This is a genomic window from Polynucleobacter sp. AP-Jannik-300A-C4, assembly GCF_018688335.1.
In the GTDB taxonomy this organism is placed as follows: Bacteria; Pseudomonadota; Gammaproteobacteria; order Burkholderiales; family Burkholderiaceae; genus Polynucleobacter.
On the sequence record NZ_CP061316.1, the window covers coordinates 1,599,233 to 1,714,575 of the forward strand.

Here is a 115,343-nt window from a genome sequence, read left to right on the forward strand (position 1 = left end):
AACTCCTATCTAATGTCTGCCGTCACCGCCAAGCACTCATGCTTAATGGCAAAGGCAAAGCGGACAATATTGTTTGCCCCCTGCATCGCTGGACCTACGATTTAAATGGTCAACTCATGGGTGCGCCCCATTTTGAAGATAAGCCTTGTCTTAATCTAGGCAAATCCCCCCTGCAAAATTGGCAAGGGCTCTTATTTGAAGGTCCACGCGATGTTCGTGCCGATCTTGCCAAACTCGGTGTTGCCGATGATCTCAAGTTTGAGGGTTACGTTCTGGATCATGTTGAAGTCCATGAATGTAATTACAACTGGAAGACTTTTATTGAGGTCTACCTCGAGGACTATCACGTTGTTCCATTTCACCCAGGCTTGGGTAAGTTTGTTTCTTGCGAAGATCTGCGTTGGGAATTTGGTGACTGGCACAGCGTACAAACTGTTGGTATTCACAAGAGCCTTGAGAAACCTGGATCACCGGTTTATCAAAAGTGGCATGAAGCAGTTCTACGCCACCACGAGGGCAAAACACCCCGCCATGGCGCTATCTGGCTGACCTACTATCCGAATGTGATGGTCGAGTGGTACCCAGGCGTTCTCTGCGTTTCCACCTTGCACCCTATGGGTCCAAATAAAACTCGGAACGTGGTTGAGTTCTATTACCCAGAAGAGATCGCCCTCTTTGAGCGTGAGTTTGTGGAGGCAGAGCGTGCAGCCTACATGGAAACCTGCATTGAAGATGATGAAATTGCAGAACGTATGGATGCCGGTCGGGCCGCCCTGCTAGCTCGCGGTCAAAATGAAGTGGGTCCATACCAAAGTCCCATGGAAGATGGCATGCAACATTTTCATGAATGGTACCGTCGCGCCATGAGTTACGAAGGCGCATAATTCAGTAACACCCATCCCGCTCTCAATAGGAAGCCATCATGACGCCTCTCATTACTGCAAATCAGTTGGAAGAAATCATTAACAGCGGTGAAAATGTATTGCTCTGTGATTGCCGCTTTGATTTAGTGGATCCCTTAGCAGGCCGCAAATCCTATCTTGAGGGTCATATTCCTGGCGCTCTCTATGTCGATCTAGACCACGATCTATCCGGTGAAAAAACGGGCAAGAATGGTCGTCATCCGCTACCTAGCCCTGAGGCTTGGGCGCAAACTAAATCACGCTTAGGTATTGACTCAAACACTTTAGTAGTTGCATATGATAATCAAGGCTCTGTATATGCCAGTCGCTTATGGTGGATGCTCAAAGCCACTGGCCATGCCAACGTGCAAGTATTAGATGGTGGCCTAGATGCTTGGAATGGCCCGATTGGCACAATGCCTCGCGAAGCAAAACCAACATCAACGCCAGTACCTGCAATGCCTTATGTTGGCCTAGTAACGGTAGAGGAAGTTGTTCACAATCTCAAAGCCAAAAATAATATAGTTGTGGATGCTCGCGCAAATGATCGCTTCCATGGTCAAAATGAAACCTTAGATCCTGTTGGCGGACACATCCCCAATGCAATTAATTATTGCTTCAGAGAAAATCTTTCCAAAAAAAGCTTCAAGGCACCAGAACAACTATTCAAAGACTTTCATGATCTCTTAGGCTCAACTAAAGCATCTGAAGTCATTCATCAATGCGGCTCTGGAGTAACCGCCTGTCATAACCTGTTGGCTATGGAAGTCGCCGGCCTCAAAGGCTCACGTCTGTATGCAGGTAGTTGGAGTGAATGGTGCGCCAACCCGAGCAGGCCAGTCGCACTCTAATGTAGTAACGAGAGCAAGATTACAAAGCCAACGCCGCAAGCAATCAAAATCGTTTGACGTAAAGACTCCGCCCAGTGTGGGCGGCGATGCATTTGTGGAATGAGATCACTCACCGCAATGTAGATAAAACTACTTGCGGCAATCACGAGCAAGTAAGGCATTGCCGCATTTACTCTTTCCAAAAAGAAATAAGCCAATACCCCACCCACTACTGCAGATAAACCACAAATCAGGTTGTATATGAGTGCGCGCGTGCGTGTGAATCCTGCATTGAGCAATACAATGAAATCCCCAATTTCCTGCGGGATCTCGTGGGCAATAATGGCAATCGCAGTAAAGATGCCGACTTGGTAATCGGCCATAAATGCAGCAGCAATCAAAACACCATCAACAAAATTATGCAATCCATCGCCCACCAAAATCATCCAACCGCTGCGACCCGCTACTTCTGCATCATGTCCATGGTGGTGGCCATGACCATCTCCTTCGTGATGATGGCTATGACGCAGTAAAGCGATTTTCTCAAGCAAGAAAAAGCTCAAGAGACCTGCAAGCAAAGTAGCAAATAGCAACTTAGCATCCACGCCCGGCATCGTGAATGCCTCGGGTAATGAATGCAGCAAGGCAGTAGCCAGCAAAATACCTACCGACACACTGACCATGCTGTGAACCATCTTTGACAGAAAAGACAAAGAAAAACTTGCCGCAACAAGAACGCTAGCGACTCCCGCTAGCGCTGTTACCAGCACAATGCTTTGCAGTACTGACATGAAAATTAAGCAACCCCGTTTTGTTTAAACCAGGCAATACATTTTTCCCAGCCATCCTTCGCTGGACCTTCGCGATATAAAGCGCGATAGTCCGCATGGAAGCCATGAGGTGCATCTGGATACACTTCAAAACGGGAGGCTTTAGCAGCTGGATTTTTCGGGGCTGCTGCTGCAAGCGCTTGACGCATCTGCTCAACAGTTTCGAGTGAGATGCCCGCATCTGCTCCACCGTACAAACCTAGGACCGGAGCTTTCAGGTCAACAGCAATATCAACTGGGTGGCGAGGATTGCCTTCAGTTTTTTCACCAACTAAGCGACCATACCAAGCTACACCAGCTTTGACCTGAGGCAACGTAGCTGAGAGCCAAGTAATACGACCACCCCAGCAAAAACCTGTGACGCCAACTTTTTTCACATCACCACCGTTTTTGCCAGCCCATTGAATGGCTGCCTGCAAATCATTTAAGACTTGAGAATCTGGAGTCTTGGCAACAATATTGCTCATGATCTCGGCAGTAGTTCCATAGGTATTAGGATCGCCTGCTCGGATAAAGAATTCTGGGGCAATCGCCATATAGCCTAATTTAGCAAAACGTCTAGTAACGTCAGCGATGTATTCGTGTACACCAAAGATTTCGCTAGCGACGATCACAATCGGCAAATTACCTTTGGCTTTTTCTGGACGAGAGACATAAGCTGGCATCTGAAAGCTGCCGACTGGAATCATTTGCTCACCCGCTTTAATGCCCTTGAAATCCGTTTCGATTGCTTGTGCCATCACAGGCTCTGAGGCGGCTACAAAACCAATTCCCATCGTGGTTGCTGTAATAGCAGAGACTTTCATGAAACCTCTTCTGTCGCTAGCAATTACTTTTGAATCTGAATCTTTTTTAGTAGTCATTTTTTGTCTCCTTACCTGTAATTAATGTGCTTCTTCCCAATTATCGCCAATCCCAATGCCCACCACCAAAGGAACCTTCAGTTCAGCAACCTTACACATCAAATCAGGTAGCTTTGCCTGCAAGAGCTCCAGCTCATCTAAGGGTACGTCAAATACCAATTCATCGTGCACCTGAAGCAACATACGGGTCTTGAGACCCTCTTTTTCTAGCCAATTCTCAACCGCCACCATGGCCAATTTAATCAGATCAGCTGCAGTACCTTGCATGGGGGCATTAATTGCAGCCCGCTCCGCACCCTGACGACGAGGGCCATTCGAACCCTTAATCTCCGGCAGCCATAGGCGTCTGCCAAAGACTGTCTCGACATAGCCATTCTCTCTAGCCTCTAAACGAGTGCGCTCCATATATTGGGCCACACCTGGATAGCGATCAAAGTATTTGGCAATGTAATTCTGAGCTGCCGAGCGTTCAATGCCCAGGTTCCCAGCCAGACCAAAAGCACTCATACCGTAGATCAAACCAAAATTAATGACCTTGGCATAGCGACGCTGCTCTGAATTAACACTCTCAAGCGGCACACCAAAAATCTCAGCGGCGGTAGCTTGGTGCACATCTTTACCAGCAGCAAATGCAGCTAACAGATTTTCATCTTCAGCAATATGCGCCATGATGCGCAATTCAATTTGAGAATAGTCAGCAGAAAGAAGTTTGCAACCTTCAGCTGGAATAAACGCCTCTCGGATGCGTCGACCCTCTTCTGTACGAACAGGAATATTTTGCAAGTTTGGATCGCTTGAAGCCAAGCGTCCTGTCACTGCAGTCGCCTGAGAAAAACTCGTGTGCACGCGACCGGTTTTAGGATCAGCCATGCGTGGCAGTTTCTCAATATAAGTTGACATCAATTTAGCAAGACTGCGGTAATCCAAAATACGCGCAGGCAAAGGATAGTCTTCAGCCAACTTCTGTAAAACTTCTTCATCAGTCGATGGCGCACCCGATGGTGTTTTCTTAATTACCGGAAGCTCTAGCTGACCAAATAAAATTTCTGCGATCTGCTTAGGGGATTGAATGTTGAATGGCTGTCCAGCCAGCTTATGAATCTCTCCCTCCAAGGCAAGCAAACGCTTGCCGACCTCTTGGCCTTGCTGAGATAGCAGCGCCGAATCAATCCGAATACCATTGCGTTCCATGATGCCAAGCACACGCATGGCTGGCATCTCAATGTTTTCATAAACATAAAGAAGGCCTGGGCTTGCCTGGATTTGAGGCCACAGTGCGTGGTGTAAACGCAAAGTAATGTCCGCATCTTCTGCCGCATAGTCTGTAGCGATCTTCAGATCCACTTGATCAAAACCAATCTGATGCACGCCTTTACCGCATACCTCTTCATACTTAATGGTCTTCATGCCGAGGTGTCGCTCGGCTAAGTTATCCATGTTGTGCGGCATGTGCGATTCCAGCACATAAGACTCCAGCATGGTGTCAAATGCAATGCCCTGCAAAGTAATGTTGTAGTTTGCAAATATATGGCTGTCGTACTTGAGGTTTTGACCTACCTTCAAATGCAAAGCGCTTTCCAACCAAGGCTTCAGGCGGGCTAAGACTAATTCACGACTGAGTTGAGCCTCCCCATTACGGTGCGCCACTGGGATATAGCAGGCCTCTCCAGGAGTGACGCAAAGCGAGATACCGACAATCTCAGCAGCTAGCGCATCCAAGCTAGTAGTTTCTGTGTCGACAGCTGTTAGTTCTGCACCTTCAATTTTTTTAATCCAGCGGTCTAGTGCAACCTCATCCACCACACACTCATAATGTTTGGCAATAGCGCCTTGCAGATCCATTGTTTCTTGCGATAAGGCAGTTGTTGCCTCTGTAGCAGTAGGGCCAAACTTCTTGGTGTCAGCTTTTACATCTTCTTCCGAAGAATTTTTGATGGGGCTGCCAGCTAAATCAAAACTGCCACTAGCTTCAGGGACTGCCCCACCCAACTGCTTCTCCACATCACGTAACCACGTCTTAAATGCGTAGCGTTCAAATAACTCTCGCAAAAGCGGTGCATCCTCTGGTTTTGCGTGCAAGTCATCCAAGCCTGGAAGATGGGAGGATAAGTCGCAATCCGTTTTCACGGTAATCAGCTGTCGCGCTTGTGGAAGCCACTCCAAACTATTGCGCAAGTTCTCGCCTACAACACCCTTCACTTGATCGGCATTTGCCATCAAGTTATCCAGGTCACCAAACTCAGCTAACCATTTGTTGGCTGTTTTAGGGCCCGCCTTCGGAACACCGGGTACGTTGTCGACGGTATCCCCAATGATCGACAGGTAATCTACGATGCGCTCTGGAGGTACGCCGAATTTTTCGATAACACCATCGATATCCAACTTCTCATTGGTCATCGTATTAATCAAGGTAACCGAGGAATTCACTAACTGAGCCAAATCTTTGTCGCCGGTAGAAATAATGGTTTCCCAGCCAGCTTGAGTGGCTTGGCAAGCCAAGGTACCAATCACATCATCAGCTTCAACCCCAGAAACCATCAGTACTGGCCAGCCTAAGGCCTTGACCATCGCATGGATCGGCTCAATTTGTTTGACTAAATCTTCAGGCATGGGGGAGCGGTGCGCCTTGTACTCAGAGTACATTTCATCCCGGAAAGTCTTACCTTTGGCGTCAAAAACACAGGCAATATGGTCAGCCTTGAGTTCCGAGCGCGCTCGGCGCATCATATTGACCATCCCATAGATTGCCCCTGTTGGGTCACCCGCCCCATTTCTGAGGTCTGGCATGGCATGAAAGGCGCGATAGAGGTAGCTAGAACCGTCTACCAACAAGAGTCTATGTTTAGTCATACCGCAATCGTACAATCTAGTTGCTAACTGCCTACAGATCAGGTTCAAATCCTCCTGAAAAGAGGCCAATAAAGGTGAAAAATGATGCAAGCTCTAACTAACTTACTCCACTCTTCTGTGAGCCAACCCCTTGTTCTAACAAGCTTTTTAGTGGCTTTTGCCTCTTTCGGCTTAAATTCAGCGCATGCTCAAAATAATTCTCAGGCACTGAGCCCATCCGAACTACAGCGCATTAACAATCAGCCATTAGCTCCTGCCGTCAGCGCATCTCAAGCAACCAATGCACCAGAAGGCCGTAAACCGAGCTTTCAGCATAAAGAGGCTACCGGTACTGAAATTACTGAATATAAAGATACAAACGCACCTACTCAGGTTGATGTAAAGACACGCTATACCAACTATGAAATGGCACCCCCAGCGACCGTAATGCCAGGCGTCCCAAAAGAAACTGATCTCATTAGCGTTCCTAGTATCAGCATTCCTTTTTAATCGCTGACACTCTGCATCCCACCATTCGCATCTTTCACTTTTAGTCATGGCCGTCTTCACACCTGTTGAACTGAGTGATATCTCTGATTGGATTACAGCTGATTTTGATATTGGACAAGCGGTTGATATTCGCGGCATTCATGGTGGCATCGAGAACTCCAATTTCTTTCTCGACACTGAAAAGAACGGCAAGAAACAGGAATACGTTCTCACTATTTTTGAAAGACTATCAGCAGCCCAGTTGCCGTATTACTTAGAGTTGATGCGTCACTTGGCAAACAAAGGCATTCCCGTGCCCAAGCCACTCGAGAATAAACAAGGACAGATTCTATTTACCCTTAAAGATAAGCCTGCAGCGATTGTGAGTAAGCTTCCGGGGATCTCTAGACTCGCTCCTGAAGCAAGGCATTGCGCTCTGGTTGGTGAAAATTTAGCCAAGATGCATTTAGCTGGTAGTGACTTCAAGCACAGCCAAGAAAATCTTCGCAGCCTGTCTTGGTGGAAAAAAACTGTTCCTCTGGTACTCACCCACTTGAGCGATTCTCAAAAAGAATTACTCACAACCGAACTCGCTACTCAAGAAAAATTCTTTGCCTCAGAGGCATATACTTCGCTCCCGCAGGGGGCAAGCCACTGCGATCTGTTTAGAGATAACGTACTATTCGACCCCCAAGGTGCTGGCGATAGCTCTCAAGATCAGCTAGGTGGTTTCTTCGACTTTTATTTCGCCGGAACAGATAAGTGGTTATTTGATTTAGCGGTTACAGTAAACGATTGGTGCCTTGCCGAAAATAAACAGGATTTAGATCCTGCTCGCTTCATGGCGCTAATGGATGCTTATCAATCTGTTCGACCACTTACCGACAGCGAGAAAGCAAGTTGGCCACTAATGGTGCGTGCTGCAGCTCTGCGGTTTTGGATTTCTCGCTTGTGGGATTTTTACTTGCCGCGTGATGCTCAAATGCTCACCCCACATGACCCTCGTCATTTTGAAAATATTCTCTTAAGTCGCAAAGCAATATGAAACTAAATTCTGTCTCTCCAAAAGAAGGCTATACCTGGATCCGTCAAGGTATTTGGCTTTTTAAACAAAATCCATTAGGCTTTTTAACTTTGATTTTTCTGTATGTGTTTGTAGCGCAATTAGCTGTTCTCGTGCCAGTGATTGGTGTTTTTGCCGTTTTATTACTCACACCTACTTTATCTGTTGGCTTTATGACCGCCTGTCGCTTAGCCATTCAAAAAGAACGTATTCGTCCAACAGTCTATGTGACTGCCCTGCAATCCACCCCCTTAATTCGAAAACGCATTCTTCAGTTAGGTTTGGTGTACGCAGCGCTCATTCTGATGTTGAGCTTTATCTTGGGGATGCTGGTGGATTTTGACGTACTGATCCCGCTCATGACAAATGAAAAACCGATTACACCCGAAGCCCTCAACCAGATTTATTTGATTCTCTTTTTTGGCAGCCTACTCTATGTACCAGTTGCAATGCTCATGTGGTTCTCCCCCGTGCTCGTTGCTTGGGCTGACATGCCAGTAGCTCAGGCGCTCTTTTCTAGTGCCATTGCATGCTGGACAAATCGCGGTGCATTCTTTTTATATATCGCAATTTGGGGTGCGATCTTGGTTGCCATTCCATTAAGCATTGGCTCCATTCTGGATGCGCTGGATTTTGGTCAAGCCGCATCATTCATCATCGCCCCCATTTCCATGGCGGGACTTACTGTGATGCATTGCTCTTTCTTTGCAACCTGGAAAGCATGCTTTGCTGAAAAAGAATCGGCAAGCTTGATTGCGTAATAGCTGGCTTAGTTACTGATTTAGTCTATTGCAGCAAGCTTAGCAATACTGAGCTGTAGCCATTTCACACCATGGCGCTTGAAGTTCACTTGAGCGCGCGCATCAGCATCATTGCCTTCTAGACCAGTTACACGCCCCTCACCAAACTTAGTGTGAAAAACATTCTGACCGATTGTAAATGGGTAATTTCCACGCGGTGGTGAGGCCATTCTGGTTACTGAGGTTGAGGCAGAACCTACGCGCCCAATTTGTCTTGCAGGTCTCTCACGCTCATTACCACTATCAAAGAAATCATTCGATCCAAACTCACGTTGACGCGTGTAGCCATCTTGCCAAGTAGATCCTGAACGACCACCATTACCACTGGTGGCTCCGCCCCAGCGAGCATCTTTTACTTTTGGAGTGAGCCACTTCAAGGAATCGGATGGCAATTCTTCCAAGAAGCGGGAAGGCATGTTGTAGCGCACCTGACCATGGAGCATTCGTGACTGTGTATGCGAGAGATAGAGACGCTCTTTTGCTCGAGTAATTGCGACATACATCAAGCGACGCTCTTCCTCTAAACCATTCTGCTCATTAATACTGTTCTCGTGCGGGAATAAACCTTCCTCTAAGCCCGTAATAAATACGGAGGTGAACTCCAAACCTTTAGCCGAGTGGACTGTCATGAGCTGAACGGCGTCTTGACCAGCCTGAGCCTGGTTGTCACCAGCCTCGAGAGAGGCGTGTGAGAGGAATGCTGCCAATGGAGATATCTCCACCGTGCCAGGCGCGTTTTCACCTGGTAGCGTAGCAGCAGTAGCATCCTGACCATAACCCTCTTCCGCAATAAATGCGGTTGCAGCGTTAATGAGTTCTTGTAAGTTTTCTACGCGGTCTTGGCCTTCACGCTCAGAGAGATAGTGCTGAATCAATCCGCTGTTCTGAATCACAAACTCTACCGTCTCTGGCAAAGTGTTGTGACGAGTAGCTTCACGCATGTGGTCTACCAATCGCACAAAACCACCCAATGAGGCGCCCGCCTTACCATCCAAAGTTGATGCTGCTAAATATAAAGAGCTATTTTGTGCGCGAGCTGCATCTTGCACAGCCTCAATCGATCTTGCGCCAATTCCACGCGTTGGGAAATTCACTACACGCGAGAAAGAGGTATCGTCATTTGGATTTTCTAGCAGGCGTAGATACGCTAAAGCATGTTTAATTTCAGCGCGCTCGAAGAAGCGAAGCCCACCGTACACACGATACGGAATTGCTGCGGAGAATAGAGCATGCTCGATGATGCGTGACTGAGCATTGCTGCGATAGAGCAAAGCAATTTCAGTACGCTTGATACCGCTATTTACTAAAGCTTTGATTTCATCTACGAGCCAGGCGGCTTCTGCATGATCACTTGGAGCATCATAGATGCGGACTGGCTCGCCATGACCAGCATCGGTGCGCAGGTTTTTACCTAGACGATCCGTATTATTAGAAATAAGATAGTTGGCCGTATCTAAGATGTGGCCATGCGAGCGATAGTTTTGCTCAAGCTTCACCATCATGGGGTGGTATTGCTTTTCATACAAACGCATATTCTCAACGTCTGCACCACGGAAGGCATAAATACTTTGATCGTCATCACCCACCGCGAAGACTGCACTACTTCCCATGCCGCTCACATTTACACGGCTTGCATCGTGACCAGAAAGTAATTTAAGCCAAGCGTATTGCAGTGCATTGGTATCTTGAAACTCATCAATCAAGATATGGCGGAAACGCTCTTGATAGTGCGTGCGAATGGCTTCGTTATGTTTGAGTAATTCATAGCTACGCAATAAGAGTTCAGCAAAGTCGACCACACCCTCACGCTGACACTGCTCATCGTAAGCTGCATACAACTGAGCCATCTTGCCCTGGAAGTCATCCCCTACGGATAACTCTTTGGCACGCTGACCACGCTCTTTTGCGTGCGCAATGAAATACTGCAACTGCTTAGGGGGGTATTTCTCATCATCGACCTTTAAACCCTTCAACAGGCGCTTAATTGCGGAAAGCTGATCTTGGGTGTCCAAAATCTGAAAAGTGGACGGCAAACCCGCTTCTTTGTGATGGGCACGCAATAAACGGTTGCAAAGACCGTGGAAAGTGCCAATCCACATACCCCGGGTATTGATCGGTAACATGGCACTTAAGCGCAACATCATCTCTTTAGCGGCCTTATTGGTAAAGGTCACTGCGAGCACACCAATGGGTGATACCTGGCCGGTTTGGATCAACCAAGCTATACGGGTCGTGAGGACGCGGGTTTTTCCACTACCGGCACCAGCCAAAATCAGGGCTGACTGGGCTTGACCATTTGAATTGACAGGCGGGAGGGTCACTGCCTCGCGTTGTTCTGGATTAAGGTTTGCGAGCAAGTCTGAGTACATCGCCCCAATTATAATTTGCCTCTTATGCCAAATGCTTCGAATACCCCTAATTCACCCGCGGCCAGCTCCTTAGATGAACTAGCCAAATCCTACGAACCCGCCCCAATTGAAGCTTATTGGGGTCCGGAATGGGAACGCCGCGGCATTGCCGACGCCACCCTAGATGAGGGCAAGGGAGATTTCTCGATTCAATTGCCGCCACCGAATGTGACAGGCACCCTCCATATGGGTCATGCTTTTAATCAAACCATCATGGATGGCTTGGTGCGTCACGCCCGCATGTCCGGCAAAAATACCTTATGGGTTCCCGGTACAGATCACGCAGGCATCGCCACACAAATCGTCGTTGAACGCCAACTCGATGCACAGAAAGTTTCTCGTCACGATTTAGGTCGTGAGAAATTCTTAGAGAAAGTTTGGGAATGGAAAGAAACTTCCGGCAACACCATTACTCGCCAAATTCGTCGCCTAGGCGCTTCGATTGATTGGGGTAAAGAATATTTCACAATGGACAGCAAGATGTCCAAAGCAGTTGTTGAAGTATTTGTTCGTTTGCATGAGCAAGGATTGATTTACCGCGGCAAACGTTTAGTGAACTGGGACCCCGTTTTGGGAACTGCAGTCTCCGATCTAGAAGTAGTGAGCGAAGAAGAAGATGGCTCTATGTGGCACATCCGCTATCCATTAGCAGATGACTCAGGACACCTGACTGTTGCTACTACTCGCCCAGAGACCCTATTGGGCGACGTTGCCGTCATGGTCAATCCAGAAGATGAGCGCTACAAACATCTCATTGGTCAGTCGGTAAAACTGCCACTATGCAATCGCGAGATCCCGATCATTGCAGATGACTATGTGGATTTGGCTTTTGGTACTGGCGTAGTGAAAGTGACTCCTGCACACGACTTTAACGACTACGCTGTTGGACAACGCCATCAATTACCGCTTATCAACATCCTCACACTCGATGCCAAGATTAATGAAAATGCACCCGTTGCTTATCAAGATCTTGAGCGTTTTGCTGCACGTAAACAAATCGTTGCCGATTTAGATGCTGCTGGTTTATTAGAAAAAGTACAGCCGCATAAATTGATGGTGCCACGTGGCGATCGCACTCAAACCATCATTGAGCCTATGCTCACTGACCAATGGTTTGTGGCAATGTCTAAACCAAGTCCAGACAATCAATATCAACCAGGCTCATCTATCGCTGGCGCAGCATTAGATGCAGTCACTAAAGGTGACATCAAGCTCGTTCCTGAAAACTGGATCAATACCTATACCCAGTGGCTAGAGAACATTCAAGACTGGTGCATCTCACGTCAACTTTGGTGGGGCCATCAAATCCCCGCTTGGTATGGCGATGATGGCCAGATCTTTGTTGCTCGCTCTGAAGAAGAAGCCAAGGGCAAAGCTGTTGCGGCAGGCTATACCGGGCAACTCAACCGCGACCCTGATGTCTTAGATACTTGGTTTAGCTCAGCACTTGTGCCCTTTAGCTCATTAGGCTGGCCAGAGGAAACGCCTGCTCTCAAGCATTTCTTGCCTTCATCTGTTTTGGTCACCGGCTTTGACATCATCTTCTTCTGGGTGGCCAGAATGGTCATGATGACTTGTCATTTCACTGGCAAGGTACCGTTTAATACAGTGTACGTTCATGGCCTAGTTCGTGATGCCGAAGGTCAAAAGATGAGTAAGTCCAAAGGAAATACTTTGGATCCAATCGACCTCATTGACGGCATCAAGATTGAAGACTTAGTCACTAAGCGCACCACCGGCTTGATGAACCCCAAACAAGCTGAAAGCATAGGTAAGAAAACTAAGAAAGAATTTCCGGAAGGTATTCCTGCGTTTGGTACGGATGCCTTACGCTTTACATTCGCTTCACTCGCCTCACTTGGTCGCAATATTAACTTTGACCAAAAACGCTGCGAGGGTTATCGCAATTTCTGTAACAAGCTTTGGAATGCCACTCGCTTTGTGCTCATGAATTGCCCTGGCGATGAACAAGAAAATGGTTTTGCTCCTTGTGACAACCAATGCGGCCCAGAAGGGCAATTAGACTTCTCTCCCGCAGATCGCTGGATTGTTTCTTTACTTCAGAGAACGGAAGCTGATGTTGCCAAGGGCTTCCAGAACTATCGCTTTGACAATATTGCTGGCAGCATTTACCAGTTTGTTTGGGATGAGTATTGCGATTGGTACTTAGAGCTAGCCAAGGTTCAATTGCAGACTGGGACACCGGCACAGCAACGCGCTACTCGTCGCACTTTGCTTCGCGTTTTAGAAACTATCTTGCGTATGGCGCACCCACTCATTCCATTCATTACTGAAACCCTTTGGCAAACCGTTGGGCCTAAGGTTGGTAAGGAGTTGACCAAGCAAGACAAGCAAACGATTGCATTACAGCCATACCCTGTTGCTCAGCTCGATAAGATTGATGAGCAAAGCGAAACTTGGGTAGCTCAGATTAAATCGATTGTGGACGCTTGCCGTAATTTGCGTGGTGAGATGCAAGTCTCTCCTGCGCTCAAGGTACCTCTCTGGATTAGTGGGCCGCAAGACTTCCTGAAGAAGGCTAGCCCATACTTAACCGCGCTGGCCAAGTTATCCGAAGTCAAAATCTATGATGACGAGTCTGCACTCGAGAAGGATGCCCCAGGCGCCCCAATGGCCTTAGTTGGCAATCTCAAGCTACTACTCAAAATTGAAGTAGATGTTGCAGCCGAGAGAATTCGTCTGAGCAAAGAAATTGAGCGCCTAGCAAATGAGATTACCAAGGCACGTGGCAAGCTTGGTAACGAAAGTTTTGTAGCGCGAGCACCGGAAGAGGTCGTTGCCCAAGAAAAGCAACGTCTTGCTGGATTTGAGCAAAACCATGAGAAGCTTGTTGCACAATTAGAGCGACTGAAATAAAGCAGCAATACAACTGATCGGAATTTCTATGCCATTAAGCACTAAAGCTGTTACCAAAGCCGTCTTCCCTGTTGCTGGACTTGGCACGCGCTTCTTGCCAGCTACCAAAGCTAGCCCGAAAGAGATGCTGAATGTCGTGGATAAACCCCTGATTCAGTATGCGGTTGAAGAAGCCATTGCTGCCGGCATTACTGAAATGATTTTTGTTACTGGCCGCAGTAAGCGCGCCATCGAAGACCACTTTGATAAAGCATATGAATTGGAAGCCGAACTCGAAGCCAAAAATAAGCAGGCTCTATTAGAGATTGTTCGTAGCGTTAAACCAAGTCATGTGGATTGCGTGTATGTACGTCAACCTGAAGCACTGGGTTTGGGGCATGCAGTTCTGTGCGCAGAAAAGTTAGTTCGCGATGAGCCATTTGCCATCATCCTTGCAGATGACTTGCTTGATGGCCAGCCACCAGTTCTAAAGCAGATGCTTAAAGTGTTTGATGAGCAAAATGGCTCAGTCTTAGCAGTAGAAAAAATTGATCCATCCAAAAGCAGCTCCTACGGCATTATTTCCGGGTCGGAAGTGTCCAAAGGGATCTATCGTTTAAATGGGATTGTGGAGAAGCCACAACCCAAAGATGCGCCGTCCAACTTAGCAGTGGTGGGTCGTTATGTACTGTCTTCAGACATCTTTAATCACATTCGCAACCTCAAGCCTGGAGCCGGCGGTGAAATTCAACTCACCGATGCTATTGCCTCCTTGCTCAAAGAAGAGCCTGTGTTCGCCTATGAATACGATGGCGTGCGTTATGACTGCGGCAGCAAACTAGGCTACCTTAAGGCTTCTGTGGAATTCGCACTACGCCATCCAGAAGTGAGTACTGAGTTTGCAGCTTACTTAAAAAGTCGATCTTTAACTTAGACTAAAACTTCATCTTCGGCAGATTTAAATTCTGTGGGATAAAAGCAAAAAAGGCAGAAATCACTTTCTGCCTTTTCTATTGGTTGCCAGAGTTCTAGGTATTCAGAGTGCTTTATCTTCTCTTCAGAAAAAAAACCAATACATCACCGTCGGTAGTGCTGGAAAGTAGTTCATTGCCAGTCTGTTTTGCAAAGGCAGGAAAATCATTTGCCGCACCTGAGTCGGTAGCTTTGACCTTCAAGACTTGGCCGGACTCCATAGTGGCTAAAGCTTTCTTGGTGCGTAAGATCGGCAACGGGCAATTCATGCCAATGGCATCGACTTCGAGATTAAATTCAATAGGATTACTCACTTAGAGGCCACCCAATCTTTCACACCAGCTAATGCCGCACCCAACTTACTTGGGTCAGTACCACCAGCCATCGCCATCTCTGGTTTGCCACCGCCCTTGCCACCAACTTGCTGGGCAACAAAGTTCACCAAGTCACCCGCTTTCACTTTAGCAATTGAGTCTGCAGTCACACCAGCAATTAAGCTCACCTTATCACCCTGGACGGAAGCCAAAACAATGGCGGCTGTTTTCAATTTGGCTTTTAAGGCATCCATGGTTTCGCGAAGTACTTGAGCGTCTGCACCATCTAAGCGAGCTGCTAAGACTTTGATGCCGTTGACATCAATTGCTTGTGTCGCTAATTCATCACCTTGGCTTGCGGCAAGCTTAGAGTTCACCTTATCCAACTCACGTTCAGCTTGACGCAGGCTTTCTTGGAGTTGAGCAACACGATTTACCAAATCACCTGGATGGGTTTTTAAGATTGTTGCAGCTTCGTTGATCTTGTCTTCCATGCCTTGCAAGAAATTCAAAGCATTTCTACCAGTGACCGCCTCAACACGGCGAATACCTGCAGCAACACCGCCCTCAGAAACAATCTTCAAACTACCGATATCTCCAGTACGGCCCACGTGCGTGCCTCCACAGAGCTCTTTAGAACTACCAATTTCTAGAACGCGAACTTCGTCACCATACTTCTCACCAAAGAGCATCATGGCACCAGTTTTCTGCGCATCATCCAAAGACATCACTTTTCCGGAAGTTGCGGTATTAGCCAAGATCTCAGCATTCACGATATCTTCTACCCGACGAATTTCTGCTGCAGTAATGGGTGCGTTATGAGTAAAGTCAAAACGAGTTTTACTAGCATCGACCAAAGAACCCTTTTGCTGCACATGATCACCCAAGACTTCACGCAATGCTTTATGCAAAATATGCGTAGCACTGTGGTTACGCATCGTTTCAGTTCTTTGCTGGACATCTACCAAGGCGTTGATTGAATCACCCACCTTCAGCTCGCCCTCTTGCACTTCACCTTGATGACCAAACACATCAGCCTGAATCTTGAAAGTATCTTCAACTGCAAAACGTACTGCCTCATTGCGCAACTCACCCTTGTCACCAACCTGTCCACCAGATTCAGCATAGAAAGGGGTGTGATCTAAAACGATTACTGCAGTATCGCCAGCTTTAACAGACTGCACGGCCGAGCCATCAACGTAGAGTGCCGTTACTTTGGCACCCTCATGTTTCAGGGTGTCATAGCCATGAAACTGCGTTGGTTTGCCGGAGTACTCCAAACCTTGGGCCACTTTGAACTTGCCAGCCGCTCTTGCTTGATCGCGCTGCTTTTGCATCGCCAACTCAAAGCCTTCCGCATCAACCGAAACACCGCGCTCACGACACACATCGGCAGTCAAATCCAATGGGAAGCCAAACGTATCGTGCAAACGGAAGGCAGTTTCGCCATCAACGGTCTTAGCACCACCAACAAGCGCGCTCTCCAGAATCTCCATACCGTTAGCGATTGTCTGAAAGAAGCGCTCTTCTTCCTGCTTAATCACTTCACTTACTTTGTCCTTGGCAGCTTGTAACTCTGGATATGAAAGGCCCATCTCTTTTACGAGGGCAGGAACAAGTTGATAGAAAAACGGTTTGCGCGCACCCAACTTATAACCATGACGAATTGCACGGCGCGTAATACGACGCAGGACATAGCCGCGCCCAGCATTACCCGGAATCACACCATCCACCACGATAAAGCTACATGCACGAATATGGTCTGCAATCACCTTAAGCGAAGGACTGTCAATATCGCAGTTCGCGCCACCAGCTGTATCAACCGCTTCTTTAGCAGCCTTGAGCAAATTCACAAAGAGATCAATCTCATAATTGGAATGCACTTGCTGCAATACTGCAGCGATACGCTCCAAGCCCATGCCAGTATCAACGCTAGGCTTAGGCAAGAGATGCATGTTGCCCGCTTCGTCGCGGTTGAACTGCATGAACACGTTATTCCAGATCTCAATATAGCGATCACCATCCTCATCAGGACTTCCTGGAGGCCCGCCAGCAATGTGTGGGCCGTGGTCATAGAAGATTTCAGTGCAAGGTCCACATGGCCCGGTGTCGCCCATCATCCAGAAATTATCTGAAGCGTAACGCGCCCCCTTGTTATCGCCGATGCGAATAATGCGCTCAGCCGGCACACCAATTTGCTTGTTCCAAATCTCATAAGCCTCGTCATCTTCCGCGTAAACAGTCACGAGTAGCTTTTCTGCGGGAAGTTTAAAAACTTCAGTGAGTAATTCCCAGGCAAATTGAATTGCATCCTTCTTAAAGTAATCCCCAAAAGAGAAGTTGCCCAGCATTTCAAAAAAGGTGTGATGACGGGCTGTGTAGCCAACGTTATCCAAGTCATTGTGCTTGCCACCCGCACGGATACATTTTTGAGCGGTGGTTGCGCGGTTATAAGGACGCTTATCAAAACCCAAAAAGACATCCTTAAACTGATTCATCCCCGCATTCGTGAATAGCAGAGTTGGGTCATCCCCTGGCACTACCGGACTGGAGGGGACAATTTGATGGCCTTTTTTGGCGAAGTAGTCCAGGTAGGCCTGGCGAATTTGGGAGACTTTCATACTAATAATTATCGCATTGGCACTAGTCGGGGGCAAACCCTAGGCAAACCCCCTCAATCCTGCCTTACAATCCCATAACATTAATAAATAGATCGACCTTTAAGTCGATATAAGGAGCTCAAGTTGAAAATTCGCAATCAAAGGGATTTTGGCGCCGGAATCATGTATATGGTTATCGGCCTTTTCTTTGCAGGTATTGCCACCACCTATTCTTTGGGCACTGCGGCCAAAATGGGTCCTGGATACTTCCCGCTGGCCCTCGGAATACTCATGTTTTTACTGGGCTTACTCGTACTCGTTACCTCATTGAGAGCTAGCGCAGCCATCGATCAAATCCCTCAATTCAACTGGCGAGTAATAGGCATTATTACTGGATCAATTTGTCTTTTTGGCATTTTGCTGCCAACTATGGGGGTTCTGGTGGCTATTTTTGGCCTTGTTTTTGCATCTTCAACGGCAAGTAAGGAATTTAGCTGGAAAGCAGCTACCCTAAATTCCATTGTGCTGATGGTGTTTACTTATCTGGTGTTTATCGTTGGCCTTAAGCTCACGTTCCCAGTTTTACCGTTCTTTTTCGAATAATCACCGGGAACTAGAAAAATGGAATTATTTAATAATCTCGCTCTCGGATTCGATACCGCGTTCACCCTTCAAAATTTGATGTACTGCTTTATTGGTTGCTTATTGGGCACCCTCATTGGCGTACTCCCTGGCCTAGGCCCTGTAGCAACTATTGCCATGTTGCTCCCAGCAACCTACGCACTGCCTCCAATTGCAGCCTTAATTATGTTGGCCGGTATTTATTACGGCTCACAGTACGGAGGATCTACTACTGCAATTTTGCTCAACATTCCAGGGGAAACGTCCTCGGTGGTGACGGCAATTGACGGCTACCAAATGGCTAAAAATGGCCGCGGTGGTGTCGCTTTATTTACAGCGGGTATGGGTTCATTCTTTGCCGGTTGCGTGGCGACACTCGTTTTAGCTGCTTTTGCCGCGCCGCTCTCTGAATTGGCCTTTAAGTTTGGGCCAGCCGAATACTTCTCCCTTATGGTTTTGGGATTAATTGGCGCGGTTGTTCTGGCTTCAGGTTCCTTGATCAAAGCCATTGGCATGATCATCCTTGGTTTATTGATGGGCTTGATCGGCACGGACGTAAACTCTGGGGTTGCTCGCTACTCCTTTGATATTCCACAACTCAGCGATGGTATTGGCTTTGTCAGCGTGGCTATGGGCGTATTTGGCTTTGCTGAAATCATGGGTAATTTGGAGAAAAAAGACGATGAAGAGGGCTTCCTCAACAAAGTCACCTCCATGATTCCAACTAAAAATGATCTGAAGCGCATGGTTCCATCTATCCTGCGCGGCACTACCATTGGCTCTATTTTGGGAATTCTTCCAGGCGGTGGTGCAGCTCTGGCCGCCTTTGGCGCTTACTCAGTTGAGAAGAAATCCTCAAAATACACTCATGAATTCGGTAAGGGTGCTATTGAGGGTGTTGCGGGTCCAGAAGCAGCCAATAATGCTGCAGCTCAAACCTCTTTTATTCCATTGCTCACCTTGGGTATTCCACCAAATGCAGTGATGGCTCTGATGGTTGGAGCGATGACTATTCATAACATTCAACCTGGTCCACAAGTGATGACTAGTAACCCAGCCCTGTTCTGGGGTCTGATTGCGTCCATGTGGATTGGTAACGTGATGTTGATTCTCTTGAACTTGCCTCTCATTGGTATTTGGGTAAAGCTCTTGAAAATTCCATACCGCTTGATGTATCCAGCCATCCTGGTCTTCTGCTGTATCGGCGTTTACACCGTCAATAATTCCATATTTGACGTTTATGTAACGGCTGGTTTCGGCTTAATTGGCTACCTCTTCTTCAAGCTCGGCTGCGAACCTGCTCCATTACTCCTTGGTTTCGTGCTCGGACCAATGATGGAAGAGAACTTCCGTCGCGCACTGTTGTTGTCACGCGGTGATTTCTCCACCTTCTTTACGCGTCCACTATCTCTCAGCCTGCTCATTGCGGCTGCTCTCTTGGTGGTGATCGTAGCTCTCCCGGCGGTTAAGAAAACCCGTGAGGAGGCTTTTGTAGAGGAGTAATTCTCGAAAGCTTCCCAGAAACGAGCCCGCAGTAGTTTGCGGGCTTTTTCTTTAGGGGCGAGGGTTTTCTCTACAATGGGCGCATGTCCCAAGATAGCAAATCACCCAAAGTTCCTGCCAGCACAATTGCTGAGCCTTCCAACTTTTTGCGCCAGATCATTGACCATGATTTGGCGAGTGGCGCCTATCAGAACCGCAGCAGCCGTGATGGTCAAGCTATCCCCTCCATCATTACGCGCTTTCCGCCAGAACCTAATGGCTATCTCCACATCGGTCACGCTAAAAGTATCTGCCTCAACTTTGGCTTAGCTGCTGATTACAACCAGCTGGCTGGTGGTGCGCGGTGCAATATGCGCCTCGATGACACCAATCCAGTCAAAGAGGATGTTGAGTATGCGGACAGCATTTTGGATGCAGTCAAATGGCTTGGCTTTGATTGGGGCACGCATCTGTATCACGCGAGTGATTACTTTGATCAGCTCTATGAGTTTGCAGAAATTCTGATTCAGAGTGGCAAAGCCTATGTGGATAGTCAAAGTGCCGATGACATTCATACTAATCGCGGTAACTTTGGGCAAGCTGGAAAAAATAGTCCCTACCGTAATCGCACTCCAGACGAGAATCTGGCTTTATTCCGCGAGATGCGTGATGGCAAATACAAAGATGGAGAACATGTTCTACGTCTAAAAATTGATATGGCGCATCATAATATTGTGATGCGTGATCCTGTGGTATATCGTATTCGTCATACCGATCACCACCGGACTGGCAGCAAGTGGTGCATCTACCCTTTATATGATTTCACGCACTGCATTTCGGATGCACTAGAAAATGTCTCACACTCCATCTGTACTTTGGAGTTTGAGAATAATCGTCCACTCTACGATTGGATTGTTGCCTCACTAGCAGAATTAGGGATCTTCAAAAATCCAGTGCCGCATCAGTATGAATTCGCCCGCCTCAACTTAACTTACACCATCACCAGCAAACGTAAGCTGCTGCAATTGGTCGAAGAAAAACATGTTGATGGCTGGGATGATCCACGCATGCCAACCATCGTCGGCATTCGTCGCAGAGGCTATACGCCAGAGAGTATTCGCTTGTTCTGCGAGCGCATCGGGGTTTCTAAAGCGGATAGCTGGATCGATATGAGTACGCTGGATCAAGCCTTGCGGGATGATCTAGAAGGCAAAGCTCCACGGGCTACAGCAGTTCTAAAGCCACTCAAACTCGTCATTGAAAACTTTGACGCCTCTGTAAGTGAGCCCTGTTCAGCACCACGCCATCCTCAACATCCTGAATGGGGTAATCGCGAATTTCATTTCACAAAAGAATTGTGGATTGAGGAAGATGACTTTATGAAGGAGCCTATTAAAGGATTCTTCAGGCTCTACCCACCAATCGGCGATCAAGCAGGTGGACGCGTGCGTTTGCGCCATGGATTTGTGATTGAGTGCACTGGCTTTGAAGTAGATGCTAATGGCAATGTGATTCGAGTGAACGCGACTCACTTCCCTGATAGTAAGAGTGGTACTCCAGGCTCAAACAATTACAAAGTCAAGGGCAACATTCATTGGGTCAGCGCAGCTGAGGCTGTGCCTGCGCAAGTGCGTCTCTATGACCATCTGTTTAATGATCCACATCCAGATAGTGGTGATAAGAATTTCCTTGATGCGATTAACCCAAGCTCTAAGCAAACGATTACCGCCTACTTAGAGCCTTGCATGAAAGATGCCAAAGCAGAAGATCGCTTCCAGTTTGAACGCCATGGTTACTTTGTCGCAGACCAAAGCGATTCCAAGCCAGGTCAGCCTGTATTCAACCGTACGGTCGGACTTAAGGATTCTTGGAAATAGTTTTCAGAAACTCTGCCACGCTGGGATAGCGTAGCGGGGTTTTTAATTCTGCTAGTCGCCTATTGGTTACGCGCCGTGACTCCCGCATAAAGGACCACAGCATGGGAGATACGATTTTTTCCAATTGCTCAGCAGGCATCCTTGGTGGTCGCTCCAAACCAAAGACATCAGCCACTTCATCAAAGTAATCACCCATCTTGGTTTCACCACCATCACAGGCATTAATGACGCGCTGTGGTTTGCCGTGGTAAACGGCAGCACACACTAATCTCGCCAAATCATCACTCTGAATATGGTTTGAGTAGGCATCCTCTTCTGCGATTAAGGCGGGTGTTCCTGCCTGTATGCGGTCAACCGGCAATCGGTCTGCAGCATAAATGCCGGGTACACGTAGGATGGTCAGCGCGACTCCATGAGCTGGAGCCCAAAGACGCAGGCAATTTTCTGCGTCCACCCTGCGCTTGGCTCGCTCACTCTGAGGATTGACAGGTGTCACTTCACTCACCCTGCCACCAGCATGATTCCCGTAAACACCAGTAGTACTCACATAAATCAAGCGCCCAACAATATCAGAGCCTTGGGCTAAAATTCGGAGGAGGTTGCGAGTTCGGCAATCACGATGACCAGTATTTTGGGGTGGTGCCAAGTGGATCACAGTTTGCGCTAATCCACTCAAACGCCACAAGCTATCGGGCTTATCCAGATCCCCCAAAATCGGAATCGCGCCAACTGCCCTCAGCTCCTGAAAACGGGCTTTCTGGGATGTTAAGGCGTACACGCGATGACTTCGAGCAAGCTGTTTGGCAACACGTAGGCCAATATCGCCGCAACCGACGATCAGGATTCGAGATTTACCAAAAGATTGCATAGGTCACATCGTAACGATTTATTGAAAGGAATGAGAGTGTCTTACCAAGTCACGCTCAAGTCGAGCGGCAAACAATTTACCGTCCAGAAGGATGAAACCCTTCTCGAGGCAGCATTACAGCAGGGCATCACCCTTCCTTATGGCTGCAAAAACGGTGCCTGCGGATCCTGTAAAGGCAAGGTTCTAGAGGGTCAGGTGGAGCACGGCCAACATAGTGCTGCTGCCTTAAGCTCTGCTGATGAGGCCGCTGGCGGCACCTTGTTTTGCTGTGCTCACCCAAAATCTGATCTCCTGATTGAAGCACGTGAAGTTCAGGGTGCTGGCGATATCGCTATCAGAAAGGTGCCTTGTCGTGTGAATGCCATTTCTAAACCCAGTACAGATGTGGCAATTCTGAAGTTGCAACTGCCAGCAGCTGAGCGTTTTCAATTTCTAGCGGGTCAGTATTTAGAATTCCTTCTTAAAGATGGACAGCGCCGCGCCTACTCCATTGCCAATGCGCCTGATCAAGAGGGTCCTTTAGAGTTACACATTCGCCACTTGCCAGGCGGACTCTTTACCGACTTTGTCTTTGGCGCAAAAGATCCCGCATTAAAAGAAAAAGATATCCTGCGCTTTGAGGGTCCATTGGGCAGCTTCTTCCTGAGAGAAGACTCCAAGAAACCCATCATTTTTGTTGCGGCAGGCACTGGCTTTGCTCCCATTAAATCCATTGTCGAGCAAATGCAGCTCAAAAAGATTCAACGCCCGATTCATCTGTATTGGGGCGGACGTCGCCCTAGCGACCTTTACCTCGATGCGCTTTGCAAATCATGGGTAAGAGAAATTCCAGACTTCAAATACATCCCCGTTATTTCCGATGCCCTTCCAGAAGATCAATGGACTGGGCGCACTGGCTTTGTGCATCAGGCTGTGGTCGCTGACCATGCTGACCTAAGCCCTTACCAGGTCTATGCCTGCGGCGCCCCCGTCATGGTCAACGCAGCCCGCCAAGACTTTTCTTCTCAGTGCAAGCTACCCGAGGAGGAGTTCTTTGCAGACTCCTTTACCAGCGCAGCTGATCTTGCAACAATCTAGCCTGCTAAGCGTGATAATAGAAACCTCATTTGATCTCACTTCGTACACGATATGAATAAGCCAGCCCAATCCGTAGATGCCCACTCAGTGATGTTTATTACTCAGCGACCAGAAGTGATGATGGTTGAGGGTAAGGGCTCATGGCTCACCGATAACAATGGCAAGCGTTACTTAGACTTCTTGCAAGGTTGGGCTGTGAACTGCCTAGGTCATAGCAACCCAGGCATGATTGAAGCGCTCAATGCTCAAGCTAAGAAACTGATTAACCCGAGCCCAGCGTTCTATAACGAACCAATGATTCGCTTATCGAATCTTCTGACAGACAACAGCTGCTTTAACAAAGTATTTTTTGCTAATAGTGGCGCTGAAGCAAATGAAGGCGCCATCAAGCTGGCTCGTAAATGGGGTCAACTCAATAAGTCTGGCGCCTTTGAAATCATCACCTTTGATCACAGCTTTCATGGTCGTACCTTAGCGACCATGAGTGCATCTGGCAAGCCAGGTTGGGACACCATGTTTGCCCCGCAAGTTCCCGGCTTTCCAAAAGCAGATTTGAATGACCTGGACTCCGTCAAAAAACTTGTCACTGACAAAACAGTTGCAGTCATGCTCGAGCCAGTTCAAGGCGAAGGTGGCGTGATCCCGACTACAAAAGAATTTATGCAAAGCCTGCGTAAATTCACTAAAGAAAACAATATCTTGTTGATCGTGGATGAAGTGCAAGCTGGCTGTGGGCGCACTGGAAAACTCTTTGCCTATCAACATTACGGCATCGAACCTGACATCATGACCTTAGGTAAAGGTATCGGTGGTGGCGTTCCGTTAGCTGCACTCATGGCAACCGATGCAGTTGCTTGCTTTGTTCCAGGCGATCAAGGCGGCACCTATAACGGCAACCCACTCATGACCGCAGTTGGCATTAGTGTGATCGAGCAACTATTAGCGCCAGGCTTCCTGGACTCTGTTCGCACCAAAGGCGAGTTACTTAGCAAAGAACTGCGTGCTATTTCAGCAGAATTTAATTTAGATGGTGAACGGGGTGAAGGCTTATTACGCGCCCTTATGTTGAGCAGTGATATTGGCGCCAAATTAGTTGAGCTTGCTCGCGATAGAGGTCCAGAAGGATTGTTGATCAACTCACCAAGACCCAATCTCTTACGCTTTATGCCTGCACTCAATGTTTCTGATGATGAAATCCGTCAGATGTGCAATATCTTGAGAGAGCTGCTCAAACAAGTTGCTTAAGCAATATTAAGATTCAATTTAATAAAGGAGCCTTGAGCTCCTTTCTTTTTTATGGCTAGCCAACTAAATTTTTGGGCAACGAGAAAGTAATGTCCTCGACTACACCCTCGAGATTACGAATACTACGCGGGCCAAACTCTTGAATCTTTTCCACAATCGAGAGTGCCAGGCTCTCTGGCGCTGATGCCCCCGCAGTAAGGCCAACACGTTTCTTGCCCACAAACCATTCAGCCTGAAGTTGTTCTGGTGCATCCACCATGTAAGCCGGTACGCCGAGTTTTTCAGCTAATTCACGCAAGCGATTCGAGTTCGAGCTTGCCTTGCTTCCCACCACAATAACTACCTCAACCTGAGGTGCCATAAATTTCACAGCATCTTGACGGTTCTGAGTGGCATAACAAATATCTTGTTTACGCGGCTGAACAATATTTGGAAATTTTTGAGTTAAGACGTCAACAATTTCTTTGGTCTCATCTACGGAGAGTGTGGTTTGCGTTACAAAAGCAATTTTTTCATTCTCAGTAAAGGGCAGCTCAGCAACATCCGCCACTTTTTCAATCAGATGAATGCCCTTTTCTACCTGCCCCATCGTGCCTTCGACTTCGGGGTGTCCTGCGTGACCAATCATCAAGACCGTAAAACCATCTTTACACATTTTGATGACCTCAAGATGCACCTTGGTAACCAATGGGCAGGTAGCGTCATATACCTGCAGTCCGCGCGCCTCAGCATCTTGGCGAACTTCTTGAGAAACACCATGGGCACTGAATACGACGATGCCGCCTTTGGGAACTTCATGCAACTCATCGACAAACACAGCACCTTTATCACGCAGTCCATTGACGACATAGGCGTTGTGAACAATTTCATGACGTACATAAATTGGTGCGCCAAAACGTGTCAGCGCTTCATTGACAATATTGATGGCACGATCCACACCCGCGCAAAAACCGCGAGGCTGTGCCATCAAAATTTCTGCGGCCTCTTGCGTGCTAGATGGATTAGTCATGAATCAGAGGATGGCAACGATTTCAGCTTCGAAGGTGATAGACCTTCCAGCAAGCGGGTGATTGAAATCAAACCATGCACCCTCTTCATTAATGGATTGCAATACACCAGCATATTGAGCACCACCGGGCGCATTAAATTCAATCACGTCGCCAGGATTAAATTCCACATCATCATCGCGACCCTCTTTAAGCGCACCCAAAGAAACCCATTGCATTAATTCTTCCTTACGCTCCCCAAAGCTTTCCTCAGGGGGCAGCAAGGCACTTTTCTTTTCACCCACAGCCAACCCGATCAACACTTTTTCAAAACAAGGCGCAAATTGTCCAGAACCCATCAACACCGTCGCAGGGCGATCAATAAAAGTATTGATGTAATCATCCCCACTGGGCAAAGTCAGCCGATAGTTGAGGGTCAGGAAGGAATTGGGCAAAACCGTAAGCTTAGTCATAAGGTAATTGTATCTAGGCCTGACACGAGCGTGCACTCACCCATTACAGACTGGCCCAAAATAGAGCAGCCCCGCGAAAAACTACGCGCCCTAGGAGCGGCAGCTCTAAGTGATGCCGAATTACTTGCGATCTTTCTGCGCGTTGGCGTCAAAGGTAAAACTGCGGTGGCATTGGCAGAAGATCTCATCCACCATTTTGGTAATTTGCCACGCCTCCTATCCTGCGCCCCGGAGGAATTAACCCAGATTCATGGCATGGGTATTTCTAAATGGTCACAAATTCAGGCGGCGTATGAGCTTGTCAAGCGCAGTCTTGAGGAAACCCTCTCCCAAGCATCGGTCTTCTCTTCGCCAAGCTATGTCAGAGAGTTCTTGCAAGCCCGATTTGGACGCCTCCCACACGAAGTCTTCCTTTGCCTATACCTCGACTCGCGTCTGCATCTGATTGAGTGCCAGGAGCTCTTTAGAGGCTCCCTAAGCCAAACTGCCGTCTACCCCCGAGAAATCCTCAAAGAAGCGCTTGCGAGGAACGCCAGCGCCCTCATCGTTGCCCATAACCACCCCAGCGGAAACCCACTACCAAGCATTGCCGACCAGGAATTAACAAAGACACTTTCCAAAGCCTTGCAGTTGGTAGATATTCCACTCCTTGATCACTGCATAGTCAGTGATAGCGGATTTTTCTCATTTTCAGACTCAGGCCTTATGAAAAATAGCTTGAATAAGAAGTAATTACTAACTTATTGACTATTTTTGACCCATATTAGCGACTAAACGGCAAAATCCTCAAAACTAAAGCCAATTAAGGGTAGATCAAAGTGCCTGGAGACTGATACAATCTTCTTTTTTCGCAATTAATGGAGTTATGTCATGGCAAAAGTTTGCCAAGTCACTGGGAAGAAGCCGATGGTTGGCAACAATGTATCCCATGCAAACAATAAAACGAAGCGTCGCTTTTTGCCGAATTTGCAAAACCGTCGTTTCTGGGTTGAATCTGAAAACCGTTGGATTAGCTTGCGCTTAACCAATGCTGGTTTGCGCGTTATCGACAAGAACGGCATTGATGCTGTGTTGTCTGATCTCCGTGCACGTGGCGAAATTTAAGGAGCGCACAAATGGCTAAAGGCGGCAGAGAAAAAATCAAATTAGAGTCATCAGCTGGTACTGGTCACTTCTATACAACTTCAAAAAACAAGCGTACAAAGCCTGAAAAAATGGAGATCATGAAATTCGATCCAACCATTCGCAAGCACGTTGCTTACAAAGAAACTAAGCTCAAGTAATTTATCGATTCGATATTTATTTGCAGCAAATAAAAAACCCGCTAGATCAGCGGGTTTTTTATTGTCTTGATTTTTCACCAAGACAAAATTCATGTCATCGCTTAAGCGTAACGACGCAACCTTAAAGAGAAGTCACGCAGACTCGATAAACCACTATCTTCTGCGCGCTGACACCACGTATGCAATTGAGAAACCAATTGATCACCTGTAGCATTGGAGCGACTCCAGATAGCCTGCAAATCACGACGCATTTCAATCATCTTGCGTAATTGAGCATTGCTTGCCATCAACTCCTCCAACTTCACTTTTTCTTCTGCAGTCAAACGAGATTCATCTTTACCCAACCAGGTACGCGCATCTTTTAAATGTGCCGCCAAGACTTGCATATGTTGGACTTCGTTACTGAAGAAAGAGCTCAAGGTTTTGCTATAGCGAGCCATGATTTCATAACGGTTAGCGATGATAGCTTCGAGTGTGCCTTGATCTGCAGGACGCAAGTCGCTTAGTACTGGCTTTGGAGAAGTCTTCTTCACTTTGGCCAAGCCAACAGCACTCATCATCTGAATGTACATCCAGCCGATATCAAACTCATACCACTTGCTAGAGAGCTTAGCGCTTGTGGCAAAGGTGTGATGATTGTTATGTAGCTCTTCGCCGCCAATCAAGATGCCCCAAGGGAAAATATTTCTGGAGGCATCTTCACAGTCATAGTTGCGATAGCCCCAGTAGTGGCCAATGCCATTAATAATGCCAGCAGCGGTAATTGGAATCCACAGCATCTGCACTGCCCACACAGTTAAGCCAATAGCACCGAACAAAAACACATCGATGATCAACATCAAGGCTACACCTTGCCAAGAGAACTTGGAGTAGACATTGTGCTCAAGCCAGTCATCTGGCGTGCCATGCCCAAACTTCTCTAAAGTCTCTTGATTGCGTGACTCTTGTTTATACAGCTCAGCTCCACGAGAGAGAACGGTATTGATGCCGAGAACTTGGGGGCTATGTGGATCATCGACAGTCTCGCACTTGGCATGGTGTTTGCGATGAATAGCAGCCCATTCTTTAGTCACCATCCCGGTGGTTAGCCAGAGCCAAAACCGGAAGAAGTGGGACATGATTGGATGTAAATCTAAGGCACGGTGCGCTTGGCAACGATGCAAGAAAATAGTCACGCTAGCAATTGTGATGTGAGTGGCCACCAAAGTAAAAACAAGGATCTGCCACCACGCCCAATTTAAATAGCCATGAGATAGCCAATTAAGGAATAAATCAAAACCAGAAGCTGTGTTCAAAAGGGTATCCCTAACGAGGTCTAAACCCTTATTTTAGTTCTTTAGCGACTTTCTTGGTTTTGATCTTAGTCTCTTTTTCCCCGCCTTTTTCATCGCCCTGATCAATCTTCTCAACTGGAGCAGCAGCTTTCTTTTGGAAAACAGCCCCAAAGAAGCCATCTGTACCGTGAATATGGGGCCAAAGCTGCCACCAAGGGTTATCAGGACTACACCCTAAAGGAATTTTATCCTTTGGAAACAACGGCTTAAGAACCTCGGCTGCCGGAACAACCTCAAAATTGGGGTGCTTTGCCAAGAAATCCTCTGCAATTTGCTGGTTTTCTTGAGGTAAAAGGCTGCAGGTCGCATAAACCAAGCGGCCTCCTGGCTTGAGCAAGCGACTTGCCGAAGCCAATATATTCATTTGCTTTTGATTGAGCTCCAACACCCCTTCTGGGGTCTGGCGCCATTTGAGGTCTGGGTTACGGCGCAAAGTACCCATGCCACTACAAGGGGCGTCGACTAAAACGCGATCAATCTTGCCGGCTAAGCGCTTGATCTTAGTGTCATTCTCGCTATCAATCCAGACAGGATGCACGTTAGAGAGTCCGCTACGGGCTTGCCGCGGCTTCAAATTAGCCAAGCGGCGCTCAGATGTATCCAGGGCGTACAAACGGCCTGTGGAGCGCATGATTGCCCCAATCGCTAAAGTCTTGCCGCCAGCACCTGCACAGAAGTCCACTACCATCTCACCGCGTTTGGGGGCGAGCAAGTAAGCCAGCAACTGACTGCCTTCATCTTGAACCTCAAACATCCCTGCTTTAAAGCCAACAGTATTTTGCAGAGCGGGCTTACCCATAATGCGCACACCATCAGGGGCATATGGAGTTGGGATGGCTTGATAGCGACCGCCAAGGGCATTCATCTCAGCAAGCAATTGCTCACGAGTTGTCTTCATGGTGTTTGCACGTAAATCCAAAAGGGCTGGATGCATGAGTGATTTAGCCAACTCTTCGCGAGATTCTTCGCCGGGATATTTTCCAAACGCATCCCACAACCATTCCGGCAAGTTATTACGAACCAATGGATTGAGTGCTGATGGATCGACTGTCGCAAAGCGCTGCAACCACTCGTACTCGCCCGTCTTGAGCACGTGGGCTAAGTCAGCAATCGCACTCTCAGCGCGATTAGCAGAACCAAGACCACCTTCAGACAGAGCAGACAGCAAACCCAATAGGGCTAAGCGTCTGGCCTGTGATCCCTCACCACTTGAAGCAAATTGTGAGAACTCATTTTTACGACGCAAGATGGCAAAAGCACTCTCAGCAATTAAGGCGCGATCACGATTACCCAGCTGCGGTTCAGAGCGGAAATAGCGACTCACTACACGATCAGCCGGTTGCTCAAAATTGAGTAACTCAGGAAGCAGACGCTCTAAATGAATGGCATGCTGAGGCAAAGCCTTCGCATTAGAAAAGTTTTTTTGACCTTCGGGCGCAATGATGTTTCCGCTCGCATTACGACGCTCTGGGCGACGCAATGGATCCTTAGATTTAGCGGCATAACTCTTTTGTGGGCCTAAGCGCGATCCAGATCTGGATCCAGACTTTGAGCCAGTACTGGCTCCGCGGGATGAACGTTCTTTACTCATAATTTTATTAATTGCGACTCCGGTGGTTGAACCTGAACTTGATTACCTTCTATTCGCAATCGTCCATCAAGGAACCATTTTACGGCCCGCGGGTAAATCTGATGCTCAGCTGCCAAAACGCGCGCCGCCAAACTATCTGCATCGTCGCCAGGAAGCACTGGAACTGAAGCTTGACAGATGATGGGGCCTTCATCGACACCCTCGGTCACAAAGTGCACGCTGGCACCGTGTTCGGCTACGCCGGCCTCCAAAGCCCGCTCGTGGGTATGCAAACCCGGGAAGGCTGGCAACAAGGCAGGGTGGATATTGATCAGGCGACCCTCAAAATGACGAATAAAGCCCGGGGTCAGAATTCTCATAAAACCGGCCAGAACCACTAAATCAGCACCTAATTCATCGATTTTTGCGATGAGAGCAGCATCAAAGGACTCGCGTGTAGCATGTTCTTTATGCTCAATGGCAAAGGCTGGAATGCCTTGAGAGCGAGCAAAATCAAGGCCCTTAGCAGCAGAGTGATTAGCGATCACCCCTGCAAAAGTGACGGGCCACTGCTCTTTTTGAGCTGTTTTGACGATGGCCTCGAAATTGGATCCGCGGCCTGAGATTAAGGTGACGATAGATGGCATGCCCACAATATAATTGATGGTTACCCCGAAAGCGACCCTGAAAGCGATTTAGTGAACGTATTCCGTGGCCCTACCCAGTTTTCTGCAGGACCGGCTTGTGCCTTAACCATCGGTAATTTCGATGGCGTGCACAGGGGTCATCGCGCCCTGCTAAAACAACTGCAGGATGGCGCCCAAGAACGTAGTCTGGTTAGCTGCGTGATGACTTTCGAGCCGCACCCTAAAGAATTCTTTTCTCCAGAGCAGGCGCCCCCTCGCATACTAAATTTACGCGACAAGCTTGCCGCTTTTGCTGACATCGGCATTGACCGTGTAGTTGTAGAGCATTTCAATTCAGCTTTTGCTCGACTTACTCCAGAAGAGTTCGTTTCTGAAATCATCATTAAACAACTCAACGCCAAATGGATTTTGATTGGGGATGATTTTTGCTATGGCGCAAAACGCGCGGGCAACTTTGCAAGTCTCAAAGCTGCCGGCGAAAAATATGGCTTCGAAGTTTCGAGCATCCACACCGTTCTTGAGAACGGTGAGCGCATATCCAGCTCAGCGCTTCGCAATGCCTTAGCCAATGGTGACATGGATCAAGCGACAAAATTATTAGGGCGGCCTTACGGCATCTCCGGTCACGTCATTCATGGACAAAAGCTGGGGCGTACCTTAGGTTTTCCTACCCTCAATCTTGCTGTTGCTAACCATCTTCATCATCGCAGGCCTGCCTGCTCAGGCATCTTTACCGCACAAGTACTAGGCCTTGAAGATAAGCCGCTTCCCGCTGTAGCCAGCCTCGGTGTAAGACCAACAGTCGAAGATGAAGGTCGCGTTCTCTTAGAGACGCACATCTTTGATTACAACGCAGATGTTTACGGAAAAATCATTACCGTTGAACTCTTAGAAAAAATCCGTGATGAGGCGAAGTACTCTGACCTCGACACCCTTACCAAAGCGATTGCATCTGATGCAGCGCATGCCAGAAATTATTTCCAGAAAAAATCATATGTCTGAAAAAGAAAACTCTTACCCCGTCAATCTTCTAGAGACCTCATTCCCAATGCGGGGAGACCTGCCGAAGCGTGAGCCTCAGTGGGTTGCGCAGTGGCAGAAAAATAAACTCTACGAAAAGATTCGTACAGCACATGCCAATCAACCAAAATTTATTTTGCATGATGGTCCTCCCTATGCAAACGGTGATATTCATATTGGTCACGCAGTAAATAAGATCCTCAAGGACATGATCGTGAAGTCTCGCTGGTTAATGGGCTTCGACTCTGCATACGTCCCAGGCTGGGATTGCCATGGCATGCCGATTGAGATTCAGATTGAAAAAGAGTTTGGTAAAAATTTACCGACTGCCGAAGTTCAATCGAAGGCCCGTGCTTACGCCAAGGTACAAGTGGATAAGCAGAAAAAAGATTTTGAGCGTTTGGGTGTTCTGGGCGATTGGAACAACCCCTACCTCACCATGAACTACCGCAATGAGGCCGATGAAATTCGTGCACTTGGGAAGATCTGGGAAAAGGGTTATGTCTTCCGTGGTCTCAAGCCAGTGAACTGGTGCTTTGACTGCGGCTCTGCACTAGCTGAAGCTGAAGTGGAATACCAAGATAAGACTGATCCAACGGTAGATGTTGGCTTTGCTTTTGATGATGCACAGCGTTCACAGCTTGCAAAAGTGTTTGGCCTACCTGAGATTCCAGCCAAGCCTGGAATGATTGTGATTTGGACCACAACACCTTGGACCATCCCATCTAATCAGGCCTTGAATGTTCACCCAGAACTTACTTACGCCTTAGTCGATACAGGTGATAAGCTTCTCATCTTGGCAAAGGATCGCGTACAAACTTGCCTCGAAGATTTTGGCCTTGAAGGTAAAGTCATTGCAACTTGTTTAGGTAGTCAATTAGCCAACATCTCGTTTTGGCATCCACTCGCTCCATTGCATGAGGGATACAAGCGCCTCTCACCAATCTACCCAGCTGAATACGTCACACTCGATACCGGCACTGGTGTTGTGCACTCTGCACCAGCTTATGGTGAGGAAGACTTTAAATCATGCAAAGCAAATAAATTAGCGGATAAAGATATCTTGAACCCAGTCATGGGTAACGGTGTGTATGCCTCTTGGTTGCCACTCTTTGCTAATGAATATATTTGGAAAGCCAATCCCAAGATTGTGGAGGCCATGCGTGAAGCAGGCAGCCTCTTGCGAGATAAAACCTATACCCACTCTTACATGCACTGCTGGCGTCACAAGTCGCCGATTATTTATCGTGCAACCTCGCAGTGGTTTGCAAGCATGGATAAGAAACCATCTGATGCCAAAGCAAGTTTGCGAGAGGCAGCATTAACTGGCATTGAAAATACTGAGTTCTTCCCGGCTTGGGGTAAGCAGCGCCTCAAGAGCATGATTGCCAACCGTCCAGACTGGACCTTGTCACGTCAGCGTCAATGGGGCGTACCTATGGCTTTCTTTGTTCATAAAGAAAGTGGTGAGCCACATCCACGTACGGTTGAACTACTCGAGGAGATTGCAAAGCGAGTTGAAAAAGAAGGTATTGAAGCTTGGCAAAAACTTGAGGTGGCTGAACTGCTTGGTGAAGAAGCGGCTCAATATGAGAAGAATCGTGACACCTTGGATGTGTGGTTTGATTCCGGCACTACGCACTGGCATGTTATTCGCGGCTCACACCGTGATGAACTCTATCGCCCTGAAGCCGAGAGTACCGATGGTCGTTTAGCCGACTTATATCTTGAGGGTTCAGACCAACACCGTGGTTGGTTCCACTCATCCCTACTTACTGGCGCCATGCTCGATGGCAAGCCGCCATACAAAGCACTTCTGACCCACGGCTTTACTGTAGATGGCCAAGGTCGCAAGATGAGTAAGTCTGTGGGTAATGTGATTGCCCCGCAGCAGGTTGCCGACAAGCTGGGCGCAGAGATTATTCGTTTGTGGGTAGCGTCTACCGATTATTCCGGCGAGATGACGATCTCGGATGAGATTCTGAAACGTGTGGTTGAAAGCTATCGTCGTATTCGCAATACTTTGCGTTTCTTGCTGGCCAATCTATCCGACTTTGATCCATCAAAGCACAGCATGCCTGCAAGTGAGTGGCTTGAGATTGACCGCTATGCCGTTGCACTTGCCAATCAATTACAAAATGAAGTACAGGCTCACTACAAAGCTTATGAGTTCCAGCCCGCTGTAGCTCGCATGCTGACTTTCTGCTCGGAAGATTTAGGTGGCTTCTACTTAGATATTCTGAAAGACCGCCTCTACACGAGCGCGCCAGATTCGAAAGAGCGTCGTGCTGCACAAAACGCACTGTTTCACATTACTCGCAATCTTTTAAAGTGGTTGGCTCCATTCCTATCCTTTACTGCCGAGGAAGCGTGGTCATCATTCCCGCATGGTGCAAATGAGAAACTCAGCGAATCCATCTTCATGGAAGAATTCGGCGTTTTCCCAGAAATCGAGCATGCAACTGAGCTGCTTGCAAAGTGGGCACGCATTCGCGAAATTCGCTCTGAGGTAACGAAGGCTATTGAGATTGAACGTGAGGCTGGCAATGTAGGCTCATCTCTGCAAGCAGAGCTCACCATTAAAGTGGGTGATATCGATTTTGCAATTTTGCATTCTCTTGAAGATGACCTACGCTTTGTAACTATTACATCTAGTGCCAATATTGAATTGAGTAATGGCGGTCTCGAAGTCCTGGTGAGAGGCAGTCAATATAAAAAGTGTGGGCGCTGCTGGCATCACACCGCCGATGTTGGCACCAATGCAGAGCATCCAGAATTGTGCGGTAGATGCATCAGCAATCTTTTTGGGGATGGTGAAGCACGCTTGTTTGCATAAACAATCGGCATTCATACCACCACGCTATGAGCGCAAACCTATCATTTCTTCGTTATCTAGCGATTGCAAGCATTACGCTATTGCTAGACCAGCTGAGTAAATGGTCTGCCTTAAGCAATCTTCAATTAGGCGTACCTGAACCCGTCCTGCCATTTATGAACTGGTTGTTGCTATTCAACCCGGGGGCAGCGTTTTCTTTTTTAGCTCAGAGCTCAGGATGGCAGCGCTGGTTCTTTACGGTCCTTGGCTTAGCAGCTTCGGCTTACATCCTTTGGCTGCTACGCAAGAGTCTGAGTGACAAGATTCTCTGCTGGGCTCTCAGCCTCATTCTGGGGGGTGCACTTGGCAATGTCTTGGATCGCATCTTGTATGGCGCTGTAGTCGATTTTATAGATTTACATTACGCCAATTGGCATTGGCCCGCTTTCAATATTGCCGATAGTGCCATTTGCATTGGTGCTGGCCTCATTATTTGGGGCGAGCTTCGCAGGTCATTTGGCAAAAAGCCTCAATCCCATTAAGCTGGTCCCATGCAATCACTTTTAAATAAGAAAATCGTACTTGGCATTTCTGGTGGCATTGCAGCCTATAAGTCTGCAGAGCTGGCACGTCAGTTGATGCAAGAAGGTGCCAGTGTCCAAGTGGTAATGACCCAAGCTGCTCAACAATTTGTGACGCCAGTCACCATGCAAGCACTCACAGGCAATCCGGTTTACACCAGCCAATGGGATAGCAGCATTGCCAACAATATGGCCCACATTGAACTTTCTAGAGCTGCAGATGCGATTTTGATTGCGCCGGCAAGTGCAGATCTGATGGCCAAACTATCCCTTGGTCTGGCTGATGATTTACTCACCACTCTTTGCCTAGCAAGAGATTGCCCACTATTGCTGGCTCCTGCCATGAACAAACAAATGTGGGAACATGCCGCAACCCAAAGAAGTGCTGAACGACTGATTAAAGACAGCGTCACATTACTCGGCCCTGCAAGTGGCTTTCAGGCATGTGGCGAAGTTGGCTTTGGTCGCATGCTCGAACCTGCAGAAATTACTGAGCAATTAATTGCCTTCTTCCAGAAGAAACCCTTGTTAGGCAAGAGAGTTTTAATTACTGCTGGACCGACCTTTGAAGCAATCGATCCCGTACGTGGCATTACCAATCGTAGCTCTGGCAAGATGGGGTTTGCAATCGCTCGCGCTGCTATAGAGGCTGGTGCGGAAGTTCACCTGATAGCCGGTCCTTGCGAGCTAGATACACCACTGGCTGCGACTGGAAAAATTACGCGCACGAATGTAGTTAGCGCTAAAGAAATGCACGCAGCCACCATGCAATCTGCAGACTGCGATATTTTCTTTGCTGTTTCTGCCGTTGCCGATTGGGGTATTGCAAAACCCGCCAAAGAGAAGATAAAGCGTCAAGGCAAGCAAGCGCCAAGCCTAGAATTTATTGCCAATCCAGACATTCTGGCCGATGTTGCAAAGACAGTGAAAACTAAAGGTGGCAAGCCATACCCTTACTGTGTTGGCTTTGCCGCTGAATCTACAGACCTCTTAAAGCATGCGCAAGAAAAACTGCAGCGCAAAGGTATTCCGATGATCGTGGGCAATATTGGCCCAGATACTTTTGGTAGCGATCTCAATGAATTACTCATTGTTGAAAAAAATACCAACAAAAAAATTGCCAAGGCTGACAAGCTTCAGCTAGCACGCCAACTCATTACACTGGTTGCTAATAAAATTTAATTCCCCAAACCAATACCCTGCTTTAGGAAATTGTATGCAAGAACTTCAAGTCAAAATTCTCGATGAACGTATGCGAGACCAATTGCCAAGCTATGGCACACCAGGTAGCGCCGGTTTAGATCTGCGTGCCTGCATTGATGAAGCCATTGAAATCGCCCCAGGACAAACCGTTCTCATCCCAACAGGTTTAGCGATTTATGTAGAAGATCCACGCTATGCGGCATTCATCCTCCCGCGCTCTGGTTTGGGCCACAAGCATGGCATCGTACTGGGGAACCTCGTGGGACTGATTGATTCAGACTACCAAGGCCAACTGATGGTTAGCACCTGGAATCGCGGATCTACAACATTCAAACTCGAGCCTATGGAGCGCCTGGCTCAGTTAGTAGTGATGCCAGTACAACAAGTTCAACTCAAAGTAGTGGAAGAATTTACCGAGAGTAGTCGCGGTGCAGGTGGCTTTGGGAGTACTGGAAGGAGCTGATCCTAATGACTATTTTTATCCAATAAAAAACCACCCGAAGGTGGTTTTTTATTTACTGTTAAATCTCCTCAACTGGAGCTACATCTGCTTTAGGTCGCTTACCTGGAATCACGGGGGCATCAAACTGAAGTTGGACTTTACCATCAGCATCAATGTCGACGTCCACATGACCGCCCTGCGCCAATTTTCCAAACAGCAATTCATCAGCCAAGGCTTTGCGAACAGTATCTTGAATAATGCGCTGCATTGGCCTTGCACCCATAAGCGGGTCAAAACCATGCTTAGCAAGATGTGCACGCAATGCTGGACTAAAGGTTGCATCCACCTTCTTCTCGTGCAACTGCTCTTCAAGCTGCATTAAGAACTTATCAACAACTCGCATGATGATGGTCTCATCTAGCGCCTTGAAGGAAACAATTGCATCTAGACGATTACGGAACTCAGGGGTGAAGAACTTCTTGATATCCGCCATCTCATCACCAGACTCACGAGCATTGGTAAAGCCGATAGTAGACTTCTGCATCGCTTCAGCACCAGCATTGGTGGTCATGATAATGATGACATTACGGAAGTCGGTCTTGCGGCCGTTGTTATCCGTAAGGGTGCCGTGGTCCATGACCTGCAATAGGATATTGAAAATATCTGGGTGAGCTTTTTCAATTTCATCAAGCAAGAGTACGCAATGCGGTTTCTTGTTAACAGCTTCAGTCAATAAGCCGCCCTGATCAAAGCCGACATATCCTGGAGGCGCACCGATTAAACGGCTAACTGCATGACGCTCCATATACTCTGACATATCAAAACGCAAAAGCTCAATCCCGAGTATGTAGGCAAGCTGCTTAGCAACCTCAGTCTTACCAACACCAGTTGGACCAGAGAATAAGAATGAACCAATTGGTCTATCAATCTTGCCAAGCCCTGCACGAGTCATCTTAATAGCGCTAGCCAATGCCTCAATTGCAGGGTCCTGACCAAACACCACACTCTTAATATCGCGATCCAGCGTTTGCAACTTGCTACGATCATCCACCGTCACAGACTGTGGCGGTATACGTGCGATCTTTGCAACAATCTCTTCAATCTCTGGGCGACCAATCGTTTTCTTCTGCTTAGACTTTGGCAAAATGCGCTGCGCTGCACCCGCTTCATCAATTACATCAATTGCCTTATCTGGTAAATGACGATCATTAATGTAGCGTGAAGATAGCTCAGCAGCAGCCACTAAAGCAGCGGAAGCGTATTTGACACCGTGGTGCTCTTCAAACCGAGACTTGAGACCACGCAAGATTTGTACAGTCTGATCCACGGTTGGCTCAACTACATCCACCTTCTGAAAACGACGTGACAACGCGGCATCTTTTTCGAAAATGCCACGATATTCAGTAAAGGTAGTTGCGCCGATACACTTCAGTTGGCCATTTGATAAAGCAGGCTTTAATAAATTGCTCGCATCTAATGTACCGCCTGAGGCTGCACCAGCACCAATCAGAGTATGAATCTCATCGATAAATAAAACACCATGTGCACTGTCTTTTAAAGACTTCAAGACACTCTTCAAGCGTTGCTCAAAATCACCACGGTATTTAGTTCCAGCCAAGAGTGCGCCCATGTCTAAGGAATGGACTGTGGCATCAGCTAAGATTTCAGGCACATCGCCCTTCACGATTCTCCAAGCTAGGCCTTCAGCAATCGCAGTCTTACCAACGCCAGCCTCGCCCACTAAGAGCGGATTATTTTTACGACGACGGCACAGCACCTGAATCACGCGCTCAACTTCACTCTCTCGACCAATAAGCGGATCAATCTTGCCCTGTTTGGCCATTACATTTAGGTTCTGAGTGTATTGCTCCAGCGGACTCTCTTTACCGCCAGAGGATGCATCTTCGGCCTCCTGAGTAGATTCAGCAGGCTTCACTTGCTCAGTTTGATCCTTGCGTACACCGTGGCTAATAAAGTTCACTACATCCAAGCGAGTCACGCCTTGTTGCTGCAAGAAATAGACCGCATGCGAATCTTTTTCGCCAAAGATAGCAACCAATACGTTTGCGCCAGTCACTTCTTTTTTGCCGCTTGATGTGGATTGCACATGCATGATGGCGCGCTGAATCACGCGCTGAAAACCTAAGGTTGGCTGTGTATCAACTTCATCGTTACCAGGGACAACTGGTGTGTTGTCATTAATAAAGTTTTTGAGTTGCGCACGCAGCTCAGCAATATTGACAGCGCAGGCTTTTAAAACCTCGACTGCCGTAGCGTTGTCTAACAAAGAGGCAAGCAAATGCTCGACCGTAATAAATTCATGTCTTGAAGCTCGCGCATCAACAAATGCCATGTGCAAACTGACTTCTAGTTCCTGGGCAATCATGCTTCCTCCATAGTGCACTGTAGTGGGTGACCCGCTTCGCGGGATAGCTCGATAACTTGATGCACTTTTGTTGCTGCAACATCGCGTGTGAATACACCGCAAATGCCTTTACCAACTAAATGAACCTGCAACATGATCCGTGTAGCTGTCTCATGATCTTTATTAAAATACTCCTGAATGACCATCACCACAAATTCCATTGGCGTGTAATCGTCATTCAATAGTAAAACTTTATACATCGAAGGCGCCTTTAATTTCTCGGCCTGCTTTTCGAGAAGAATAGTGTCTTCAATGTAAGGGTTGTTTGGATTGCCAACCGTGGGATTTTTCGTTGTGCGACTCATGTGAAACATTCTAAACACAGATATAAAAACTTGGATTTGAGGGCTTTGTTGCAAAAAAACCATCAAGAATGGCCTCTTAACCCTATATTGGGGCATTTTTCGATAAAAAAAGGGGGCTTTAGCGGCAACTATCTTTACCCAACCCCTTGACACCCCACCATAAAGGGCAAACAATCAGGGGGTAGGCTTTATTTGAAGTCCTATTTAGGCGTGTTGTAGAGCGAGACTGATTAAAAAGTATTCACCCTCATCACGGTTGTTTTAAGTTTATGTAATGGAGTTCGCATGGCGACCGGAATTGTTAAGTGGTTCAATGATGCAAAAGGTTTTGGCTTTATCAAACCTGATGATGGTGAAGAAGAGTTGTTTGCGCATTTCAGCGCAATCACAATGCCTGGGTTCAAAACCCTCAAGGAAAACCAAAAGGTAACGTTTGACATTACCCAAGGCCCTAAAGGCAAACAAGCTACTAATATCCAAGCAGCTTAATCTGCTTTAGATCATTATTAAAAACCCAGGACTTGTTCCTGGGTTTTTTTTCGCCTGAATTTTCTTGCTCAGCCTACACCCTGACTTAGAATTAAGCTCATACCAAAGGATCACTCAGAACATCATGCTCCAATCCACAATCAAAAAATTTCTTGCTCTACTGGTCACAGCGTCCAGCATCTTTTCTGCTGCTGCGTTCGCGCAAGTTAATACTGGCCTGCCAACCGTTGAGCTGAAGGTCGGCATCTATCGCATTCAGGCAGAGCTGGCAGATACCTCTAAAGCACGTGAAATTGGACTCATGAATCGCACGAGCATGCCTACTAATTCTGGAATGCTGTTTATCTTTGAGCAAAAAGCAGGGCATTGTTTCTGGATGAGTAACACCAAGATCCCACTATCCATCGCCTTTATTGCTGATGATGGCAAGATTGTGAACATCGAAGAGATGCAAGCTGAGACTACCAACAACCACTGCCCTAAATCAGCCGTTCGTTATGCATTAGAGATGAATAAACAATGGTTCTCTGAGAGAGTCATCGTGCCGGGCACTGTTATTCAAGGTTTACCCAAGAGATAGAGACATTTAGTCGGGGTTAATAAAAAACGCAGACCTCAGTCTGCGTTTTCTTTTGTTTGCAAGAGAAGCGCGCCTCCCGCTTACTCGCTTACTTATTCAAAGTGGCAAACATAATGCACCGGTGACTCGGCACGGATAATGAAATATCCACCCTTCTCCACTTCCCAGCTTTGTCCGGCCTTGAATTCGACTTCAGGAGCGCCGTTGATGCTGACAAAGGCATTTCCATCAACCACTTCCATGACTTCTTTAGTACTCAGGTCAAAACGCAAAGTGCTTGGCAACACTACGCCGACAGACTTACGAACGCCATTAGGCAAAGTCACAGTATGAGATACGCACTTACCATCAAAAAATATATTAGCTTTCTTACCTACGGAAACTTGATCAAATTGCATCTTTATTCTTTCTAATCTGAATTTACTAGTTAGTTATTTATCGGAATTATTTAGCGCGCTTGCGTCTTGCCGTTTCAGCAATTCGCATACGCAAAGCATTGAGCTTAATGAATCCACCAGCATCGGCTTGGTTGTATGCACCACCGTCATCATCAAAGGTGGCAATCGTTTGATCGAACAAGGTATTTGCCGAATCACGCGAAATCACAGAGACGGATCCCTTATACAACTTCAAACGCACAACGCCATTAACCATCTGCTGCGTATGATCAATTAATGTTTGCAGAGCCAGACGTTCAGGCGCCCACCATAAACCGTTGTAAATCAAACTGGCGTAACGTGGCATCAAATCATCTTTGAGGTGAGCCACTTCACGATCCAAAGTAATGCTCTCAATACCGCGGTGTGCTTTTAACAAAATAGTGCCACCAGGAGTTTCATAGCAGCCGCGGCTCTTCATACCTACAAAGCGGTTCTCAACTAAGTCAAGGCGGCCAATGCCATGCATGCCACCAATGCGATTGAGCTCAGCTAACAACTCATGTGGCTTATATGCCTTGCCATTGATTGCCACTGGATCACCAGCGCGGAATTCAATTTCAATGATTTCTGGGGCATCTGGAGCCTTCTCAGGAGAGACCGTCCAGCGCCACATGGATTCTTCTGCCTCAGCATTTGGGTTCTCGAGATGACGACCTTCGTAACTAATATGCAATAAGTTGGCATCCATAGAGTATGGGGAACCACCTTGCTTGTGTTTCATCTCAACTGGAATGCCATGCTTTTCTGCATAAGCCATCAATTTTTCACGAGAGAGCAGATCCCACTCACGCCAAGGAGCAATGACTTTAATTCCCGGCTCAAGCGCGTAGTAACCCAACTCAAAACGAACTTGATCATTACCTTTTCCGGTAGCACCATGCGATACAGAATCAGCGCCAGTTTGGCGAGCAATTTCAATTTGACGCTTAGCGATTAATGGACGCGCGATGGAAGTGCCCAAAAGATATTCGCCTTCGTAAATCGTATTAGCGCGAAACATCGGGAATACAAAGTCACGCACAAACTCTTCACGCAAGTCATCGATAAAGATATTTTCTGGCTTGATACCAAACTGCAGCGCTTTAGCGCGCGCTGGCTCAAGCTCCTCACCCTGACCTAAATCGGCCGTGAAAGTAACGATCTCGCATTGATAAGTATCTTGAAGCCATTTCAAGATCACGCTAGTGTCAAGACCGCCGGAATACGCTAGAACTACTTTTTTAATATCAGACATGATTTCTTTTCAATTAAAAATGAACTAATAACAAACCAAAACAAATTGCTTTAAAAAAAATTAATCCAAACGACCGCAGAGTAAATACTCCATCAAGGCCTTTTGAACATGCAGACGATTTTCAGCCTCTTCCCAAACAATACTTTGCGGGCCATCAATCACTTCGGCTGAAACTTCTTCACCACGATGAGCTGGCAGGCAATGCATGAACAAGGCATCTGGCTTAGCCAAAGACATTAACTCTTCATCCACCATCCAGTCCTTAAAAGCGCTCATGCGTGAGGTGTTCTCATCCTCATAGCCCATGCTGGTCCATACATCGGTAGTCACCAAGTCAGCATCCTTGCAGGCATCTTTTGGATCAGCGCAAACAGTAAGGTGTTGCTTCGCTTTAGTAGTCAATCTAGACTCATCAAGCTGATAGCCGCCTGGTGCAGAGAAGCGAATTTGGAAATCTAAACACTCGGCTGCCTGTATCCAGGTATAGGCCATATTGTTGGCATCACCTACCCAAGCTACAGTTTTGCCTTGGATTGGGCCACGAGCCTCAACGAAAGTAAAGATATCGGCCAACACTTGGCAGGGATGGTATTCATTAGTGAGGCCATTGATCACTGGCACGCGAGAATTGGCAGCAAAGCGCTCAATAATCTCTTGGCCAAAAGTACGGATCATGATGATGTCGGTCATCCTAGAAATGACCTGCGCAGCATCCTCTACAGGCTCGCCACGACCCAACTGGGTATCTCTGGTGTTCAGGTATACCGCATGCCCGCCAAGCTGGTGTATGCCGGCCTCAAAAGAAAGGCGAGTACGGGTCGAATGCTTCTCAAAGATCATCGCAAGAGTACGATCGTGCAAAGGATGCCAGGTCTCGTAACTTTTGAACTTGGTCTTAAGCCAAGCAGAGCGCTTGAGGAGATAGTCATATTCTTCGCGTGTCAGGTCAGCAAACTGCAAGTAATGCTTAACCTGGCCAGGCACTTGAGGCTTTGCCAAAGATGTCATTGTTGAGCTTTCCAATAAAGTTTTAGCTTGCATTTTTTGTTTGGGCTACTGAACTGCACGAAAATAGTTCCTAAAGTCATCTTAAGGCCTTCTCAGACTGTTAAGCTAGAGGGCTGAGTAACACTGATTCCTTACAACGATTTCTACGCCAACTTGAACCACAAAAAGCTTTTCATTCAAGGCATTACAACTTCTGGCAAACCTTTTCGTCCCAGCGACTGGGCCGAACGTCTTTGCGGGGTGATGGCTACTTTTCGCCCGCCAGGCGATTCTGGCGACCCCCGCTTCACTTACTCACCCTATGTCAGACCAGTGGTTATTGCAAAAGTGAAATGCGTTGTTATCGATACCAGACTGAGAGACCTTGATCCAAGAGCGCTTGACTTTGTCATGAACTTTGCCAAAGACAACAGCCTGCCAATCGAAGAGGCCTGTGAATTCCAACCGAACTCACAATCCCAGCCCTAAAAACAAAAACCCGCTCTGATAAGGAGCGGGCTTAGACCCCGATTACTCTAGAGCCTGCCTAAAACTATAAAAGTCTTACGCTGCCATTGCCTTAATAGCTGCAGACAAACGTGACTTCTGACGTGATGCAGTATTTTTGTGAGCAATCTTTTTATCAGCAATCTTGTCAATTGTTGATTGAGTTGCTGCGAACACTTTAGCTGCAGCAGCCTTGTCGCCAGTTTCAATTGCTTTACGAACTGCCTTGATGGAAGTGCGAAGCTTTGAACGCAAGCTGGAGTTGTGCTCATTCTGTTTTACTGCCTGCCGTGCGCGTTTACGCGCTTGTGCGGTATTGGCCATCTTTAAACCTTGCTATATAAAAATTACAAAATACGATTAACTGAAAGTCTGCGTGGGTTCGCTAAATTTGTAAGCTGACTCACCAAAACCCAAGATTTTACATTAAAGCACTAAAAAAGCCCAGTCGCTTGATAAATAGGGGAAAATTAGCCCATGAATCTGCTTTCTGCTGCCGCCAAGGTTAGCTCCCTCACCACGCTCTCCAGGATCACCGGACTCCTCCGTGAGACCCTGATTGCCCGTAGTTTTGGGGCCTCGGAGTGGACAGATGCCTTTAATGTGGCCTTCAGACTACCTAATTTGCTACGCCGACTGTTTGCCGAGGGAGCCTTTTCTCAGGCATTTGTGCCGATTTTGGGAGAAATTTCCACTAAAGGGGACGTAAAACAGTCCCAAATCCTTGTAAATGCTGTTGCCACGCTCTTATTTTGGGCTTTGTTGCTCACGGTACTCCTTGGGGTGATCGGTGCCCCTCTGTTGATTCTGGTGATTGCTACGGGCTTTGAGGGTGGTCCAGCATATGAGGCAAGCGTAGTCATGACCCGAATCATGTTCCCCTACATTGGCCTCATTTCCATGGTTTCCCTGTCAGCCGGGATCCTTAATACTTTTGGCCGCTTTGCTATTCCGGCATTTACCCCAGTTTTACTCAATTTAGCCCTGATCAGCAGCGCCATCTTCTTGGCACCTTATTTGAATCAACCGATTTATGCCTTGAGCATTGGCGTGCTCGTGGGTGGCTTTTTGCAGCTTGCGATTCAGGTTCCGGCGCTATACCGCCTAGGCTTATTGCCTAAAGTGGGTCTCTTACCAGGCGCCATCAAAGCGGCCATAAAAAATCCGGATGCACGGCGCGTCATGAAACTCATGGGGCCCGCGGTGTTTGCAGTCTCCGTCGCCCAGATTTCCCTCATCATCAATACCAATATTGCATCTCGCTTACAAACTGGTAGCGTCTCCTGGCTCTCTTACGCCGATCGTCTGATGGAGTTTCCGACCGCCCTCTTAGGCGTTGCGCTAGGCACAGTCTTGCTACCGAGCTTGAGCAAGGCAAATGCAAAAAATGATTTAGTGCATGCTGGCGAGCTCTTGATTTGGGGATTGCAGCTCACCTTTTTGCTGGCCGCCCCTTGCGCAATTGCTCTCTTTATTTTTGGTGAGCCACTAGCAGCGGTGCTGTATCACTACGGCAAGTTCAGCGCCCTGGATGTCCTCATGACACAGCGTGCACTGGCAGCTTATGGCGTTGGACTCATTGGTCTTATTTTGGTAAAGATCTTGGCTCCCGGATTTTATTCACGACAAGATATCCGCACACCAGTAAAAATTGGCTTGTTGGTCTTGGTAGCAACCCAATTGGCTAACTTAGCTTTTGTTCCTTGGTTAGGCCATGCTGGCCTTGCCCTTTCCGTGGGCGCTGGCGCCTGCCTAAATGCAACGCTACTGTGGGTTGGCCTACATCGTCGCGGCGCTCTACCTAGCGCTGCATGGTTAAAGTACTTAGGGCAGCTTTTGCTCGCCTTAATTCCTTTTGCATTTCTCTTGTATTACGCCGCTACTGCACACGATTGGATCGCTCTGCAATCTAGTCCCTGGATCCGCATTGGATTGCTAGCCGCTTGGCTAGCTGCTGCTGCAGTGGTTTATTTTTCAGCCCTATGGCTTGTTGGCATTCGCTGGCAAAAATTCCTGCGTCATGCAAAATAGCTTTTATGCCAACACAACAACTTGACTATTTCACATCCCTCGTTGCTGAGGACGAGCACTTTCCCTTAACTGAAGCGACGGTTGCAGTTGCTCAGCATGCCTATCCTAATCTCAACGTTCAGGGAGTACTAGATCAAATTGATCAGTGGGGAAACAAACTCAAGCAACGTATTACTTCCGATACACCACCGATTCAGCGCCTGCAATTGCTCAAGCATTTCTTTTACAACGAATTGGGCTTTGGCCCCAATCCGAATGATTTTTACGCGCCCGAGAATTCTTATCTTCATCAAATCATTGAGAATCGCCGCGGCATTCCAATCTCATTGGCAATCTTGATGATGGAGCTTGGTCAGCAAATTGGTTTGAATATTCGTGGGGTATCCTTCCCTAATCACTTCATGATGCGCATCTCCTTACAACAAGGTGAAATCATCATGGACCCATTGAATGGTGAATCCCTCTCCAAAAATCAATTACAGGAAATGCTCGACCCCTACCTCGATGCTAAAGGCTATCGTGGCGAACTGAGTCTGCCACTCAATATTTTCTTGCGAGCCTCTAGCTCTCGAGAAATTCTCTCGCGCTTTATGAGAAATCTCAAAATGATTTACTCCGAAGATGAACGTTGGGAGCGTCTACTAGGCATTCAAGAGCGCCTCGTCATTTTGCTGCCAGAGTCAAGCGAAGAGATTCGAGATCGCGGTTTAATCTTTGCGCAACTAGAGTACGTTCGCCCTGCAATAGCCGACCTTCATCGCTACTTAAGCGAAATGCCTGGCGCAGAAGATGCAGCGGATATTCGTGAGCATATTGCTACGCTCGAGAGCCAAACAAAACTGCATTAATCAGCAGGCTCGTCAATCTCAATAGAGATTGCAGCATTTCATTCCTATAATGTCTTATGCAAACTGAACCTCACATTCAGCCTACGCATTTACCTCATCAGCCACCCATACTCTGTATTGTTGGCCCTACAGGCGCAGGCAAAACCCATCTCGCTATGGCTTTGGCAGAGCATGCCAAGCTCTTGGACAGAACAGTTGAAATCATCAGCATGGACTCTGCCCTGGTTTATCGCGGACTAGATATTGGAAGCGCTAAACCAAGCAAAGCAGAACAGGCTGCGGTTCAACACCACCTGATTGATATCTTAGAGCCCACCGAATCCTATTCAGCAGCACGCTTTGCAAATGATGCTAAGCGACTTTGCGAAGAAATTCGTGATCGTGGGAATATTCCCGTCGTGGTGGGTGGCACGATGTTGTATTGGCGGGCCTGGGCCTATGGCCTCTCTTCTTTGCCACCAGCTGATCCAGAAATTCGCGCCCGTCTCGATGAGCAAGGTAAATTAATTGGCTGGCCTGCGATGCATGCCGAACTCGCCAAAGTAGACCCCATCACTGCGGTGCGCTTGGAACCCAATGACTCTCAACGAGTACAACGTGCTTTAGAAGTTTATGAAATCACAGGCAAACCAATGTCGGAACTGCTGGCAGATGCGCCAAGCGAAGATGGCAGAGAAGGTTCAACTATTCCGGAGTGGATTGACCTCATTTCGCTAGAGCCCAGCGATCGCTCACGCTTACACCAGAACCTAGAAAAAAGGTTTGATGAAATGCTCATCGGAGGATTGTTAGAAGAGGTTCAGCTACTTAGAAAAAATCCAGACCTGCATGGTGACTTACCTGCGATTCGCTCTGTTGGCTATCGACAAGTCTGGGAGTTCTTATCCGGAGAAGTTGATCAGGCCGAAATGCGCTACAAGGCACTAGCTGCGACTAGGCAGCTCGGTAAGCGGCAATTAACTTGGTTGCGTGCAATCGCTGGAAGAAAAACATTTGACCCATTCAACCCAAATGAGTTGAATGCGGCCCTAGAGCACTGCAAGCAAAGCCTAAACAAATAGGCCTTAGGCGCACTAAATAACGATGGTTTGTGGTGCACCAGCTGGACGCCCTACAACCTCACCAACCGTCCAAGCATGCAAACCCTCATCCTTGAGAGATTGAATTGCAGCATCTGCTTGATCGGCAGACACAATCACCACCATGCCAATACCGCAGTTAAATACACGCACCATTTCTGCATCAGCCACACCACCCTTCATCTGCAACCAGCGGAAGAGCTCTGGCATTTGCCAGCTATCGCGATGTAATACAGCTTGCGTATTTTCTGGGAGCACACGTGGCACGTTATCCACTAAGCCGCCCCCAGTAATGTGAGCCATTCCCTTTACATTGATCTCATTGATCAACTTCAACAGCTGCTTCACGTAAATTTGTGTAGGCGCCATCACCACATCACCCAATGAACGGCCACCCAAATCATCAGTTGGCTTTGCGCCAGCACGTTCAATAATTTTGCGAACTAATGAGTAACCATTGGAATGGGCGCCACTCGAAGCAATTGCCAAAACCACATCACCCGGGGTAATAGTTGCACCAGTAATGATTTTTGATTTTTCAACAGCGCCAACAGCAAAGCCGGCTAAGTCGTATTCACCTGGAGGGTACATACCAGGCATCTCAGCGGTTTCGCCACCAATCAATGCGCACCCTGACAATTCACAACCCTTAGCAATGCCACCAACTACGGAGGCAGCTGTGTCGACGGTGAGCTTGCCGCAAGCGAAGTAATCTAGAAAAAAGAGTGGTTCAGCGCCTTGAACCAAAATGTCATTCACACTCATTGCCACTAAATCCTGGCCGATCGTGTCATGACGATTCCACTCAAAGGCCAGTCGGAGTTTTGTACCAACACCGTCAGTACCCGATACCAATACTGGCTCTTTATAGCGTTTTGGCACTTCAAACAGGGCGCCAAAGCCGCCAATACCCGCCAATACACCCTCGCGCATGGTTTTCTTAGCCAAAGGCTTAATGCGATCTACCAAATCGTCTCCAGCATCAATATCGACACCAGCGTCACGATAGGAAAGGCCTTTTGAGGAAGAATTGGTAGTTGAGTTCATGGCAGAGATAGAAGATTAGTAAAAAACGCTACTTGGTCGGTAGAATCATTGAATTCTAGAGGATTCGAGCACGATGGCTGAAATTTTTACCCCTTTTTTAACCGCATTTATTTTGGCTTATGCCTTACGCCCAGTTTGCTTGTGGCTTGAGGGTCGTAAGCTGCCCCGCGCAGCCGCGGCTGGAATTGCCATGATTCTTGGTCTGGGAGTGGTTTTTTTGATTTTGAGCCTGTTTATAACCCTCCTCAAAACCGAGATTCCCCTCATTAGAGCCCAATTCCCAGACTGGATCCAAAACACGCAAGCCTGGCTTGGACCCAAGCTGAGTGAATTAAATATCAATGTGGATTGGGGCTCCCTGAAATCCAGTGCGACCCAAAAAATTACGACTCACCTGAATGACAATTCCGATGCGCTAATGACATCCACCTTAGAGACTGTGCTGATGTCTGGCAGCTCAGTAATTACTGGGTTCGTTAATGCGGTTCTCATCCTGTTTGTGATGTTTTATCTACTCATCGACTGGGATCATTTTTTTAAGCTAGTTAAAAAAATCGTACCTCTTCGCGCACAAGATACGGTTCATCACTTGATCATGCATGCTGATGGTCTGCTATCTCAATATCTTAGAGGCATGCTGATCGTTATCTCCATCATGTCTGTTTTTTATAGCGTTGGGTTAACTCTAGTGGGGATTAAAGGCGCTGTAGCATTTGGTGTCTTCACAGCACTCATGATTGTGATCCCCTACATCGGCATCACCTTAGGCTTCAGCTTAGCCATCCTTGCAGCCCTTTTACAGTTTGGTCCTGGTGGTGCAATCATTGGCGTCTTGGTGATATACGGACTTGGGCAATTTATTGAAGGCTTCTTTCTTACGCCGCGCCTGGTAGGCGAGCGAATTGGTTTGCATCCAGTTGCCGTTCTCTTTGCATTGTTGCTATTCGGCAAATTATTCGGCTTCTTTGGCGTGCTTTTAGCATTACCAACGAGCGCAGTCGGCTTAGTTCTACTCCAATACGGCTGGTCACGCTATACCCAAAGCTCTTGGTATCAAAAGTAAATTTCTGCAGTAATGAATAAGCCTTCACTACCAAAGCAATTTGCGCTCGACATCAGTCAGGCGCCCAAACCTAGTTTAAATAATTTTTTAGCTGGAGAAAATCTAGCGCTGCACTCTGCTTTAGTAGCCTTAGCTAAATCCTGGGAGGCGAATGCTCCAAGATTAGCTAGCGAGAATCCCTTGAATCAACGCTGGATCTATTGGTGGGGATCCGAGGGTTCTGGTCGCACCCATTTACTCAGCGCCGTCGGCAACGCAGCTCAGTACTTAGGCTTGGAATACTTCCCTCTCACGCCTAAGGAACCGATTTCCTGGGTTCGCCTTGAGGAAAATCTACCCTCCCTCTGCGCTAGTGATGCACCCTCTGTCATTACTGTTGATGATGTGGATCGACTTGATGAGCGCTTGGTAGCCTCTTTATTTCGTATTCTGAACGCCATTCAAGGCAGCAAAGCGGTGCATATTTTCATGGCTGGCAATGCTGCTCCAGGGGCACTAAAGCTTAGAGAAGACCTTCGCACCCGCCTGGGATGGGGTTTGATCTTTCAAACTCACCTTTTGGGAGATGATGAGAAAATGGAGGCCTTACAACAAGCGGCGCAAGCGCGCGGCTTAGTTTTATCGCCAGATGTTTTGCCTTGGTTATTAAATCGCTTTTATCGCGACATGCCTAACCTCATGGCCTTGATTGATGCTTTGGATGCTTATTCACTTGAAACAAAACGTGCTGTTACCTTGCCACTCGTAAGAGAGCTGTTGCAGCAAAAATAAATTAATTCATATTCAATTCGTGACCCAATTAGCCCTGTTCGACCTAGATCACACATTACTCCCCTGCGATAGCGATTATGAATGGGGCCAGTTCTTGGCACGTATCGGCGTGGTAGATAGTAAATACTACGCACAGCAAAACGAACGCTTCTATCAAGACTACAAGGATGGAAAACTCAACATCCAAGAATTCCTTCGCTTTGCATTAAAGCCGCTCTCAGAACATTCTCGCGCGCAACTCAAAGAATGGCATGACGCTTTTATGCACGAAGTAATTACTGGTCAACTTCGTCAAGAGGCGATTGATCTTGTGAAGCGCCACCAAGATGCTGGCGATCTTTGCTGCGTTGTCACTGCAACCAATAGCTTTGTTACTAGACCCATTGTTGAGAGTTTTGGCATAGAACATCTTGTGGCCACTGAACCTGCCACCGTGGATGACAACCCTTTCACCGATTTCACTGGCGAAGTCAAAGGTATTCCGAGTTTCCGAGAGGGCAAAATTCAGCGAGTACACGATTGGCTTGCCACTCAAAATCTCGTATTGGATCAGTTGCCACAAAGTTATTTTTATTCGGACTCAATGAATGATTTACCTCTCCTGGAAAAAGTCAGCAATCCTGTTGCCACCAATCCAGATACCCGCCTGCGTGAAGAAGCCACGAAACGCCACTGGCCCATACTTGAACTGTTTGCATGATTACCAAATTTATTAAACGTATTTTGCGTCGTGACCCTATGGTCAGACACACTGCCGCCCATACCTCCGGCGCTCCCAAGAGAATTCCAAAAAAATCTCACCGCATTAATCCAGATTTACTCTCCAAAAATGCAGTGAAAGTAACTCAGACATTGCAACAAGCCGGCTATGAGGCTTTTATCGTCGGTGGCGCAGTGAGAGACTTAGCGCTAGGCATTGGGCCTAAAGATTTTGATGTAGCAACCAATGCCACACCAGATCAAGTACAAAAGCTATTTCGTAAAGCACGTCTCATTGGTCGTCGCTTCCAAATTGTTCACGTCACTTTCTTTGGCAAAGGTCAACCGGAAATTATTGAGGTATCTACCTTCAGAGCCTTATTGGAGAACGCTGGCGAGCATGTAGCGGAAAATGGCCGCATTCTACGTGACAACGTTTGGGGTAGCCAACACGAGGATGCTGCTCGGAGAGATTTCAGCATCAACGCAATGTACTATGACCCCGCTACCGAGACTGTCCTCGACTATCACGGCGGCATGGCCGATATGCAGAAGAAAACTTTACGCATGATTGGTGATCCCGCCAAACGCTATCGCGAAGATCCGATTCGAATGCTGCGTGCGATTCGTTTTGCTGCCAAAACAGGCTTTACTTTGGATGCAGCGACAAGCGCACCTATCGCCAAATTGGGTAAGTTAATTCATGATGTTCCATCAGCCCGCCTATTCGACGAAATCCTTAAACTACTGATGTCGGGTTATTCATGGGCCGCAATTCAAGGCTTGAAGGATGCAGGATTGCATCATGGCCTTCTACCTTTACTTGATCACATCCTGGATCAGAGTGCAGACTCTAAAGAGGCAAATGATTTTGTACGTATTGCACTTGCCAATACCGACCAACGTATTCAGTCAGGAAAGAGTGTTTCAGCAGGCTTCTTATTTGCCACCTTACTTTGGCCAGACTTGCTGAGCAATTGGAAAAAGAATATCGCTAAGGGGATTTCTAACATCCCCGCATTGCATGATGCAATGGATGAGACGATTGCGAGCCAAAGTAGCGGCATGGTGATCCAGCGTCGCTTCGAAAGCGATATGAGAGAAATCTGGTCTATGCAGCCTCGTTTTGAAAAGCGTGTTGGACGCTACCCTTATCGCCTCATTGAATCCCCACGCTTTAGAGCGGGTTATGACTTTATGCTGCTGCGTTGCGCTACCGGCGAGAAAAGTCCATCCTTAGGTCAATGGTGGACCGACTTCATTGCTACCGACCCGGCAGGGCAGGAAGCCTTGATGGCTAGCGTCAAGAATGAGGGTAGCAATAGCGCCTCCCCTGCAAAACGACGCCGCCGCAGAAAACCTAAAGCCACTATCCAAACTGAAGCTTCACCAGACTAAGCAGACTTAAGAAAAATTCAGTAAAGTAGGCTCGGTAATCTCCTATAGTTTTTCTCTTGTTTGGGATGAGCATGGCTCGAGCTTTTATTGGATTTGGTGGCAATATCGGTGACACACGTCAACTTATTACTGACGCGATTGTGTGCCTCGCGCAGCGTTGCGAACTTCAAATTGTTGCCAAAAGCTGCTTCTATCAAAGCGCGCCATTTCAAGCTACTGGCGGAGACTACATCAATGCAGTCATTGAAATAGAAACGCAATTAAGCCCTTACGGCTTGCTACACGTCTGCCAAGCAGTTGAACAAGAATTTGGCCGTGAGCGTCCTTACACCAATGCACCTCGCACAATTGATCTGGATATTCTGGCATTTGAGGGCGTCTCCCAAACGGATACCGAACTCACTATTCCGCACCCCAAAATCATTGAGCGCTCTTTTGTTCTCCTGCCTTTACTGGAGATTGCTCCGGATTTCTTTTTACCCAACTGGGGTGAACTCAAGGCTTATCTCCCCAATGTAGCCGATCAGCGGATCGAAAAACTCCCTTGCCGCAACTGTAATTGTGCTGAAAAAGACGTTTATAGCCCATCAGCGCATTAATTCATTAAACTCACGCCATGGGTTACTTACAAGGCGAAAAGCCAATCACGATCTCTAAACTCCTCTCCATGCGTGTTGAGGGTGAAAAAATTTCTATGCTGACGGCATACGATTCCACCATGTCAGCCTTATTAAATCGCTGCGGGGTGGATACCATCCTGATTGGGGATTCTCTAGGTAATGTGATTCAAGGTCACTCGAGTACCATCCCGGTAACGGTTGAGCAAGTGGCGTATCACACCGAATGTGTAGCTCGTGCCAACACCCATGCATTCGTGATTGCAGATCTTCCTTTTGCTAGTTATGGTGATCCGGTTCAAGCCTTGGATTCAGCTGCAGAACTTATGCGGGCTGGTGCAGATATGGTGAAGCTTGAGGGTGGTGATTGGCAAATCGACATCATTCAATATTTAGTGGAACGTAGCGTTCCTGTTTGTGCTCACTTGGGACTTCTGCCTCAGTCTGTTCATATCTTGGGTGGCTATAAGGTTCAAGGTAAGTCAAAGGATGCTGCAAGCTTAATGCTCGAACAAGCGATTGCTTGCGAGCAAGCGGGTGCGCAAATGATTGTGCTCGAAGCAATCCCCTCCTCATTAGGAAAGCTGATTACTGAATCGCTTTCCATTCCTACAATTGGAATTGGCGCAGGTGCAGATTGCTCCGGCCAAGTGTTGGTATTGCAAGATATGTTGGGCATCAGCCCTGGAAAACCACCAAAGTTTGTAAAAAACTTTTTGGATGGTCATGCCTCAATTGAGGCCGCAGTCAAAGCCTATGTTCGAGAAGTGAAATCCGGAAAATTTCCTGGACCCGAACACGGCTTTGCTGGATAAGCTTTAATAACTAGCTAACTGAAAAAACTCTTCACGCCATCAAACCAACCCTTTTGATGAGGGTTGTGTTTGTCACCACCGGATTTCAGGCTGTCATCAAAGTTCTGCAGTAATTTTTTCTGCTCTTCAGTTAACTTCACCGGCGTCTCAACGGCAACGTGAACAAAAAGATCGCCCACCATCGTAGAACGCAAACCTTTAATTCCCTTGTTACGCAAACGGAATGTTTTTCCAGTCTGCGTTCCTTCAGGAATCGGAAACTCGACGCGGCCCGAAAGCGTTGGCACTTCGATATCGCCACCAATCGTTGCAGTAGCAAAAGAGATCGGCATCTGAACATGCAAATCACTACCGTCACGCTCAAATACCTTATGGGGTTTTACTCTGACCTCAACATAGAGATCGCCAGATGGTCCGCCGTTCACACCTGGCTCGCCGTTACCCACTGAGCGCACGCGCATACCATCATCAATACCCGCAGGAATTTTGATTTCAAGTGTTTTTTGTTCTTTGTGTTTACCGCTACCATGGCAAGTCTTACATGGCTTCGGAATGTACTCGCCAGTACCGCGGCACTTAGGGCAAGTTTGTTGCATTGAGAAGAAGCCTTGCTGAACGCGAACTTGGCCATGGCCATCGCAAGTAGTGCATCTCTCAGCCTTACTTCCAGGCTCAGCGCCTGTGCCGTGACATGGCTTGCAGTCACTCCAGCTTGGCACCCGAATTTGTGTGGTGTAACCCTCAGCAGCTTGCTCGAGAGTGATCTCCATGTTGTAACGTAAATCGGCGCCCTTATAAACCTGAGGTCCAGACTGACGTCCACCACCCTGGCCGAAGATATCACCAAAGATATCACCGAAGGCATCTGCAAAACCACCGCCACCGAAACCACCACCGCCAAAGCCACTGGACTGATCAACGCCTGCATGACCGTATTGATCATAAGCAGCACGCTTGTTGGGATCTGTCAGCGTTTCGTACGCTTCTTTGACTTCTTTAAATTGCGCTTCCGCTGTTTTGCTATCGGGATTGCGATCAGGGTGATGCTTCATCGCCATTTTCCGATAAGCCTTTTTTAGCTCCTCATCGCTGGCACCTTTCGCAACACCAAGCACTTCGTAATAATCCCGTTTACTTTTAGGCACAAAATTCCTCTCAACAACCTGAATGACACAAGTCGGCTCGAGGCCGACTTGTTATTGAAGTACTTCTAAACTACGTTAAATGGCTCTCAATGAAGGGATTACTTCTTATCATCCACTTCTTTGAAATCCGCATCTACTACGTCAGCATCTGGAGCAGCTGCTTGCGCACCACCAGGAGCTGCGCCAGGTGCAGCGCCACCAGCTTTAGCTTGTTCAGCAGCCATGGCCTTTTCGCCCAACTTCTGACTTGCTTTACCCAAAGCTTCAGTCTTAGCTTCAATGGCAGCTTTATCACTACCCTTGATGGCCTCATCCAATTCTTTTAAGGCAGCTTCGATTGCTTCTTTCTCAGAAGCCTCTAGAGCAGAACCATGCTCTTCTAAAGCTTTCTTAGTTGAATGCGCCAAAGCATCTGCAGTGTTACGCGCTGTGACCAATTCCAATGCTTTTTTATCTTCATCGGCATTCGCTTCAGCATCTTTCACCATGCGTTGAATTTCTTCTTCAGTCAAACCAGAGTTTGCCTTGATGGTGATTTTGTTCTCTTTACCAGTCGTTTTGTCTTTTGCAGCTACGTGCAAAATACCATTGGCATCGATATCAAAAGTCACTTCAATTTGTGGCATACCGCGTTGCGCTGGAGCAATACCTTCCAAATTAAATTCACCGAGCAATTTGTTGGCAGCAGCCATCTCACGCTCACCCTGGAAACACTTAATGGTTACTGCTGGTTGGTTATCTTCCGCTGTAGAGTAAACCTGTGAATGCTTAGTAGGAATAGTTGTGTTCTTCGGAATCATCTTGGTCATTACGCCGCCCAAGGTTTCGATACCCAGTGACAACGGGGTAACGTCCAAGAGCAATACGTCTTTACGATCGCCAGACAATACGGATCCCTGAATCGCAGCACCAACAGCAACAGCTTCGTCTGGGTTCACGTCTTTACGTGGCTCTTTACCAAAAATCTCTTTTACCTTGTCTTGCACAGCAGGCATACGAGTCTGACCACCAACCAAAATCACGTCGTCGATATCGCCAACGCTTACACCAGCATCTTTGATTGCTGTTAAGCAAGGGCCAGCAGTACGGTTGATCAACTCTTCCACCAAAGATTCCAACTTAGCGCGAGTCAGCTTCAAGTTCAAATGCTTAGGACCGCCTGCATCAGCAGTTACATATGGCAAATTAATTTCTGTTTGTTGTGCAGATGACAATTCGATCTTGGCTTTTTCAGCAGCGTCTTTCAAACGTTGCAATGCCAATACGTCTTTACTCAAATCTACGCCTTGCTCTTTCTTGAACTCAGCAATGATCCAATCAATGATGCGTTGGTCAAAGTCTTCACCACCCAAGAAAGTGTCACCGTTAGTAGAGAGCACTTCAAACTGCTTCTCGCCATCCACGTTTGCAATTTCAATGATGGATACGTCGAATGTACCGCCACCCAAGTCATACACGGCGATCTTACGATCCACTTTGTCTTGCTTGTCCAAGCCGAAAGCCAATGCAGCAGCGGTTGGCTCATTAATGATGCGCTTCACATCTAAACCAGCAATACGGCCTGCATCTTTAGTAGCTTGACGTTGGCTATCGTTGAAGTAAGCAGGAACAGTAATCACTGCCTCAGTCACTTCTTCGCCGAGATAATCTTCGGCAGTCTTTTTCATCTTGCGCAGAATTTCTGCTGATACTTGTTGTGGCGCCATTTTTTTATCGCGCGCTTCAACCCAAGCATCGCCATTGTCTGCTTGAACAATTTTGTAAGGCATTAAACCGATGTCTTTTTGCACTTCGGCATCAGTAAACTTACGACCCATCAAACGCTTCACTGCGTAGATGGTGTTTTTAGGATTGGTAACTGACTGGCGTTTTGCAGGTGCGCCAACCAATACTTCGCCGTCTTCAACGTAAGCAATGATGGATGGGGTTGTGCGGGCGCCTTCGGCGTTCTCGACAACTTTAGGTGCATTGTTTTCTACAACTGAAACGCACGAGTTCGTGGTTCCCAAGTCAATTCCGATAATCTTTCCCATAATGGCTCCAAAAAATTAAGTTGTGTGTAATTTCGTAATATTGCGAATAATTCGATATTCAATAAATGGGGTTGAAAAGAGGGAATTCAAGGGCTCAAAATGCAAAAAAGGCAGAAATTTGCCTTTTTTATGTCCTTTTTCATCATAAACCCCCAATTTAGGGGTTTTAAAGGCTTATTTGGGTGCGCTCACGGTTACCAGGGCTGGGCGCAGAATACGATCAGCAATGGAATACCCCCTCTGAAGCACTGAAACCACAGTATTGGGCTCTTGATCAGATGGCACTGAAGCAATTGCCTGGTGATGGTGCGGATCAAACTTGTCACCTACAGCAGGATTAATCTCCGTCATGCGCCCCTTTTCAAAGGCGGAAAGTAGCTGTTTTAGGGTGATTTCCAAGCCCTCTTTAAAAGCTTTGGCATCTACTGCCTCTGCATTCAAGGCGGCATAGAGACTATCGGTAACCGGCACGAGATGCTCGGCAAAACTCTCAATCGCAAACTTATGTGCCTTAGAGACATCTTCAGCAGCCCGACGACGAATATTTTCACCTTCAGCCTTGGCTCGAAGATAGTTATCTTGCATCTCCGTTAGCTTTTGATTTAACTCGGCAATCTCTTGCTCTGGAGTCTTCACTTCATCAGATGCAGGCGCCGTATCAGCGCCACCCTCCGCTTGAGCAAGCGGCTCAATATTTTCTTGCTCAGGGGATGGATTTTGATTTTCTTGGGTCATGGGTACAAATTCACTTTTCTATCAGAATGGCTACTTCTCAATGATATGGGGCTGATTCAGGTAATTTCAAGTGTGACGGCATTTAAGCAATTCTGGCTTTAGCCAATTCAGCCAGTCGATCACGTTCCTTCAACACCGCATCAGATTCGACACCCAGACTCCAGCCTGATAAATGCTGCTGGGCAATGTCGTACATCGCATCAATCCATTTTGGATTGCTATTGAGACAAGGAATATAGCGGTAATCTTTACCGCCATGCTCCAAGAAGATCTCGCGCGCCTCCATGGCAATCTCCTCTAGAGTTTCCAAGCAATCCGCCGGAAAACCGGGGCAAAAAATATCCACTCGCTTGCAACCCTTTTTGCCAAGCTCCTCAATCATCGGGGCAGTGTACGGCTTGAGCCACTCAGCTTTACCAAAGCGAGATTGGAAAGTAACGAGATATTGACCAGGCTCTAGACCCAAAGATTCGCCAAGTAAGCGACCAGTTTTTAAGCACTCACAATGGTAAGGGTCACCCTTCATTAAATTGCGCTTTGGCAAGCCATGGAAAGACATCACAAGACGATCACCAGTAGCAAAATCTGGTCGCCCATCTTTATCCCATGCGCTTAATACTTGGTCGCGCAGCGCGCTAATGTAAGCAGGATTATCGTGATAGTGCTTTACCAAACGCAGCTCAGGTTGATTGCGCCAAGTTCCAAGAACACGAAACACTTCATCAAAACTGGATGCAGTGGTTGTGGCTGAGTACTGTGGATATAGGGGTAACAACAAGAGGCGCTCCATACCCTGTGTCTGCAAGGCTTCTAAGGCTTGCTGTGTAGAAGGCTCACCATAGCGCATGGCTAAATCTACTAATACCACTTCACCATGATTCGCAAATTTCTCGCCCAACTCTTTTACTTGTAGGCGCGAGTAATGCATCAAGGGGGAGCCTAATTTTGGCAACCAAATGGAGGCGTATTTCTTGGCTGAGGCACCGCTACGAATCGGCAAAATAATGCCATTCAAAATGCACCACCAAATAATGCGAGGAATTTCTACAACGCGTGGATCGGATAGAAATTCCTTGAGATAAGCCCTCACCGCTTTAGCAGTTGGCGCGGAAGGAGTACCCAAGTTCAGCAATAGCACTGCTGTCTTAGAAGGACGTAAGTGGGGATTTTGATTCAAGGAAGATCCGTTTAGTTAAGAAGAAAACAAAAAAATTACTGTCACGATCCTATCGGGGAGCTCAATGCACCCGATAACAACTTAGAGGTGATGTCGACGATCGGAATCACCCGATCGTATGCCATGCGAGTAGGGCCAATTACTCCAAGTGTTCCAACAATCTGCCCATCCACACTGTATGGCGCGCTGATGACAGCCAAATCTTCATAAGGTAGCAAATCACTTTCGCCCCCAATAAAGATCTGAATACCATCAGCATGACTAGATACATCTAGCAACTGCATCAGTACTGACTTTTGCTCCAGCATGTCGAACATCTTACGCAACTTGTCTAAATTGGTACTGAGATCGCCAACATTGAGCAGGCGACGCTCACCTGACAGCAACATGTCCCCCTGGCCCATGCCGTAGTCGCTAACCCCACTATGCAGCGCCAAGGCCATCAAGCCAGAGATATCGCTGCGCAGGTTATCTAGATCGGAGGCCAGATGCGCACGCACCTCAGCAAAACTCTTGCCTGCGAACTGCGTATTGATGTAATTGCCCGCCTCTACCAACTGACTAGGGGTGTAGTCCTGGGTGGTTGGAAGGATACGGTTTTGGACGTCACCCTCAGGGGTCACCATGATGAGCAGGATCTTGCCTTCACCCAGTCGTAAGAACTCGATATGTTTAAAGACTTGAGCCCGCTTCGGCGTCATCACCACCCCAGCAAAATGGGTCAAATTAGACAAAATTTGGGCAGCGGAGTTCAGTACCCTCTGTGGAGAATCTGGCAAAAGCCCTTTCTCCATCTCCCGAGTGGCGATTTCCTCTAGGGGCCGAACCGTCACCATCGTGTCTACAAAGAGGCGATAGCCCCTTGGGGTTGGGATGCGACCGGCAGAAGTATGAGGGCTAGTGACTAGGCCCATTTCTTCCAAATCAGCCATCACATTACGAATCGTGGCCGCAGAAAGATCCAGTCCAGAGAATCGAGATAGGGTGCGTGAGCCAATAGGCTGCCCCTCTTCGATATACCGCTCGATGAGGGTTTTCAGTAAGGCGCGGGAGCGATCATCCATAGTGGAAGGGATTTTATGCGTATGGTTTAATCGTTATATGTTAAGCCCATCCCCAAATTCCAGCAAAAAGGCATTTAGCCGGGTTGCGCTCGTCGGTAAATATCAGGCTGACGGCATGCAAGAACGCCTCAAGGACCTAGCTAGCCTGCTGGGCGAACAAGGTTGTGAGGTCTATGTTGAAAGCGCTACTGCAAGCCATCTGGGGCTAACTACCTACCCAGTCAAAAAGGTCGAGGAGTTTTCGGATGCCATTGATCTAGCAGTTGTTTTGGGTGGCGATGGCACGATGCTTGGCATTGGCCGTCAATTGGCGGGCAGCAAAGTCCCCCTGGTTGGCATCAATATGGGTCGCCTGGGTTACATGACTGATATCCCAATCCAAAATGTTCAAACAGTCTTGCCGCAAATTATTGCCGGTGAATATGAAGCTGACACGAGAACCCTGCTCGATGCAGTTGTCATGCGCAATGGCAAACAGATTAATCAGGCACTCGCCTTAAATGATGTAGTTGTGAATCGTTCCGGAATTTCTGGAATGGTCGAACTCGCAGTGCGCGTCAATGGCTCGTTTATGTACAACCAGCGCTCTGATGGCTTGATCGTATCGACCCCCACTGGCTCAACTGCCTATGCACTTTCTGCTGGCGGGCCTATTTTGCATCCACGCGTAGCCGGAATTCTGTTAGCCCCAATTGCCCCACACTCATTATCTAATCGCCCTATCGTATTGCCACAAGATATTGTGGTGAGCATCGAGGTAGTCGACGGTAGGGAAGTGATTGTGAACTTCGATATGCAATCACAGACTAATTTGCAATCAGGCGACATCATTGAAGTCAGTCAATCCAAAAAAACCATCACACTACTTCACCCTCGCAGTCACAGTGACTACAAAACCTTGCGAGAGAAGTTACATTGGAATGAGTATCCATCGACATTCTGATGTCGAACTTTTAGGTACGCTAGGTCATGCTTCAAACACTATCGCTTCGTGACTTTGTCATTGTTGATCAGTTAGAACTAGATCTTTCCTCAGGTTTTACAGTCCTCACCGGTGAAACAGGTGCCGGTAAATCCATTCTCTTGGATGCCCTCAGCCTGGTATTGGGTGAGCGTGCAGATAGCAGCCAGATACGTGAGGGATGCAATCGCGCCGAAATTAGCGCTCTCTTTAGAATAGATTCACAGCAAATTCAATACTTTAGTCAATGGCTTGATGAGCAAGGCTTTCCACTTGAAGATGATGGGCAAAGTCTTCTGCTCAAAAGAACTGTAGAGGTAAATGGTCGTAGCCGCGCTTTCATTAACGGCAGCGTAGCAACCTTGGCACAACTACGTGAAGCGGGCGATCAGTTGGTCGATATTCATGGGCAGCATGCACATCAACTACTACTTAAAGGTGGCGCGCAACGTGAACTACTAGATCGCCATGCGAATCACATGGATCTTGTGGTCGAGGTTTCTCAATTATTTAAAGCTCTAAATGAATCGCGTCGCAAACTTGAGCAAGCTGAAAATGCTGGTCAAGATATTGAACGTGAGCGTGAGCGCCTGGAATGGCAGCTAGAAGAGCTAAGCGAGCTCTCTCCACAAGAAGGTGAGTGGACATCCATTCAAAGTGAGCATGCTCGCCTAGCAAATGGCGCAAAAATTATCAGTGGCTGCCAAGAAGCAATTGATGTTCTCAGCGATGCTGATAACTCTGTAGAGTCCACCCTCTCTAAAGCTAGCGCTAATATGAGTGCACTGGCAGAGCATGACTCATCATTAAGTGAAATCAGCCAAGCGCTGGAGTCTGCACAAATTCAGATTGATGAAGCAGTACACAGCCTCAATCGCTACTTACAAAAACTGGATTTAGATCCTGCCCGCCTTAGTGAAGTAGAGGAGCGTATGCAAGCACTTCATGGCGCAGCTAGAAAATATCGCACCGAGGCAGATGACCTGCCAAAACTACTACTTGATACCACTGAACGTTTAGAAGCATTGACAGCATCTCAAAATATAGAGGCTCTGCGCGAGAAGGTGAAACAAGAAGAATTAGCCTATCTCAAGCAAGCAAAACAACTCTCGCAAAAACGTAGTAAAGCAGCGCTAGATTTAGGCAAGCAGGTTACCGCTGCGATGCAGGACCTATCAATGGCGGGTGGTCAGCTGGAGATTGCTTTGCTACCCCTTCCAGATGGAAGTGCCCAGGGTCTTGAGCAAATTGAGTTTTTGGTTGCAGGTCATGCTGGGAGCACCCCACGCTCGTTAGCAAAAGTGGCTTCCGGCGGGGAGTTAGCCCGCATCAGCCTAGCCATTAGTGTCATCACTAGCAAAGCGTCATTTACCCCAACCCTAATATTTGATGAGGTTGATGCCGGCATTGGTGGCGCTGTTGCAGAGACAGTTGGCAAGTTATTGCGTCAACTAGGTGAATCGCATCAGATTCTGTGCGTGACCCATTTGCCGCAAGTGGCTGCGCAAGGAAATCACCATCTAAAAGTCAGCAAATCACAGACGGGCGATAAAACCCTATCCCAAGTTATGCCGCTAGGAAGATCCGAAAGAGTTGAGGAGGTGGCTCGGATGCTGGGTGGCGCAACGATCACAGACACAACTCGTCGACATGCTCGAGAACTACTAGAGCAAAGTTAAGCTTTTCAAGCGTTCGATGGCGCAAGGAATATTTCCTGCCATAGAGCCAACACCACTTCTCTTGCCTTAACCAGTTGAGGTTCACACTCTAAATCTACCCGCGTCTTTTCTGCACCATCTAAACGCAAGCGATGTTGACGCGCTCGCAGTAGACGATAAGCATCGCCTACATCTTGGGCCATCGAAGCTTGAATTAAACCCGCCTCTCCAGCAATACGTAGCAAGGCGATATTTCCTAAATTACCAATCAGTTGTGGGTAAGTATTTGAAAATGCTAAGACTAAAAATTGCACAATAAACTCAATATCTACCATGCCGCCGGCATCATGCTTTAAATCAAAGTCGGGAGTCGGATTTGGATGCCCAGCATGGACTTTGCGACGCATTTCTAAAATCTCATGGCGTAACTGATCAACATCACGCTTTTGACTTAAAACCTCAAAACGCACATCATCAAAGAATGCTCCAAGCACTTTACTTCCCGCCGAGAACCTTGCGCGCGTGAGAGCTTGATGCTCCCAAACCCAAGCAGCATTATCACCTTCACGTAGTTGGTATTTCTTAAACGCATCGGCATTGGTTACCAAGAATCCTGCGGAGCCATTTGGACGAAGACGTGTGTCGATTTCAAACAGACTACCAGTTGATGTGTAAGCGGTTAACCAATTGATCATGCGCTTGGCTAGTAAGGCGTAAATTTCTTGAGCAGCAAAATCGGTTTCCTCGGCTTGATATAAAAAAACCAAGTCCAAATCCGAGGCATATCCTAATTCTTTACCGCCTAACTTTCCATAGGAGATCACCGCAAATGGTGCGGTCGCATCAATAGGTAACCCAAACTTCTTAGCAACGCTAGGCCATACGCGCTCAAAAGTAGTCTGCAAGATTAAGTCCGCTAATGCAGATAAATGATCGCTGACCTTCTCAACTGAAAGCTCACGATCAACGCCAATTCCCAGATCCGCCAAAAGCGTAATAAAGGTCTCGGTGTGGTGGGTAATGCGCAAAATATCCATGGCCTGCTCTGAACCATCGCCATCAGCCATCACATCATTCAAACGCATCTCTAATGTGGCTTTTACTTCCTGCCAATATTGCTCCGGTTGCTCAATAAGAGCTTTTTCAGTACGCGAGTTAAGCAAGTAATCTAAAAGGTGGGGATGCCTAGTTAAATACTCCGCACCCCATTGAGAGGCTTTGAGCAAAGCGAGCACATTAGATAGCGCCTGCGGATACTCTGACAAAATCGATAAATAAGCACTGCGCCGAGCAACCGCCTCCAATAAATCAAAAAAGCGAAGCAAAGTTTGGTCTGCACTAATTCCTGTAGGCTGATCTGCCTGCAAACTATCCGCAGCCTTACGAATGAGATTGCTGAAAATGATCCTGCTTTTTTCTGGCAACTGTCTTTGCTTTGAGCTATCAGTCCAAGACAGCCAGCGAGTTGCAGACTCTGGAAACAGCATGCCGTTCGGCTCCCACCCTGCCGGCAAGGAGGTATTGTCTAGACGCGCCGCATCATCAAGCACAAATGCTTTTTCAAAATACTGGGCTACTGCCGCCTGATGTTTATCGAGCTCAGACATGAATGCATTCCGGTCTTGAGTTTGATTAGGACCAACCATGCTCTCTGCTAAGCGAGTGCGTGCACCCTCATCCTCGGGCAAATAGTGTGTCTGCTGATCCTCCCACACCTGAATGCGATGCTCTAAGCGGCGCAAGTATATATAAGCCGCCTTTAGATCCTCTACTTCACTAGCAGGCAGAATTTCTTTTTGCTTCACCAAGTCCAAAACTTCTAGAGTAGGGCGAATGCGAAAACGAGGATCTGTACCTCCGCGCATTAACTGAAACATTTGCGCCAAGAATTCAATCTCACGGATGCCGCCACGGCCTAACTTAATATCCCTAGATCGACCATGATGATTGGAGGAACGTTTCTCAGCTTCATGCTGTATCTGCGCATGCAATTCACGGATGGATGCAATCACACCATAATCTAAATGCCGGCGATAGACAAAAGGACGAATGAGTTGATCAAGCTCCCGCTCACAATGAGCAAAATCAGGTGATTCCGGTAAAGGCGCAATCAATCTTCCCTTAATCCAAGCGTAGCGCTCCCACTCCCTGCCTTGAACTAGGAGGTACTCCTCGAGCATATCGAGACTACAGACCAAAGGGCCAGAATCTCCATTGGGTCTCAGGCGCATATCTACCCGAAATACAAATCCATTTGCATCATGCTCTGCTAATAGTTTTATCAAACGCTTACCCATTCGAGTAAACCACTCGTGATAGGAGAGGCTCTTAGGCCCACCTTGCGTATCCCCTTCATGCTCATACAAAAAGATCAGGTCGATATCAGAGGAAAGATTGAGTTCTAAGCCGCCTAACTTACCCATGCCCACCACCATCAAGGGCATCTCTGAATCAGTGACCGTGCTCCAAGGCAAACCAAAGCGACGCTTTAGATCTTCACGAATATAGGCAATCGATAGTGCTACTACCTCCTCAGCAAAGTGACTGAGTGCATGCATCACCTCACCAAGACTGGCCATACCATTGAGATCTCGGAAAGCAATCCAGAGCATGAGACGCTGTCTAGCCAACCTCAGATCAGCCATAAATTGAGCCTCATCCTGGTCTGGAGAAGCTAAAGCATCCTGACAAGGGGTTAATAGATCCTTAATCCCGGCAATATCTACCTTGCGAGCACCCTGTAAGCGAAGCCACTCTACCCATTCAGGGCGAGAATGAAGCCAACGTTGAGCGTAGCTGGAGTGCTGCTTTAGAAATTCAATTTGGACAGGAAAGCTAGTCATTTCTCTATATTAATCCGACTCTATATTCAAACTGCAGAAGCTTGGCGAGCAAGCAAGGGCTGACGGATAATAGAGTCTATGCTTCGAAATATCATCCGGACTCGCCTACAAAGTGCGCTTCAAAAACGTCCACCAGGTTCTAGCGGCGGTTGGCGCAAGCGCGCCCTCATACTTGCTGGTATCACCGTGGCTTTTTTTGTACTTGGCCATCTTGGGGTGCGCTTTATTCTCTGGCCTCAGATCGAAAAATCTAAGCCGGCCCTAGAGCATTTGATGAGTGCGCGCTTAGGCGCCAACATCACGATGGATGACGTACAAGTATCTTGGACCGGAATTCGTCCGAGTTTTGCGATTCAGGGATTAAGGTTTAACAACTCAAAAACGTCGACCCCTTCCCTGCTTATTCAAAACATCAATGGGCAACTTAGCTGGCTAACTTTTTATCACTTAGCCCCGTATTTTCATGAGATCACATTTGATCAGATTGAGCTTTACGCACAACGAGATGCAAAAGGTGCGATCTCAATTGCCGGAATTCCCATTCATAGCAAAGAGAATGACTTTTCTGCCGAGAATTGGTTGTTTGCTCAAAACGATATACAAATCAACGACGCCAAAATATTTTGGGAAGATCAGCAAAGTCGAAAGCTAAAGACCTCAATTGACATTCAAAGCATCCACCTAAAAAATGGCATTCGCAGTCATCAAGGTCAGTTGCTTGTACAAACACCTTGGAGTGCTAGCCCAATCAAACTCCAAGCTGACTTTGTTCATCATCTTGGGGGACAAGAAGGTAATTGGCGAGATTGGATCGGAAGCTTTTCATGGGAGCTTACTGAACTCAATCTCAGCCATATTTCTAAGGATATTAGCCTTCCACTCCATGATCTCGGTGGCAATGTCAACTCTCAGGGCAGCATAAAACTCGATAGCGGAAAAGCCAATGGTGGGCAAATCTCGTTGGCGGCCGATAATCTCCGAGTCCAATTAAATCAAGGCGAAGATCCCCTTGAGTTCGGTAGGTTGGAAACCAATCTAGTGCAGGGTACAGATGGTGGCCTCAATTCCATCACAACAAAAACTTTAGCATGGCGCAATATTGACAGTCCTAGCACCGCCCCCCTTGAAAAATTAAGCCCCATTACTTTCCGCTGGCGCTCCCCTAAGGATGGTGGCGAGATCACAGAGTTTGGTTTTTCCTCGCCAAAAGTACAAGTAGAGGATATTGCACTCTTCGCACTCAATCTTCCCCTGCCGAAAAAAATACATCAGTGGATCAAGATTTCTGAAGCAGATGGTGAGCTGCAGAACTTGGATATCAATTGGTCTGAAAGAAAATCTGCTCTATCCACTTTACCAATTCCAGGTAATTGGTTTTCCGCCAATAAACTTGATTACACGATCAGCGCAAAGCTCAATGACATTAGCTTTACCGGAGTGAACAAATCGATGCCATCAGCTTTAAATTTGTCCGGCAGCTTAGTCAGCGATCAGAAGCAAGGCAGCTTCACACTCGACTCTACAAATCTTGAATTGGAGATGCATGATTTTTTATCCGATCCCGAGATTCAATTAGACCGCGCAAAAGGCTCCATTAGCTGGTCCAAGCAAAAAGGTGGTTGGCTCATTAATGCCAAGAATATGCAGTTGAGTAACTCTGAGATCACCACCAATTTTGATCTGAGCTACCTCATTGGTGATCCCAAGCAACCCGATCAAATGACGCTAGATATGGAATTCGTTAAGGCTAAATTAGCAACAGCGCATCGCTATCTACCTGTTGGAATGGATAGGGATAGTCGCGCCTATCTGAGTAAGGCGTTTGAGGCTGGAGAGATTCAAAATGGCTCTTTACATATTAAGGGCGACCCAAATCAAGTGCCTTACCCTAGCGGAACTGCGGGGGAACTCAGCTTGCATCTACCTTTCTCCACCGCAATATTCAAGCCAGCACCCCTGCTGCCAAAAAGCCAAGGGGTTTGGCAAGCATTTAGTAATGTCAGCGGCAACATTGACATGAAACAAGCAATCTTGAATGTAGATGTTGATAAAGCTAACTATAAAAAAGTGGCGCTTTCAAATGTCAAATCACAAATACCTAATCTCAGCGCTAAAAACCTAAACTTACTCATCAATGGCTCAATCGAAGGTGAAGGCTCGGAAATTCTGGAGTACTTATTTGCATCGCCTGTGGGCGTCAAACAAGTCAACATAGCTAAAAATCTCACCCTCAAGGGTCCAGTTAATCTAGGTCTTGACTTAAAAGTTCCGCTGTCTGGAAGCGATGATGTTCACTTCGATGCAAAAATTAACCTCCCCGGTAATCAAGCTCAATGGGGACAAGCTCCTCCATTAAACAATCTGATGGGTAAGGTGCGAATTACTGAGGTCAATCCAGAGTTTGAAAATATCACTGCAAACTTTTTGGGTGGAGACTTGAAAATTGTAAGCGCGCCCTCCACAGCAGGAAATACTAGCTTCAGCATTAGGGGTGATATCAATGCTAGCTTCATCAAAGATTACATCTCAGGAAATTTAAAATCCTCAACCCATCCAGCGCTACTGACTGCAATGAGCGGATCAGCCAAATATGAAGGCTTGATTAACTTTAATAAAGCGGGAAGTCAAACCAATCTGAAATTTGATTTGCGCAATTGGGTAAGCACTGCGCCTGCACCTGCCAACAAATTAGCGGGAACCCCTATGCTAGGTGAGCTCAGCCTAAAAACTTACCCGGCAGGCAAGAACAGTTCAGTACATTCAGATTGGTCTGGAAAATTGGGGGATCAATATTTCCTCCAAGGAAATCTCAATTTCGCGAATGAAATAAAAAATGCTTTAGGAGTGGGATCGCCGGCACCATTGCCACAACAAGGTAGTTCGCTTCACTTAGTAAGCAATGAACTCAATCTTGATCAATGGGTAGAATTTTTGGGAGCAAAAAAATCAGCCAATAAAGCGATTGATGCTAAACCGTCTGACGCCCCCGAGGATGACGTCCAAATATCCGCTCAAGTAAAGAAATTAATTGCTCTAGATCGCGAATGGACTGATGTGAGCATGCAGTCCCAGAAGAAAAATAGGATCTGGCAACTCCAATTAAATGCACCTCAAATTGCTGGTCAAGTGCAATGGCATCCCAGCAGTGGCGATCATCCGAGCGGGCTAATTGCTGGAAAACTTGCGCGCCTGAAAGTGCCAGATCAACGCATAGCTCCTGATCCACTCAATAAGGAAGATAGCCCACAAAAACCATCTTCAGTTAACACCCCCGTCAACCCCAACGCGATTCCCAGCTTAGATTTAGTAATTGATGACTTTAGCTGGAAAAAAGCAAAGTTGGGTACGGTAAAGATCCAATCGAGAACCAGCCAGGATCTCGTGAAAATCGATTCTATTCAGATTAATAATCCTCAAGGCAACTCCATCGTCAAAGGTCAATGGAGTGCAAGAACTCCAAACGTTGCGGAACAGAGCTCTTTTACTGCCAATGTGAACATCCAAGATGCCGGACAAATTATTTCTCATTGGAGTAACTCTAAGTCTGTAGAAGGTGGAGAGGGGAAGCTTAATGCTTCACTCTCATGGTCTGGATCACCCTTTTCACCAAATTATGATTCTTTAACTGGCACCGTTAGCCTTGACCTTGCTAAAGGTCGTTTACTTGAAGTCAATTCTGATGGCGCAAAATTATTAGATGTTTTGAGTCTGCAAAGCTTGTTTAGGTTTGCTACCTTGGACTTAAAAGGTAGTCTTGGCAGCTTGGTCACCAAAGGCACCCCATTTAACTCAATTAATACCAATTTTGAGGTCGCGCAAGGCATTGCACAAGCTAAGCAATTCACGATGGTTCTGGATCAGGCTCGTGTTGCAATGACTGGGCAAATTAACGTGCCCAAAGAAACTCAAGATTTACGCATCACTATCTTCCCAACAATTGATGCCACAGCAGGCTCACTGGCGGCATTTGCGATTAACCCAATTATTGGTCTGGGGGCGGTCGTAGGTCAATACCTCATTACCAATCAAATTAATCGCAGTATGCAAACAGATTATTTGATTCAGGGTTCTTGGGATAACCCAGAGGTCATCCCACTCGATCAGAAGGGTCAACCGCTTGATGCAAAAACAATGGAAACGATTCGCACTAAGAATCTTTTGAAAGAGCAAACCAAACCTGGTACGCCCACTTCTGCACCCGCAAGCCCACCTGCAAATCAAAATATCCCCACCTAAACGCCAGGCTAAACAGATGAACTCGCTAAGAAATGCTTCTGAACTCAATATGGCTTCGATACAAATGGTATCGACCCCTAGCCTCAGCGAGAACCTTGAGGTTGCTGAAGGCTTGATTAAAGCTGCCGCAGATTGCGGTGCTCAGATTGCCGTACTGCCAGAATATTTTTGCTTAATGGGCTTGAAAGATACAGATAAGGTAAACGCACGAGAAGCTGCTGGATCGGGTCCAATTCAAGAGCGCCTTGCAACTATAGCCCAAGAAAATAATATTTATCTCGTGGCTGGCACTATTCCTCTTGAGGCGAAAGAGTCCAACAAAGTTCTCAATACCTCTCTCGTATTTGATCCCACAGGAAAGCAAATCGCTCGCTACGACAAAATCCACTTGTTTGGTTTTCAAACCGAAACAGAGCGTTACGAAGAATCAGAAACGATTACAGCAGGTAGTCAGCCAGGTCAATTTGCCATCAGGATCAATGAAGTTGACTGGCACTTTGGATTAAGTATTTGTTATGACCTTCGTTTTCCAGAGCTGTACCGCGCCCTCGGACAAGTCGATTGTCACATCATTCCAGCTGCATTTACCTACACAACTGGTAAGGATCATTGGGAGATCCTCTTGCGCGCACGTGCTATTGAAAACCAGTGCTATGTACTATCGTCAGCTCAAGGCGGTGTACACCTAAATCAACGCCGAACCTGGGGTGAGAGCATGCTCATTGACCCTTGGGGCGAGATTCTGAGCAATCTTCCTGAAGGAGAAGGTTTTATTCAGGGCAAACTCAGCAAAGATAAATTAAAAGAGGTACGCTCTAAGCTACCGGCACTAAAACACCGCAAGCTTTAATACAGAAAGTTCAACAAAATCAAGATGAGAGCACCAGAAGCATTATTTCCAAGTGATTGGACCAAGCCCAAGAAGCAGGCCGACCTTCTTAAATTAGCGAAGTCTATTCTGCTGGAACCAACTGGCCTCTCTGAGCAAGATTTACATCGCACCTTTGGCGACATGTTTACACATCAACTGGATGATGCTGACCTTTACTTCCAGCACACTCGTAACGAGAGTTGGAGTCTTGAAGAAGGTATCGTGAAATCCGGCAGCTTTAGTATTGATCAAGGTGTGGGAGTGCGTGCAATTTACGGAGATAAAACTGCCTTTGCTTACTCCGATGAAATAAATCTAGAAGCTCTCAACAAGGCAGCCAAATCCACTCGCGTGATTGGACCCCAAGGAGGCACTCGCGCTGTTGCAAGCAAAATATTTACACCAGTCTCTAACGAGCTCTACTCAGACTTAAACCCCCTAGACTCACTCGCGCCACAAGAAAAGATTGCTTTACTTGAAGGCATTGAGCGTCGTGCAAAAGCGCGAGACCCACGCATCATTCAGGTCATGGCTAGTCTAGCCGGTGAGTTCGATGTGGTGCTCGTAGTTCGTGCTGATGGCTTATTAGCTGCTGACGTACGTCCACTAGTACGGGTATCAGTACATGTGATTGCCGAACAAAATGGTCGTCGCGAATCTGGATCTTCTGGTGGCGGTGCTCGTCATGATTATCACTACTTCAATACAGAGTTAATTAATCAATATGTTGATGAAGCTGTGGATGGCGCCCTGATTAATCTAGACTCTCGCCCAGCTCCCGCGGGACCAATGACAGTAGTCATGGGGCCAGGATGGCCTGGAGTGTTATTGCACGAAGCGGTAGGTCATGGACTAGAAGGTGACTTTAATCGAAAAGGCTCTTCTGCTTTTGCTGGCTGCATTGGACAGCGCGTTGCCGCTAAAGGGGTCACTGTAGTAGACGATGGGACACTTTCTGGTCGTCGTGGCTCACTCAATATCGATGATGAAGGCACACCGACCCAGTGCACCACGCTGATTGAAGACGGTATCTTGAAGGGCTACATTCAGGATAGTTTGAATGCCCGACTCATGAATATGCCTCTCACCGGAAATGGACGACGGGAGAGTTTTGCCTCCCTACCCATGCCTCGTATGACCAATACCTACATGATGGCTGGCAAAGACGATCCCCAAGAAATCGTAGCCAGTATTAAACGTGGTCTTTACGCGGTCAATTTCGGGGGCGGCCAAGTCGACATTACAAGCGGTAAATTCGTGTTTTCAGCCTCAGAAGCCTATTGGGTAGAAAACGGCAAAATTCAATATCCAGTCAAAGGTGCAACCATTATTGGGAGCGGTCCAGAGTCCCTAAAACAGGTCTCCATGATCGGAAATGACCTGAAATTAGATGGCGGTATCGGGGTTTGCGGCAAAGAAGGTCAGAGCGTCCCCGTGGGCGTTGGACAGCCAACTTTACGTATCGACAGCCTGACTGTCGGAGGAACTGCTTAATACGGCTTAAAATAGCCGTATGAGCCAACAAAACACTAATCCCGCAAACTGGTACGCTGCCGTCGACAAAACGTCAGATACGGATGATCAACGCATTCATAACATTACTGTTCTGCCACCGCCAGAGCATTTGATTCGCTTCTTCCCGATCTCGGGAACCCCTACTGAAGCACTCATTAGCAAAACTCGTAAAAAGATTCGCGACATCATTCATGGAAAAGATGATCGCCTACTCGTCATCATCGGACCTTGCTCAATCCACGATCCTCGCGCTGCTGTTGAGTACTGTCAGCGACTACTCGCAGAGCGCGATCGTTTTGCCGGTGAACTCGAAATTGTGATGCGCGTCTATTTTGAAAAGCCACGCACAACTGTGGGTTGGAAAGGTTTGATTAATGATCCGTACTTAGATGAGAGCTATCGTATTGAAGAAGGTTTGCGTATTGCCCGCCAAGTGTTGATGGAAATTAATCGTCTTGGTATGCCAGCTGGAAGCGAATTCTTGGATGTGATTTCTCCGCAATATATTGCTGACTTGATTTCTTGGGGCGCTATCGGAGCACGCACCACTGAGAGTCAAGTTCACCGCGAACTCGCCTCAGGCCTCTCTGCACCAATCGGATTCAAGAATGGTACCGACGGAAACATTAAGATTGCTACCGATGCGATTCAAGCGGCTAGCCGTCCACACCACTTCTTATCAGTGCATAAGAATGGTCAGGTTTCTATTGTGGAGACTAAAGGCAATAAAGACTGTCACGTTATTTTGCGTGGTGGTAAAGAGCCAAACTATGAAGCGCAGTATGTACAAGCGGCCTGCTCAGAGCTTGCAGCAGCAAAGCTTCCAGCTAGTTTAATGGTTGACTTGTCGCATGCGAACTCCAGCAAAAAACATGAGCGTCAAATTGTGGTGGCAGAAAATATTGCCGAGCAAATTGAATCTGGCTCAAATCAAATTTTCGGCGTAATGATTGAAAGTCACCTAAATGATGGTGCACAAAAATTCACGCCAGGAAAAGATGATCCAAATAAGTTGGAATATGGCAAGAGTATTACTGATGCCTGCATTAACTGGGAAGATTCAGTCAATGTATTGCAACGCTTAGCTTTAGCTGTGAAAAATCGCAGAAAAGCAAAGAAATAAACTACTTCGTTTTATTTCGTCAAAAGAGACTAACTTATTTAGTCTCTTTTTTTTCGTGCTTCCAAAGAACGTCTTGGCCACCCGCTGCACGATTGAGTACACGCGCCAGTACAAACAAGAGATCAGACAAGCGATTGACGTATTGACGCGGAGCATCGTACAGAGGCTCCTCCCAACCCAAACGCACAATCGAGCGCTCGGCACGCCTGCAAACTGTTCGACATACGTGAGCCTGAGCTGCCGCACGAGTACCGCCCGGGAGAATGAATTCAGTTAAAGGGGGCAAAGTTGTATTGTATTTTTCCAACCAAACATCTAACTGGGCTACATGCTCAGGCTTGAGCAAGGTGTAATTAGGAATACAAAGCTCGCCACCCAAATCAAATAAGTCATGCTGCACTTGCAAAAATAAGACCCTTAACTCCTCTACAAGACTCTCAGGGATCAATTCAGTCATCAAAACACCGATTTCGGAGTTCAATTCGTCTACATCACCCATAGCGCAGATGCGCAAATGATCCTTTTCTACTCGGCTACCATCGCCAAGCCCGGTCATACCCGCATCACCAGTTCTGGTGGCTATTTTTGAAAGTCGATTTCCCATGAACTAATTATAGGTAAATGGCTAAAATGATTCTTATGAATATGGTGACCCCACCCCCCGAGCTCGCGGCCATTACCGCCCTTCAATCCAAATTGGTATCGGCCCTGCGCCCGATACTCCCGGAGCACGCTTTGCTTTGGGAGCCTGAGGACACGATTCCCTATGAATGTGATGGTCTAGCGGCCTATCGACGCATGCCCCTCGCGGTAGCCTTACCGGAGACTGAGGAGCAGGTTGCCCAGATCCTAAAGACCTGCTTTGAAATGCAGGTGCCTATCGTTCCACGCGGATCTGGCACTGGCCTATCCGGTGGCGCCATGCCCATTTCCCAAGGTTTAGTGCTCTCGCTAGCCAAACTCAAAAAGATTATCAGCATTGACCCTTTCACCAGAACTGCAGTTGTACAACCCGGTGTTCGCAATTTAGCCATCTCTGAAGCTGTTGCCCATCTGGGGCTTTATTACGCTCCGGACCCCTCTTCACAGATTGCCTGCTCCATTGGCGGCAATGTGAATGAAAACTCTGGTGGTGTCCACTGCCTCAAATATGGACTAACCCTTCACAACGTCCTCAAAGTTCGCGGCGTGTTGATGAATGGTGAAATCGTGGAATTTGGCAGCCTTGCGCCGGACTCTCCAGGACTCGATTTATTGGCAATTGTGATGGGTAGCGAAGGCATGCTCGCAGTGGTGACTGAAGTCACGGTCAAGCTCATTGCTAAGCCAAAATTGGCTCGCGTCATCATGGCCAGTTTTGACGATATTGAAAAAGGTGCCGATGCAGTTGCCGCGATCATCGCTGCTGGCATCATTCCTGCCGGCTTAGAGATGATGGATAAAGCCACTACTCGTGCAGTAGAAGAATTTGTTCATGCGGGGTATGACCTTGAAGCTGAGACCATTCTCCTGTGTGAGTCCGATGGCACGCCTGAAGAGGTTGCAGAAGAAATTGAGCGCATGACTAAGGTGCTCGAACTAGCAGGTGCTAGTGGTATTCAGATTTCTCAAAATGAATCGGAGCGCTTGAAATTTTGGAGTGGTCGTAAGAATGCCTTCCCCGCAGCAGGACGCTTAGCGCCTGATTACTACTGTATGGATGGAACAATCCCCCGCAGAAATATTGGCACTCTACTCAGACGTATTCAGGTTATGGAAAAGAAATATGGTCTTGTTTGCTTGAATGTATTTCATGCGGGCGATGGCAATATGCATCCACTCATTTTATTTAACGGTGCCGATCAAGATGAGTGGCATCGAGCTGAAGAATTCGGTACTGAAATTTTAGAAGCCTGTGTCGAGCTCGATGGCACGATTACTGGTGAGCATGGCGTTGGAATTGAAAAAATTAATTCCATGTGCGTTCAATTTGGTGAAGGTGAACGCGAGTCTTTCTGGGGAGTTAAGGCAGCATTTGACCCTGAACGATTATTAAATCCTGATAAGGCGATCCCCACATTAAATCGTTGTGCTGAATACGGTCGTATGCGCATTAGTGGTGGAAACTTGCCGCATCCTGAGTTGGAGCGCTTCTAATGCCCACATCCAACAATATGGCTATTGATTTATTTCGCGAACAAATTCTGGCAGCAGCCAAAAGTAAAACACCACTATCAATTGAAGGCGGCGGTACCAAGTCTTGGTATGGCAATACCAATTCCTATGCCAAGTTAGACACCCGCCCTTATTCTGGCATCCTGGAATACCAGCCTGAAGAATTAGTGATTACGGCTTGTGCTGGCACACCATTAAAGGAAATTGAAGCAGCTCTAGCCGAGAAAAACCAAGTGCTGGCTTTTGAGCCACCCCATTTTGGTCATAACGCAACTTTTGGTGGCACCATAGCTGCAGGCTTAGCAGGACCTGGCCGCATTAGCGCTGGCAACTTACGTGACTTTGTTCTTGGTGCACGCATCATGGATGGCAATGGCCAAGACTTATCTTTTGGCGGCAAGGTGATGAAAAACGTGGCGGGATATGACGTTTCACGTTTGATACCTGGATCTATGGGAACCCTCTCACTATTACTCGAGGCTTCTGTAAAAGTACTACCTAAGCCAGCAGCAACAGCCACCTTACGTTGTCAGCTCAGCCAAGAAAAAACCTTGCGCCTCTTAAATGAGTGGGCTGGGCAACCCTTACCACTCTCAGCTAGCTGCTGGATTGGAAGCCCAACAGGTGGCGATGGTGAACTTACCATTCGTCTGGCCGGTGCTGCTGCTGCTGTTAAGTCTGCAATTCCGCTAATGAATGCAGCTATCGATGCTGTTGAAGTGGACCCAGTGCTTGCACAAATATTTTGGAGTGAGCTACGTGAGCAGCACTTAACTGTTTTTACAAACCTAGATAGTGCTGACACACTCTATCGCCTAGCTCTTCCAGTCGCATGCGGTCCACTTGCAATTAAAAATGCCGTTGGCGATATTGCTTTGGAATGGCATGGACAGCAACGCTGGGTTAAAGCGCCTGGCGATGATGCCACTTTTGCATCCATCAAAGCATTAGCCAATGCCAATGGTGGGCATGCAACGCGCTTTAAGCAAGGAAGCAGTGTTGATCCAAGTAAGCAACGCTTTACCCTTTTGAGTGAGCAAGCGCACTCAACTGCTTTAGAGGCGGTACAAGCACGCCTAAGAGCCGCCTTTGATCCAGCAGGCGTATTTGCTACTTCACGCCTTCCTTAAGTCTTTATATGCAAACTCAATTAGCTCCCCAATTCGCCAATACTCCTGAAGGAATAGAGGCCGCCAGAATTCTTGGAAAATGTGTGCACTGTGGCTTCTGCACTGCTACTTGCCCCACCTATCAAATTCTGGGTGATGAACTCGATGGCCCACGTGGTCGTATCTACCTCATCAAGCAGATGGCTGAAGGGCAAGTGCCGACTGAAAAAACACGCATGCATTTAGATCGCTGCTTAACTTGCCGCAATTGCGAAAGCACTTGCCCAAGCGGTGTGCAATACGGCAACTTGGTGGATATTGGTCGCAAGTGGGCAGAAGAAAACACTCCTGAGCGCCCTCTTGGCCAGCGCCTCACCCGCTGGGCTTTAAAAGAAGGTTTAACCAGCCCTACATTATTTAATTCAGCGATGGCAATTGGTCGCTTAGTTCGCCCACTGATGCCGGCTGGCATCCAACGCAAGATTCCAGAAGCTAAAAATAAAGCATTAGCTAGACACACCGATCCTTACGCCAGGCCACAAGCAAGTCACTCTCGTAAGATGCTCTTACTCGAGGGTTGCGTACAGCCAGGCATGCTGCCAAATATCAACTCAGCAACGGCACGTGTTCTAGATGCACTCAAGATTCAACTGATTAGCGCGTCTAATGCCACATGTTGTGGCGCACTGCGTTACCACCTTAACGATCAAGCTGGTGGCCTTGATAACGCCAAACAAAATATCGATGCCTGGTGGCCACAAGTGGAACAAGGTGTGGAGGCCATCGTCATGACTGCATCTGGTTGTGGCGTCATGGTCAAAGACTATGGCCATCTATTTGCAAATGATCCGCAATATGCAAGTAAAGCAAAGATGATCTCTGATCTCACGAAAGATATTTCAGAAATCTTGCCGTCACTTGAGGGCGAGTTGATTTCTCTGGTGGGTGCAGATCCCAAGCCTGGCGTGGTGTATCACCCACCTTGCACACTTCAACATGGTCAACAAATTCGCGGGAAGGTAGAAGGCCTGCTAGCTAGTATTGGTATTGGTGTGCGCTTATGCGCTGATAGCCACCTCTGCTGCGGTTCTGCAGGCACCTACTCGGTAACCCAGCCAGAGCTCTCAGAGCAGTTACGCCATAACAAGCTTGCCCACCTCAATGCCGCTTGCGAAGAGTCTGGTGCGAAAGTCATTGTGTCTGGAAATATTGGTTGCATCACCCATCTGCAGCAAGATGACACCCCAGTACTACATTGGATCGAGATTGTTGATCAACTTATCAGTCAACAAGGCCAAACCAAATAATGAGTCAAATTACTACCAACCTGATGTTGGTAAGGCGAAGGTTAGAACTGGCAGCGCTAGCAGCTAAACGTGAGCCAGAAGACATTCAACTGCTTGCGGTAAGTAAAACTTTTCCAGCAATAGCGGTTGAAGAAGCTATGCATGCTGGTCAGACTGCCTTTGGTGAGAACTATGTTCAAGAAGGTGTTGAAAAAATTCAGCAACTTGCGAAGTTGCGTCCTTGGCTAGAGTGGCATTTCATTGGTCCACTTCAGAGCAATAAAACGCGAGATGTCGCAGAACATTTTGATTGGGTACACAGTATTGACCGACTCAAAATTGCAGAGCGCCTTTCGACTCAACGCGGAGAATTTCCTGATTTGGGTGAACTGCAAGTCTGCGTTCAAATTAATGTGAGTGAAGAAGAATCTAAAAGTGGAATATCGCTTGAGGAAGTTGAAACGCTTTGTGATGCCGTAGCAAAACTCCCCAATCTGGTACTTCGTGGACTGATGGCTATCCCCGCGCCCAGCGATGATGTAAGCCAACAGCGCCGAGCCTTTGCTGCTGTCAGGGAGTGTTTTGTCGGACTTAAAGCAAAGCATAGTAATGATCTTGGGTATGACTTCTTCGACACCCTCTCCATGGGAATGTCGGACGATATGGAGGCAGCAATTGCTGAAGGCAGCACCATGTTACGTATAGGAAGCGCTATTTTTGGGAAGCGCGATAAGATAAAAATATGAGCACACAACAAACAAACCAAAATGCCCACATCACCTTTATTGGCGGTGGCAATATGGGCCGCGCATTAATTAGCGGATTACTCGCCAACGGTTTTGAAGCCAAACAACTTTCTGTAGTGGAAGCCAATGCGAGCACGGGCCTGCAATTGCATCAAGATTTTGGCGTACAGATTATTGGTGCTTTGGATCAAATTGCTTTTGATTTCTCTAAAAATAATGTTGTAGTTATGGCGATTAAGCCTCAGGACTTCAATGTAGTAGCGAAGTCTTTAAATGCGAAACTGAAACATGCAACAGCGCCAGGTCCGTTGATCCTCAGCATTGCGGCTGGTATTCGCCTCAAAGACATGAGTCGCTGGCTTGACCACGCACGTTGTGTTCGCGCTATGCCAAATACTCCCGCCCTCATCGGCAAAGGTATTACAGGTCTATTTGCAGATGTTGGCGTCAGCGCATCTGATCGTGCTCTAGCAGAAACCATTTGCAATGCAGTTGGCCAAGCAGTATGGGTCAATGAAGAAAAACTCATGGATGCTGTTACTGCGGTTTCTGGAAGTGGCCCCGCCTATGTTTTTGCTTTCTTGGAAGCCATGCAATCCAGCGGTGAAAAGCTTGGACTTGATGCAGTCACTGCTCGCAAACTAGCTTACGCCACCCTAGAAGGTGCCACACAGCTTGCCCATAACTCCGATGAGCATGCAGGCGTACTGCGTGAACGAGTGACATCTAAAGGCGGCACAACTGCTGCAGCACTCGATACACTCAAGCAACTTGATTGGCATGGTGCACTTGAAAAAGCAATTGATGCTGCCAGTCAACGTGGCAAAGCTATGGGCGATGAACTAGGCAAGACCTAAAAGGATTCCAAGAAAAAGGAATCCGCCTAACCAGTTGTTGTGGCGAAATGCCTTGAAGCAATCCTCACGCTTGCGGGTCGATACTAGTTTCAGATGATAGATGGCGCAAGTTAAAGCCAGACACCAACCCACCCAAAAGTAATTATTGAGATTTGCCAACTGGGCAACCCAAGCTTGGCTGAGGAATAGTACGCCGTAACTCAGTGCAATTGCGAGCACGTCAAAGCGACCAAAAGTAATGGCTGAAGTGCGCAAGCCCAAACGCAAATCATCATCACGATCAACCATTGCGTAAGCCGTGTCATAAGCAATGGCCCAGAAAATATTGCCGACAAACAAAATCCAAGCCTCAAGAGGAATAAAGCCAAGAACTGCGGCATAGGCCATCGGAATGCCGAAACCAAAAGCAATACCAAGAACGGCTTGCGGAATCGCAAAGAAACGCTTCGTAAAGGGATAGAGAATCGCAACTGCCAAGGCAAAGAAAGAGAGTTCTTTAGTCAGGGCATTGAGGGGTTGAATAAGTAAGTAGGCTATCAAGGCTAAAGTGGCCGCTACAACCAGAGCCTCTTTTCCAGAAATCTTGCCACTGGTAATCGGTCGATCCTTAGTCCTCAAAACATAGCGATCAAAATCTTGATCCGCATAATCATTGATGGCACAACCAGCACTACGCATTAAAAATGTACCCAAGGCAAAAATAATCAGCAGATGGAACTCAGGAAGGCCGCCACTCGCCAACCAAAGCGCCCACAAAGTTGGCCACAATAGAAGTAGCGTGCCGATCGGCTTATCTAGACGGATTAAGTAGGCGTAAGCAACAATGCGATTGCGCATCAAATCAATCATCTTTCTTTTAAACAATCATGCTCATGATCGCATTATCAAGCTTTTAGAAATTCAGTACGAGATCCAAGCCAACGCTCAAGATGTCTTTCTACCAACTCTCCATGCTCGGCCAGCAAACGCTCAGCAGCCATCTGCGCTAATTCAATCAACCAGGCGTCCCGCTGAAGATCAACGAAACGCAACATAGCATCACCAGATTGCTTGGCTCCCAATAACTCGCCAGGACCGCGTAGTGATAAATCGCGCTCAGCAATCACAAAGCCATCCGAAGTCTCTCGTAAGGTTTGTAAGCGCTCTTTAGCGGCTAAAGATAGAGGCTCTGCATACATCAAGATGCAAACTGAATCTGCCGAACCGCGCCCTACACGCCCACGTAACTGATGGATTTGCGCATACCCAAAACGTTCAGCATGCTCGATCACCATGAGAGCTGCATTGGGAACATCCACCCCCACCTCAATCACTGTAGTTGCAACTAAGAGCTGGATTTCATTGGCTTTGAAGGCTGCCATCACTGCAGCTTTTTCTTCACTCTTTAAGCGACCATGCACTAAACCCACTTTGAAATTTGGTAATGCTTGCGTGAGCTGCTCAAAACTTTCAACTGCAGTTTGTAATTGCAATACCTCTGACTCTTCAATCAAAGGGCATACCCAATAAGCTTGCAGTCCCTTTGCTAGCCAATCATGCAAACCGCTAATCACCTCATCTCTTCGCGCCGCCTTGACTACTTTGGTGGCAATCGGTTTTCTACCAGGAGGTAATTCATCAATGACTGAAACATCTAAGTCAGCGTAATAGGTCATTGCCAAAGTCCGTGGAATCGGAGTGGCCGACATCATCAATTGGTGACAATAGAATAGTTCCGAGCCAACGCGTTGCTGAATCTCTAGACGCTGCCTCACACCAAAACGATGTTGCTCATCAATCACCGCTAAACCTAACTTAGCAAAGCTCACCTTATCCTGAATAAGAGCATGCGTACCAATAATCAGCTGAGCCTCACCACCCTCAATCATTTCTTGGGCAAGTCTTTTCTCTTTAGCCTTCAAGCTGCCTGAGAGCCAAGCAATCTTGACACCAAGAGGTCCAAACCACTCTTGCATTTTGAGATAGTGTTGCTCCGCCAGAATTTCTGTTGGCGCCATGATGGCGGCTTGATAGCCATGATCCATGGCGCGTGCAGCAGCTAATGCAGCAATCACGGTTTTTCCACTACCCACATCGCCTTGCAATAGGCGATTCATCGGAAAGGTGTTGGATAGATCGGCACCAATCTCGGCCCAGACTCGGGATTGAGCGCCAGTCAACTTAAAGGGTAAAACTTTCAGCAAGCCATCTTCAATACTGGTAGTTTTTTTGCTTACCTTACTTGCTGGCTGATCCTTTGCAAAACTAGGAGCGCGTCTTTCTCTACGAATGGCATGAGCCCGCTTTAAAGAAATCTGCTGCGCGAGCAATTCTTCAAACTGAACACGACGCCAAGCAGAATGGGTCCGATCTAGAAGTGATTGAGTATTGGCATCTGCGGGTGGCTGATGTAAATAGGTAATCGCATCTTGCAGCGGTGGCCAATCATTGCTTGGCAATATTTCTGCCATGAGTTTGGTGGGTAAAAATTCCGCCAAACTTTCTTTCAAACTTGAATCACGTAAAGCTTGTAAGACTGCCTTACGAATAACTGTTTGCGAGACACCTGCACTTGCAGGATAGACCGGGGTCAAACTTGCTGGCAATGGTGCATCTGGAGTCAAGGCCCGAACTATAGGGTGAACCATTTCAGAGCCTTGATAGCCTTCTCGAACCTCACCTCGAACTCGGACATGGGCACCGACTGCCATTTGCTTTTGCTGGCTCGGGTAAAAATTGAGGAAACGGAGCTGTAGCGAAGCGGTGTCATCCTCAATCGTGACCAGGAGCTGCCTTCTAGGGCGGAACATGACCTGATTGCGAATGACAACACCCTGGGTTTGGATGGAATGAAATCTTCCAAGGGCTAAGGCTTCCTCGATAGTGAAAAGCTCAGTCTCATCCTCGTAACGGGATGGCAGGTGCAAAGCAAGTGCCATAGGGCTGTTTAAACCCATCTTTTCGAGTGCAGTTGGCGGTCGCTTAGTCGTCATCGTTAAAATCCAATACCTGATGGTAATGCTATGCAACTTTCCGACTTCAATTACGACCTCCCGCCCGAACTAATTGCCCAGCATCCCCTGGCTAATAGAACGGATAGTCGCCTCTTAGAACTGAATATAGAGGGGGGTAATGTCGCTCAATTGATCGATCGGAAATTCCCAGAGATTCTTAACCTTATCAAACCTGGGGATTTACTCGTCTTTAATGACACCAAGGTGATCCCGGCGCGTCTGCATGGCAAAAAGGAGACGGGGGGCAATGTAGAACTCCTTATTGAACGCATTAGTGGCGATCAACAAGCCTGGGTACAAATGAGAGCCTCCAAAGTTCCCAAGACCGGGAGCATTATTCATGTCCACAACAAAGCAGGCGAAACATTCCCAGTGGAAATGCTTGGCTATGACGGCAGATTTTATGAAGTGCGCTTTCCAGAGAATGTGTTTGATTTGCTTGAGCGTTTCGGTGAATTGCCGCTACCGCCTTACATAGAGCATCAACCAAATCAGGAAGATGCCAATCGCTACCAAACTGTGGTTGCCAAAAACCCTGGTGCTGTCGCTGCCCCTACGGCAGGATTACACTTTGATGAAGCTATTTTGAAGAAGCTAAATGAGCATGGAGTTAAGCAAGCCTCCGTCACCTTACATGTAGGCGCAGGCACCTTTACACCAGTTCGCGAAGAAGACCTTAGCAAACACAAAATGCACTACGAGTGGTTCTCAGTCCCCGCAGAAACCATCACAGCAATAGAGTCTACCCACCAAGCTGGTGGCAGAGTCATTGCCGTTGGAACAACCAGTCTACGGGCCCTAGAGAGTCAGGCTCAAAACCAACAAGCCAGCGGCGAAACCAATTTATTTATTACTCCCGGCTACACCTTCAAAGCCGTAGATTGTTTGCTGACAAACTTTCATCTACCAAAATCGACCTTACTCATGTTGGTAAGTGCCTTTGCTGGTGTAGACAATATCCGCCATGCCTATCAACATGCCATTCAAAATGAATATCGCTTTTTTAGCTACGGCGATGCGATGTTCTTAACTAGACAAACTCATGACTAAACCTGTTCACTTCAATATCTTGGCGCGTGACTCTGCAAGCCCTGCACGTCTTGGCCAGCTTGACCTTCCCCATGGCAGCGTTCAAACGCCGATCTTCATGCCAGTGGGAACCTATGGCACGGTGAAGGCCATGACACCTCGGGATTTGAATGAAGCCAAAGCGCAAATTATTTTAGGTAATACCTTTCATCTGTGGCTGCGACCTGGTTTGGATGTGATTCAGAAGCATGGTGGCTTACACCGCTTCATGGGCTGGGATAAACCCATCCTCACTGACTCAGGCGGCTTTCAGGTCTTTAGCTTAGGTGCTTTGAGAAAAATTTCTGAAGAAGGTGTGACATTTGCCTCCCCTATTAATGGAGATAAGTTATTTATGTCTCCAGAAGTGTCGATGGAAATTCAGGCGGTACTCAATAGTGACATTGCCATGCAATTTGATGAGTGCACCCCTTACGAAGTCAAAGGACATGCGACCTCAGAAAAAACTGCACGCGCCTCACTTGAAATGTCCCTGCGCTGGGGTGATCGCTCTTTAAAACGCTTTCGCGAGCTCGAAACAGGCAATGGCCTCTTTGGCATTGTTCAAGGAGGCATGTTCGAGAATTTACGAGAATTCTCCTTAGATGCCGTCAGCCAACAAGGCTTTGATGGTATTGCTATTGGCGGCCTCTCTGTTGGAGAACCCAAGCCCGAGTTTGAGCGCATTTTGAATTTCACAGCTCCTAAGTTGCCAGAACATATGCCTCATTACTTGATGGGAGTTGGTACACCAGAAGATCTCATGCTAGGTGTGAGCCTGGGCATCGACATGTTTGACTGCGTGATGCCAACTCGCAATGCTCGAAATGGCTGGCTTTTTACCCGCTTTGGTGACCTGAAGCTGCGCAATTCAGGGTACAAGGATGATGATCGCCCCGTCGATCCTACTTGCGCCTGTTATACCTGTAAAAACTTCACGAGATCCTACCTAAATCATCTGCAGAAGGCGAATGAAATCCTTGGGTCACAGCTGAATACGATTCACAATCTCTCCTACTACCTCCAGCTCATGGAAGAAGTGAGGGACTCCCTTGCCAAGGATCGATTTAGCGCCTATCGCGAGGAATTCCATCGGAATCGTCAGCGCGGCGTAGAGCCTGGACAGGATTAATAGCCCTAGAGCATCAATGGGCACCCCCTGTTGATCTGAAATCAGCCCTCCAAGCCCCATACAGTTTAGAATTGCGGGTTTACGGCTTTGCTTAAAAGCCTAAAACTGAAGCATTTTCCAATTGGTAACTAATGGAGGTTTTGTATGTGGATTAGTAACGCTTTTGCCCAGGCTCCAGCCGCGGGTGCAGATTCTGGTGGCTTAATGAGCTTCCTTCCCCTGATTTTGATGTTTGTAGTTTTGTACTTCATCATGATTCGCCCACAAATGAAGCGTCAAAAAGAAACTAAAGCAATGCTTGAGTCCCTTTCTGTTGGCGATGAAGTAGTGACTGTTGGCGGCATCATGGGAAAAGTGACTGCATTGAAAGATCAAGTGGTAACTGTTGAAATTTCTGCCGGCACTGAAGTACAAATGCAAAAAGTCGCCATTACAACAGTATTGCCAAAAGGCTCAATGAAGTCTGCTTAATAAGCTTGTTTAAAAGTATCTCGATATGAATCGCTATCCCCTCTGGAAATACATAGTCATCCTATTTGCTTTGCTAATTGGAGGACTATATTCATTACCTAATTTCTACGGAGAGGCTCCAGCGGTTCAAGTCTCGTCCGCCAAGCCAACCACTAAGGTTGATTTGGCGACACAGTCTCGAGTCGAAAAGATTCTGACTGAAGACAACATTAGCAATACCGGCATCTTCTTTGAATCCACAGGCAATGTAGGTTCAATCAAAATTCGCTTCAACAATACCGATATTCAATTGCTTGCGCGTGACTTGCTGCAACAGAAATTGAATATTGATCAAAATGATCCCAATTTCACAGTTGCATTAAACCTACTCTCCAATACACCGAGTTGGCTCAATGCACTTAATGCATTACCAATGCCTTTAGGTCTGGACTTGCGTGGTGGCGTTTACTTCTTGCTACAAGTCGATATGAAGGGCGCAGTTCAAAAGAAAGTAACTTCTTTAGCCACTGATATTCGTAGTCAGTTGCGTGACAAATCAATTCGTCAACAAGGGATTGAACGCGGTCAAGACAGTATTACCTTAACTTTTGGTAGCACTGAGGATGCTGAAAGAGCACGTTCAGTTTTGATGGCTAGTCAGCCTGATCTGACCTGGCAGATTAAGCCTACAGGGCTATCACCAAAACTCGTAGGCGAATTTAAGCCAACCTCCTTAAAAGAAATCCAAGATAGCGCAGTAAAACAGAATATCGTGACGCTCAATAAGCGCGTCAATGAATTGGCTGTAAAAGAGCCAGTCATTCAGCAACAAGGTGCAGAGCGTATTGTGGTTCAGCTACCAGGCGTTCAAGATACAGCTCGTGCCAAAGACATCATTGGTCGCACAGCAACACTGGAGTCCAGATTAGCCGATCCCATCGTCTCTACGATTGCGATTGGCGAGACCCCTCCCCCAGGCATGGATGTTTTCCGCTTTGGCGAAAACCGTCAAGGCGTATTCAAAAAATCGGTGATCTTTAGTGGCGATCGCATTACGGATGCAAGCGCAGGCTTTGATCAAAACCAACGCCCTGCAGTGAACATTTCTTTAGATGCGGCTGGTGGTCGCGTAATGCAAGAAGTAACCCGTGAAAACATTGGCAAGCCGATGGGCATGATCTTGTTTGAAAAAGGCAAAGGTGAGGTTCTCACAATTGCCACCATTCAAAGTGAGTTTGGCTCCAAGTTTCAGATTACTGGTCAACCAACTACTGAGAGTGCGAATGATTTGGCGCTCTTATTGCGCGCGGGCTCCTTAGCAGCCCCAATGGAAATCATTGAAGAGCGCACAATCGGACCAAGCCTTGGTGCTGAAAATATTGAGAAAGGGTTTAAATCTCTCATCATTGGTTTTGCAGCAATCGCTATTTTCATGATTGCCTACTACCTGTTGTTTGGTACTTTCTCAGTTGTGGCACTAGCAGTGAACTTATTACTCTTAATCTCCGTTTTATCCATGTTGCAAGCCACCTTAACCTTGCCAGGAATTGCTGCGATGGCATTGGCGCTAGGTATGGCGATTGACTCCAACGTATTAATCAACGAGCGTATTCGTGAGGAGCTACGCAATGGCGCAGCCCCGCAAACAGCTATTGCTATCGGCTTTGATAAAGCCTGGGCAACTATCTTGGATTCAAACATCACCACCTTAATTGCCGGTCTTGCATTGCTTACATTTGGCTCTGGCCCAATCAAAGGCTTCGCAGTAGTGCATTGCCTTGGTATTTTGACTTCCATGTTTTCAGCGGTCTTTTTCTCACGTGGCCTGGTTAACCTCTGGTACGGCAGAGGTAAAAAAGTTCAGAAACTCGCTATCGGCCAAGTTTGGCGTCCTCAGGAGAAATAAGTCATGGAATTTTTCCGGATTAAAAAAGATATTCCCTTCATGCGCCATGCATTGGCGCTCAATGCGGTTTCTCTCATCACCTTCTTAGCCGCCGTTTTCTTCCTCTGGCATAACGGCCTCCACCTATCAATTGAATTTACTGGCGGTACGGTTATGGAGGTTACTTATCCACAAACCGCTCCTTTAGATTCAATTAGATCGAATGTGGAAAAGTTAGGCTATTCAGATACTCAGATTCAGAACTTTGGCAGCTCACGTGATGTGATGATTCGCCTACCACTCCAAAAAGATGCTGAAGGAAAAATGATTTCCTCTGCAGATCAAAGCGCAGCAGTGATGCAAGCGCTGGAGCCAGCAACTACTGGAGCGAAGCTACAGCGTGTGGAGTTCGTAGGCCCCCAAGTAGGCCGTGAACTCGCGATTGATGGATTAATGGCTTTGTTGTTTGTAGTAATTGGCATCGTGGTTTACCTTTCCTTCCGCTTCGAGTGGAAATTTGCTGTTGCCGGCATCATTGCGAACTTACATGACATCGTCATTATTTTGGGCTTCTTTGCTTTCTTCCAATGGGAATTCTCACTCTCCGTATTGGCTGCAGTACTCGCCGTGCTGGGTTACTCGGTCAATGAGTCAGTGGTGATCTTTGACCGTATTCGCGAAAACTTCCGTAAGTACCGCAAAATGAATACCCGCGAAATTATTGATAACGCCATAACCAGCACCATTAGCCGTACCGTGATTACTCACGGCAGTACTGAGATGATGGTCTTGGCAATGTTGATTTTTGGTGGTCCTACCCTCTTCTACTTTGCCTTAGCGCTGACCATCGGTATTTTGTTCGGTATTTATTCTTCTGTATTCGTTGCTGCAGCTTTAGCAATGTGGCTTGGTGTTACTCGTGAAGATTTAGTGAAGGGTGACAAGAAGCCGGATGATACTGCTCGCAATGATAATCCTAACTTCGGGGCTCAGGTCTAAGTTTGCTACCAAGCAATTAAAAACGTAGTTAATTTAGTGTGAAATTCTGATGCTCAAGGGCGGCTAATATTTTCTTAGTCGCACCTTGATGCTCAATCGAGTAGGCCTTTGCAGCGCTCGACATCATTTCTAATCCCGTAGTATTCAAAAGCAATTCTTTTAAAGACTCTATGAGAGCCACTGGCTCACTCAAGATAAGTTCGCCCTGGATACGCTTTGCGGCACCAATCGCAATAGCATCCAAAGCCGCCTGTTGGAAGTTATAGGTATGCTCACCAAGCAGCACTGGACAACCAGCAGCACAAGCCTCAATCAGATTCTGTCCACCAAAGGGAAGTAGACTACCACCCATGAGAACTAAGTCAGCGGCACTGTAATACATCGGCATCTCACCCATGGAGTCGCCGAGAATCACATCCACATTAGCATCGCCCTTAGGCGCCTCAATCCATTCCGTACGGCATAGAAACTTCAAACCAGCATCCCGAATCTGATCCGCTACCTCAGAGAATCTTTCAGGATGACGCGGCACTAAACAGAGCAATGGAGCAACATCAAAAGTATTGCTGAGGAGCAAATCTTTCCACGCTTGCAGAATAATCACCTCTTCACCATCACGAGTGCTCGCAGCACAAACCATCAGACGCTGATTTGCATGCAACTCTTGTTTCCAAGATTTGCCTTGTTGGACCAGGCTTGGATCTAGTGGTACATCAAACTTGAGGTTACCAACAATCTCCACTTTTTTGACGCCCAGGCTTCGATAGCGGTCGGCATCGAATTGGGTTTGGGCCAAAATACCTGCAAACGCTTGAAACAAAGATCTTCCCGCTTTACCAAATCGGTTTACGCGACGCGCACTGCGCTCGGATAAGCGTGCGTTCACCAAAAATAATGGCAAGCGAATTTCAGCACAATAAAACACAATAGTTGGCCAAGCTTCAGTCTCCATAAACAGCCCGAACTTCGGTTTAAATGCGCGAATGAAATTGGCGACTGACCAACAAAGGTCATAAGGCAAATAGACTTGGCGCAACTGACCCGCGGCAATCGCTTTTGCAAATAAAGCAGTACCAGTGCGACGGCCATTGAGTGTCATATGGGTTAGCAGAACTGTTTCACCGCGCTCTAGATAAGCATCAACTAAAGGTTGGGCAGCCCTAGTCTCACCAACTGATACCGCATGAATCCATACCGATCCCTGAATAATCGTTTTGCCATAGGCAAAACCCAGACGTTCAGTGAAGTGATTTAAATAATCAGATGAGTGACGCGTGCGCCATGCAAGCCGAAGGAATGCTAAGGGCAGTAATAGATGCCAAAGCAGTTGATAAACAGCAAACCAGATCTTGGGGCGGGCACCGTATTGCAAATCCTGCGGTGCCTGCCCAAGGCTTGGAGTGAGACTCACTTTTTCAGACGTTCGGTCAACTCGACCGCCTTGCCTAAATAAGAAGATGGTGTCATTTCAAGCAATAAAGCTTTTGCATCTTCTGGAATTTGCAAGCCACGAATGAAGGTTTGTAAATCAGCCTGATTAATTCCCTTACCACGAGTGAGTTCCTTGAGTTGTTCATAGGGATTCTCGATGCCATAACGACGCATGACAGTTTGCACTGGCTCCGCCAACACTTCCCAGCACTCGTCTAAGTCTGCAGCAATTGCAGCATGGTTCACCTCTAATTTGCCCAAACCACGCAAGGCGCTGTCATAAGCTAAAACACTGTGACCAAATGCTGGGCCAAGGTTACGCAACACAGTGGAGTCAGTCAGATCGCGCTGCCAACGAGAAATTGGCAACTTCTCTGCCAAGTGACGCAATAAGGCATTGGCTACACCCAAGTTACCTTCAGAATTTTCAAAGTCAATTGGGTTCACTTTATGCGGCATTGTTGATGAACCAATCTCACCAGCTTTAGTGCGTTGTTTAAAGTAACCGATCGAAATATAAGCCCAGAAATCACGGTCCATATCTAACAAGATTGTGTTGGCGCGAGCAATCGCATCAAACAGCTCAGCCATACCGTCGTGCGGCTCAATCTGGATGGTGTAGGGATTGAATGTGAGGCCCAAACGCTTTTCGACTACATTCTTGGAAAAATTTTCCCAGTCAAAATTCGGGTAAGCCGATAAGTGGGCGTTGTAATTACCAACTGCGCCATTCATCTTTCCTAAAAGTGGAACTGCGGCAATCGTTGCAATCGCACGCTCTAAACGTTTGGCAATATTAGCCAACTCTTTACCCAAGGTACTTGGGGAAGCTGGCTGGCCATGCGTGCGGGACAACAAGGGCACTTTGGCGTTCTCAATTGCTAAATCCGTTAATACAAAATGAACTTTTCTGAGTTGCGGTAATAAAACTTGATCACGCGCACCGCGTAACATCAAGCCATGCGAAGTATTGTTGATGTCTTCTGAGGTACAGGCGAAATGAATAAATTCACTAGCTTTCAATAGATCTGGGCGACCCGCTACTTTTTCTTTTAGGAAATACTCAACCGCTTTCACATCATGGTTGGTCACTGCCTCAATGTCCTTAATGCGCTGAGCATCGGCATCAGAGAAGTTTTCAGGCAAAGATAGCAAAAAGGCCTCATCTGCTGCACTAATTTTTGGTACATCGGGTAGACCTGCGGAGGCCAAAGCCAATAGCCAGTGAATCTCCACAAATACACGCTGACGCATAAATGCGGCCTCAGACAACCAAGGCCTTAAGGCATCAAGTTTGCCGGCATAGCGACCATCTAAAGGGGAAAGTGCATTAAGGGTAGAAATCGGCTGACTCACGAATATTGCCTTTACTTTGAATGTGTCAATAAACCCAGATTTTAATCGTTCTTAGGGGCAACCCAATTTGGCTGAGATAGCTATACTTAGCTTTATGAAACTCATCGGATCCCTCACTAGCCCATACGTACGCAAGGTACGCATTGTTCTCCTGGAAAAAAAGGTTGATGTAGACCTAGAACTGGAAAATGTCTGGGCAGCAGATACCAAAATTGCCCTCAACAACCCCTTAGGCAAGATCCCCTGCTTGATTTTGGATGACGGCGAGGCCATTTATGACTCCCGGGTGATTGCGGAGTATGCCGACACCCTTAGTCCTGTTAGCAAGCTTATTCCAGCTGGTAGCCGTGAGCGGGCAGCAGTTAAGACCTGGGAAGCCCTGGCTGACGGGGTTGAAGATGCAGGAATTTTAGCCCGTTTAGAGGTGACTTTGCGCCCACTAGAGCAGCAGAGCCCTGAATGGGTCAATCGCCAAATGGGCAAAATCAATGCTGCTTTAGCCCAAATGTCCCGTGCCTTAGGTGAAAACGCCTGGTGTCACGGCAACCAGATGACTTTGGCTGATATTGCGGTGGGATGTGCACTGGGTTACATGCTCTTTCGCTTCCCAGATGTCACTTGGCAAGCTCAATACCCCAATCTAGACGCTCTGTATCAAAAGTTAATGCAGAGACCTTCATTTGCTGAAACAGCGCCTCCAGCAGCCTAATTAAGCAATTACTACTGAAGTATGTGAGGGGTGCTTAGGCGGAAATAATTCCACCACCCAAGCAAATGTCACCGTCATACAGAACGGCAGACTGGCCAGGCGTTACTGCCCACTGAGCCTCGGGAAAAGCCAGCTCAAAGCTCAAGAGCCCCTCAGAGCCATTGGTAAGAGTGCATGCTGAGTCCGACTGACGATAACGTGTTTTTGCGGAGTACTGTCCCGGCGTAGGCGCAACCCCGGCAACCCAGCTGGCATCTATTGCTGAGAGCTGATTCGCTAAAAGCCATGGGTGCTCGTGTCCTTGTGCCACATATAGAGTGTTATTCACTACGTCTTTGCGAGCGACATACCATGCATCGCCATTGCCATCTTGACTACCACCCAAGCCAATACCTTTGCGCTGTCCTAGGGTGAAAAAGGCAAGCCCCATATGCTCTCCCACCGTTTTGCCTTCAGGGGTTTTAATGGGTCCAGGCGTACGAGGCAAGTAGCGGTTTAAGAACTCACGGAAGGGGCGTTCGCCAATAAAGCAAATGCCAGTGGAATCTTTTTTGCGCGCATTGTGTAAGCCAATTTGCTCAGCAATCTTGCGCACTTCCGTCTTTGGGATCTCCCCAAGTGGAAAAAGAACGCTTGCCAATTGCGTTTGGGTTAAGCGATGCAAGAAGTAACTTTGATCCTTGCTGGCATCAAGCGCCTTCAATAATTGCACTTGACCACCTTCATGTCGAACCCGTGCATAGTGGCCAGTAGCAATAGCATCTGCACCCAAACTGATGGCATGGTCTAAAAAGGCTTTGAACTTAATTTCTGCATTGCACAACACATCGGGATTAGGTGTTCTGCCAGCTGCATATTCCCGTAAAAACTCCGCAAAAACGCGCTCCCGGTACTCGGCGGCAAAATTGACTGCCTCAACATCAATTCCGATCAGGTCTGCTACGGACACCACATCCAACCAATCCTGGCGGGCAGAGCAATACTCATCATTGTCATCGTCTTCCCAGTTTTTCATGAAAAGACCAATCACTTCATAGCCTTGCTGCTTGAGCATCCAGGCCGCAACAGACGAATCCACCCCCCCAGACATTCCGATCACGACTTTGGATGGCTTAGAAGCTGGTATAGCGGAAGAATTGAGGGTGATCATCAAAAAATGCGAGAATTCAATATAAGCTGAAAACCTCATTGTAGAAGCCTTAATTCAAGTTAGCTCCAGAGCTAAAGTGAAATAACTCAAAACATAAGGGTATCCATATATATGTGTATTCGCGTATATATACCTAAAATAGATTTTTTTTGAATCATTAGCATTTGGAGACATGCCATGCGCATAGGAGTACCGCTGGAAATCAGGCCTGGGGAAACTCGGGTAGCCGCCACACCGGAAACCGTTAAGAAGTTGATTGGCCAAGGCCATACGGTTGTTATTCAAAAGGATGCAGGTGTTACAGCCAGCCAACCCGATTCTGCGTATGAAGCAGTGGGCGCAAGCATTGGTAGCGCAGCTGATGCTTTTGGCGCAGAGATCGTGCTTAAAGTGCGCGCACCCGAAGCTGCCGAACTCAAGCAAATTAAGTCTGGCAGCGTGCTCCTGGGCATGCTCGATCCATTTGATAACGACAATATTGCCGCCATGGCTGCACAGGGGGTCACAGCATTCTCATTAGAGGCTGCTCCCCGTACCACTCGCGCTCAAAGCATGGACGTTCTTTCTTCGCAAGCTAACATTGCCGGTTACAAAGCGGTGATGGTTGCCGCTAACGAGTATCAGCGCTTTATGCCAATGCTCATGACTGCAGCGGGAACTGTTAAAGCTGCACGTGTGCTGATCTTGGGTGCAGGTGTTGCCGGCCTCCAAGCAATTGCAACTGCAAAGCGCCTAGGCGCAGTTATCGAAGCATCTGATGTGCGTCCAGCGGCTAAAGAGCAAATTGAATCTCTCGGCGCTAAGTTTGTTGATGTGCCTTATGAAACTGATGAAGAGCGTGAAATCGCTCAAGGTGTTGGTGGTTATGCTCGCCCAATGCCAGAAGCTTGGATGAAGCGTCAGGCAGCACTCGTTGCTGAACGCGCTCAACAAGCTGACATCGTGATTACTACTGCATTGATTCCGGGTCGTAAGCCACCAGTCTTGTTGCACAGCGATACCGTTGCCAATATGAAACCCGGCTCTATCGTGATCGACCTAGCTGCTGGTCGCGGCGATAACGGTTCAGGTAATTGCCCTTTGACAGAAGCTGACAAGATTGTTGAAAAAAACGGTGTGAAGATTATTGGTTACACCAATCTTGCTAGCATGGTAGCTGCGGATGCTTCTGCCTTGTATGCGCGCAACTTGCTCGACTTCATGAAGCTAATTGTTGACGCAGAAGCTAAGTTAGTTATCCCAAGTGATGACGATATCGTTACTGCCTGTCTCATGTGTCGTGATGGCCAAGCCATCCGTAAAAACTAATAGAAATCATTCAAAGGAAACATCATGGATCTCGCTGCTTTTCAAAGCATCCTCACAGTCCAAAACATCACCGTGTTTGTATTGGCCATTTTTGTTGGCTACCACGTGGTTTGGAACGTTACCCCTGCACTCCACACCCCACTCATGGCGGTTACTAACGCCATTTCTGGAATCATTATTGTTGGCGCCCTCCTGCAAACCGAAGTGATTGGTGGTGATGAAATTACTCTCACCAGCATCATTGGTGCGGTAGCAGTTTTCTTAGCCTCAATCAATATTTTTGGTGGCTTTATGGTCACCCGTCGCATGCTGGAGATGTTCAAGAAAAAAGCTCCTAAGGCTGATGCGGCCGGAACTAAATAAAACTAGAACAAGATCTTATAGAGACCAAAATAATGTCAAACATAACCGCGATTTCCTATCTCATTTCATCGGTGTTATTCATCCTCGCTCTGCGTGGATTGTCCTCGCCGACAACTTCACGTCAAGGCAACACCTTCGGTATGATCGGTATGCTTCTTGCCGTCATTACCACCTTCATGATTCCTGACTTTAAGCCAGTCTTCTCATTGATTATTGGCGCGATTGTTGGTGGTGCCATCATTGGAACCATTGCTGCTAAGCGTGTGCAGATGACTAAGATGCCTGAGCTCGTAGCACTCATGCACTCTTTTGTTGGCTTGTCGGCCGTATTGATTGCCATCGCAGCGGTATACAACCCAGCCCATGACCATACTGGCGCGCAAAAGATTGAACTCTTTATTGGCGCCTTTATTGGGGCAATCACCTTTACTGCCTCAATCATCGCGTTCGGAAAACTTTCAGGCAAGGTTAGCGGTAAGCCAGTGACCTTTGCTGGACAACATTTACTAAACCTCGCCCTCGCAATTGGCATGGTTGGTGGCGGTGTCATGTATTTCATGACAGGTAGCCACGAAGCATTCTTGGTGATGTGTGCGATTGCCTTAGTATTAGGTGTGACATTGATCATCCCTATCGGTGGCGCAGATATGCCAGTTGTTGTATCCATGCTCAACAGCTACTCTGGTTGGGCGGCGGCCGGTATTGGTTTCACATTAAATAATCCTGTTTTGATCATCGCTGGTGCTTGTGTAGGCTCATCTGGTGCGATTCTGTCTTACATCATGTGTAAGGCAATGAATCGCTCCATCTTGGCAGTCTTGCTTGGTGGCTTTGGCGCCGATGCATCTGCTGGTGGCGCCGATGATGGCGGCCCAAAGAACTACAAAACTGGCTCCCCAGAAGATGCTGCTTTCCTTATGGAAAATGCAGACACAGTCGTTATCGTTCCTGGATATGGATTGGCAGTTGCCCGCGCCCAGCACGCCCTGAAAGAATTAACAGAGAAATTGACCCACCATGGCGTGACCGTGAAGTATGCGATCCACCCAGTGGCAGGCCGTATGCCTGGTCATATGAACGTTCTCTTAGCTGAAGCAGAAGTTCCATACGATCAAGTATTCGAAATGGAAGACATTAACAGCGACTTTGGTCAGGCTGATGTGGTCTTAGTTCTTGGTGCAAACGATGTGGTGAATCCTGCCGCTCGTACACCAGGTAGTCCAATCTTCGGTATGCCGATCTTGGAAGCATTCAAAGCTAAAACGATCATCGTAAACAAGCGCTCCATGGCTGCAGGTTATGCAGGCCTTGATAACGAACTCTTCTACATGGACAAAACCATGATGGTCTTCGGCGATGCGAAGAAAGTGGTTGAAGATATGGTGAAGTCAGTTTCTTAAAGACCAAACCAAGTAGCATTAAATAATAAATGACCGCCTTCGGGCGGTTTTTTATTGCCTCAGAATCCTGCTTTTACCATCACCAATAAAAAAAACGCCCGGTCTTTTGAACCAGGCGTTTTAGTTTCTACAGCCAGATAGCTGAGGAAATTACGGCTATTACATCATGCCGCCCATTCCACCCATACCACCCATGCCGCTCATATCAGGCATGCCACCACCAGCAGAATCATCCTTTGGAGCTTCGCAGATTGCGCAATCAGTAGTCAACAATAAAGCTGCAACAGAAGCTGCATTAACCAATGCAGTTTTTGTTACCTTAGTTGGATCAATCACGCCTTGAGCTACGAGGTCGCCATATTCACCAGTTGCTGCGTTGTAACCGTTGTTGCCTTTGCTGGCCAACACTGCATTAACAACAACGCTAGCTTCGTCGCCTGCGTTAGAAACGATGATACGAATTGGCTCTTCCATTGCGCGCAATACGATGTTGATACCAGCGTCTTGATCAGCGTTATCGCCTTTCAAACCTTTGATACCTTGCATCGCACGTAACAATGCTACGCCACCGCCAGGAACAATACCCTCTTCAACCGCTGCACGAGTTGCGTGCAATGCATCATCAACGCGGTCTTTCTTTTCTTTCATTTCAACTTCAGTAGCAGCGCCAACACGAATCACTGCAACACCGCCTGCCAACTTAGCAACGCGCTCTTGCAATTTCTCTTTGTCGTAGTCACTAGTTGCTTCATCGATCTGAACACGAATGTTCTTCACGCGCGCTTCGATTGCTTTAGCATCGCCAGCACCATCAATGATGATGGTGTTTTCTTTGCCAACTTCGATACGCTTAGCCTGACCTAAATGCTCGAGCGTTGTTTTCTCAAGTGTGAGGCCGATTTCTTCAGCGATGACTGTACCGCCAGTTAAGATAGCGATGTCTTCCAACATGGCTTTACGACGATCGCCAAAGCCAGGAGCCTTAACAGCACAAGTCTTGATGATGCCGCGGATGTTATTCACAACTAAAGTTGCCAATGCTTCGCCTTCAACATCTTCTGCAATGATCAACAATGGACGACCAGACTTCGCTACTTGCTCGAGTACTGGGAGCAAATCACGGATGTTGCTAACTTTCTTGTCAAACAAGAGAACGTATGGAGTTTCCAATACGGCAACTTGCTTTTCAGGTTGGTTAATGAAATATGGAGAGAGGTAGCCGCGGTCAAACTGCATACCTTCAACTACTTCAAGCTCATCTTCCAAAGACTTACCATCTTCAACAGTAATAACACCTTCTTTACCTACTTTTTCCATTGCTTCAGCAATTCGCTGACCAATGCTGTGATCGCTATTAGCTGAGATTGAACCAACTTGAGCGATTTCTTTAGTAGTTGTACAAGGCTTACTGATCTTCTTGAGCTCTTCGATTGCAGCTGTAACTGCTTTATCAATACCGCGCTTCAAGTCCATTGGGTTGTGACCTGAAACTACGTATTTCATGCCTTCGCGAACGATAGACTGAGCCAATACAGTAGCGGTAGTTGTACCGTCACCAGCGATGTCATTGGTTTTGGAAGCAACTTCCTTCACCATCTGAGCACCCATGTTTTGGAGCTTGTCTTTGAGTTCGATTTCTTTTGCTACGGATACACCATCCTTAGTGATGGTTGGGCCGCCAAATGAACGCTCGATAACCACGTTACGACCTTTTGGTCCCAAAGTAGTTTTTACTGCGTTCGCCAGAATGTTTACGCCTTCTACCATCTTGGTACGGGCGTTATCTCCAAATACGACGTCTTTTGCTGCCATGATTGAGTTCCTTTCTTAGGTACCGATTACTTCTGTACAACAGCCATGATGTCTTCTTCGCGCATTACGAGAAGCTCGTCGCTGCCGACCTTAACTGTTTGACCTGCATATTTGCCAAATAACACGCGATCGCCAACTTTGACGTCTGGTGCATTCAGCTTGCCGCTGTCATCACGTTTGCCTGGGCCAACTGCCAATACTTCACCTTGGTCCGGCTTTTCAGCAGCAGCATCCGGAATAATGATTCCAGAGGCGGTTTTTGATTCTTGATCTAAACGTTTAATGATTACGCGATCATGTAAAGGACGCAGATTCATTCCTTCTCCTATGTTAGTAAGTGTTAACTAATTAAAAAACCAATATAAATCAATATGTTGCAGTCTCTTAACACGAAGGCAACAAGCTTTTCAGCTGAATAAGCCTGTTTTAGCACTCGCGTGTAGGGAGTGCTGATTATATAGGTCTGATTCTAGGGATTTCAAGGGCAAATTCACCTTAAATTTCAAAGGGAATCCTGCGCTTTCTATAATGCAGGCAGGCAAGTAGGTAGATTCCTACATATAAATAAGCCTTAAGCCCTTACAGCTCCAATCTGTCCTGCCTAGACTGGCTATTCAATGATTGGAGAATGCTGATGAGCCCGAAATCCCGGCTGTACACGCTTGTAAAGGCTTGGAAGAACAAACCCTTCCAAGAAGTGCGCGACGCCTGTGGCCAGCCTTGGCTAGGTCTTAGCGGTGAAGTACTCGAAGAACACCAATCCTGGTCACAGCGACAAGCGATTAGCAACGAACCCATCTTTAATAGCCAAGGAAGTAAGCTGACAAGCTCTTTATTTAGACCATTACTGACTGCCACCGATACACAACTCCTCAGATTGTTCATGGAAGGCTTGGATACGATTACCTACTGGTACCGTAGTGGTCGCTTCATTCCTGGCATCTTGCCTTTGCAAGCGCAACACCTAGCTTCAGCCAACTTCATTGATGCTCTCAGCGACCTCATCCTGAACTCACGACTTCCGGTTGGTCTTATCAGCTTGGGTGTGCACAAACTCAAGGATGCCGACTCCATGCATTCCTGCATGGAGGGCATATTGAGAATGCGCCGTCTCGGCGTTCTGATTCATCTTCTCGAATTTTCTGGAAGTAGCTCTCAAATCCGGTGGATTGAAGAGATGGAGCCTGAAGGCATTCATATCGAGATGGGGCAATTCCGTACTAATGGCTTACCAAATGAAATGGTCCTCCTAGGTCAGAAATTTCATAGCCAGATCTACGCCAGCAATATCACCCTAGTAAAGGATTTAGAAAACGCCATGGCTATGGGATCGCACCACTGCTATGGCGGCCTGATGATGCCACCAGTTAGTCGACATCAAATGCTACACACGAGCGATAGCCGTATCGCTAAGGCCATTTTTTCGCTGCACCCTCATAAAAACCTAAACGGAGACAAGTAATGAGAAAACGCGTGATGTTGGTAGATGACCATCCAGCAATGCTGATGGCATTAAAAAGTATGTTGCAAGATCAATTGCTTTTTGAGATAGCAGGACAAGCGCAGCATGGGGAAGAGTGTCTACGCTCAATCAAAGAAGTCAATCCCAATATGGTGATCTTAGATTTAGATATGCCCAAGACCGATGGCTTTGATGTCATTCGCCGGATTGGCTTGATGCACCCTGACGTTCGCATTCTCGTTTTATCCAGCTTAGATGAAGCTGTCTATGGCGGTAGAGTGCGATCCTTAGGTGCTCATGGTTTTGTCAATAAGACCGCTGGTGCCGATGTCATTCTGGCTGCATGTGTTGCTATCTCGCAGGGATATACGTTTTTCACGCATGGGAAGAACGGCAACACCTCTTTAAGTGACAACGACAAATTGGCGCTGATATCCGATCGCGAACTGCAAGTCATGAAGTATCTCGGCAAAGGTAATACCAATCAGCAGATATCAGACTTACTACATATCAGCAATAAGACTGTGGCGACTTATAAGACTAGAGTCTTTGACAAACTAGGCATTAACAATATTGCCGATTTGATCTTGTTCTGCCGCATGAACAACATCATCGAAAGCTAAAGCTAGCATGCATCGATTCATATTGAATAAAGTATTGGCACTCTGCTGCATCTATGGTGGCGCAACTTACGCCGGCCCCTTTAGCGCTTCAGAGCAATCATGGATCGATGCCCACCCAGTTGTGCGATTTAGTATTCACGAAAAATATGCTCCCTATCTTGTCCAAGCCAATCAGCAAGAAAGTGCAGCACCATTTAAAGCCCTACTATCAAAAATTGAAGAATGTACCCGACAGCAATATGTAGCGGTATGGAGAAAATCTGATCAAGAAGGTTTAAAACAACTCAGCAAGGGCGATGTGGATTTCATTATTGATCCGCCTAGCATTAATGACCATGTCTTGCAATTTGGCTCTCTGTCTGAAGCTATCTTTTGGGGGCATGATGCCATTGTCACCAAGAACTCAAGCAAGCTGGATTCGCCAAGCCTAAAAATTGCCTATTTTGATCGAGGCCTTGAGAATACGCCCTCCATCTTTGATGACTATGCCAAAGATAAAGAGGCTCAGCCACCTAATGACTTGATGCAATCCCTGATCAAAAGCGATATCGAGGCATTGGTGATGCCAATCCGCTTAGCGCGTCGATTGATACAAGAAACCCCAAGTTCAGATCTAAAAATAGATGGGCTTTACAGTCGAGATCCATTTGCCTATCGCTGGTTAATCTCAGATCAAGATGCTCCCCTGCATGATGTATTGAGTCACTTTTTAAATGACTTGGATCCCATTGCCTCACGCCAGCTCTTTGCCTTAGGCGATGAAGCTAAGCCAAAATCAAGCCTACTACCCTGGCTAAGCGCAATATTGGTATTCATTATTGGTGGGGTGATGCTCTACCAGCTCCAAAGAAAGTATTTTCATCAGAAAAAAACTGCTCTTGAGTTACTGAACTCCAAAGAATTAGCCGAAAAGGCCAATGCAGCCAAATCTGCTTTTCTCGCAACCATGAGTCACGAAATTCGCACTCCCATGAATGCCATCTTGGGAGTTCAAGAGCTGCTACTCAGTAGCGCGCAATTTCCTAAAAAAGATAAACCGCTATTAAAGAGCGCTCAAGCTTCAGCTGAATCGCTTTTAGGGATGCTCAATCAAGTACTGGATATTTCTAAGATTGAAGCTGGCAAACTCACCCTCAATCTAGAACCGTGCAATCCACATCAATTGATCATGGATATTCATGCGGCGTTCTCCACAGTAGCCCAGAAACAAAATCTTCTTCTACATACCTCGATTGACCCCAGAATCGCTGAAGTTCTGATGATTGATTCATTGCGTCTACGACAAGTTCTGCAAAACTTACTGAGCAACGCAATTAAGTTCACCAAGGAAGGTGAGGTGTACTTTTCCACCACCGTACTGGCAGATGATCATGCTGGCCAATTACTTGAGTTCAGAGTAATCGATACTGGGGTGGGCATGGGCAGCGAGCAAATTAAATTGGCTCTGCAAGCTTTTGAGCAATTACCGACTACGCAGGAGTCTTGCCAATCTGAACAAGCGAGGGGTACAGGGCTGGGACTGACCATCACCAATCATCTAGTGAACTCCATGAACAGTCATCTCTACTTTGAAAGCGCTCCAGGCTTTGGAAGTAATGTTCACTTTTCGGTGGCCTTTCCTAGAACGAGTATTGCTGCTCCCCAGCCTACTAGCTTCGACTCATTAGAATCGCCATCCAAAAACTTGATCTCGAAAAGGGTGGGAAGGAAAAATTGCTCCATTCATGCCTTAGTAGTGGAAGATCACCCAGCCAGCCGACAAATTTTGTCTTTGCAATTAGAGGCGTTAGGAATACACACCCATGTTTGTGAGAATGCTGCCGTTGCACTCATGCTGCTGAAAGACCACCATTTTGATCTCATGCTCACAGATCAGTCTATGCCCGGAATGCAAGGTTCTGAATTGGCTAAACAAATCCGATCCCTGGGTAATCGTGAATTAGTCATTATTGCTGTCACAGCCGATATTTACGCTTTAGACTCCCGCCACCAATTTTTATCCTCCGGTATGAATGGCGTGCTCATCAAGCCGCTAAGTCTTGGTGCTCTTGAGAATGAACTCATGCGCTATTTTGAGTCTAGCCAAGACCCCGTCTGTAGTAATGAGGTCTACTCATTTGACGCTTTCTCAAATCTCATTAAAGACGATCCCCGCCAAATCGTCGTAATCCTGGAAGAAATTGAAAAGGTACATCTAGAAGTTTTGAGTCAGCTCCAGTTAAATAGTGGTCAAGCCCCTATCAACGAGGCACAGTTTCGAAGCCTGGTTCATAAAGTCAAAGGCGGGGCACAACTGTTGCAAGCCAACGAATTTATCCATGCCTGTGAATCGCTTGAAATTGAGGGGCCACTTTCAGATCGCATAGATCAATTCCTCACCCTACTCGAAGAACAAAATCAAACTATCGAGACTTATAAGAAAAGATATCGGCATTAATTTGTGGCTGTTGTCGTAGGCGGGGCATCAAGGTTTATCCTATAGGGAATGCGTACTCAGAATTCTTCAAGCTCAGTCCTAGCCCAAGCTCCCATGCTGTTGCTTGGCCTAGCCATCCTACTCCTGGCCCCTCAGGCCTACTCTGCGGACTTGGCATCGAAGGACGCCGCTCTGAAGTTCATACCTAAGGCTGTAGCAGCTAGCCTTGAGAAAAGTCAGATTCCCAAAGATGCAATCAGTATTTCAGTAATGGAAATTGATCAGGCTCGACCAGGAAAAGTGACAGCAAAAACAGAGGTGGACTGGCGTTCGCAGCAGGCAATGAACCCTGCATCCACCATGAAGCTCATCACCACCCTCACTGGATTGGATGTCCTAGGACCTCAATATCGTTGGCGTACAAACATTTATACCGATGGACTTATTCGTCAAGGTACTCTCAAAGGCAATCTCTATTTGCAAGGGACCGGCGATCCAAAGCTAATCCCCGAAGAATTCGCCAAAATGATGAACGCTATACAGAATTTGGGCATCCAGAAAATTGATGGCAACTTATTCTTTGATAGAAGCGCCTATGCGCCCAGCGTGATGGAACACAACACGATCGATGGCGAATCTTTGCGCGCCTATAACGTCCCACCGGATCCCCTGCTGTACGCTTTTAGAACCCTCTCTTTTCAATTAGGTAAATCACGCACTGCTGACTTTATCGATATCAGCTACACGCCACCACTATCCCAACTCAAAGTGATTAACCAGATGCAATTGGTCAATCAGTCTTGCGATAACTGGAAGAGCAATCTTCGTTTTAAATTAGACCCTGAAGGTGATGGGTCTGCCACTAACCAACTACTGACTGCGCAGTTTTCTGGCAGCTTTCCTAGTGCCTGCAAAGGGGTGAACTACAACGTCGTTGCTTTAGATGCCAATACCTTTCTTACCCAAGGCTTTGCTGCAGCCTGGGAGCTCGCTGGCGGCACTTGGACTCAAGCACCTACAGGAAAGTCTGGCACCGTTCCCCTAGCGGCTCGACTGCTGCTGCAGTTTGAAGGCATCCCTTTGGCTGATGATGTGCAAGATATCAATAAGTTTTCCAACAATGTAATGGCAAGGCAATTGATGTTGACCTTAGCACTAGAAAAGATGGGTAAACCAGCGACTACTGAAAATGGTGAGCTGGTGATTCAGAGCTGGCTAAAGGGACTGGATCTTCAGTTCCCAGAACTCGTAATTGAAAATGGCTCCGGCCTATCTCGTAATGAGGCAGTATCAGCCGAGCATTTGACTCAACTATTGGTTGCAGCCCGCAACTTATCGGTAGCAGATACTTTTTATAACAGTCTACCAATTGCAGGTAAAGATGGCACGATGAAAAACCGCCTCATGGCACATTTACGGAAATTTTTGCATTTGAAGAAAAAGCCTGAGGCCCGAATAAAAACTGGAGCACTCGTAGATGTACGGGCAATATCAGGTTATGTGATGAGTAAGTCTGGAAAAATGTACGCTGTGACCTCTTTCATAAACCATCCAAATGCTTTGAAAGGTCTAGATGCGCACGATCAACTCTTGGCATGGCTATTAAATGATGGGCCAGATCCAAAACAGGCGCGCTGAAGTCGATCTCGAACACCATCCCATTCCTCGCCCACCGGAGGCTCCGGAAACAGAATTAGATCCCAGCCTTGCTGATCTAAATCTCGCAAAGAGCGGTACAAGCGACTCGCAAATGCAGCACTATCACTAGGCACAATCACTTCCTCAAAATGAGCTGATGGATGCCCATCATCACCTAATGAAGAGTCTGAATCCCATACAGCAACCGCTACCCGCGACTTAATATCTGGGAACTCGCTGAGTGCATCCAAGACTCTGCCCGGCGCATACATTCTGAGAGGGGTTGTCGGAGCGTAATGGGCACGAAGACTACCAGAGACCCTTGGTGCGTCTCCACCCTGCTTCACTAAATCACTTTCACCAGGCAAATAGACTTTAATGCCCGTCTTGATAAAAATTTCTCCTGGAGTAATGAGGCCTGGGCGCAATAAGACTGGATACTCACCAGAAGATAAATCAATGATGGTCGATTCAATCCCGACTTCGCAGTCACCACCATCCAAAATCATGAGCTCCAACATACCCTCAAACTCGCTACGGACATCAGCAGCGCTCGTAGGAGATACTTTGCCAAAACGATTAGCCGAAGGAGCAACCACCCCACCCTTAAACTTACGCAGCAATTCTTGTGCAATTGGATGCGCAGGCGCCCGAATCGCCACGGTTTCTTGACCGCCGGTAAGCTCGTTTAAAACGCTTTTATCTTTTTTAAAGACCAAGGTCAGTGGACCTGGCCAAAAGGCATTGATGAGTTTTAATGCGTCTTCTGATAAGTCTCTTACCCAGGGCGATAAAACTGGAACCCAATCGATTTGGGATTGATCAAACCTATCAGGGGCTGCCAAATGGACAATCAGCGGATGATTGGATGGTCTGCCTTTGGCGGTAAAAATCCGCTTAACTGCATCAGGATTCTTCGCATCTGCCCCTAAGCCGTAAACAGTCTCAGTCGGAAAGGCAACTAAGCCACCATCTCGCAAAGTTTGTACTGCTTCGTTAATTACCGCAGATGATTGTAGTGAGCTACTATCGCTGGACATTTCTAGGGCTCAATCCCTAATTCAAGCGCAACAGCTACGCAATTTTGACGCGCTTGGTTAAGTGACTCACCCAAACAATTGATGTGACCCATCTTGCGACCCATGCGTGGATCGGATTTTCCATAGAGATGTAACTTGGCATCTGGATGCGAGAGCACCTTATCCCAAGCAGGCTCTCTTGTCTTGTCTTCACTACCTTCATACCAAAGATCACCCAAGAGATTGAGCATAGAGACTGGTGCTAGCAAGCGGGTATCACCCAAGGGTAGACGAGCCATACTTCTCACTTGCTGCTCAAATTGACTGCTTACACAAGCATCCATGGTGTAGTGACCTGAATTATGAGGACGCGGTGCAATTTCGTTGGCGATGATGTCACCGCTCTTGAGAACAAAGAACTCGACACATAAAACGCCTACGTAATCAATCTTACGAATGAGTGCTTTTGCAGCTTCAATAATTTTTTTCTCTTGAGCTGGCTTCAGTGATGGGGCTGGCACAGTAGAGGTATGCAAAATGCCATCACGATGGATGTTTTGAGAAACTGGATATGCGACAACCGCATCATCATATCCACGCACCACCAAGGCAGATACCTCAAAATCTAAATCCATACGCTTTTCAAGAACACATGGCACCTTAGCCAATTCTGACCAAGCGGCAACTAAGTTGGCAGAGTCATAAACGGTAATTTGACCTTTGCCGTCGTAACCCATACGCGCGGTTTTCAGAATGCCAGGGAATAAATCTGCTGGAACATGGTCGATATCTGCATCACGCTCAATTACACAATAGGGCGCAGGGCCGATATTGGTTTCTGCTTTCCAGGTGGCTAAGAACTTTTTCTCAGCAACACGGTTTTGAGCCAAAGAGACGCAACTACTGCGAGGTGCCACAAAGACGCCTAAAGATTCGAGTTCATCTAACGCTTGTGCAGGAACATTCTCAAATTCCGTACTAACGGATTTACACAATGCTGCCATTTCTTTTAGTGCGGCAGAGTCGGTGTAATCGGCTTGAATGAATTTTTCTGCAATGGAGCCGGCAGGGCTATCCGATCCAGGATCGAGCACGCAGACCTTATATCCCATAGCTTGAGCAGCTTGGGTAAACATCCGCCCCAATTGACCGCCACCTAAAATCCCTAAATATGAGCCCGGCAAAATGGGCTCCAAACGATCTGCCATCTTTTAATATCCTGGCAAATTCATAGCGCGTGCAGTATCGGACTGCTTCACACGGAACTCTTCTAACTGTTTTGCTAAAGCAGCATCATTAACTGCCAAATTGGCAATCACATGCAAAGCTGCATTTGCGGCACCAGCCTCACCAATCGCAAATGTTGCCACTGGAATGCCCTTAGGCATTTGTACGATGGAATACAGAGAGTCTTCACCGCGTAGATATTTGCTAGCAACTGGAACACCATAAATTGGAACGATTGTTTTAGATGCCAACATGCCTGGCAAATGTGCAGCACCACCAGCACCAGCAATAATTGCCTTGAGACCGTTTTTGGAAGCATTTTCTGCATACGCAAACATATCGTCTGGCATGCGATGAGCTGAAACTACTTTGGCTTCATGAGCAATACCAAATTGCTCCAGCATTTGAGCGGCATGTTGCATGGTGTCCCAATCTGAATTGGATCCCATGACTATTCCGACTACTGGCTTTTTGCTCATTGACCTCTCCAAATGCCCTGATTTATATCGTTAATCTTTCTAAGGGCTTATTATCCCAGCCTTTTTAGGGCATCTAGGAAATTAGCCTTTAGTTAAGCGAGCAAGGGCCTCACGGTACTTTTCAGCTGTTTTATCAATCACATCAGCCGGCAAAGCAGGCGCAGGGGCCGTTTTTGGCCAGGGCTTGCCGTCGACCATGGCTGTTTCTAGCCAGTCCCGAACGAATTGCTTGTCATAAGAGGGTGGATTTGCGCCCACATAGTAGGTTTCAGCAGGCCAAAAACGGGAAGAGTCGGCGGTGAGGATTTCATCCATCAAGACCAACTGACCAGCGTCATCTAAACCAAACTCAAACTTGGTATCTGCAATGATGATTCCACGAGTTGCAGCATATTCAGAAGCTTCTTTATATAAACGAATGCTGACCTCACGAATCTGATTGGCTAATTTCTCGCCAATCATCTCAATCACCTTGTCAAAGGAGATGTTTTCATCATGCTCACCCACTTCAGCTTTAGCTGCGGGAGTAAAAATAGGCTCAGGTAACTTCTGCGCATTTTCCAAGCCTTCAGGCAATGCAATACCGCAGACCTTACCAGTTTCTTTGTAGTCTTTCCAACCGCTACCTGCTAGGTAGCCACGCACCACTGCCTCAACCAAGATTGGCTTCAAGCGTTTAGCGACTACCGCACGACCTTTAACTTGATCCATTTCATCTGCTGGCACAACACTCTCAGGATCAATACCGGTCAAATGATTGGGAATGACCTTAGCCAGCTTCTCAAACCAAAAGTTGGCCATTTGATTGAGCACAATGCCCTTCTCAGGAATAGGCTGACCCATGACTACATCAAAAGCAGACAAGCGATCCGTGGTGATCATGAGCAGTTTGTCATCCCCCAGCGCATAGACATCACGTACTTTTCCTTTAGAAAGTAGAGGTAATGACTGAATACAAGTGGCGTATAAAGCGGGCATATTTATCTCACTTCACGATCTGGGCTAATTTGCCACTCTTGTAAAGCTCTGCCATTTTTTCCAGAGGAATTGGCTTAATTTTGGATGCTTGGCCTGAGCTGCCGAAAGCGTTAAAGCGTGCAATGCACACTTTCTTGGCTGCTTCACGTGCGGGCTTGAGGTAATCACGTGGGTCAAACTTACTTGGGTTCTCAAACATATAACGGCGGATCGCACCGGTCATTGCCAAACGAATATCGGTATCAATATTGATCTTACGTACACCATTCTTAATACCCTCTTGAATTTCTTCAACAGGTACACCATAAGTTTCTTTCATATCGCCACCGAATTCACGGATCTCAGCAAGCAACTCTTGTGGAACACTCGATGAACCATGCATCACTAAATGCGTATTCGGAATACGTGTATGAATTTCTTTAATACGCTCGATAGCCAAGATGTCGCCTGTAGGCTTCTTCGTAAATTTATAAGCGCCATGACTAGTGCCAATCGCAATCGCCAAGGCATCGCACTGCGTAGCCTTTACAAAATCTGCAGCTTGCTCAACGTCCGTCAACAACTGCTCACGCGTCATCTTGCCGTCAGCACCATGACCATCTTCTTTATCGCCCTGCATAGTCTCCAAAGAGCCTAGAACACCCAACTCAGCTTCAACAGTCACACCAATAGAGTGAGAGAACTTCACCACTTCTCTAGAAACATCGACGTTGTATTCATAACTGGCAACTGTCTTGCCATCGGCCTCTAGCGAGCCATCCATCATCACACTAGTAAAGCCGCTCTTAATCGCAGCCATACACACTGCTGGACTTTGACCATGATCTTGATGCATGACGACTGGAATATGTGGGTAAGCCTCTACCGCAGCAGAAATCAAGTGACGCAAGAATGATTCACCAGCATATTTACGAGCACCAGCAGAAGCTTGCATGATGACTGGGGAATCAGCTTCATTAGCCGCCTCCATAATTGCCGTAACTTGCTCTAAATTGTTCACGTTAAATGCTGGCAAGCCATAGCCATTTTCAGCAGCGTGATCCAAGAGTTGTCGTAAAGATACTAAAGCCATGATGGTCTCTTAATTAAAAATGTTAGTAATGAATTATTTGAATCAATATTTTAAAAAGTGGATTACTTCACTTGAACAATCTTGAGTGAGTTCGTGCCACCAGGCTCACCCATAGGTTCACCAGAAGTCAGAACAACTACATCACCCTTCTTCACTGTCCCTAACTTCTTCAGGCAATCTTCAACCTCCTGCAAGGCGGTATCACGTTGCTTGGTGTAGTCCAAGCCAACAGGGAATACATTGCGATAAGTGCTCAATGCACGCTGAGTGGCAATCTTTGAAGTTAAGGCAAAAATAGGCAAATGAATATTATGTCGACTCATCCAAACCGCGGTAGATCCTGAGTCTGTTAAAGCAGCAATCGCATTGGCATTGAGATGATGCGCTGTAAATAGCGCGCCCAAGGCAATTGTTTGGTCAATACGTGAGAAGGTTTGGTCCAAGAAATCGGTATCAAGCTTTACACGGTCAGACTTTTCAGCCTCAACACAAATCTCAGCCATCGCTTTAATCGTTTGCACGGGATACATACCAGCAGCAGATTCTGCAGACAACATCACCGCATCCGTACCATCTAATACCGCATTAGCTACGTCACTGACTTCAGCACGCGTCGGTACTGGAGCATTAATCATGGACTCCATCATTTGCGTTGCTGTGATCGTGAATTTATCAGCCTCAAGTGCCAGCTTAATCATGCGCTTTTGCAAAGCTGGGACAGCAGCGTTACCCACTTCAATAGCCAAGTCACCACGCGCAACCATAATGCCGTCACTCTCCGCGATGATGCTGTTCAATGCATCAGGTTCAATCGCCTCTGCACGTTCTACTTTCGCAATCGTGCGCACTTTGCCAACACCATGCTTTGCGCTAGCGGCATCTGCCAACTTACGGGCATAGGCCATATCTGCGCCATCCTTAGGAAAGCTGATTGCCAGAAAATCTACGCCCATCGCGATCGCCGCATCTAAATCGGCAATATCCTTTTCTGTCAGGGCTGGTGCAGTCAGACCGCCACCAGCACGGTTAATACCTTTGTTATTTGAAAGTGGGCCACCTTGCTCGACGAGGGTAAAGATTTCTCCGCCTTTAACATTCTCAACACGAAGCACAACTAAACCGTCATTTAGTAAAAGGCGATCGCCTGGCTTGACATCTTGTGGCAACTCTTTGTAATCCAGACCGACACGCTCTTGATTACCCAGCTCACATGCGACATCCAGAACAAAGTGTGCACCTTCCTTTAAAAGAATTTTGCTATCAACAAATTTACCCACGCGAATTTTTGGGCCTTGCAAATCGGCCATGATGCCCACTTCTTTTCCTACTTCTGCAGAAATGCTACGCACTAAATCATGACGCGCCTTATGGTCAGCAACAGTGCCATGAGAAAAGTTCATTCTCACGACATCCACGCCTGCTCGAATCATCTCGCGCAATACTTCTGGTTTTTCTGAAGCAGGGCCCAATGTGGCAATGATTTTTGTTGCTCTCAACATAGTTAGTCTTTCGCTCTTTCAGCTAATACTGCAAAGGCTGGCAAGGTTTTGCCTTCCAAGAATTCCAGGAAGGCGCCGCCGCCAGTAGAGATGTAATCCACTTGATTTTCAATACCGTACTTCGCAATTGCAGCCAAGGTGTCACCACCACCTGCAATGGAAAATGCAGGTGAATGGGCGATTGCTGCAGCCAACATCTTGGTGCCACCGCCAAACTGATCAATCTCAAACACGCCTAATGGGCCGTTCCAAACGATCGTGCCAGCATGCGCCAACATGATGGATAAACGTGCAGCAGTTTTAGGGCCAATATCCAAAATCATGTCATCTTCTGCGACTTGATCAGCAGGCACACGGTTTGCGCGCGCCAATGGAGAGAGTTCGTTCGCAACCACGACATCCTCAGGAATCGGAACGTGCGCGCCGCGCTTTTCCATAAGCTCCATGATCTCTCGTGCTTCATCAACTAAGTCTGGCTCTGCCAATGACTTACCAATGGGCAAGCCTTTGGCCAACATAAAGGTATTTGCAATACCACCACCCACAATTAACTCATCTACTTTGTCAGCTAAAGCTTTAAGGATGGTCAGTTTTGAAGATACTTTAGAGCCAGCCACAATCGCTACCAATGGGCGCTTTGGACTTGCTAGGGCACGGCTCAAAGCATCCAACTCAGCAGCCATCAATGGTCCAGCACAAGCAAGCGGGGCAAATTTAGCTACGCCATTCGTAGTTGCTTCGGCGCGATGAGCAGTGCCAAATGCATCATTGACGTAGACGTCACACAAAGCGGCAATCTTCTTAGCCAGCTCATCATTATTCTTTTTCTCGCCCACATTGAGACGACAATTTTCTAGCAGCACCAATTCACCGGGATTGACTTCAAAGCCACCATCAACCCAATCGCTAATTAAGGGAACCTTACGATTTAAGAGGGTGGCAATTCGGTCAGCTACCGGAGCCAAACTATCCTCGGGCTTGAATTCGCCCTCAGTTGGGCGACCCAAATGTGAGGTGACCATGACAGCCGCACCAGCATCCAAGCACATTTGCACCGCTGGCATAGAGGCCCTAATCCGGGTGTCTTCTGTGATATTGCCCACATCATCCTGAGGCACATTGAGATCAGCGCGGATTAAAACCCGCTTTCCCTTGAGCAGACCTGCTGCAGCGAGATCACTGAGACGTTTTACTTTAAAGAGAGTTTCCGGCATGAGAATGGGCAAATTTAGTGGTTTACTGGGAATGCTCCATTCTAAATCGTCTGGGCTTGAGACCCCAAGGGAATTGGACTACCCCGCCCCGCTCCCTGCTCTACAATAAAGGCTGAGACGTATTCCAGGCCTAGGGGCTCCCTAGCAGCATGGCACCCAGTTTTACCGAATTGAATCACCCTATTTATTACATATTTAAAAGGTAGAGAAAATGTCGATGTCCGACCGCGATGGCTTTATTTGGTCCGATGGGAAGCTCGTTCCCTGGCGTGAGGCCAATATTCATGTGCTAACCCACAGTCTCCACTACGGAATGGGCGTATTTGAAGGCATTCGAGCCTACAAAACCCCCCAGGGCACCGCCATTTTCCGCCTTCCAGAGCACGTTAAGCGCTTATTCAATGGAACTAAGATTTTCCAAATGACTATGCCTTGGACCCCTGAGCAAATCACCAACGGCATTATTGAGGTCGTCAATAGCAATAAGCTGGAATCTTGCTATATCCGCCCAATTATCTTTATTGGCTCCCAAAAGCTCGGCATCTCTCCAAAAGGTAACAGCATCCATACCGCGATCGCCGCCTGGGAATGGGGCGCTTATTTGGGTGAAGATGGTATCAATAAGGGTATCCGCGTAAAAACCTCCTCATTTACACGTCACTTTGTGAACTCCTCATTGGTGCGCGCCAAGGCTTCTGGCTACTACATCAACTCCATTTTGGCGAACCAAGAAGTAACTGCTAACGGCTACGATGAAGCCCTGCTACTGGATACAGAAGGTTATGTATCCGAGGGATCCGGTGAAAACGTCTTTATGGTGAGTGACGGGATCGTTTACACCCCAGATCTGGCTTCTTGCTTAGACGGTATTACTCGTGACTCCATTATTCAGATCGTCAAAGATCTCGGCCTTGAATTGCGAGAGAAACGCATCACCCGCGATGAGATCTACTCTGCTGATGAAGCCTTCTTTACTGGTACCGCTGCAGAAGTAACGCCAATTCGTGAGTTGGATGATCGCACTATTGGTGATGGCAAGCGTGGTCCTATTACCGAGAAAATTCAGAAGACCTACTTTGATGCGGTCTACGGTAGAAGCGATAAGTACAAGTCTTGGTTAACTTACGTTAAGTAATAGGAAATCAGAGAATGAGTGAAGCTCAAGTTGTGATGGTGAATGGCAATACCGATTTGCCTTTACATTGCCCAACCAATAAAACTCCTAGCTGGAATTCACATCCACGCGTATTTCTGGATGTGGCTAAAACGGGTGAGGCAAAGTGTCCTTATTGCGGCACTGAGTACAAACTCATTCCAGGTACCGAACCCCACGGACACTAAGTCCATCAGCACCCCTATTTGGGGTGCTGTATCGGGATACCTCATATGAATCGTATTCTGATCATCGCTCCCAATTGGATTGGTGATGCCGTAATGTCCCAGCCTCTGCTGGCGAATCTCAAAGCAAGTTACCCGCAGTCACAGATTGATGTTTTAGCAAGCCCCTGGGTTGCGCCCATCTATCGCGCCTGCGCTGAAGTGCATCAAGTCATAGAGGCGCGCCTAGAGCATAAGCAATTGCAGTGGGGTCTACGCAAGCAGCTAGCAAGGCAACTGGAATTAAATCAATACGATGCCTGCTTTGTTCTTCCCAACAGTCTCAAGTCCGCCTTAATTCCTTGGCTAGCTAATATTCCGCTACGGATTGGCTATCGTGGAGAGATGCGTTTTGGACTCATCAATTTTGCTTTAGATAATCCCAGTAAGACCAATCGCCCCCCGATGGCGAATCATTACCTTGCACTTGGCAATGTAATACGGCCATCACAAGAGATTGATATCAATCAATCAGCGGATCCTAAACTCAACATCTCACCCGTAGCCAAACAATCTGTCAGCACTAAGTTGCAAACAGCGGGAATAAATGAAAAATCTATCTATGTGTTTTGTCCAGGCGCAGAGTTTGGAGCAACAAAACGCTGGCCCACCAATCACTTCGCAACCCTTGCGCAGCAATTAATCACGCATGAATCTGATGCGCATGTCATTCTCTTGGGCAGCAAGAGTGATCACGAATTCGGTAAGGAAATTATTTCTCAAGTAACAAATACCTCTCAAATTCAGAACTGGTGTGGCGAGACTTCACTTGATGAAGCAATTGCACTCATTGGTATGAGTAAAGCACTGGTCAGCAACGACTCTGGCTTAATGCATATCGGCGCAGCATTAAAAGTTCCGCAAGTAGCGATCTTTGGATCAAGCGATCCTCGCCATACGCCACCACTATCTGATAAGGCAAAAGTCATCTGGCTTAACTTGCCATGTAGCCCCTGCCACAAAAGAGAGTGCCCACTTGGGCATCTCAAATGCTTAAAAGATATTTTGCCCACGACTGTATTGAGCGCCGTTCAATCACTCCACTAATTTTGTCGCGATACACATCACCAGAAAGTAAGCCATGACCAAACTTGCCAGACTTTTTCATAATGCCGATGAAGTGGTGGATGCCTGGCGTGATGCCTTGAAGCATCGTGACGTCAAAGGCGCCTTGGCAATCTGGCTAGATGATGACTCAATTACTTGCGTACTCCCCGAGGGGCAACGCTTAAGTGGACATGCAGAAATTCGGGAGGGTTTAGAGCGCCTGCTGGCAAAGCAAGCTCTCTTTTTAGAGCCAATTGCCTGTATTAACCATTCTGTTTTAGGTGCTGCGGTCTACGACACTACTGAAGCCGTGCATCTGCGTGCCGATCAAATTGAAGCGGAGTTCTTCCTCAACATCACTTTGGTCTTACTGCAGGATAGTCAGGGCTGGCGCATTGCCCACCTGCATGCAAGCCATTCAACTGAAGATACTTTTGATGCCCCATCTACTCCGCACGGACTTCACTAATTCGTGATGGCTCAAAGACTGCCGCTTTATGGATGAGCAAGTACTTCGATCTCTCATTAAGTGGCCTAATGTTCCACACTGCTTTGGATGGTTAGCTCTGGATCGTCGAGGTCAATGGCGCATGCGTGATGAATTTGCACAAGCCAATCAATTGGCTGGAAGTGTCATTCAGCACCTAGCCCTCAATGAATTTATCTCCAGAAATTACGCATGCGATTCCTTGGGTAGATATTTTTTCCAAAATGGGCCGCAACGGGTTTTCATCACGCTAGATGCCACGCCATGGATTGCCAGAATTATTCCCACTGAAAGTGGTCCTCAGTTATTAACCCAGTGCGCTACAGAAATAAAACCGCATGGCGCTCTGAGTGATGAAAAAGGCAATATCTACATCACTGGCCTGATCCCACAATCAAGCTCCGATCAAATCAATGTCACTGCGTTCACCAAAACAGAATTTTTATCAGTTGCGTTATTACATGATCATGATTTAGATTTCTTCTCAGAGCAATCTCAAGTTCAGGAAGATGCCTGTAGCTACAGAGGCTCTTGGCAGTGGAATGGCAGAAGTTTACCGATCGAACCCATTCATTCAAAGGAACTGGGTGAGCGCTTTCACTTCATCAAAGCACCTAGCAA

Annotated in this window: 101 protein-coding genes (2 of these 101 running past the window's edge); 61 read left to right on the top strand and 40 right to left on the bottom strand. The window is 47.3% G+C overall.

Annotated features, from left to right (window positions below; translation table 11 throughout):
- Both FD975_RS08415 and FD975_RS08420 read left to right on the top strand, forming a co-directional pair.
- Positions 1-884 carry the 3' portion of an aromatic ring-hydroxylating dioxygenase subunit alpha gene (locus FD975_RS08415; protein WP_215301848.1) on the top strand. Its footprint begins 223 nt before the window's first position, so only the last 884 of its 1,107 coding nucleotides appear in the window; its start codon lies off the left edge, out of view; the stop codon is at positions 882-884.
- A 38-nt stretch (positions 885-922) separates the two neighbouring features.
- A complete protein-coding gene (locus FD975_RS08420) occupies positions 923-1,753 on the top strand; it encodes a sulfurtransferase (RefSeq protein ID WP_215301849.1) in 831 nt (276 codons plus the stop codon).
- Here FD975_RS08420 and FD975_RS08425 read toward each other — a convergent pair.
- The 3 genes from FD975_RS08425 to polA are packed head-to-tail and all read right to left on the bottom strand — an operon-like array spanning position 1,750 to position 6,275.
- Positions 1,750-2,523 (bottom strand): ZIP family metal transporter, encoded by a 774-nt coding sequence (locus FD975_RS08425; protein WP_215301851.1) that lies wholly within the window; start codon positions 2,521-2,523, stop codon positions 1,750-1,752. The two genes, FD975_RS08420 and FD975_RS08425, sit on opposite strands and share 4 nt — an antisense overlap.
- Before the next feature lie 5 nt (positions 2,524-2,528).
- Positions 2,529-3,425, bottom strand: a complete 897-nt coding sequence (locus FD975_RS08430; RefSeq protein ID WP_215301853.1) for a dienelactone hydrolase family protein — start codon at positions 3,423-3,425, stop codon at positions 2,529-2,531.
- A gap of 21 nt (positions 3,426-3,446) precedes the next feature.
- The gene (gene polA / locus FD975_RS08435) at positions 3,447-6,275 is read right to left on the bottom strand and encodes a DNA polymerase I (RefSeq protein WP_215301855.1); all 2,829 of its coding nucleotides are present in this window, start codon (positions 6,273-6,275) and stop codon (positions 3,447-3,449) included.
- A gap of 81 nt (positions 6,276-6,356) precedes the next feature.
- Between polA and FD975_RS08440 the strand changes: the two genes are divergently transcribed.
- From FD975_RS08440 to FD975_RS08450, 3 genes are read left to right on the top strand one after another with little or no spacing between them, the layout of a single operon-like run.
- Entirely contained in the window at positions 6,357-6,764 is a 408-nt protein-coding gene (locus tag FD975_RS08440) for a hypothetical protein (RefSeq protein ID WP_251371181.1), read from the top strand.
- Positions 6,765-6,810: 46 nt separating this feature from the next.
- A complete protein-coding gene (locus FD975_RS08445; RefSeq protein WP_215301856.1) occupies positions 6,811-7,788 on the top strand; it encodes a homoserine kinase in 978 nt (325 codons plus the stop codon).
- Entirely contained in the window at positions 7,785-8,567 is a 783-nt protein-coding gene (locus FD975_RS08450) for a BPSS1780 family membrane protein (RefSeq protein ID WP_215301858.1), read from the top strand. Before FD975_RS08445 ends, FD975_RS08450 begins: the two co-directional genes overlap by 4 nt.
- Before the next feature lie 20 nt (positions 8,568-8,587).
- Here FD975_RS08450 and FD975_RS08455 read toward each other — a convergent pair whose 3' ends face one another.
- Positions 8,588-10,975: a UvrD-helicase domain-containing protein gene (locus FD975_RS08455; protein ID WP_215301860.1), complete on the bottom strand. Its 2,388-nt coding sequence runs from the start codon at positions 10,973-10,975 to the stop codon at positions 8,588-8,590.
- A 24-nt stretch (positions 10,976-10,999) separates the two neighbouring features.
- Here FD975_RS08455 and FD975_RS08460 point away from each other — a divergent pair, with 24 nt between their 5' ends.
- Both FD975_RS08460 and galU read left to right on the top strand, forming a co-directional pair.
- Complete coding sequence (locus tag FD975_RS08460; protein WP_215301869.1) at positions 11,000-13,891, top strand: valine--tRNA ligase; 2,892 nt, start codon at positions 11,000-11,002, stop codon at positions 13,889-13,891.
- 28 nt (positions 13,892-13,919) lie between these two features.
- The gene (gene galU / locus FD975_RS08465; protein WP_215301871.1) at positions 13,920-14,804 is read left to right on the top strand and encodes a UTP--glucose-1-phosphate uridylyltransferase GalU; all 885 of its coding nucleotides are present in this window, start codon (positions 13,920-13,922) and stop codon (positions 14,802-14,804) included.
- 112 nt (positions 14,805-14,916) lie between these two features.
- Here galU and FD975_RS08470 read toward each other — a convergent pair whose 3' ends face one another.
- Together FD975_RS08470 and alaS are read right to left on the bottom strand one after the other, a co-directional pair.
- Positions 14,917-15,144, bottom strand: coding sequence for a sulfurtransferase TusA family protein (locus FD975_RS08470; protein ID WP_215303953.1), 228 nt, complete (start codon positions 15,142-15,144; stop codon positions 14,917-14,919).
- Between the two features lie 8 nt (positions 15,145-15,152).
- Positions 15,153-17,777 carry an alanine--tRNA ligase gene (gene alaS, locus FD975_RS08475; protein ID WP_215301872.1) on the bottom strand — a complete coding sequence of 875 codons (2,625 nt, stop codon included), beginning with the start codon at positions 17,775-17,777 and terminating at the stop codon, positions 15,153-15,155.
- Between the two features lie 123 nt (positions 17,778-17,900).
- On the opposite strand from alaS, the gene FD975_RS08480 reads away from it, so the two are divergent.
- The 3 genes from FD975_RS08480 (at position 17,901) to FD975_RS08490 (ending at position 21,736) form a co-directional block, all read left to right on the top strand.
- The gene (locus FD975_RS08480) at positions 17,901-18,359 is read left to right on the top strand and encodes a tripartite tricarboxylate transporter TctB family protein (RefSeq protein WP_215301874.1); all 459 of its coding nucleotides are present in this window, start codon (positions 17,901-17,903) and stop codon (positions 18,357-18,359) included.
- Positions 18,360-18,377: 18 nt separating this feature from the next.
- Positions 18,378-19,880: a tripartite tricarboxylate transporter permease gene (locus FD975_RS08485; protein WP_215301875.1), complete on the top strand. Its 1,503-nt coding sequence runs from the start codon at positions 18,378-18,380 to the stop codon at positions 19,878-19,880.
- A gap of 83 nt (positions 19,881-19,963) precedes the next feature.
- Positions 19,964-21,736: a glutamine--tRNA ligase/YqeY domain fusion protein gene (locus FD975_RS08490; RefSeq protein WP_215301877.1), complete on the top strand. Its 1,773-nt coding sequence runs from the start codon at positions 19,964-19,966 to the stop codon at positions 21,734-21,736.
- On the opposite strand, the gene FD975_RS08495 is transcribed toward FD975_RS08490, so the two are convergent.
- Positions 21,717-22,604 carry an SDR family oxidoreductase gene (locus FD975_RS08495; protein ID WP_215301878.1) on the bottom strand — a complete coding sequence of 296 codons (888 nt, stop codon included), beginning with the start codon at positions 22,602-22,604 and terminating at the stop codon, positions 21,717-21,719. The two genes, FD975_RS08490 and FD975_RS08495, sit on opposite strands and share 20 nt — an antisense overlap.
- Before the next feature lie 36 nt (positions 22,605-22,640).
- Here FD975_RS08495 and FD975_RS08500 point away from each other — a divergent pair, with 36 nt between their 5' ends.
- Positions 22,641-23,681, top strand: coding sequence for a CDP-6-deoxy-delta-3,4-glucoseen reductase (locus tag FD975_RS08500; RefSeq protein ID WP_215301880.1), 1,041 nt, complete (start codon positions 22,641-22,643; stop codon positions 23,679-23,681).
- 51 nt (positions 23,682-23,732) lie between these two features.
- Positions 23,733-24,926 (top strand): acetylornithine transaminase, encoded by a 1,194-nt coding sequence (locus FD975_RS08505; protein WP_215301883.1) that lies wholly within the window; start codon positions 23,733-23,735, stop codon positions 24,924-24,926.
- A gap of 55 nt (positions 24,927-24,981) precedes the next feature.
- Here the strand turns inward: FD975_RS08505 and ispH are convergent, their stop codons facing one another.
- Complete coding sequence (gene ispH / locus FD975_RS08510) at positions 24,982-25,935, bottom strand: 4-hydroxy-3-methylbut-2-enyl diphosphate reductase (RefSeq protein ID WP_215301885.1); 954 nt, start codon at positions 25,933-25,935, stop codon at positions 24,982-24,984.
- A gap of 3 nt (positions 25,936-25,938) precedes the next feature.
- Positions 25,939-26,385, bottom strand: a complete 447-nt coding sequence (locus FD975_RS08515; protein WP_215301886.1) for a peptidylprolyl isomerase — start codon at positions 26,383-26,385, stop codon at positions 25,939-25,941.
- 30 nt (positions 26,386-26,415) lie between these two features.
- Here FD975_RS08515 and radC point away from each other — a divergent pair, with 30 nt between their 5' ends.
- The 3 genes from radC to rpmG all read left to right on the top strand — a co-directional run bounded on the left by radC (position 26,416) and on the right by rpmG (position 27,668).
- Positions 26,416-27,117 carry a DNA repair protein RadC gene (gene radC / locus FD975_RS08520; protein ID WP_251371182.1) on the top strand — a complete coding sequence of 234 codons (702 nt, stop codon included), beginning with the start codon at positions 26,416-26,418 and terminating at the stop codon, positions 27,115-27,117.
- A 138-nt stretch (positions 27,118-27,255) separates the two neighbouring features.
- A complete protein-coding gene (gene rpmB / locus FD975_RS08525) occupies positions 27,256-27,489 on the top strand; it encodes a 50S ribosomal protein L28 (RefSeq protein WP_011903570.1) in 234 nt (77 codons plus the stop codon).
- Positions 27,490-27,500: 11 nt separating this feature from the next.
- Positions 27,501-27,668: a 50S ribosomal protein L33 gene (rpmG, locus tag FD975_RS08530; protein ID WP_015421876.1), complete on the top strand. Its 168-nt coding sequence runs from the start codon at positions 27,501-27,503 to the stop codon at positions 27,666-27,668.
- 101 nt (positions 27,669-27,769) lie between these two features.
- Here the strand turns inward: rpmG and FD975_RS08535 are convergent, their stop codons facing one another.
- Genes FD975_RS08535 through purN form a run of 3 tightly spaced genes read right to left on the bottom strand, consistent with a single transcriptional unit; the run spans position 27,770 to position 31,219 of the window.
- Positions 27,770-28,963, bottom strand: a complete 1,194-nt coding sequence (locus tag FD975_RS08535; RefSeq protein ID WP_215301888.1) for an acyl-CoA desaturase — start codon at positions 28,961-28,963, stop codon at positions 27,770-27,772.
- Positions 28,964-28,991: 28 nt separating this feature from the next.
- On the bottom strand, positions 28,992-30,593 hold the full coding sequence (locus FD975_RS08540; protein WP_215301890.1) for an RsmB/NOP family class I SAM-dependent RNA methyltransferase: 1,602 nt from the start codon (positions 30,591-30,593) through the stop codon (positions 28,992-28,994).
- Positions 30,590-31,219, bottom strand: a complete 630-nt coding sequence (gene purN, locus FD975_RS08545; RefSeq protein WP_215301891.1) for a phosphoribosylglycinamide formyltransferase — start codon at positions 31,217-31,219, stop codon at positions 30,590-30,592. The genes FD975_RS08540 and purN overlap by 4 nt, the downstream gene beginning before the upstream one ends.
- Before the next feature lie 51 nt (positions 31,220-31,270).
- Here purN and FD975_RS08550 point away from each other — a divergent pair, with 51 nt between their 5' ends.
- Genes FD975_RS08550 through dut form a run of 5 tightly spaced genes read left to right on the top strand, consistent with a single transcriptional unit; the run spans position 31,271 to position 37,301 of the window.
- A complete protein-coding gene (locus FD975_RS08550; protein WP_215301893.1) occupies positions 31,271-32,221 on the top strand; it encodes a bifunctional riboflavin kinase/FAD synthetase in 951 nt (316 codons plus the stop codon).
- Positions 32,196-35,075 carry an isoleucine--tRNA ligase gene (gene ileS / locus FD975_RS08555; protein ID WP_371743407.1) on the top strand — a complete coding sequence of 960 codons (2,880 nt, stop codon included), beginning with the start codon at positions 32,196-32,198 and terminating at the stop codon, positions 35,073-35,075. Before FD975_RS08550 ends, ileS begins: the two co-directional genes overlap by 26 nt.
- Before the next feature lie 26 nt (positions 35,076-35,101).
- Positions 35,102-35,596, top strand: coding sequence for a signal peptidase II (gene lspA, locus FD975_RS08560; protein ID WP_215301897.1), 495 nt, complete (start codon positions 35,102-35,104; stop codon positions 35,594-35,596).
- A 9-nt stretch (positions 35,597-35,605) separates the two neighbouring features.
- Positions 35,606-36,817, top strand: coding sequence for a bifunctional phosphopantothenoylcysteine decarboxylase/phosphopantothenate--cysteine ligase CoaBC (gene coaBC, locus FD975_RS08565; RefSeq protein WP_215301898.1), 1,212 nt, complete (start codon positions 35,606-35,608; stop codon positions 36,815-36,817).
- A gap of 34 nt (positions 36,818-36,851) precedes the next feature.
- Complete coding sequence (dut, locus tag FD975_RS08570; RefSeq protein WP_215301899.1) at positions 36,852-37,301, top strand: dUTP diphosphatase; 450 nt, start codon at positions 36,852-36,854, stop codon at positions 37,299-37,301.
- A 58-nt stretch (positions 37,302-37,359) separates the two neighbouring features.
- On the opposite strand, the gene clpA is transcribed toward dut, so the two are convergent.
- Together clpA and clpS are read right to left on the bottom strand one after the other, a co-directional pair.
- Positions 37,360-39,666, bottom strand: a complete 2,307-nt coding sequence (gene clpA / locus FD975_RS08575) for an ATP-dependent Clp protease ATP-binding subunit ClpA (protein ID WP_215301900.1) — start codon at positions 39,664-39,666, stop codon at positions 37,360-37,362.
- Positions 39,663-40,019, bottom strand: a complete 357-nt coding sequence (gene clpS, locus FD975_RS08580) for an ATP-dependent Clp protease adapter ClpS (protein WP_251367963.1) — start codon at positions 40,017-40,019, stop codon at positions 39,663-39,665. The genes clpA and clpS overlap by 4 nt, the downstream gene beginning before the upstream one ends.
- Before the next feature lie 276 nt (positions 40,020-40,295).
- On the opposite strand from clpS, the gene FD975_RS08585 reads away from it, so the two are divergent.
- Together FD975_RS08585 and FD975_RS08590 are read left to right on the top strand one after the other, a co-directional pair.
- Positions 40,296-40,499 (top strand): cold-shock protein, encoded by a 204-nt coding sequence (locus tag FD975_RS08585; RefSeq protein ID WP_011903586.1) that lies wholly within the window; start codon positions 40,296-40,298, stop codon positions 40,497-40,499.
- A 124-nt stretch (positions 40,500-40,623) separates the two neighbouring features.
- Positions 40,624-41,079 (top strand): DUF192 domain-containing protein, encoded by a 456-nt coding sequence (locus FD975_RS08590; protein WP_215301901.1) that lies wholly within the window; start codon positions 40,624-40,626, stop codon positions 41,077-41,079.
- A 92-nt stretch (positions 41,080-41,171) separates the two neighbouring features.
- Here the strand turns inward: FD975_RS08590 and FD975_RS08595 are convergent, their stop codons facing one another.
- Genes FD975_RS08595 through argF form a run of 3 tightly spaced genes read right to left on the bottom strand, consistent with a single transcriptional unit; the run spans position 41,172 to position 43,761 of the window.
- Complete coding sequence (locus FD975_RS08595) at positions 41,172-41,477, bottom strand: pyrimidine/purine nucleoside phosphorylase (RefSeq protein ID WP_215301903.1); 306 nt, start codon at positions 41,475-41,477, stop codon at positions 41,172-41,174.
- A gap of 46 nt (positions 41,478-41,523) precedes the next feature.
- Positions 41,524-42,753, bottom strand: a complete 1,230-nt coding sequence (locus tag FD975_RS08600; RefSeq protein ID WP_215301905.1) for an argininosuccinate synthase — start codon at positions 42,751-42,753, stop codon at positions 41,524-41,526.
- Positions 42,754-42,813: 60 nt separating this feature from the next.
- Entirely contained in the window at positions 42,814-43,761 is a 948-nt protein-coding gene (gene argF / locus FD975_RS08605) for an ornithine carbamoyltransferase (protein WP_215301906.1), read from the bottom strand.
- Positions 43,762-43,914: 153 nt separating this feature from the next.
- On the opposite strand from argF, the gene FD975_RS08610 reads away from it, so the two are divergent.
- Positions 43,915-44,229, top strand: coding sequence for a DUF3579 domain-containing protein (locus FD975_RS08610; RefSeq protein WP_215301908.1), 315 nt, complete (start codon positions 43,915-43,917; stop codon positions 44,227-44,229).
- Between the two features lie 75 nt (positions 44,230-44,304).
- On the opposite strand, the gene rpsT is transcribed toward FD975_RS08610, so the two are convergent.
- Positions 44,305-44,571: a 30S ribosomal protein S20 gene (rpsT, locus tag FD975_RS08615; protein ID WP_015421893.1), complete on the bottom strand. Its 267-nt coding sequence runs from the start codon at positions 44,569-44,571 to the stop codon at positions 44,305-44,307.
- A 153-nt stretch (positions 44,572-44,724) separates the two neighbouring features.
- Here rpsT and murJ point away from each other — a divergent pair, with 153 nt between their 5' ends.
- The 3 genes from murJ to miaA are packed head-to-tail and all read left to right on the top strand — an operon-like array spanning position 44,725 to position 48,187.
- Positions 44,725-46,278 carry a murein biosynthesis integral membrane protein MurJ gene (gene murJ, locus FD975_RS08620; RefSeq protein WP_215301910.1) on the top strand — a complete coding sequence of 518 codons (1,554 nt, stop codon included), beginning with the start codon at positions 44,725-44,727 and terminating at the stop codon, positions 46,276-46,278.
- 5 nt (positions 46,279-46,283) lie between these two features.
- Positions 46,284-47,126: a SirB1 family protein gene (locus FD975_RS08625; protein ID WP_215301912.1), complete on the top strand. Its 843-nt coding sequence runs from the start codon at positions 46,284-46,286 to the stop codon at positions 47,124-47,126.
- Between the two features lie 56 nt (positions 47,127-47,182).
- Positions 47,183-48,187 (top strand): tRNA (adenosine(37)-N6)-dimethylallyltransferase MiaA, encoded by a 1,005-nt coding sequence (gene miaA, locus FD975_RS08630; RefSeq protein WP_215301914.1) that lies wholly within the window; start codon positions 47,183-47,185, stop codon positions 48,185-48,187.
- A gap of 12 nt (positions 48,188-48,199) precedes the next feature.
- Here miaA and purM read toward each other — a convergent pair whose 3' ends face one another.
- A complete protein-coding gene (purM, locus tag FD975_RS08635) occupies positions 48,200-49,252 on the bottom strand; it encodes a phosphoribosylformylglycinamidine cyclo-ligase (RefSeq protein ID WP_371743375.1) in 1,053 nt (350 codons plus the stop codon).
- Positions 49,253-49,325: 73 nt separating this feature from the next.
- Here purM and FD975_RS08640 point away from each other — a divergent pair, with 73 nt between their 5' ends.
- The 6 genes from FD975_RS08640 to panB all read left to right on the top strand — a co-directional run bounded on the left by FD975_RS08640 (position 49,326) and on the right by panB (position 54,615).
- Positions 49,326-50,315, top strand: coding sequence for an AI-2E family transporter (locus tag FD975_RS08640; protein ID WP_215301916.1), 990 nt, complete (start codon positions 49,326-49,328; stop codon positions 50,313-50,315).
- A gap of 12 nt (positions 50,316-50,327) precedes the next feature.
- The gene (gene hda, locus FD975_RS08645) at positions 50,328-51,086 is read left to right on the top strand and encodes a DnaA regulatory inactivator Hda (protein WP_215301918.1); all 759 of its coding nucleotides are present in this window, start codon (positions 50,328-50,330) and stop codon (positions 51,084-51,086) included.
- Between the two features lie 19 nt (positions 51,087-51,105).
- Positions 51,106-51,786 carry an HAD family phosphatase gene (locus FD975_RS08650; protein WP_215301920.1) on the top strand — a complete coding sequence of 227 codons (681 nt, stop codon included), beginning with the start codon at positions 51,106-51,108 and terminating at the stop codon, positions 51,784-51,786.
- Positions 51,783-53,183, top strand: a complete 1,401-nt coding sequence (pcnB, locus tag FD975_RS08655; RefSeq protein WP_215301922.1) for a polynucleotide adenylyltransferase PcnB — start codon at positions 51,783-51,785, stop codon at positions 53,181-53,183. The genes FD975_RS08650 and pcnB overlap by 4 nt, the downstream gene beginning before the upstream one ends.
- Before the next feature lie 71 nt (positions 53,184-53,254).
- A complete protein-coding gene (gene folK, locus FD975_RS08660) occupies positions 53,255-53,782 on the top strand; it encodes a 2-amino-4-hydroxy-6-hydroxymethyldihydropteridine diphosphokinase (RefSeq protein ID WP_215301923.1) in 528 nt (175 codons plus the stop codon).
- A gap of 17 nt (positions 53,783-53,799) precedes the next feature.
- Positions 53,800-54,615 (top strand): 3-methyl-2-oxobutanoate hydroxymethyltransferase, encoded by an 816-nt coding sequence (gene panB / locus FD975_RS08665; RefSeq protein ID WP_215301925.1) that lies wholly within the window; start codon positions 53,800-53,802, stop codon positions 54,613-54,615.
- Positions 54,616-54,629: 14 nt separating this feature from the next.
- On the opposite strand, the gene dnaJ is transcribed toward panB, so the two are convergent.
- The 5 genes from dnaJ to hrcA all read right to left on the bottom strand — a co-directional run bounded on the left by dnaJ (position 54,630) and on the right by hrcA (position 60,769).
- Positions 54,630-55,760 (bottom strand): molecular chaperone DnaJ, encoded by a 1,131-nt coding sequence (gene dnaJ, locus FD975_RS08670; RefSeq protein WP_215301927.1) that lies wholly within the window; start codon positions 55,758-55,760, stop codon positions 54,630-54,632.
- 98 nt (positions 55,761-55,858) lie between these two features.
- Positions 55,859-57,793 carry a molecular chaperone DnaK gene (gene dnaK, locus FD975_RS08675; RefSeq protein ID WP_215301929.1) on the bottom strand — a complete coding sequence of 645 codons (1,935 nt, stop codon included), beginning with the start codon at positions 57,791-57,793 and terminating at the stop codon, positions 55,859-55,861.
- Positions 57,794-57,967: 174 nt separating this feature from the next.
- Positions 57,968-58,528, bottom strand: coding sequence for a nucleotide exchange factor GrpE (gene grpE, locus FD975_RS08680; protein ID WP_215301931.1), 561 nt, complete (start codon positions 58,526-58,528; stop codon positions 57,968-57,970).
- Positions 58,529-58,610: 82 nt separating this feature from the next.
- Positions 58,611-59,705 carry a ferrochelatase gene (hemH, locus tag FD975_RS08685; RefSeq protein ID WP_215301933.1) on the bottom strand — a complete coding sequence of 365 codons (1,095 nt, stop codon included), beginning with the start codon at positions 59,703-59,705 and terminating at the stop codon, positions 58,611-58,613.
- Positions 59,706-59,746: 41 nt separating this feature from the next.
- Positions 59,747-60,769, bottom strand: a complete 1,023-nt coding sequence (hrcA, locus tag FD975_RS08690; protein WP_215301936.1) for a heat-inducible transcriptional repressor HrcA — start codon at positions 60,767-60,769, stop codon at positions 59,747-59,749.
- A gap of 37 nt (positions 60,770-60,806) precedes the next feature.
- Here hrcA and FD975_RS08695 point away from each other — a divergent pair, with 37 nt between their 5' ends.
- Positions 60,807-61,712 (top strand): NAD kinase, encoded by a 906-nt coding sequence (locus FD975_RS08695; RefSeq protein WP_215301939.1) that lies wholly within the window; start codon positions 60,807-60,809, stop codon positions 61,710-61,712.
- A 26-nt stretch (positions 61,713-61,738) separates the two neighbouring features.
- Positions 61,739-63,409 carry a DNA repair protein RecN gene (recN, locus tag FD975_RS08700; RefSeq protein WP_215301941.1) on the top strand — a complete coding sequence of 557 codons (1,671 nt, stop codon included), beginning with the start codon at positions 61,739-61,741 and terminating at the stop codon, positions 63,407-63,409.
- Between the two features lie 5 nt (positions 63,410-63,414).
- Here recN and glnE read toward each other — a convergent pair whose 3' ends face one another.
- Complete coding sequence (glnE, locus tag FD975_RS08705) at positions 63,415-66,231, bottom strand: bifunctional [glutamate--ammonia ligase]-adenylyl-L-tyrosine phosphorylase/[glutamate--ammonia-ligase] adenylyltransferase (RefSeq protein ID WP_215301943.1); 2,817 nt, start codon at positions 66,229-66,231, stop codon at positions 63,415-63,417.
- Positions 66,232-66,309: 78 nt separating this feature from the next.
- On the opposite strand from glnE, the gene FD975_RS08710 reads away from it, so the two are divergent.
- Genes FD975_RS08710 through FD975_RS08725 form a run of 4 tightly spaced genes read left to right on the top strand, consistent with a single transcriptional unit; the run spans position 66,310 to position 73,976 of the window.
- Positions 66,310-70,467, top strand: a complete 4,158-nt coding sequence (locus FD975_RS08710) for a YhdP family protein (protein ID WP_215301945.1) — start codon at positions 66,310-66,312, stop codon at positions 70,465-70,467.
- Between the two features lie 16 nt (positions 70,468-70,483).
- Entirely contained in the window at positions 70,484-71,317 is an 834-nt protein-coding gene (locus tag FD975_RS08715; protein WP_215301947.1) for a carbon-nitrogen hydrolase family protein, read from the top strand.
- Between the two features lie 24 nt (positions 71,318-71,341).
- On the top strand, positions 71,342-72,832 hold the full coding sequence (tldD, locus tag FD975_RS08720) for a metalloprotease TldD (RefSeq protein ID WP_251371183.1): 1,491 nt from the start codon (positions 71,342-71,344) through the stop codon (positions 72,830-72,832).
- 19 nt (positions 72,833-72,851) lie between these two features.
- Positions 72,852-73,976: a 3-deoxy-7-phosphoheptulonate synthase gene (locus tag FD975_RS08725; RefSeq protein WP_215301948.1), complete on the top strand. Its 1,125-nt coding sequence runs from the start codon at positions 72,852-72,854 to the stop codon at positions 73,974-73,976.
- 34 nt (positions 73,977-74,010) lie between these two features.
- Here FD975_RS08725 and FD975_RS08730 read toward each other — a convergent pair whose 3' ends face one another.
- The gene (locus tag FD975_RS08730) at positions 74,011-74,580 is read right to left on the bottom strand and encodes a cob(I)yrinic acid a,c-diamide adenosyltransferase (protein WP_215301950.1); all 570 of its coding nucleotides are present in this window, start codon (positions 74,578-74,580) and stop codon (positions 74,011-74,013) included.
- Positions 74,581-74,621: 41 nt separating this feature from the next.
- Between FD975_RS08730 and FD975_RS08735 the strand changes: the two genes are divergently transcribed.
- From FD975_RS08735 to proC, 5 genes are read left to right on the top strand one after another with little or no spacing between them, the layout of a single operon-like run.
- On the top strand, positions 74,622-76,112 hold the full coding sequence (locus FD975_RS08735; RefSeq protein WP_215303967.1) for an FAD-linked oxidase C-terminal domain-containing protein: 1,491 nt from the start codon (positions 74,622-74,624) through the stop codon (positions 76,110-76,112).
- On the top strand, positions 76,112-77,260 hold the full coding sequence (gene glcE / locus FD975_RS08740) for a glycolate oxidase subunit GlcE (RefSeq protein ID WP_215301952.1): 1,149 nt from the start codon (positions 76,112-76,114) through the stop codon (positions 77,258-77,260). Before FD975_RS08735 ends, glcE begins: the two co-directional genes overlap by 1 nt.
- A gap of 8 nt (positions 77,261-77,268) precedes the next feature.
- A complete protein-coding gene (gene glcF / locus FD975_RS08745; RefSeq protein WP_215301954.1) occupies positions 77,269-78,546 on the top strand; it encodes a glycolate oxidase subunit GlcF in 1,278 nt (425 codons plus the stop codon).
- Complete coding sequence (locus tag FD975_RS08750; protein ID WP_215301956.1) at positions 78,546-79,271, top strand: YggS family pyridoxal phosphate-dependent enzyme; 726 nt, start codon at positions 78,546-78,548, stop codon at positions 79,269-79,271. Before glcF ends, FD975_RS08750 begins: the two co-directional genes overlap by 1 nt.
- Positions 79,268-80,128, top strand: a complete 861-nt coding sequence (gene proC, locus FD975_RS08755; RefSeq protein ID WP_215301958.1) for a pyrroline-5-carboxylate reductase — start codon at positions 79,268-79,270, stop codon at positions 80,126-80,128. The genes FD975_RS08750 and proC overlap by 4 nt, the downstream gene beginning before the upstream one ends.
- Here proC and ubiA read toward each other — a convergent pair.
- Both ubiA and recG read right to left on the bottom strand, forming a co-directional pair.
- Positions 80,114-80,965 carry a 4-hydroxybenzoate octaprenyltransferase gene (gene ubiA, locus FD975_RS08760; RefSeq protein WP_371743408.1) on the bottom strand — a complete coding sequence of 284 codons (852 nt, stop codon included), beginning with the start codon at positions 80,963-80,965 and terminating at the stop codon, positions 80,114-80,116. The genes proC and ubiA overlap by 15 nt on opposite strands.
- 47 nt (positions 80,966-81,012) lie before the next feature.
- Positions 81,013-83,100, bottom strand: coding sequence for an ATP-dependent DNA helicase RecG (gene recG / locus FD975_RS08765; RefSeq protein ID WP_215301961.1), 2,088 nt, complete (start codon positions 83,098-83,100; stop codon positions 81,013-81,015).
- A gap of 30 nt (positions 83,101-83,130) precedes the next feature.
- On the opposite strand from recG, the gene queA reads away from it, so the two are divergent.
- The 5 genes from queA to secF all read left to right on the top strand — a co-directional run bounded on the left by queA (position 83,131) and on the right by secF (position 88,655).
- Positions 83,131-84,171, top strand: a complete 1,041-nt coding sequence (gene queA, locus FD975_RS08770; protein WP_215301963.1) for a tRNA preQ1(34) S-adenosylmethionine ribosyltransferase-isomerase QueA — start codon at positions 83,131-83,133, stop codon at positions 84,169-84,171.
- Complete coding sequence (tgt, locus tag FD975_RS08775) at positions 84,164-85,321, top strand: tRNA guanosine(34) transglycosylase Tgt (RefSeq protein ID WP_215301965.1); 1,158 nt, start codon at positions 84,164-84,166, stop codon at positions 85,319-85,321. Before queA ends, tgt begins: the two co-directional genes overlap by 8 nt.
- 144 nt (positions 85,322-85,465) lie before the next feature.
- Positions 85,466-85,792, top strand: a complete 327-nt coding sequence (gene yajC / locus FD975_RS08780) for a preprotein translocase subunit YajC (protein ID WP_215301967.1) — start codon at positions 85,466-85,468, stop codon at positions 85,790-85,792.
- 25 nt (positions 85,793-85,817) lie between these two features.
- Positions 85,818-87,677 (top strand): protein translocase subunit SecD, encoded by a 1,860-nt coding sequence (gene secD / locus FD975_RS08785; protein WP_215301968.1) that lies wholly within the window; start codon positions 85,818-85,820, stop codon positions 87,675-87,677.
- A 3-nt stretch (positions 87,678-87,680) separates the two neighbouring features.
- Positions 87,681-88,655, top strand: a complete 975-nt coding sequence (secF, locus tag FD975_RS08790; protein ID WP_215301970.1) for a protein translocase subunit SecF — start codon at positions 87,681-87,683, stop codon at positions 88,653-88,655.
- Positions 88,656-88,683: 28 nt separating this feature from the next.
- On the opposite strand, the gene FD975_RS08795 is transcribed toward secF, so the two are convergent.
- Positions 88,684-90,066, bottom strand: coding sequence for a 3-deoxy-D-manno-octulosonic acid transferase (locus FD975_RS08795; RefSeq protein WP_251371184.1), 1,383 nt, complete (start codon positions 90,064-90,066; stop codon positions 88,684-88,686).
- Entirely contained in the window at positions 90,063-91,442 is a 1,380-nt protein-coding gene (purB, locus tag FD975_RS08800; protein ID WP_215301972.1) for an adenylosuccinate lyase, read from the bottom strand. Before purB ends, FD975_RS08795 begins: the two co-directional genes overlap by 4 nt.
- A gap of 94 nt (positions 91,443-91,536) precedes the next feature.
- Between purB and FD975_RS08805 the strand changes: the two genes are divergently transcribed.
- The gene (locus FD975_RS08805; protein WP_215301974.1) at positions 91,537-92,151 is read left to right on the top strand and encodes a glutathione S-transferase N-terminal domain-containing protein; all 615 of its coding nucleotides are present in this window, start codon (positions 91,537-91,539) and stop codon (positions 92,149-92,151) included.
- Positions 92,152-92,185: 34 nt separating this feature from the next.
- Here the strand turns inward: FD975_RS08805 and mnmA are convergent, their stop codons facing one another.
- The gene (gene mnmA / locus FD975_RS08810) at positions 92,186-93,301 is read right to left on the bottom strand and encodes a tRNA 2-thiouridine(34) synthase MnmA (RefSeq protein WP_215303971.1); all 1,116 of its coding nucleotides are present in this window, start codon (positions 93,299-93,301) and stop codon (positions 92,186-92,188) included.
- 177 nt (positions 93,302-93,478) lie between these two features.
- Here mnmA and FD975_RS08815 point away from each other — a divergent pair, with 177 nt between their 5' ends.
- From FD975_RS08815 to FD975_RS08825, 3 genes are read left to right on the top strand one after another with little or no spacing between them, the layout of a single operon-like run.
- On the top strand, positions 93,479-94,609 hold the full coding sequence (locus FD975_RS08815) for a Re/Si-specific NAD(P)(+) transhydrogenase subunit alpha (RefSeq protein WP_215301976.1): 1,131 nt from the start codon (positions 93,479-93,481) through the stop codon (positions 94,607-94,609).
- A 24-nt stretch (positions 94,610-94,633) separates the two neighbouring features.
- Positions 94,634-94,972, top strand: a complete 339-nt coding sequence (locus FD975_RS08820; RefSeq protein WP_011903634.1) for a proton-translocating transhydrogenase family protein — start codon at positions 94,634-94,636, stop codon at positions 94,970-94,972.
- 32 nt (positions 94,973-95,004) lie between these two features.
- Positions 95,005-96,372, top strand: a complete 1,368-nt coding sequence (locus FD975_RS08825; RefSeq protein WP_215301978.1) for an NAD(P)(+) transhydrogenase (Re/Si-specific) subunit beta — start codon at positions 95,005-95,007, stop codon at positions 96,370-96,372.
- Between the two features lie 159 nt (positions 96,373-96,531).
- Here FD975_RS08825 and groL read toward each other — a convergent pair whose 3' ends face one another.
- Both groL and FD975_RS08835 read right to left on the bottom strand, forming a co-directional pair.
- Complete coding sequence (gene groL, locus FD975_RS08830; protein WP_215301980.1) at positions 96,532-98,184, bottom strand: chaperonin GroEL; 1,653 nt, start codon at positions 98,182-98,184, stop codon at positions 96,532-96,534.
- A gap of 26 nt (positions 98,185-98,210) precedes the next feature.
- Positions 98,211-98,501: a co-chaperone GroES gene (locus tag FD975_RS08835; RefSeq protein WP_015421939.1), complete on the bottom strand. Its 291-nt coding sequence runs from the start codon at positions 98,499-98,501 to the stop codon at positions 98,211-98,213.
- A gap of 317 nt (positions 98,502-98,818) precedes the next feature.
- Between FD975_RS08835 and FD975_RS08840 the strand changes: the two genes are divergently transcribed.
- The 4 genes from FD975_RS08840 to dacB are packed head-to-tail and all read left to right on the top strand — an operon-like array spanning position 98,819 to position 104,323.
- Positions 98,819-99,646: a diguanylate phosphodiesterase gene (locus FD975_RS08840; RefSeq protein ID WP_215301981.1), complete on the top strand. Its 828-nt coding sequence runs from the start codon at positions 98,819-98,821 to the stop codon at positions 99,644-99,646.
- Positions 99,646-100,269 (top strand): response regulator transcription factor, encoded by a 624-nt coding sequence (locus tag FD975_RS08845; RefSeq protein WP_215301983.1) that lies wholly within the window; start codon positions 99,646-99,648, stop codon positions 100,267-100,269. The genes FD975_RS08840 and FD975_RS08845 overlap by 1 nt, the downstream gene beginning before the upstream one ends.
- Before the next feature lie 7 nt (positions 100,270-100,276).
- A complete protein-coding gene (locus FD975_RS08850; RefSeq protein WP_215301985.1) occupies positions 100,277-102,706 on the top strand; it encodes a response regulator in 2,430 nt (809 codons plus the stop codon).
- A gap of 48 nt (positions 102,707-102,754) precedes the next feature.
- Entirely contained in the window at positions 102,755-104,323 is a 1,569-nt protein-coding gene (dacB, locus tag FD975_RS08855; RefSeq protein ID WP_251371185.1) for a D-alanyl-D-alanine carboxypeptidase/D-alanyl-D-alanine-endopeptidase, read from the top strand.
- Here the strand turns inward: dacB and FD975_RS08860 are convergent.
- The 7 genes from FD975_RS08860 to FD975_RS08890 all read right to left on the bottom strand — a co-directional run bounded on the left by FD975_RS08860 (position 104,269) and on the right by FD975_RS08890 (position 111,811).
- On the bottom strand, positions 104,269-105,363 hold the full coding sequence (locus FD975_RS08860) for an L-threonylcarbamoyladenylate synthase (protein WP_215301987.1): 1,095 nt from the start codon (positions 105,361-105,363) through the stop codon (positions 104,269-104,271). The two genes, dacB and FD975_RS08860, sit on opposite strands and share 55 nt — an antisense overlap.
- 2 nt (positions 105,364-105,365) lie before the next feature.
- Complete coding sequence (locus tag FD975_RS08865) at positions 105,366-106,550, bottom strand: 5-(carboxyamino)imidazole ribonucleotide synthase (protein WP_215301989.1); 1,185 nt, start codon at positions 106,548-106,550, stop codon at positions 105,366-105,368.
- 3 nt (positions 106,551-106,553) lie between these two features.
- Positions 106,554-107,048 (bottom strand): 5-(carboxyamino)imidazole ribonucleotide mutase, encoded by a 495-nt coding sequence (gene purE, locus FD975_RS08870; RefSeq protein WP_215301991.1) that lies wholly within the window; start codon positions 107,046-107,048, stop codon positions 106,554-106,556.
- A gap of 81 nt (positions 107,049-107,129) precedes the next feature.
- Positions 107,130-108,026 carry a phosphoribosylaminoimidazolesuccinocarboxamide synthase gene (locus tag FD975_RS08875; protein ID WP_215301993.1) on the bottom strand — a complete coding sequence of 299 codons (897 nt, stop codon included), beginning with the start codon at positions 108,024-108,026 and terminating at the stop codon, positions 107,130-107,132.
- A 7-nt stretch (positions 108,027-108,033) separates the two neighbouring features.
- Positions 108,034-109,098: a class II fructose-bisphosphate aldolase gene (gene fba, locus FD975_RS08880; RefSeq protein ID WP_215301995.1), complete on the bottom strand. Its 1,065-nt coding sequence runs from the start codon at positions 109,096-109,098 to the stop codon at positions 108,034-108,036.
- Between the two features lie 62 nt (positions 109,099-109,160).
- Entirely contained in the window at positions 109,161-110,597 is a 1,437-nt protein-coding gene (pyk, locus tag FD975_RS08885) for a pyruvate kinase (RefSeq protein ID WP_215301996.1), read from the bottom strand.
- 2 nt (positions 110,598-110,599) lie between these two features.
- Positions 110,600-111,811: a phosphoglycerate kinase gene (locus FD975_RS08890; RefSeq protein ID WP_215301998.1), complete on the bottom strand. Its 1,212-nt coding sequence runs from the start codon at positions 111,809-111,811 to the stop codon at positions 110,600-110,602.
- 211 nt (positions 111,812-112,022) lie between these two features.
- Between FD975_RS08890 and FD975_RS08895 the strand changes: the two genes are divergently transcribed.
- The 5 genes in view from FD975_RS08895 to FD975_RS08915 are tightly spaced (at most 45 nt apart) and all read left to right on the top strand, a layout consistent with a single transcriptional unit that may run on beyond the window.
- A complete protein-coding gene (locus FD975_RS08895; protein ID WP_215302000.1) occupies positions 112,023-112,946 on the top strand; it encodes a branched-chain amino acid transaminase in 924 nt (307 codons plus the stop codon).
- A gap of 14 nt (positions 112,947-112,960) precedes the next feature.
- The gene (locus FD975_RS08900; protein WP_015421968.1) at positions 112,961-113,152 is read left to right on the top strand and encodes a zinc-finger domain-containing protein; all 192 of its coding nucleotides are present in this window, start codon (positions 112,961-112,963) and stop codon (positions 113,150-113,152) included.
- Positions 113,153-113,197: 45 nt separating this feature from the next.
- Entirely contained in the window at positions 113,198-114,235 is a 1,038-nt protein-coding gene (waaF, locus tag FD975_RS08905; RefSeq protein WP_215302002.1) for a lipopolysaccharide heptosyltransferase II, read from the top strand.
- A 34-nt stretch (positions 114,236-114,269) separates the two neighbouring features.
- Entirely contained in the window at positions 114,270-114,704 is a 435-nt protein-coding gene (locus FD975_RS08910) for a nuclear transport factor 2 family protein (protein ID WP_215302004.1), read from the top strand.
- A 28-nt stretch (positions 114,705-114,732) separates the two neighbouring features.
- A protein-coding gene (locus FD975_RS08915) for a DUF2946 family protein (RefSeq protein ID WP_215302006.1) crosses the window boundary here: on the top strand, positions 114,733-115,343 show its 5' portion. The gene runs 4 nt beyond the window's last position; the window shows 611 of its 615 coding nt (coding positions 1-611); the start codon lies at positions 114,733-114,735; the stop codon falls past the right edge of the window.

Excerpts from the sequence above, each read along its gene's own strand:
- FD975_RS08420 (WP_215301849.1), top strand. The coding sequence starts at position 923 with ATGACGCCTCTCATTACTGCAAATCAGTTGGAAGAAATCATTAACAGC.
- FD975_RS08425 (WP_215301851.1), bottom strand. The coding sequence starts at position 2,523 with ATGTCAGTACTGCAAAGCATTGTGCTGGTAACAGCGCTAGCGGGAGTC.
- FD975_RS08430 (WP_215301853.1), bottom strand. The coding sequence starts at position 3,425 with ATGACTACTAAAAAAGATTCAGATTCAAAAGTAATTGCTAGCGACAGA.
- polA (WP_215301855.1), bottom strand. The coding sequence starts at position 6,275 with ATGACTAAACATAGACTCTTGTTGGTAGACGGTTCTAGCTACCTCTAT.
- FD975_RS08440 (WP_251371181.1), top strand. The coding sequence starts at position 6,357 with ATGATGCAAGCTCTAACTAACTTACTCCACTCTTCTGTGAGCCAACCC.
- FD975_RS08445 (WP_215301856.1), top strand. The coding sequence starts at position 6,811 with ATGGCCGTCTTCACACCTGTTGAACTGAGTGATATCTCTGATTGGATT.
- FD975_RS08450 (WP_215301858.1), top strand. The coding sequence starts at position 7,785 with ATGAAACTAAATTCTGTCTCTCCAAAAGAAGGCTATACCTGGATCCGT.
- FD975_RS08455 (WP_215301860.1), bottom strand. The coding sequence starts at position 10,975 with ATGTACTCAGACTTGCTCGCAAACCTTAATCCAGAACAACGCGAGGCA.
- FD975_RS08460 (WP_215301869.1), top strand. The coding sequence starts at position 11,000 with ATGCCAAATGCTTCGAATACCCCTAATTCACCCGCGGCCAGCTCCTTA.
- galU (WP_215301871.1), top strand. The coding sequence starts at position 13,920 with ATGCCATTAAGCACTAAAGCTGTTACCAAAGCCGTCTTCCCTGTTGCT.
- alaS (WP_215301872.1), bottom strand. The coding sequence starts at position 17,777 with ATGAAAGTCTCCCAAATTCGCCAGGCCTACCTGGACTACTTCGCCAAA.
- FD975_RS08485 (WP_215301875.1), top strand. The coding sequence starts at position 18,378 with ATGGAATTATTTAATAATCTCGCTCTCGGATTCGATACCGCGTTCACC.
- FD975_RS08490 (WP_215301877.1), top strand. The coding sequence starts at position 19,964 with ATGTCCCAAGATAGCAAATCACCCAAAGTTCCTGCCAGCACAATTGCT.
- FD975_RS08495 (WP_215301878.1), bottom strand. The coding sequence starts at position 22,604 with ATGCAATCTTTTGGTAAATCTCGAATCCTGATCGTCGGTTGCGGCGAT.
- FD975_RS08505 (WP_215301883.1), top strand. The coding sequence starts at position 23,733 with ATGAATAAGCCAGCCCAATCCGTAGATGCCCACTCAGTGATGTTTATT.
- ispH (WP_215301885.1), bottom strand. The coding sequence starts at position 25,935 with ATGACTAATCCATCTAGCACGCAAGAGGCCGCAGAAATTTTGATGGCA.
- FD975_RS08515 (WP_215301886.1), bottom strand. The coding sequence starts at position 26,385 with ATGACTAAGCTTACGGTTTTGCCCAATTCCTTCCTGACCCTCAACTAT.
- rpmB (WP_011903570.1), top strand. The coding sequence starts at position 27,256 with ATGGCAAAAGTTTGCCAAGTCACTGGGAAGAAGCCGATGGTTGGCAAC.
- rpmG (WP_015421876.1), top strand. The coding sequence starts at position 27,501 with ATGGCTAAAGGCGGCAGAGAAAAAATCAAATTAGAGTCATCAGCTGGT.
- FD975_RS08540 (WP_215301890.1), bottom strand. The coding sequence starts at position 30,593 with ATGAGTAAAGAACGTTCATCCCGCGGAGCCAGTACTGGCTCAAAGTCT.
- purN (WP_215301891.1), bottom strand. The coding sequence starts at position 31,219 with ATGCCATCTATCGTCACCTTAATCTCAGGCCGCGGATCCAATTTCGAG.
- lspA (WP_215301897.1), top strand. The coding sequence starts at position 35,102 with ATGAGCGCAAACCTATCATTTCTTCGTTATCTAGCGATTGCAAGCATT.
- coaBC (WP_215301898.1), top strand. The coding sequence starts at position 35,606 with ATGCAATCACTTTTAAATAAGAAAATCGTACTTGGCATTTCTGGTGGC.
- dut (WP_215301899.1), top strand. The coding sequence starts at position 36,852 with ATGCAAGAACTTCAAGTCAAAATTCTCGATGAACGTATGCGAGACCAA.
- clpA (WP_215301900.1), bottom strand. The coding sequence starts at position 39,666 with ATGATTGCCCAGGAACTAGAAGTCAGTTTGCACATGGCATTTGTTGAT.
- clpS (WP_251367963.1), bottom strand. The coding sequence starts at position 40,019 with ATGTTTCACATGAGTCGCACAACGAAAAATCCCACGGTTGGCAATCCA.
- FD975_RS08585 (WP_011903586.1), top strand. The coding sequence starts at position 40,296 with ATGGCGACCGGAATTGTTAAGTGGTTCAATGATGCAAAAGGTTTTGGC.
- FD975_RS08590 (WP_215301901.1), top strand. The coding sequence starts at position 40,624 with ATGCTCCAATCCACAATCAAAAAATTTCTTGCTCTACTGGTCACAGCG.
- FD975_RS08595 (WP_215301903.1), bottom strand. The coding sequence starts at position 41,477 with ATGCAATTTGATCAAGTTTCCGTAGGTAAGAAAGCTAATATATTTTTT.
- FD975_RS08600 (WP_215301905.1), bottom strand. The coding sequence starts at position 42,753 with ATGTCTGATATTAAAAAAGTAGTTCTAGCGTATTCCGGCGGTCTTGAC.
- argF (WP_215301906.1), bottom strand. The coding sequence starts at position 43,761 with ATGACATCTTTGGCAAAGCCTCAAGTGCCTGGCCAGGTTAAGCATTAC.
- rpsT (WP_015421893.1), bottom strand. The coding sequence starts at position 44,571 with ATGGCCAATACCGCACAAGCGCGTAAACGCGCACGGCAGGCAGTAAAA.
- murJ (WP_215301910.1), top strand. The coding sequence starts at position 44,725 with ATGAATCTGCTTTCTGCTGCCGCCAAGGTTAGCTCCCTCACCACGCTC.
- FD975_RS08625 (WP_215301912.1), top strand. The coding sequence starts at position 46,284 with ATGCCAACACAACAACTTGACTATTTCACATCCCTCGTTGCTGAGGAC.
- miaA (WP_215301914.1), top strand. The coding sequence starts at position 47,183 with ATGCAAACTGAACCTCACATTCAGCCTACGCATTTACCTCATCAGCCA.
- purM (WP_371743375.1), bottom strand. The coding sequence starts at position 49,252 with ATGAACTCAACTACCAATTCTTCCTCAAAAGGCCTTTCCTATCGTGAC.
- FD975_RS08640 (WP_215301916.1), top strand. The coding sequence starts at position 49,326 with ATGGCTGAAATTTTTACCCCTTTTTTAACCGCATTTATTTTGGCTTAT.
- hda (WP_215301918.1), top strand. The coding sequence starts at position 50,328 with ATGAATAAGCCTTCACTACCAAAGCAATTTGCGCTCGACATCAGTCAG.
- pcnB (WP_215301922.1), top strand. The coding sequence starts at position 51,783 with ATGATTACCAAATTTATTAAACGTATTTTGCGTCGTGACCCTATGGTC.
- folK (WP_215301923.1), top strand. The coding sequence starts at position 53,255 with ATGGCTCGAGCTTTTATTGGATTTGGTGGCAATATCGGTGACACACGT.
- panB (WP_215301925.1), top strand. The coding sequence starts at position 53,800 with ATGGGTTACTTACAAGGCGAAAAGCCAATCACGATCTCTAAACTCCTC.
- dnaK (WP_215301929.1), bottom strand. The coding sequence starts at position 57,793 with ATGGGAAAGATTATCGGAATTGACTTGGGAACCACGAACTCGTGCGTT.
- grpE (WP_215301931.1), bottom strand. The coding sequence starts at position 58,528 with ATGACCCAAGAAAATCAAAATCCATCCCCTGAGCAAGAAAATATTGAG.
- hrcA (WP_215301936.1), bottom strand. The coding sequence starts at position 60,769 with ATGGATGATCGCTCCCGCGCCTTACTGAAAACCCTCATCGAGCGGTAT.
- FD975_RS08695 (WP_215301939.1), top strand. The coding sequence starts at position 60,807 with ATGTTAAGCCCATCCCCAAATTCCAGCAAAAAGGCATTTAGCCGGGTT.
- recN (WP_215301941.1), top strand. The coding sequence starts at position 61,739 with ATGCTTCAAACACTATCGCTTCGTGACTTTGTCATTGTTGATCAGTTA.
- glnE (WP_215301943.1), bottom strand. The coding sequence starts at position 66,231 with ATGACTAGCTTTCCTGTCCAAATTGAATTTCTAAAGCAGCACTCCAGC.
- FD975_RS08710 (WP_215301945.1), top strand. The coding sequence starts at position 66,310 with ATGCTTCGAAATATCATCCGGACTCGCCTACAAAGTGCGCTTCAAAAA.
- FD975_RS08715 (WP_215301947.1), top strand. The coding sequence starts at position 70,484 with ATGAACTCGCTAAGAAATGCTTCTGAACTCAATATGGCTTCGATACAA.
- tldD (WP_251371183.1), top strand. The coding sequence starts at position 71,342 with ATGAGAGCACCAGAAGCATTATTTCCAAGTGATTGGACCAAGCCCAAG.
- FD975_RS08725 (WP_215301948.1), top strand. The coding sequence starts at position 72,852 with ATGAGCCAACAAAACACTAATCCCGCAAACTGGTACGCTGCCGTCGAC.
- FD975_RS08730 (WP_215301950.1), bottom strand. The coding sequence starts at position 74,580 with ATGGGAAATCGACTTTCAAAAATAGCCACCAGAACTGGTGATGCGGGT.
- FD975_RS08735 (WP_215303967.1), top strand. The coding sequence starts at position 74,622 with ATGGTGACCCCACCCCCCGAGCTCGCGGCCATTACCGCCCTTCAATCC.
- glcE (WP_215301952.1), top strand. The coding sequence starts at position 76,112 with ATGCCCACATCCAACAATATGGCTATTGATTTATTTCGCGAACAAATT.
- glcF (WP_215301954.1), top strand. The coding sequence starts at position 77,269 with ATGCAAACTCAATTAGCTCCCCAATTCGCCAATACTCCTGAAGGAATA.
- FD975_RS08750 (WP_215301956.1), top strand. The coding sequence starts at position 78,546 with ATGAGTCAAATTACTACCAACCTGATGTTGGTAAGGCGAAGGTTAGAA.
- proC (WP_215301958.1), top strand. The coding sequence starts at position 79,268 with ATGAGCACACAACAAACAAACCAAAATGCCCACATCACCTTTATTGGC.
- ubiA (WP_371743408.1), bottom strand. The coding sequence starts at position 80,965 with ATGCGCAATCGCATTGTTGCTTACGCCTACTTAATCCGTCTAGATAAG.
- recG (WP_215301961.1), bottom strand. The coding sequence starts at position 83,100 with ATGACGACTAAGCGACCGCCAACTGCACTCGAAAAGATGGGTTTAAAC.
- queA (WP_215301963.1), top strand. The coding sequence starts at position 83,131 with ATGCAACTTTCCGACTTCAATTACGACCTCCCGCCCGAACTAATTGCC.
- tgt (WP_215301965.1), top strand. The coding sequence starts at position 84,164 with ATGACTAAACCTGTTCACTTCAATATCTTGGCGCGTGACTCTGCAAGC.
- yajC (WP_215301967.1), top strand. The coding sequence starts at position 85,466 with ATGTGGATTAGTAACGCTTTTGCCCAGGCTCCAGCCGCGGGTGCAGAT.
- secD (WP_215301968.1), top strand. The coding sequence starts at position 85,818 with ATGAATCGCTATCCCCTCTGGAAATACATAGTCATCCTATTTGCTTTG.
- secF (WP_215301970.1), top strand. The coding sequence starts at position 87,681 with ATGGAATTTTTCCGGATTAAAAAAGATATTCCCTTCATGCGCCATGCA.
- FD975_RS08805 (WP_215301974.1), top strand. The coding sequence starts at position 91,537 with ATGAAACTCATCGGATCCCTCACTAGCCCATACGTACGCAAGGTACGC.
- mnmA (WP_215303971.1), bottom strand. The coding sequence starts at position 93,301 with ATGATCACCCTCAATTCTTCCGCTATACCAGCTTCTAAGCCATCCAAA.
- FD975_RS08815 (WP_215301976.1), top strand. The coding sequence starts at position 93,479 with ATGCGCATAGGAGTACCGCTGGAAATCAGGCCTGGGGAAACTCGGGTA.
- FD975_RS08820 (WP_011903634.1), top strand. The coding sequence starts at position 94,634 with ATGGATCTCGCTGCTTTTCAAAGCATCCTCACAGTCCAAAACATCACC.
- FD975_RS08825 (WP_215301978.1), top strand. The coding sequence starts at position 95,005 with ATGTCAAACATAACCGCGATTTCCTATCTCATTTCATCGGTGTTATTC.
- groL (WP_215301980.1), bottom strand. The coding sequence starts at position 98,184 with ATGGCAGCAAAAGACGTCGTATTTGGAGATAACGCCCGTACCAAGATG.
- FD975_RS08835 (WP_015421939.1), bottom strand. The coding sequence starts at position 98,501 with ATGAATCTGCGTCCTTTACATGATCGCGTAATCATTAAACGTTTAGAT.
- FD975_RS08840 (WP_215301981.1), top strand. The coding sequence starts at position 98,819 with ATGAGCCCGAAATCCCGGCTGTACACGCTTGTAAAGGCTTGGAAGAAC.
- FD975_RS08845 (WP_215301983.1), top strand. The coding sequence starts at position 99,646 with ATGAGAAAACGCGTGATGTTGGTAGATGACCATCCAGCAATGCTGATG.
- FD975_RS08850 (WP_215301985.1), top strand. The coding sequence starts at position 100,277 with ATGCATCGATTCATATTGAATAAAGTATTGGCACTCTGCTGCATCTAT.
- dacB (WP_251371185.1), top strand. The coding sequence starts at position 102,755 with ATGCGTACTCAGAATTCTTCAAGCTCAGTCCTAGCCCAAGCTCCCATG.
- FD975_RS08860 (WP_215301987.1), bottom strand. The coding sequence starts at position 105,363 with ATGTCCAGCGATAGTAGCTCACTACAATCATCTGCGGTAATTAACGAA.
- FD975_RS08865 (WP_215301989.1), bottom strand. The coding sequence starts at position 106,550 with ATGGCAGATCGTTTGGAGCCCATTTTGCCGGGCTCATATTTAGGGATT.
- purE (WP_215301991.1), bottom strand. The coding sequence starts at position 107,048 with ATGAGCAAAAAGCCAGTAGTCGGAATAGTCATGGGATCCAATTCAGAT.
- FD975_RS08875 (WP_215301993.1), bottom strand. The coding sequence starts at position 108,026 with ATGCCCGCTTTATACGCCACTTGTATTCAGTCATTACCTCTACTTTCT.
- fba (WP_215301995.1), bottom strand. The coding sequence starts at position 109,098 with ATGGCTTTAGTATCTTTACGACAACTCTTGGATCACGCTGCTGAAAAT.
- pyk (WP_215301996.1), bottom strand. The coding sequence starts at position 110,597 with ATGTTGAGAGCAACAAAAATCATTGCCACATTGGGCCCTGCTTCAGAA.
- FD975_RS08890 (WP_215301998.1), bottom strand. The coding sequence starts at position 111,811 with ATGCCGGAAACTCTCTTTAAAGTAAAACGTCTCAGTGATCTCGCTGCA.
- FD975_RS08895 (WP_215302000.1), top strand. The coding sequence starts at position 112,023 with ATGTCGATGTCCGACCGCGATGGCTTTATTTGGTCCGATGGGAAGCTC.
- FD975_RS08900 (WP_015421968.1), top strand. The coding sequence starts at position 112,961 with ATGAGTGAAGCTCAAGTTGTGATGGTGAATGGCAATACCGATTTGCCT.
- waaF (WP_215302002.1), top strand. The coding sequence starts at position 113,198 with ATGAATCGTATTCTGATCATCGCTCCCAATTGGATTGGTGATGCCGTA.
- FD975_RS08910 (WP_215302004.1), top strand. The coding sequence starts at position 114,270 with ATGACCAAACTTGCCAGACTTTTTCATAATGCCGATGAAGTGGTGGAT.